Consider the following 110,398-nt stretch of genomic DNA (forward strand, 5'->3'; position numbering starts at 1 on the left):
ACAGCGGCACCGGCACTCCTGACGGCATAGCAACTCCCCAGATCAATGGATGTTGCACTCACCGTATGAATCCGCCGCCATTTGACGCGCGTGGAATGCAATTTCGGGGGTGTGTCGCGGGGCCGGAATTTTACGGTTCCCACAGAGTTGAGTTAGTGTAACCGCATGGCACAGAAACCTGTCGCTAATGCGCTGACGCTCGAACTGGAGCCGGTCGTCAATGTCGAGCTGCGGCGCCACCTCGACACCGAGGACCCGTGGTTCGCTCACGATTACGTGCCTTTCGACCAAGGCGAGAACTTCGCGTTCCTCGGCGGTCGCGACTGGGATCCGTCGCAGGTCACTCTGCCGAAGCACGTCACCGACGCGCTCGAGATCCTGCTGATCACCAAGGACAACCTCGCCGGGTACCACCGCGAACTCGTCGAGCACTTCATCCTCGAAGACAAGTGGGGTCGCTGGCTGGGCCGCTGGACCGCCGAGGAGCATCTGCACGCCGTCGCGCTGCGCAACTACCTGGTGGTCACGCGCGAGGTCGACCCCAGCGCCAACGAGGACGTCCGCGTCGAGCACGTCATGAAGGGCTATCGCGCCGACACCTACAGTCAGTTCGAGACCCTGGTGTTCATGGCGTTCTGGGAGCGCGCGCACGCCGTGTTCTGCCGCAACCTGCAGGCGCAGATCTCCGAGCCGGTGCTGGCATCGCTGGTGGGCCGCATCGCCCGCGACGAGGAACGGCACGAGGAGTTCTTCGCGAACCTGATCGCCTACTGCCTGACCACCCACCGTGACGAGACCATCGAGGCGATCGCCAAGCGTGCCGCCGAGCTCGGCGTCATCGGCGGCGACATCGACGCCTACCAGGACAAGGTGGCCAACGTGGCCGCGGCCGGCATCTTCGATCGCGACCATCTGCGTGCCGTGATCGCCGATCGCATCGCGGACTGGGGTGTGGCGGACGAGCCCGCCCTGAAACAGTTCACCAGCTCTTAACGCACCCGGCAGTCGGAGTTTCGGCGCGCCTACATTGCGCGTGCGCGCGCGGGAGTAGCGTCGATTCCGATGGCTAGCGATTTGCTCTGCTGTCCGGGCGGTCCCGATTGAGAGGGCCGGCCCCGGTCCTGAGACCGCGTGTGTATCCACCGAGAAGTTCGTGTGGGGCCGCAGGAACTCGCGCAGCCTCGAGGAGTGCTACGTGACTGATTCGCCCATCAGAACCTACGTGCTGGACACGTCGGTGTTGTTGTCCGATCCCTGGGCCATCACCAGGTTCGCCGAGCACGAGGTGGTGGTTCCGCTCGTCGTCATCAGCGAGTTGGAAGCCAAACGCCACCACCACGAATTGGGTTGGTTCGCTCGACAGGCGCTGCGCATGTTCGACGATCTCCGGTTGGAACACGGACGGCTGGATCTGCCCATTCCCGTTGGCGCAGAAGGCGGTACGCTGCAGGTCGAACTGAACCACAGCGACCCGTCGGTGCTGCCGGCGGGCTTTCGCACCGAGACCAACGATGCCCGCATCCTGACGTGTGCGGCCAACCTGGCCGCCGAGGGCAAACGGGTGACGCTGGTCAGCAAGGACATCCCGCTGCGGGTGAAGGCCGGTGCGGTGGGACTGCCCGCCGACGAGTACCACGCCCAGGACGTCGTCACCTCCGGATGGACGGGGATGGCCGAACTGGAGGTGGCGGGCGAGGACGTCGACGCGCTGTTCGCCGACGGTCAGATCGACCTCGAGGCGGCGCGGGACCTGCCGTGCCATACCGGAGTCCGGTTGCTGGGCACCAGTTCTCACGCGCTGGGCCGCGTCAATGCCGACAAGATGGTGCAGCTGGTCCGTGGTGATCGCGAGGTGTTCGGCCTCCGGGGAAGGTCCGCCGAACAACGCGTCGCCCTCGATCTGCTGCTCGACGAGTCGGTCGGGATCGTCTCCCTCGGCGGTAAGGCGGGAACCGGCAAGTCGGCGCTGGCGCTGTGCGCGGGTCTGGAGGCCGTGCTGGAACGACGTACCCAGCGCAAGGTCGTGGTGTTCCGGCCGCTCTACGCGGTGGGCGGGCAGGATCTCGGTTACCTGCCGGGCAGCGAGAGCGACAAGATGGGTCCCTGGGCCCAAGCGGTGTTCGACACCCTCGAAGGGCTGGCCAGTCCGGCGGTGCTCGACGAGGTGCTCTCGCGCGGCATGCTGGAGGTGCTGCCGCTGACCCACATCCGGGGCCGGTCGCTGCACGACTCGTTCGTCATCGTCGACGAGGCCCAGTCGTTGGAGCGCAACGTGCTGCTCACGGTGCTCTCGCGGCTGGGCTCGGGTTCCCGGGTGGTGCTGACTCACGACGTCGCGCAGCGTGACAACCTGCGGGTCGGCCGCCACGACGGTGTGGCCGCGGTGATCGAGAAGCTCAAGGGTCACCCGCTGTTCGCGCACATCACGTTGTTGCGCAGCGAGCGCTCGCCGATCGCGGCGCTGGTGACCGAGATGCTCGAGGAGATCAGCCCGGGAGCCCTGCCCTGACGGTGAATCGGTCACTCGCGCATCAGAAGTCACAGATAATGACCTATCGCAGAGGGTCACCCGGACTTTCTCTGCACAACGTGGACATCTGTGACAACTGAGGTGTGGGGGGCTCGTTGGGTGATCGCGGTGGTGGCGGCGCTGCTGGTGGCCGCCGCCCCACCGGCGGTCGCCACGCCCGTCGACTGCGCGGCGGTCAAGTGTGTGGCGCTGACGTTCGACGACGGGCCCGGCCCGCACACCGACCAGCTGCTGCAGATGCTGCGTGCCCACGACGCGCGGGCGACGTTCTTCTTGATCGGCGACAGGGTCGCCGCCGACCCCGCGGCGGCTCGGCGCATCGCTGACGCGGGCATGGAGATCGGCAACCACACCTGGTCCCATCCGGACATGACCACGCTTGCGCCGCAGGACATCTCAACCCAGTTCCACCGCGCCACCTCCGCCATCGAAACCGCCAGCGGTCAACGTCCGACGCTGGCCCGAACCGGCGGCGGGCATATCGACGACGAGGTGCTCGCCGAGGCCGGACGGCAGGGCTTGGCGGTGATCAACTGGGACGTGGTGCCCTACGACTGGATCAACGACGCCGCAACCACCCGTGACGCGCTGATGCGCGAGGTGCGGCCGAACGCGGTGGTGCTGCTGCACGACACATTGGGCGCGACGGTCGACCTGATGGCTGAGGTCATCCCCCGACTGAAGGCCCAGGGCTACCACCTGGTCACCGTCAGCGACGTGCTGGACGCACCCGCGCCGGGCAGCCTGTACGGCGGCGCACCATGAGACGCAGATCGGGCGCGGTAAGCACGTCCAGCGTGCCTACCGCGCCCGATTCGCGAGAGATTTACTCGGAGTCGCGGACCTTCGCCATCGCGAGCACGTCGAGGCGCTTGTCGAGCTCCTCCTCGGACAGCTTGTCGCCGATCAGGCCGCGGTCGATGACCGTCTGCCGGATCGTCTTCTTCTCCGCCAGCGCCTGCTTGGCCACCTTGGCGGCCTCCTCGTAGCCGATGGCCGAGTTCAACGGTGTCACGATCGACGGCGACGACTCGGCCAGCTCGCGCAGCCGGTCCTCGTTGGCGATCAGTCCGTCGATGCACTTGGCCGCGAACAACTTCGACGAGTTGGCCAGCAACGTGAAGGACTCCAGCACGTTGCGCGCCATCATCGGGATGTACACGTTGAGCTCGAACGCACCCGAGAGACCGCCGACGGCGACGGCGGCGTCGTTGCCGATCACCTGCGCGGCCACCTGGGTGACGGCCTCCGGGATCACCGGGTTGACCTTGCCGGGCATGATCGAGCTGCCGGGCTGCAGGTCGGGCAGCTGCAACTCGGCCAGACCGGTCAGCGGGCCCGAGCCCATCCAGCGGATGTCGTTGGCGATCTTGGTCAGCGACACCGCGATCGTCTTCAGGGCGCCGGAGGCCTCGACCAGAGCGTCGCGGTTGGCCTGGGCCTCGAACGAGTCGACGGCAGGCCGCAATTCGGCGATACCGGTCTGCTCGACGAGCACCTCGACCACCTTGGGGCCGAAGCCGTCCGGGGCGTTGAGGCCGGTGCCCACGGCGGTGCCGCCGATGGCCAGCTCACCGAGGCGGGGCAGGCACGCACGCACGCGCTCGATGCCGGCCTCGATCTGACGGGCGTAGCCGCCGAACTCCTGGCCCAGCGTCACCGGCACCGCGTCCATCAGGTGCGTGCGGCCGGACTTGACGACGGTGCGCCACTGCCGGGCCTTGGCCGCCAGCGACTCGTGCAGCACCTCCAGCGCCGGAATCAGCTGGCGCACCGCGGCTTCGGTGGCCGCGATGTGGGTGGCGGTGGGGAACGTGTCGTTGGAGCTCTGCGACATGTTCACGTGGTCGTTCGGGTGCACCGTGACGCCGTTGGCTGCGGCGATCGAGGCGATGACCTCGTTGGTGTTCATGTTCGAGCTGGTGCCCGAACCGGTCTGGAACACGTCGATCGGGAACTGGTCGTCGTGGCGACCGTCGGCGATCTCGGCGGCTGCAGCGATGATCGCGTCGGCCTTCTCGGCGTCGAGCAGTCCGAGATCCTTGTTCACCTGTGCGCAGGCGCCTTTGAGCAGACCGAGCGCACGGATCTGGGTGCGTTCCAGCGGGCGGAACGAGATCGGGAAGTTTTCCACCGCTCGTTGGGTCTGAGCGCGCCACAACGCGTCCTTGGGGACCCGCACTTCACCCATGGTGTCGTGCTCGATCCGGTATTCGACATCTTCGTCGGCCATGTGGCTCCCTGTTCGTCTCGTTGGGGATGGATTTAGGGCAAGGGGTAGGCGGCGGACTTGTCGCCGGTGAAATTGACCGCCGAGTACTCGTTGAGCTTGGACAGCCGGTGGTAGGCCTCGATCATCCGGACGGTGCCGGATTTCGACCGCATCACGATCGACTGGGTGGTGCAGCCGCCACCGAAGAACCGCACGCCCTTGAGCAGGTCGCCGTCGGTGACACCGGTGGCGCAGAAGAACACGTTCTCCCCGGCGACGAGGTCCTTGGTGGTGAGCACCTTGTCGAGGTCATAGCCGCGGTCGATGGCGCGCTGCCGTTCCTCGTCGTCGGTGGGCGCCAGGGTGGCCTGGATCTCGCCGCCCATGCAGCGGATGGCCGCGGCGGCGATGATGCCCTCCGGGGTGCCGCCGATGCCGACGAGCAGGTCGGTGCCGGATTCGGGACGGCAGGCCGAGATGGCGCCGGCGACGTCGCCGTCGGAGATCAGACGGATCCGGGCGCCGGCCTCGCGGACGTCGGCCATCAGCTTGGCGTGGCGGGGACGGTCGAGGATGCACACCGTGACGTCGGAGACCGACGCCTTGCGGACCTTGGCGATGCGCTGGATGTTCGCCGCGATCGGGGAGGTGATGTCGATGAAGTCGGCGACGTCGGGGCCGCCGGCGATCTTGTTCATGTAGAACACCGCAGACGGGTCGAACATCGCGCCTCGCTCGGCCACCGCGAGCACCGAGATCGCGTTCGGCATGCCCTTGCTCATCAGCGTGGTGCCGTCGACCGGGTCGACGGCGAAGTCGCACTCGGGGCCGTCGCCGTTGCCGACCTCTTCACCGTTGTAGAGCATCGGCGCGTTGTCCTTCTCGCCCTCGCCGATGACCACGACACCGCGCATCGACACCGAGTTGACGAGCTCACGCATCGCGTCGACGGCGGCGCCGTCGCCGCCCTCCTTGTCGCCGCGTCCCACCCAGCGGCCTGCGGCCATGGCGCCTGCCTCGGTGACCCGTACCAGTTCCAGGGCGAGGTTGCGATCCGGCGCTTCACGTCTTGATGGCGTCATGCGCCAGATTCTCCCATTAACGGGTTGATCTCAGGGAGCTGGGATACTGGCAACCATGACGACGTCGCCCGAGCCGGGCCACACGGGTGCGGGGGTCCCCGGCCCACGCCCCCCGAAGTCCCGTCTGCTGCAGGACGGCAGGGACATGTTCTGGTCGATGGCACCGCTGGTGGTCGCCTGCCTGGTGCTGGCCGGGCTGCTGGGGATGTGCTCGTTCGCCCCGTCGGGGCCGGGTCCCGGCCCGGTGCCCAACTACGACGCCCCGGCCGCGCTGGGTGCCGACGCCGAAGCGCTGGGCATCCCCGTCCGGCTGCCGGCGGTCCCCGAGGGCTGGCAGTCCAATTCGGGTAGCCGCAAAGGCATCGAATCCGGCCGCACCGACCCGGGTACCGGCCTGCAGGTCCGTGCGGTGGCTTCCACCGTGGGTTACCTGACCCCGACCGGGCGGTATCTGAGCGTGACCCAGAGCAACGCCGACGAGGAGAAGCTGATCGCGACCTACGGAACCGACCTGGTGCCGACCGGCGTCGAGGACGTCGACGGCGTCCGCTGGGTCGTCTACCGGGGCGGGGAGCGTGACGGCCGTCCCGCCGAACCGGTGTGGACTGCGCGGATCAGCGGGCCGACCGGACCCGCGCAGCTGGCGCTGACCGGCGCCGGGAACCCCGACGAATTCCGTACGCTGGCTGCGGCGACGCAATCGCAGCCGCCGCTGTAGCACCGACCCGATCGGACGGAGATTGCCATGACCTCCCCTGAAGCAGACCTGACCGGCTGGGCTGTTGCGCCGTTCACCGCGGCGGGCCAGACCTACGACGTCTATCGCAAGGGGGAGGGCCCCGGCGTGGTGCTGATCCCGGAGATGCCGGGACTGCACCCGGGTGTGCTCGCCCTGGGAAACCACCTGGTGGACAACGGGTTCACTGTCGCGGCGCCGTCGCTGTTCGGAACCGCGGGCAAGCCCGCGTTGAGTCCGGGCGCGATTCCCGTCCTGGTGAAAGGGTGCGTCGCCAAGGAGTTCGCGGCGTTCGCCACCAACGCCGACCGGCCCGTGGCGCACTTCCTTCGGGCGCTGGCCCGCGACCTCGACGCGACGACGCCCGGAAAGGGAGTCGGCGTCATCGGGCAGTGTTTCACCGGTGGTTTCGCGCTGGCTGCGGCGGTCGACGAGAGCGTCCTGGCGCCGGTGATGAGCCAGCCGTCGCTGCCGTTGCCGCTCACGCCGAAGCAACGCCGCGATCCGGGGGTGTCGGAGGCCGAACTGCAGATCGTCCAGCGCCGCGCCGCCGAGGAGGGGCTGTGCGTCATGGGGTTGCGGTTCAGCGAGGACCCGCTGTCGCCGGCGGCCAGGTTCACGACGCTGAAGAAGCGCCTCGGCGACGCGTTCGAGGTCATCGAGATCGACTCCGGCAAGGGCAATCCGGGCGGTTTCCAGCGGATGGCGCACTCGGTGTTGACCGATCAGGTGCGTGAGGTCGACGGGCAGCCCGCCTACGAGGCACGTAAGCGTGTCGTCGAGTTCCTCACGACCCGGTTGATGCCGTCGACGTAGGCCGAAGCCGCTTCGGCACCATTCGCAGCCACCACGCGACGTTGCGGTCGTCATCGTCGTCGGAGGCGTCGCCGCGGGTCCCCGCGAGCTCGTCGAGGGGCTGGTTCTTGGCCACCGCGAGGTAGACGCTGATCGTCGTGACGATGACGATCATCAACACCGGCCCCAGCACGATGCCCCAGAACCCGAACATCCCCAGCCCGGCGAACACCGCGATCAACATCAGCGCAGGGTGCAGATGAGCGCTCTTGGGCACCAGGAACGGCCGCAGGACATTGTCGATGTTGGTCACCACGAAGATGTGGAACGCGACGATGAAGATCCCGCCGACCGGGTTGCCGAAGATCGCCAGCCCGATGCCCAGCGGGATGGTGACGATGCCGCCGCCCAACGGGATGAACGACAGCGCGGTCAGGAAGATCACGAACATGAAGAACCCGTCGTGCAGACCCGCGATGTACAGCGAGACGGCGCCGGCGACCCCCTGACAGGACGCGATGATGAACTGGCCCTTGACCGTCGCCGAGACCATCGCGCCGACCTTGGCGAGGTAGATGTCGGACACTTCGCGGCCCAGCGGGTTCAGGTCGCGGAACAGCTCGGCGACCTTGGGGCCGTTGGTCAGCAGCGCCAGGAACACGTACAGGAAGATGATCGCGGCGGTCAGCGCGGCGGCGATGCTGCCCACGGAGTCCCGCGCCACCCCCAGCGCGATCTCCCCGGCGCTCTGACCCACCCGGGCGATCGCCTGGCGCACCGACTCCGGTGTCAGGGTGGTCTCGACCAGCGGCACCCGTGCCAGCAGCTCGTTGGCCGAGTCCAGCATGCGTTGGGCCAGTGCGTTGAAGTCGGTCTGCTGTGCCCAGGTGCCGATGCTCGTCACCATCTGGCTGATCTGCAGGACCGCCAGGAAGACGATGCCGGTGAGCGGTAGCGCCACCGTGGCGACCGCCGCCAGCAGGGTCAGCGTGGCGGCCAGGCCCGCGCTCATCCTGGCGCGCAGCCGTTGGTAGACCGGGTAGAACAAGTAGGCCAGCACGGCGGCGACCGCGATCAGCAGCACGTAGCGCCGCAGGAAGTACGCGCCGAACCCGAGCGCGATCAGCGTGATGACAGCCAGCGCACGCTTCTGCGTCGGGGTGAACTGTTCGGCCACTGGACCCTCCCCGCCCGCTGCAGCGGCGGGCGTCGGTAACCCTATCCGGACTCGACCACCGGTGACGACTCTCCGGAGCCCTGACGGGCGCGCTGCCCCGTGACGAACCGCATCGCCATCCGGTTCATCAGACCGGGGGCGATGCGGGAGAACAGCCACTGCGCGTGCGCCACAGCCGGTTTGACCAACACCGCCTTGTTACGTTCGATCGCGCGCAGCGTGTCGCGGGCCAGCCGGTCGGCGTCATAGGCTTTCCCGCCCTGTGCCTGCAGGAAGTAGTCGCGCCCGACGAACCCGCCGACGGCGCCCTTGTCCAGGATCGGAGTCTCGACGGCCGCCGGGCAGACCACGAGGACCCCGACACCGCGGGGTACGGCCTCGGAGCGCAACGCCAGCGACAACCCGACCACAGCGTGCTTGGTCGCGACGTAACTGGTGACCTGACCGGCCGCCGAGAGGCCGGCCATCGAGGCGGTGTTGACGATGTGACCGTGCCCTTGGCGCAGCATCTGCGGGTACGCGGCCGCCACGCCGTGCACGACACCGCGCAGGTTGATGTCGATGATCGCGTTCCACTGCTCGAGGCTGAGCAACTCGGTGTCGCCACCCCACACGATGCCCGCGTTGTTGAACAGCAGGTCGATGCGCCCGGCACGGTCGACGATCTCGTCGACCGCCGCCTGCACCGCCGCGGCGTCGGTGACGTCGAGGGCTGCGGCGCGGGCCCGGTCGGACAGCGCCGCCGCGGTGCGCTCGGCTGCGGCGGCGTCGATGTCGGTGCACACGACGTGGGCACCCGCTGCGTCGAGCGCGCGGCACAGTGCCGCACCGATACCGGAACCTGCGCCGGTGACCAACGCGTGCTTGCCCGCGAAACTCATGCCTGCTCCATGAGCCGGTTGACGTGGGCGATGATGTCCGGGTAGCGCAACATGTGCGCGCCGCCGTTGATGTCGAGGACCTCGCCGGTCACCCACGACGCCGCCGGCGAACACAGGTAGGCGACTGCGTCGGCGATGTCTTGCGGTGTGCCCGCGCGACCGATCGCGGTGTTGTCGACGTAGTCCTCCACGACGCCGGGTACGGATGCGGCCGCCGCCGTCAACGGGGTGTGGACGAACCCGGGAGCCACCGCGTTGACGCGGATGCCGCGGGGCCCCAGCTCGAGTGCGGCGACCTGGGTCAGCATCGACAGTCCGGCTTTGGCCGCGCAGTAGGCGCTCATCCCGGCCGCGGGTTGGCGGCCGTTGAGAGAGCTGAGGTGGACCAGCGAGCCGCCGGCGCCGAGGTGGCGGCCGGCGTGCTTGGTGACGATGAAGGCGCCGTTGAGGCAGACGTCGATGACCGCCCGGAACTCCGCGGCCGGCATCTCGGTGATCAGGCCGACATTGCTGAACCCCGCGCAGTTGATCGCGATGTCGATCGGGCCGACGTCGTCGAACAGTCGCTGGATGGAGTCCTCGTCGACGACGTCGACCGGCGCGCTGGTGTGACCGTCGCCCAATTCGGCGGCCCGCGCGGACGCGGCGTCGCCGTGCAGATCGGCGATGACGATGCGCACTCCCTGTGCTGCCAGCGTCTGCGCGCTCGCCCAGCCGATGCCGGACGCACCGCCGACGATGACGGCGACGCGACCCTTACTGTTGTCCATCCGGTGAACCTTTCGACGACGGGTGGAACGTGTTCCAACGTCACATCCCACCACCTGAACGCGTTGGTGACGTGGTTTTCGTCGCCTGGACCTCGGCACGACAGTCAAACGGGACGGTCGGAGCTGCGAACCATGAGAGAACATCGGGGTGAGCAAACCGAACCGGCGCCCCGCACGATAGATTGGCCGTCCGAGACGGCGTTCCGCGAAGCGTCGCGAACGAAGAGAATCGGCTGGTGCGGTGGTGGGTCAGGTGAACAACCTGGGGTTCGCCCGCCTTCGGCGAACGCCGTGGGCGTGGCTGTTGCCGCCGGTCGGAGCTACCGTCGGACTGGCGGTGCTGCTGGCCTTCGGTGGTTCCGGCGCCGCCGTCCCCTTGATCGACGACGTGGTCATCGTCGTCATCTCCACCTACGCCACGGCGTGCGGGGTCTGGGCTGCGCGGTCGGCGCAGGGGCGGATGCGTACGGCGTGGACGGTCATGGCCGCGGCGCTGGGCGCCTGGGCCGTTGCCGATCTGATCTGGTTGCTCAGCGAATTCGTGTTCCGCGTGGATCCGTTCCCGTCGCCGGGCGACTTCTTCTACATGGTGTTCAGCGCGCTCGCGATCCCGGCGATGCTGATGATGGCCCCGGCGAGCTCCGACAGACGACGGCACGCCGACTGGCGGGTCGTGCTCGACGCGATGACGGTGGCGCTGTGCACCTTTCTGCTCGCGTGGATCCTCGTGCTCAACAGCGTGTACGACGCCTACCGTGGCGATGGCCTCGGACTGATACTGGCGCTGTTCTATCCGGCCGCCGACATGGCCATCCTGGCGGTGGCGGTGGCGGTCTGGGCGCGTGTCGACTCCGGTCAGCGCATGATGGTGCGTCTGCTGGTGCTGGGTTTCGCGGTGACCGCGATCACCGACAGCGCGTTCGCGTACCTGGTTGCCGACGGGAGTTATGCGACGGGCAACCTCATCGATGTCGGATGGGCTATCGCTCTCACCGCGATCTGCGCTGCCGCCTTGGAGAGTCGTCGTACGCCGCCGCCCAGGCCGGCCGATGTGTCGGTGCCGTCGACCGTTGCGCTGTGGGCGCCGTACGTGCCGTTACTGGTGGTCGGCACGATCGGGCCGATCATGATCATGACGGGTCTGCCACGCATCGTGGTGCCGCTGCTGAACATCGCGGTCTGCCTCCGGCAGGGGGTCGCCGCCTCGGAGACGCGGCGTTGGTCGCAGGCTGCCGCCGACCGGGCGCTGAAGGATCCGCTGACCGGACTTGCCAACGGCACGTTGTTCTTCGACCGGCTTGATCATGCGTTGGTGTTGCTGTCACGCGAGGGGCGCCCTGTGACGGTGGCGATGCTCGATGTGGACGACTTCAAGTTCGTCAACGAGAACCTGGGGCTGTCCGGCGGCGACAAGTTGTTGGCTGCCGCCGGTCAACGCATCGCATCCTGTCTCCGGCCGGGCGACACCGTGGGGCGGGTCGGCGGTGACGAGTTCCTGCTGCTTCTCGAGGGCGATGCCGACGACTCCCGCGAGGCCTTGCAGTCGGTGGTCAAAATGTTCGACGACCCGTTCATCGTGGACGACCAACGCCTGGCGCTGCGGTGCCGGGTCGGTGCCGCGGTCGCGTCCTCCGGCGACCCCGACGTCACCGGTGAGGATCTGATGACGCGTGCCGCTGTCGCATTGCAGGCGGCCAAGCGGCCGCGCTCGGCGCGGGTCAGGACTTTCGACGCGTCCATGGCCGCTTCGACGGCCGGGACACCCGGGTCCGGCGACTCCGACCGGGTGACGGATGCGGGCGCGGCCAACGTCCGGCTACTCGCCGCGCTGCGCCGCGCCGTCGAACACGGCGAACTCGACCTGGCCTACCAACCGAAGGTCGATCTGCGCACCGGCGGCCTCGTCGGGGTGGAGGCGCTGCTGCGTTGGCCGCACCCGGATCTCGGCATGCTGCAGCCGGGTGCGTTCATGCCGCTGGTCCGGCAGCACGGGCTGATGCGGCCGGTCACGGAGTTGGTGGTCGAGAAGGCCCTCGACGACGCCGCCCGCTGGGTGACTGCCGGGACGAAGGTGCCCGTCGCGGTGAACATGTTCGCGCCGTCTCTGCGCGAGACGCGGTTGCCGGCCGCCCTGGGCGGTGCGCTCGAGGTCCGTAACCTTCCGCCGGATCTGTTGACCGTCGAGATCACCGAGGATCTGGTCATCCACGACCTCGGTCTGGTGTCCGGCGTTCTCGCGCAGTTGCGCGATCACGGGGTCTGCGTGGCGATCGACGACTTCGGCAGTGGCTACTCGGCACTGTCGTACCTTCGGGACCTGTGGATCGATGAGATCAAACTCGACCGCTCGTTCATCGCGACCGTGACCGGTGACGACCGGGCCGCGACCGTGGTCCGCGCCGTCATCGACTTGGCGCACGGACTCGGGATGACCGTGGTCGCCGAGGGAGTCGAGGACCACACGACGGTGGAATGGCTACGTGACAGCGGGTGCGACATCGGCCAGGGGTACTACTTCGGCAAGCCGGTCGAGGCCGCCGACGTGCCCGGCCTGGTCGGCCAGGTGTTCGCTCGTCGCTGAGCGCGGTGCCGCCCGGGTGGTGAAACTAGTCGGAAGACTCGACGAGTTCGCGCACCAGTTGCGGGAAACGACCCCGCTCGGGCCGGAAGATGTCGTGCGGTGAGTCGGTGAACTCGACCAGGCGCGCTTTCGGGAACAGTTCGCGGTAACGCGCCCAGGCCCGGTCGTCGACTAGCGGGGTGTTCGGGCTTCGGACGGCCAGCAGCGGAGGTTGCCAGTGCGACAACGGCTCCCAGAACGACTGCGCCCGGGCCGCGCGGAAGGTCGCGACGGCGGCGTGCCGGTCGAGCCGCTCGCTCACCGGTGTGCCGCGCCAGCGTCCGTTCAACAGGTTGTCGAACGCGTCGTCGGGCACGATGAGCTCTTCGGGCACGTAGTCGCCGATCGACACCGAGCGCACGCGCTGCCAGTTCTGCAGCGCCCAGATCACCGCGTAGGCGGTGCCCCGCGAGAAGCTCATGACGTGGACGGGCCCGTCGGTGATCTCGTCGACCACGGCGCCGACGTCGCCGGCCAGCGCGTCGGAGTCGTACCGGTTTTCTCCGGCCGTGCTGCGGCCGTGTCCACGCATCTCGACGATCACACAGCGGCGGCCCAGCGCCGGAAGGATTTCGACATAGTCGTCGGCGATGTCGGTGAAGCCGGGCACGAAGACGATCGGCGCGCCACGGTCGTCGCCACCGGAGTCGAGGTAGCGGATGCGCGCGCCGCCGTGGGTGGCGAACCGGAACTCGGGCACCGTCAGATCATGGCACCCGGCGTGGTCAGCCCGGTGGGGAGGCGGGCGCGGCTGCGCTGAGTGCCGGCTCGCCCTCGGCTTTCATCCGTTCGAACAGCTCCACGTAGTACGGCAGGCACTGCTGCATGGCCTGCTCGGTGGTGTACAGCGGTCGGTATCCCAGGTCCCGCTGCGCTTTGGCGATCGAGAAGTAGTTGTCGAGGTAAAGCCGTTCCACCGCAAGGGGTTCCAGCAGCGGCTTCGGTAGGCCGAAGCGGAAGTGCAGGAACTGCCACACCGTCATCGCGACCCACACCAGCCGCCCGGGGATACGCAGCCGGGGCCAGGGCTGACCGCAGGCCTCGACGACCGGCCGCGCGAACTCGAACATGTTGACCGGGTCGCCGTCGTTGATGAAGTACGCCTGCCCGGGCGCGGTGCCGCCGGGTACCAGGTGTTCGGCGGCGAGGATGAATCCGTGGATCAGGTTGTGTACGTAGGAGTTGTCGAGCTTGACGTTCTTGCCGCCGACGAGCACCTTCACGTGGCCGGCCAGCACGCTCTCGAACACCTTGCGGAACATCGTCTGGTCGCCGCGGCCCCAGATGCCACTGGGCCGGATCGAGCAGGTGAGCATGCCGCCCACCCCGTTCTCGGCCAGCACGAACTTCTCCGCGACGACTTTCGTCTCGGTGTAGAGATCGTTGAAACGGTCGGTGTAGGGCAGGGTTTCGTCGCCACCGGAGATGCGTTGACCGCCCATCACGACGCTGTTGGAGGCGGTGTAGACGAAGCGCTGGACGCCGGCGGCCTGGGCGGCGCGCACCAGGTTCTCGGTGCCGGTGACGTTGACGGCGAAGCTTCGCTCGCGCTGGGTGGCTGACGTCCCACCCATGAGGTCGATGATCGCCGCGGTGTGGAAGACGGTGTCGATGTCGGCGACGGCTGCGGCGACCTGGTCGGCGTCGGTGATGTCGCCGACGACGACCTCGAGACGATCATGCGCCGGCAGCGGCGAGGGGGCCCGGTCGAACGACCGCACGTGGGCACCCCGGTCCAGGAGGGTGGTGACGAGATTGGCCCCGACGAAGCCCGACCCGCCGGTCACGAGGACGCGACCGAGGTCGGCGGTCGGCGAGGCGTCAGCCTTGTCCGAAGTCATGGGCGAAGACTAACTGAAACGTGTTCCAATTTCGAGAGTCAGCACCCGAGGTGGTTGCGTGATCAAGCACCTTCGGTGTCATCGCCGGCGAGTGCCTGCTCGACTCGCTCGCGAGCGCCGGCTAAGTGTTCCTCGCATCGTTTGGCCAGTTGCTCACCGCGTTCCCACAGCTGTAGCGAAGAATCCAGGTCCAGGCCACCCTGCTCCAGACGCTCGACCACCGCGATCAGTTCGTCGCGGGCCTCTTCGTATCCCAGTTCACTAATGGGCTTCATGATTCCTTCTCTGCCGGGCCTTCGCTGGCCGCCAGCACAGCGCCGTCGGCGACGCGAATGCGCAGGCGGGTCCCGTGTGGTGCGTCGGTCACACTGCGCAACACCTCGGCCGGGCCGGACGACGGCACGGTCTGCACCACCGCGTAGCCGCGGGCCAGCGTCGCCGCCGGACCCAGGGTGGTCAGGCGCGCCGCGAGATGGCCGACCCGGTCGGACTCCGCGGTCAGCATGCGGGTGATGTCACGCCGGCCGGCGGCACGCGCACGCCGGATCTCCTCGGCACGCGTGTCGATCATCGCGAGCGGCCGCGACAGCACCGGGCGGCTGCGCAACTGGGTGACCAGGTGTTGCTCCCGGTTGACCCAGTTGCGCAGGGCGCGCGCACTGCGCTGGCGCAGTTGACCGACCAGGGCCTGCTCGGCGGCGGCGTCGGGAACGATGCGCTTGGCCGCGTCGGTGGGCGTCGCTGCGCGTAGGTCGGCGACCAGATCGCACAGCGGGTTGTCGGGTTCGTGACCGATGGCGCTGACCACCGGGGTGGTGGCGCGGGAGATCTCGCGGCACAGCGTCTCGTCGCTGAACGGCAGCAGGTCTTCGACGCTGCCGCCGCCGCGTGCCAGCACGATCACGTCGACCTCGGTGTCGGCGTCCAGGGCGCGCAAGGCCTCGACGATCTGCGGCACGGCGTTGGGGCCCTGCACGACGGTGTTGCGCACCGCGAACCGCACGGCCGGCCAACGACTCGAGGCGACGGCCATGATGTCGTGCTCGGCGGCCGACGCGCGCCCCGTGATCAGACCGATGGTGCGGGGGAGAAACGGAATGGGTCGCTTCAGCCGCGGGTCGAACAGACCCTCGGCGTCCAGCAGGCGGCGCAGCCGCTCGATGCGGGCCAGCAGCTCACCGATCCCGACGGCGCGGATCTCGCTGACCCGCAACGAGAAGGTGCCGCGACCGGTGTAGAAGTTGGGTTTGCCGTAGACGATCACCTGGGTGCCGTCAGACATCTTCACCGGCGCGTTGACCACCAGATCGCGCGGACAGGTCAACGACATCGACATGTCGGCCGCGGGGTCACGCAGCGTGATGAACGCGGTGTTGGAGTTGGGACGCAAGGTCAGCTGCGCGATCTGGCCCTCCACCCAGACCGACCCGAGTTTGTCGATCCATCCGGCGACCCGGATGGCGACACCCCGCACGGGGAAGGGGTTCTCCGGCGACTGGCCCTGCGGCAGGCTCACTTGGCCGACGCGCGCGTGATCCTGTTGGCCAGCAGTGTCTGGAACGGGGCGCGCGCCTTGGTCTTCTCCTCGTAGGCGAGCAGGTCCTCCAGCTCGGAGATCTTCAGCGAGGTCAGCCGTGCACGCAGCTGGGCCAGCGTCAGGGACCCGTAATCGATCTCCGACACGATCTCGGGGGTTTCGACGGCAGCGGGCTCGGCGTCGTCGTCCTCGGACGTGGTGGCCTTGTCCGGCTCCTCGGAGAACAGGGCGTAGCGCCCCTCGGTCATCCGTTCCCCGTCGCGCACCGGCAACTCGACGACATCGCCGCCCGCGGACCCGCCGGCGACGTCTTCCGAGTCGTCGTCGAACGTCGCCCACTCGGGCTGTTCGTCCTTGGGCGGGAAGATCGACTCCAGGGTCTCGTCGCCTTTGATCACCAGCACCGCGACGTCCTGCTGCATCTTCATGACCAGGTGCGCGACCTGGCTGGCGAGGGTCATCGGATACATCAGGATGGTCTGGGGAAGCTTGCGGGTCTCTTCGATGGCGGTCACCGCCGCACCTACCAGCAGACGGACCCCATACGGTGCTGTTGCCATGACCCTTAGCCTACGGCTGGGCGGATCGGTCGGGGGATCAGTACCCTGGGTCCCATGCCGACCACTGTCAACATGGGGATCCCGGGTGCTGCCAGCTCGGTCGTCGGCGATGTCGCTGGCAAACGTGTTCTGCTGGCCGAGCCGCGCGGTTACTGCGCCGGCGTCGACCGCGCCGTGGAGACCGTGGAGCGCGCGCTGGAGAAGCACGGCGCCCCGGTCTATGTCCGGCACGAGATCGTGCACAACCGCTACGTCGTCGACACCCTGGCCAAGGCCGGCGCCGTCTTCGTCGAGCAGACCGACGAGGTGCCCGAAGGGGCGATCGTGGTGTTCTCCGCCCACGGCGTCGCGCCCTGGGTGCACGAAGAGGCGGCCGCCCGCAATCTGCAGACCATCGACGCCACCTGCCCGTTGGTGACCAAAGTGCACAACGAGGCCAAGCGCTTCGCCCGCGACGACTACGACATCCTGCTCGTCGGCCACGAAGGGCACGAGGAGGTTGTCGGTACCGCCGGCGAGGCGCCCGACCATGTGCAGGTCGTCGACAATCCCGACGCCGTCGACAACGTCACCGTGCGCGACCCGAACAAGGTCGTGTGGCTGTCGCAGACGACGCTGAGCGTCGACGAGACGATGGAGACCGTGCGGCGCCTGCGGGAGAAGTTCCCGACGCTGCAGGACCCGCCCAGCGACGACATCTGCTACGCCACCCAGAACCGTCAAGTCGCGGTCAAGGCGATGGCCCCGGAGTGCGAGCTGGTGATCGTGGTCGGCTCCAAGAACTCGTCCAACTCGGTGCGGTTGGTCGAGGTCGCCCTGGGCGCGGGTTCGGACGCGGCGCATCTGGTCGACTACGCCGACGACATCGACCCGGCATGGCTGGAGGGCGTGACCACCGTCGGCGTCACCTCCGGAGCATCGGTGCCCGAAATCCTGGTGCGCGGGGTTCTGGACCGGCTCGCCGAGTACGGCTACGGCACGGTGCAGCCGGTCACCACCGCCAACGAGACGTTGGTGTTCGCGTTGCCGCGCGAGATCCGTCCGGCCCGCAGCTAGATGTCGTAATTCCAGCGATCGGCGTCACGGTTCGGTGCGGACCGCCGCCGGGGCGCTCCGTCGCCCTCCTCGCGGCCGCGATATCGCACCCGCGACACGGGATGGTGATCGCTGTCGGGACGCGGGCGGGAGCGCGGAGCAGGCTCGTAACCGCCGAACAGTTCGTATCCGTCGAAGCTGTCATTGCGCGGCGGGCGGGGACGTTGCGCGCGTGACGGACGATCCCGGTCCACTGCGTCGGGACGTTCGCGGTAGCCACGCTCGGCCCGGCGCCGTTCCCGGTCCCGAGGCGGCACGTCACCGCGGCGGGCACGCTCCTCGGCCGGACGGGTCCGCCGGCGTGGGCGGTCGGCCTGAGCATCAGCCGGTTGTGGCCGGCGTCGGCGTGGCCGGGCGACCTCGGCCGGATCGGCGTCCCTCGGCCGCGGCTGCCGCGACCGGCCCGCCGCCGGCGCGCGACGGGCGGGACGCTCCGCACGGGCACGGGCGGGTTTGGCCGGGTCGCGCCCGTCGGCCGTCCTGCGGCGGCGGGGCGGGTCGGCCTTGGGGCTGGACGTCTTGGACTCCAGACGGGAATTGATCATCGCCGTGAGGGTCGCGAGCACTCCGGGGCGCGGCGCTGCGTCGTCCTGACCCGCGGTGTCCCCGGCGTCCTCGGCGCGGCCGAGATACCAACGAGCGCCGCCGATCAACAGCACTGCCGCGGAGGTGAAGAACATCAGGGGGAAGCGTTCGATCAGCGGATAGCCGCAGTTGATCAGCAGATCCTTGAGCCCGTGGATGTTCGAGCTGTGCATCAGGAAGTACGCGCCCGGAACGACGGCGAAGAGAATCAGCGGCGGTTGGACGACGGCGGTGAACAGTCCCGACCGGCGCACCGACAGTACCGCTGCCACACAGCCGATCGCGTACAGCGAGCCGAAGACCTTCGTCAGGTTTCCGCCGCCGGATCCGGCGTCGAAGGCGAAACCCAACGCGCAACAGATCAACGCGACCGCGACTGCACCCCACCAGGGAAGTCCCGAGATATCTGGGTGTGCAGAGCGGTGCTCGGCCGGTACCGCCGGCCGCGTGCGCTGTGCTGACACATGTCGACCGTACCGGCTGCACCTGCCGGACGCCGCCAGCGGACGGTGGTGAGCCGATCACATCTGGCAGACTGTGGACTCCGTGGGCCTGAATCTGGGAATCGTCGGACTGCCGAACGTGGGGAAGTCGACGTTGTTCAACGCGTTGACGCGGAACAACGTGCTGGCTGCCAACTATCCGTTCGCGACCATCGAACCCAATGAAGGCGTGGTGGCCCTACCCGATCCGCGTCTGAACAAGCTCGCCGAGATCTTCGGCTCGGAGAAGATCGTGCCCGCGACCGTGACGTTCGTCGACATCGCCGGCATCGTCAAAGGAGCGTCCGAGGGCGCCGGGCTGGGCAACAAGTTCCTGGCCAACATCCGGGAGAGCGACGCCATCTGTCAGGTGGTGCGCGTCTTCGCCGACGACGACGTCGTGCACGTCGACGGGCGGGTCGACCCGAAGGCCGACATCGAGATCATCGAGACCGAGCTGATCCTGGCCGACATGCAGACCCTGGAGAAGGCGCTGCCGCGGCTGGAGAAGGAGGCCCGGACCCACAAGGAGCGCCGTCCGGTCCACGAGGCGGCGGCCGCGGCGCAGGACGTGCTGAACAGCGGCAAGACCCTGTTCTCGGCCGGTACCGATGTCAGCCTGCTGCGCGAGCTGAACCTGATGACCACCAAGCCGTTCCTGTACGTGTTCAACGCCGACGAGTCGGTGCTCACCGACGAGGCCAAGCAGGCCGAGCTGCGTGAGCTGGTCGCCCCCGCCGACGCGGTGTTCCTCGATGCCAAGATCGAGTCCGAACTGATCGAGCTGGACGACGAATCCGCCGCCGAGCTGCTGGAGTCCATCGGTCAGACCGAGCGTGGCCTGGATGCGTTGGCCCGCGCGGGTTTTCACACCCTGAACCTGCAGACTTACCTGACCGCCGGACCGAAGGAGGCCCGCGCCTGGACGATCCACCGCGGCGACACCGCGCCCAAGGCGGCCGGGGTCATCCACACCGACTTCGAGAAGGGCTTCATCAAAGCCGAGGTGGTGTCGTTCGACGACCTCGTCGAGGCCGGATCCATGGCAGCGGCCAAGGCGGCCGGCAAGGTCCGCATGGAGGGCAAGGACTACGTCATGGCCGACGGCGACGTCGTGGAGTTCAGGTTCAACGTCTGACGGCAACCCGACGACCGTGCCGACTCCGCGTGGCATCATGGAATGCATCAATGATGCGCCTGGAGGTGTCGAATGAGGACCACCGTCACGATCGATGACGAATTGCTCGCCAAGGCCGCCGAGCTGACGGGGGTGCGCGAGAACGTCGCACTGCTCAAGCGGGGCTTGCAAACGCTCATTCGGGTGGAGAGCGCTCGACGACTGGCTGCATTGGGCGGATCGGACCCCGAGGCGGAGGCTGCGCCGCGGCGACGTGGCACGCCGGAATGATTCTGGTCGACACGGCAGTCTGGCTCGATCATCTGCACGCCGCGGAGCCCAGGCTCGTCGAGCAGTTGGAACTCGATGCGGTGGGTTGCCATCCGCTGGTCGTCGAGGAGCTCGCGCTCGGCTCGATTGCCCAACGGGGTGTGGTGCTCGACCTGCTCGGGAACTTGGCGCAGTTCCCGACTGCGCAACATGCCGAGATTCTGCACCTCGTCGAACGCCGGCGGCTGTGGGGGCGTGGCCTGAGTGCGGTGGATGTACATCTGTTGGCCGCCGTCGTCATGGTGGAGGGAGCGAAACTCTGGACCAGGGACAAGCGATTGAAGGCGGTAGCGCTGGATGCGGGCGTCTTGACTTTCGACGAGTGACGCTGTTCGCCATAGGAATTGGGTGGAGTTCCGCTTCAGCGTGTGACCGATTCCGTTGCCCCAGTAGGTGACCGGTCCTCGAAGTACTGGACCAGGCAGAATTCGTGGCCTTCGGGATCGAGCATCGTCAGGACCACTCCCTCGTCGTAGTCGTGGCGGACGCCCGTCCACCGTCCGCCGAGGGCCTCGACCTGCTCGCGTCCCGCGCTGATGTCGTCGACCTGCACGTCCAGATGAATACGGACTTTTGCGACTTTCGGTTCGGGGACGCGCTGAAAGGTGAGCCGGGGTAGCTGGCCCGAGCGCGATCCCACCGTCGCCCAGTCCGGGTCGTTCCCATGCTCGTCGGTGTTTGGGATGCCCAGCAGCGCGGCCCAGAATGCCGACATGCGAAGGGGATCGGCACAATCGATCGTCAATCCGGACCAGCGGTTGGCCATGGTCGGTCTTCTCCTCTGCGGACACCAGCGTTCCGGCAGGATCCTTGCATGCGTCCACAACCTGGGCGGTGGCATTCAGGCGTCGGATGGTCAACCGGGCCGTCCGCGCACCACATGAGCGGGCAGGCGCTGAAGGCAGGTGTAGCGCGTACCGCCGGCAACTGGTTCCAGCGTGTCGGTCATGACGAACGGGAATCTGGAACGCACAGAACGGAGTTCCATCACCTTGTTCGTCTCGACGCGAGTGAAGACGCCGTACGGCGGACCCTTCTCAGCCCAGGTCTCGAGGAGTCCCCCGGGCGTCAGGAACCCGCACCGGCGGGACATTAGCGCCCGTGCCGCTCCAAGGCGACAGCTGAAAATAACTCGTACGCAACTTGTTTGCATTTGCGAGTACATCGGATCTGTCGATGTGCGAAAACTCCCGGCAGCTCTCGTGGGCGAGGATTACGATCCGACCATGCAGACAGTCCTGTTTGCACTGGGCCTGACTCTTTTCCTGCTGGGGCTCATTTCCGGGGCGGTGGCCTCCTCGGTGAGAAATCCGCGCATGGGACTCACCAGCCACTTGCAGGGGATGACGAACGGCCCGTTTCTCATCGCGGTGGGTCTGCTGTGGCCGTATCTCGACCTGCCCCATGTATGGGAGGTCGTGGCGGTCGTCTTGCTGGTCTACGGCACCTATGTCAACTGGCTGGCATGCCAGCTCGCGGCGGTCTGGGGTGCGGGCCGAAGGTTCGCACCTCTTGCGGCGGGCGACCACGTGGCGTCTGCACGCAAGGAAGCGGTGGTCGACGTTCTCCTGCTGTCTTTGGCCCCTACGATGATCGGCGCCACCATCATCCTCATCATCGGCGTCCTGCGCTGACGGTTGAGCCGGCCTGTGGCGAAGCGGGTGTGGGCGATAACGTTGTGCCACATGAGCCCTCACATCCGACGCGCTGACGCGGACGATCTCGAGCGCGCCGCCGACGTGCTCGCCGCGGCTTTCGACACCTACGCGTGGACCCGCTGGACCATTCCCGCCGACGATTACCCGCGCCGGTTACGACAACTGCAGCGGCTCTATCTCGGCTATGCGCACGCCGAGGGCATCGTGCTGGTCGACGATGACCGCACTGCGGTGATCGCGCTCGTGTCGCCGACGGCATCCGACCCGTCCGAAGACATGCTGCAGCGCGTCGCGGAATTGCACGGTGACCGCTGGAACGCCGTCACAGACGTGGCACTTCCGTCTCGGCCCCAGGACGCGTGGAATCTGGCCGGGCTCGGAGTTCTTCCGCACGCCCGGCAAGCCGGGCTCGGGAGAGCCCTGATCGACGCCGGGCTCGTAGCCGTCGGCGGTCCGGCGGTCCCGGTGACGCTCGAGACCTCCGATGAACGCAATGTACGACTCTACCAGCGTGCAGGTTTCGCCGTCACGGCCACCACAGAGATTCCGGGCGGGCCGGTGGTCCACTCGATGCTCAGATCGGGACGCGCGGGGCGCTGACGGCTGCGCCGAGCAGTCGTACATTGGGCCATATGACCGAAGACTGGCGCATCGATCGGATCGATGAGATCCGGTCGCTGATCAACCGAGCAGAACCCGACGTGATCGAAGAGATCAAGTGGCGTAAACCGTCGAATCCCGATGGTGTACCGGCCTTCTCGCTCGACGGACTGATCTGCACACTCGAGATGTACAAGGGCAAGGTCAAGGTGAACTTCGCCAAGGGATCGTCGATCAAGGACCCCGACGGCCTCTTCAACGCGAGCCTGCACGCCCCGGTGGGCCGCTCGATCGATCTGAAAGAAGACGACGAACTCGACCCTGACGCGTTCGTCGCGCTGATCCGGGAAGCGGTGCGAGTCAATCAGGCCAACAAGGCCAAGAAGAGCTAGCGCTATTCACGTGGCGTCAGCGCGAAGATCGGGATATCGCGGCCGGACTGCTCGGTCTTGGCGCGGTAGTCGGCGTAGCCGGGATAGACGCGTTCGGCGAGCCGGAACAGACGTGCATACTCGTCGGGGTCGGTGACCTGTCGCGCGGTGAAGGGTTCGCCGCCGAATTCACACTCGGGATTGGCCTTGAGGTTGTGGTACCACTGCGGGTGCTTGTCCCCGCCGAAGTTCGAGGCGATCAGCACCACGTCGGTGCCGTCGTGGAAGTACGTCAACTGCGTCACCCGGCGCTTCCCGGATTTCGCGCCGACGGTGACCAGCGGCGCGTTGATGATCGGGCCCATGTTGACGCGTCCGCGGGTCAACTTGAACAACAGCGGGTCCGTGCGGCGGGCCACGTGTCGGGCCAGGAACTGGCCCACCTTGGAACGGCCGAAACGAACACCCTGTTGGTACTTGGATCCACGCCTGCGATGCGGATCGACATAGCGCAGCGGCATAGCCGCAAACCTACCCGCGCAGCAAGAACGGGAAACCGGACCGAAGCCCGGTCATCGCGACTGGTAGGACACCATCGGATCACGGCTCTGCAGGGCCTCTCCGGACAACACGACCAACTCCGTCGGGGACACCCGATAGGTGGTGGCGGCGTTGCGCGCCTCGTAACCGGCAGCGATCGGACGTACGTCGTCGAGTTCGAGGTACGCGCCGTCGGTCAGGCGTTCACCCCGGTACTCGTAGTCATCGCCGCGGCTCCGGCAGATCACGATGGCGGCGCGGGCGGTACGTGCCGTCACGACCGCCGTGTCGCCGGAATCGCAGCGGGCCTTCGAGCCGACGAAGCCACGGTTGTCGACGTCTGACTGCTCGGCTGTCGGCGCCGCCGCGGCCGGCGGTGGTAGCGCCGGCGCCGGTGGCGGCAGCGTCGTGGGGATGGCCACGCGGGAGGTGGGCGTCGGCGGTGCGACTTCGGCGGCGGTCTTGGTCTGCGACGTCACCGGGGCCGTCTGGACGGCTGCGATGTCGTCGTTGCGGCTGGTGAGGAACAGGAACAGGATCGCGATGGTGCCGATCGAGGCGACCACGATCGCAAGGGCGGACAGCTTCGAGCCCAACATGCCCGACGGCCCCGTGTCGTGCGCGGGGGCATCGTCGATCGAGGTCGGCATGGCTGTTCTCCCTGGTGGCACCACAACACGTCGGCGTTACGAACAGCAAACCACCTTCGGGCTGCCCGCGCCGCGATCGGGGTCGGCGTTTCGCCGACCACGTCGGGTTCACACTGTCACGGCGATCTCGGCGCCCAGTCGGTACCCCCGGACCAGCGGCAGCTCGTCGCCGCTCCAGAACGAACCGGGGTCGAACCAGTTCCAGTGCTTCTCGGTCTGCAACAGACCCATTTCCTCGTAGGTGATCGCCACCGTCTCGGCGCAGTAGGCAGTCTCCAGACCCGTCGCGGACCGACGGGCCTTGCGGCGCTCGGCCCCCTGGCGAACCTTGTTGTGCACAAACGGAATTCCGCGGGTGAAGTCGCTGACCACCGGCAGCCGACCGCGCAGCCACCGGCCGGTCAACCGGGCGGTCGACGGAAACGGGGTGCCGTCCATCCGTGCGATCACCTTCAGGGCGCGGTCCTCCTGCTCCCGCGTGGCGTACGGCGTCAACTGGCGCAACCAGCACCGCTGCCCGTAGGTGTGGACCCACCGGTGCACAGCTTCGCGCAGGTCGTTGAGCTGCACGCCGCGATGGTGTGTGCCGGTCCAGAGGTCCAGCAGCTTGTCGCCGAGTTCGGCGTGCCAGATCAGCGGTGGCAGATCGTCGAGCGCCACCGTCATCCCGACGTGGTTGACCGGAGCGTTGGTCAACGATTGGATCGCCCGATCTGGTCCCGACTGGCCGCGGAACAACCAGATGTCGCCGGTCCGGGTCTCCTCCAGCGCACGGTCGAGGGTCACCGTGTGTGGCTTCATCCTGGCAGCTTAGGCAGACTGAGCTGCATGCGCGGGATATGGAAGTGGGTCGGGCTCGCCGGGGCGGCCGGCGTAGTCGCCGGCGGCGTCCTGGTGGCACGCGACCAGCGTCGGCGCACCTCCTACACCGCCGACGACATCCGTGCGCGCCTGCACAAGCGGCTGGCCGACGCAGAACAGGCCGATACTCACGGCAGCCCGACCGGATAGAGGGTGTGGGTTCCGGCGAAGCCCTTGAGTTCGGTGTCGCGACCGCCGACGAAAACGATGTCGTCGCACTCGGCGACCGCATCGCGGACCGCCTGGCTCACCAGGATCTCGCCCCCGTCGGCCTGCCCGGCCACCCGGGCCGCCATGGCGACATTACGGCCGAACAGGTCGTCACCGCGCAGTACCGACTTGCCGCTGTGAATCCCTATGCGCACCTTGATGTCCCGTGAGCGTCGCCGAAGACCGTCCTGAATCGCCATGGCACACCGCACCGCCTGCTCGGGGCGGCCGAACGCCACCATGAAGCCGTCGCCCTGACTCTTGACGACATAGCCGTCGTGGCGGTCGACGAGTCGACGAACCTCCTTGTCGTGCTTACCGATCAACCGCACGTAGGCCCGGTCGCCGATGCGCTCGTTGAGGGCCGTGGACTCCTCGATGTCGGAGAACATGATCGCGACCCGCCCGCCGGGAGCCACTTTGGCCAGGTCGGGTCGTTCCACCTCGGCCCAGTCGGCCAACTCCTCGATCGAGGAACGCACCACGGCCCCCAGCCCGTCGCGGCGCAACATGTTGGCCGTCTGCCACACCGTCCTGACGGCCTTCGTGCTGCCGGAGACCAGAAGCTGGCGGGTGTCGAGGCGTCGGCGCAGATCTTCGGCTTCATCCCGCGCTGCGGCGAGACGTTTCGTCTGCACCAGCAGCGCCACCGCAAGGGCCACGCTCACAGGGGCCAGTAGGCACAGCGCGATCAGGGATGCGGTCACGACGTCGGATCCGAACGCAGTTCTACACGAACGCGGACATCACGGCTTCCATGTCGAAGTAGTCGCGCCAGGCCGCGATGCGGCCGTCGACGATCTCGAAGACGCCTGCCACCGGCAGCGAGATCTGCCGACCGTCCTTCAGGCGCAGCACGTCGGTCCGTTCGTTGAACACCAGAGCACCCGAGCTGACCTGGCGGTGAATCACGAAGTCGATGCCGTCGGTCATGGCGGTGAACTCGCCGATGAACGCCTTGATGGCATCGTGGCCGACCGCCGGCTCCATCGGAATATTGTGATACACACCGTCTTCCGTGAAGTAACTGGCCAGCTCCTCTGGATCGGGAGCAGACCATTTGGCGCAGAACTCGGTCACGATGTCCTCGGGTGTGCGTGTCATCGTTCGATCAAACCCACCGACCGGCACAAGAGCAAGTCCCTTCCCGGGAGTTACTCCCGCAGAACGAAATCGACGACGACCTCGGAGAATGCGTCGTTGTCGTCGCCGGCGGCGGTATGGCCCGCACCGGACAGTTCGGCGAACTCGGCCGACGGCACCTTCGACAGGAAGTCGGTGACGGCCTCCTCGCTGACCACATCGGAGAGCTTGCCCCGGATCAGCAGGATCGGGATCCCGAGCTCCACGGCCGCCTGCTCGAGCAGTTCCACGCGGACGAAGGGATCCTCGTTGGGTTTGGTCAGGAATGCCGGATCCCAATGCCAGTACCAACGACCGTCGCGCAACCGCAGATTCTTCTTCAGACCTTCGGGGCTGCGCGGCTTGGTGCGGTGCGGGAGATAGGCGGCGACCGCATCTGCGGCCTCCTCCAGCGTCTCGAACCCGTCGATGTTGCTGAACATGAAGTCGCGGATGCGTGCGCTGCCGTGCTTCTCGTAGCGCGGGACGACGTCGACGAGGACCAGGCGGCAGACGTTGTCGCGGCCGGCCCGGCGCGCGGTCAGGATCCCGGTCAGCCCGCCCATGCTCGCGCCGATCAGCACGGTGGGACGGCCGATCTGGGCGAGGACCTCCAGCGTGTCGGCGCACAGCGCCTCAAGGGTGTAGTCGGCTGTGGGGGACCGGTCACTGTCGCCGTGTCCGCGGCTGTCGAGCGCGACCACGTGCACACCGCGCGTGGCAAGGATCTGTCCGGTCTTCTTCCACGAGTAGCGGTTCTGGCCTCCGCCGTGCAGCATCAGCACCGAAGGTCGCGACGCGTCGAATCCGGCCGTCTGGTCGGGGTTGTTCCACTCGTCGGCGACCAACGTGAGGTCGCCGGAACCGCGGAACTCTCGTGTCGCCGGTTCGGTGCGGTCAGTGCTCACAGGCGTCCTCTCCACTCCAGATAACCGCCGCTCACGTTACTGGGAGTGCCTCCGAGCGGGTGTCTGGGGCTGGGATCGTTGACCGAAGACCTAAAATTGGCGGCTGTGCCAATTAATCTGCGCGAGCGGGAGCGCGCGGCGATCATCGATGCCGCGTACCGCTGCGTCGCCGAAGCCGGCGACGAGCCGGTGCGGATGTCGACCATCCTCGCGAATGCCGGTGTCTCCAGCCGAGCCTTCTACCGGCATTTCTCCTCGAAAGACGACCTGTTGCTCGCCCTGGTCGCCCAGGAATGCGACCTGCTGGCGGCCGACTTGGACCGCATCGCCGATCGGGACACCGACAGCCCCGCCGACCAACTCGCTGCGTGGCTCGCCACCATGTTCGAGGTCAGCCCCGAGCCGAGGCACCGACTGCGTTTCGCGGCGCTGGACTCCGACGAGGTGCGCGCGGCCGCGGGTTACCGGGACGTCAGGGAGAGGTGTTTCGCCGCGCGGGAGCGTTCGCTGGCCCGGATACTGACGCGGGGCCGACTCGAAGGTTCGCTGCCGTCCACTGACCCGGAGATCGACGCGATGGCCATCAGCGCGCTGGTCAGCCGGGTCCTGGTGGGGCAGAGGACGGTCGACGCCGAGGCGTTCACCCGGGCGCGGATCCAGGTGACGGAGTTCGCATCACGCGCCGTGGGCGCCTGGTTGCCGATGAAGTCGGAGGTCGCGAGCAGTCTTCGCAACTGACGCACCGCCGACCTCGAGGACGCGGTTGTCGATGCGTGAGCGACCGTGCGGCACCGCGTGACGCACGGCCACCGGGGACCTGCGTCGTCGGTCCCGATTTCGGTGATATCCGGTTCAGCGGGTCCTGGCATGTGTAACGTCAGCGCCACCTGATCGGGACCAGGCCGGTTGTGGGAGGACTATGACGGTGAGGTGCGCACGAGAAGGGACCGGATAGATGGTCGCTTCGGGCGTCGTCGCCAAGCCTGTTCGTGCTGTCGGCGGGTTCTTCTCGATGGCGCTCGACACCTTCGTGGCCATGTTCAAGCCGCCGTTCGCCTGGAACGAGTTCATCTCCCAATCCTGGTTCGTCGCGCGCGTGTCCATCGTGCCGACGTTGATGCTGACCATCCCGTACACGGTTCTGCTGACGTTCACCTTCAACATCCTGCTGCGCGAATTCGGTGCCGCCGACTTCTCCGGTACCGGCGCCGCGCTCGGTACCGTCCGCCAGATCGGCCCGATCGTGACGGTGTTGGTGGTCGCCGGCGCCGGGGCGACCGCGATGTGCGCGGACCTGGGTGCCCGCACCATCCGTGAGGAACTCGATGCGCTCCGGGTGATGGGTATCAATCCGATTCAGGCCCTTGTGGTTCCGCGTGTCCTGGCCGCCACGTTGGTGTCGCTGGCGCTGTCGGCCACCGTGATCCTGGTCGGCCTGGCCGGGGCGTACTTCTTCTGCGTCTACATCCAGAACGTCTCACCGGGTGCGTTCGCAGCGGGTCTGACGCTGATCATCGGTGCGCCGGACGTGACCATCGCGTTGATCAAGGCCGCACTGTTCGGTCTCTCGGCCGGGTTGATCGCCTGTTACAAAGGGATTTCCGTCGGCGGCGGGCCGGCCGGTGTCGGCAACGCGGTGAACGAAACCGTGGTGTTCACCTTCATGGCGTTGTTCGCCATCAACGTGGTCGCCACTGCGGTTGCGGTGAAGGTGACGATGTGACGATCTCCCGGCCGCACTCCCAGTTCCCCTGGCTCAAGAAGCGATTCCGGTCGCTGGCGGATCCGTGGAACCAGGTCGGTGTGCAGACCAAGTTCTACGGGCGCACCCTGCGGTCGACGGTGATGGCGGTGACGCGATACCGCATCGAGCTGATGCGTCTGATCGCCCAGATGGGGCTCGGTGCCGGTGCGCTGATCATCGTCGGCGGGACGGTGGCCATCGTCGGCTTCCTCACCGTGACGACGGGCGCCCTGGTTGCGGTGCAGGGCTACACCGACTTTGCCGAGATCGGTGTGGAGGCACTGACCGGTTTCGCGTCCGCGTTCTTCAACGTGCGTTTGATCGCCCCCGGCACCACCGCCATCGCGTTGTCGGCGACCATCGGTGCCGGCGCCACCGCGCAGTTGGGGGCCATGCGGATCAACGAGGAAATCGATGCGCTGGAAGTGATGGGCATCCGCAGCGTCGCTTATCTGGCCTCGACCCGCGTGGTGGCGGGCCTGCTCGTGGTCATCCCGCTGTACTGCGTCGGTGTGCTCGCCGCGTTCTGGGCGGCGCGTTTCGGCACCACCGTGCTTTACGGGCAATCCAGCGGTGTCTACGACCATTACTTCCGCACCTTCCTCAACCCCACCGACCTGTTCTGGTCGTTCATCCAATGCGTGGCGCTGGCCGTGGTGATCATGTTGGTGCACACCTACTACGGATTCACCGCCCGTGGCGGGCCCGCCGGCGTGGGTGAAGCCGTCGGTCGTGCGGTCCGCACCTCGCTGATCGTCTCCGCGTTCGTGCTCGTGATGATTTCGCTTGCGGTGTACGGACAAACCGGCAACTTCAACCTGGCGGGCTGAGGCGATGGACGACGAAGGCCTCAAACCAGGTTGGTGGACGCTGATACTGGTCGTGCTGTTCGTGGCGGCGATCTGGCTGACCTACGCCCAGTTCACCGGTTCGTTGCGCTCCACGGTCCCGGTCACGTTGACCTCGGACCGGGCAGGCCTGGTGATGGAGACCAACGCGAAGGTGAAGTTGCGCGGGGTGCAGGTCGGGCGGGTCGCCGAGATCGCGCCGACGGGGCAGCGGGATCCGCAGGTGGCGCTGAAGCTGGAGATCGACCAGGACCAGGTGCAGTACATCCCGGCCAACGTCGAGGCCCAGATCCGCGCCACCACCATCTTCGGGGCCAAGTTCGTCGACCTCGTCTTCCCCGAGAACCCCAGCGGCCACATCGAAGCCAACCAGACACTGCGGTCGCGCAACGTGACCACCGAGGTCAACACGGTCTTCGAGAACCTCGTCGAGGTGCTCGATCACATCGACGCGGCCAAACTCAACAGCACGCTCTCGGCGCTGGCCGACGGTGTGCGCGGTCAGGGGGAACTGATCGGTCGGGCCACCACCGACGCGAACCAGGTTCTGCTGGCACTCAACCCGCGCAACGAGACCATCACGCGCGACCTGCGGGCGCTGACGCAGTTCAACGAAACCTACAGTGCCGCAGCGCAGGACATCCTGACCACCTTGGACGCGGCGAGTACCACCAGCGAGACCGTGGTCCGCCAGTCCAAGGACCTCGACGCGCTGCTGCTGTCGACGATCGGGTTGTCCAACAGCGGTATCAACCTGCTGGCACCCAACCAGCAGAACCTGGTCGACGCGATCAATGTGCTGGCGCCCACGACGAACCTGCTGCACAAGTACTCGCCGTCCTTCACGTGTCTGCTGCTCGGCGCGAAGCAGCTGCTCGACGGGGGCGGCTACGAGGCTCCCGGCGGCAACGGACGCACCATCGTGTTCGACGCCGCGTTGACGTTCGGTGACGACCCGTACAAGTACCCGCAGCATCTGCCGATCGTCGGCGCCAAGGGCGGCCCCGGCGGCAAGCCCGGATGTGGTTCGCTGCCGAAGGTTTCGGAGAACTGGCCGGTACGCCAGCTGATCACGAACACCGGCTTCGGCAACGGTCTGGACTGGCGGCCCAACCCGGGCATCGCGTTCCCGACCTACGGCAACTGGTTGCCGGTCACCCGCGCCGTACCCGAACCGCCGAGCATCCGGAACCTGCAGGGCGGCCCGGCGATCGGACCGGTGCCGTACCCGGGCGCACCCGCCTACGGTGCGCAGCTGTACGCGCCCGACGGGACGCCGCTGTGGCCGGGACTGCCGCCCGCCCCGCCGCCGGGCGCCCCGCGCGACCCCGGTCCGCGGCCGGGCTCCGAGCCGTTCGTGGTGGCCCATCCGGCCCAGATGCAGCCCACCGCAGTGCCGTATCCGCCGGTGATCCCGCCGGTACCCGCAGCACCCGGCCCGCCCTGACCCGCCCGCCCACCGACCCGACCAACGACGAGAGGTAACCGATGACAGGCAACATCCGACGAGACGCGCTGCGTCTCGGCGTGTTCCTGGCGGTGTGCCTGCTCGGCGTGTTCGGGCTGTTCGCGGTGTTCGGGCAGCTGCGATTCGGGGAGAAGGCTCACCAGTACCGCGCGGAGTTCGTCAACGTGACCGGACTGGAGACCAACGACTTCGTCCGGATCGCCGGTGTCGAGGTCGGTCAGGTGAAGAAGGTCGAGATACAGCCCGACACCACGGCATTGGTCGAGTTCACCGCAGACGAGTCGGTGGTGCTGACCGAGGGCAGCCGCGCCGTCATCCGCTACGACGACCTGATCGGCGGGCGTTATCTGGCGCTGGAGGAAGGTGCCGGCGGCGTGAAGAAGCTCAGCGCCGGTGACACCATCCCGCTGGCCCGCACGTCGCCGGCTCTCGACCTCGACGCGCTGCTCGGCGGGTTCCGTCCACTGTTCCGCGCGCTGGACCCCGATCAGATGAATGCCCTGTCAGAACAACTCATCACCGCGCTGCAGGGTCAGGGCGGCACCATCAATTCGTTCCTGGCCCAGACCGCGGCGCTGACCACCACACTGGCCGACCGCGACCAGCTGATCGGCGATGTGATCGTCAACCTCAACACGGTGCTCGGCTCGCTGGGTGACCAGAACGAACAGTTCGACAAGGCCGTGGTGGCGCTGTCCGAACTGGTGGAGGGCCTGGAGAACCGGCGCGAGGACATCAGCACCGGACTGGCCTACACCAACGCCGCCGCGGGGAGCATCGCCGACCTCCTCGACGAAGCCAGGCCTCCGCTGCAGAAGGTCGTGTCCGAGACCGACCGGACGGCCGGGATCGTCGTCGCCGACCACGAGTACTTCGACAACTTGATCAACACGTTGCCCGACGCCTACCAGGCCCTGGCCCGGCAGGGCATCTACGGCGACTTCTTCAGCTTCTACCTGTGTGACATCGTGCTCAAGCTCAACGGCAAAGGCGGGCAACCGGTTTACGTCAAGGTGGCCGGTCAGTCCAGCGGGAGGTGCGCGCCGCGATGAAGCCGTTCAGTGAGCGCAACCAGTTTGTCATCGGAGGCATCGGCCTGGCGGTGACGGCTGGGGTGGTGCTGGGCTCGCTCAACTACGACAAGCTGCCGTTCTTCAGTTCCGGGCGCGAATACACCGCCCATTTCGCCGAAGCCGGTGGGTTGACCACCGACTCGATGGTGCATGTCTCGGGTTTCAAAGTGGGCCAGGTCAAGTCGATCGATCTGGACGGTCCCCGGGTCCTGGTCACGTTCACCGTCGACGAGGACATCCGGCTCGGTGACCGCACCGAGGCCGCCATCAAGACCAAAGGTCTGTTGGGCACCAAGCTGCTCGAGGTCACCGCGCGCGGTGAGGGGCAGCAGGAGGGCACGATCCCGCTCGAACGCACCCGGTCGCCCTACCAACTGCCCGACGCTCTGGGCGACCTCGCCGCCACGATCAGCGGCCTGGACACCGATCAGCTGTCGGAGTCCTTGCGGGTGTTGTCGGCGACGTTCGCCGACACCCCGCCGCAGTTGCGCGTTGCCGTCGAGGGTGTGGCGCGCTTCTCCGACACCCTCAACGAGCGTGACGCCGAGCTGCGCAGCCTGCTCGCCAACGCCAACAAGGCCACCACGGTCCTGGCCGAGCGCAGCGACCAGGTGGTCGGCCTGGTCTCCAACACCAACGCACTGCTGGCCTCGTTGCGGGCCCAAAGTGCTGCGCTGGACGAGATCTCGGGCAACATCTCCGGTCTGAGCCGGCAGTTGCAGGGCTTCATCGGTGAGAACCGGGCGACGATGAAACCCGCCCTGGACAAACTCAACGGTGTCCTGACCATCTTGGACAACCGCAAGGAACGTCTGCAGAGATCGCTGACGCTGCTCAACGGCTACTCGATGTCCCTGGGCGAATCGGTGTCGTCGGGTCCGTTCTTCAAGACCTACGTGGCCAACCTGCTGCCCGGGCAGTTCCTGCAGCCGTTCATCGATGTGGCGTTCTCCGACCTGGGTCTGGACCCCAACGTGCTGGCACCCTCGCAGCGCAGCGACCCGCCGGTCGGTCAGCCCGGCACCCCCGCGATGCCGGTTCCGTACCCGCGGACCGGGCAGGGCGGCGAACCGCGGCTGACGCTGCCCGACGCGATCACCGGTAATCCCGGTGATCAGGGCTGCGGCCCGCCCGGGCTGCCGCTGCCCGGCCCGACCGGCTGCTACCCGTACCGCGAGCCGCCGCCCGCGCCGCCGCCGGGTGGCCCGCCGCCGGGTCCGCCCGCCGCCGCGCCGCCCGGTCTGGAGTCCATCCCCTTGCCGACGCCCAACCCGGTCTTCGTCCCGGCACCCGGTGAGGCGCCGCCGCTGCACTCCGGGGGGGACCGATGAGAAACTCCCGCACCTGGGTCGCCGCCGTGCTGGTGCTGCTGCTGGCGGCCGGCGTCGCCACGCTGGTGCGCACCACCGATCGCGTCAACCGCGTGAACGTGGTGGCCTACTTCGACAACAGCAACGGCATCTATGTCGGAGACGACGTCCGCGTCCTCGGCGTGCCGGTCGGCCGCATCGTGGCCATCGAGCCCGAACCGGAGCGGGTCAAGATCTCGTTCTGGTACGACGACCGCTACGACGTGCCCGCCGATGCGAACGCAGCGATCCTGTCACCGGCGTTGGTGACCTCCCGCGCGATTCAGCTGACCCCCGCCTACACCGGGGGACCGGTCATGGAGGACAACACCGTCATCCCACAGGACCGCACCGTGGTGCCGGTCGAATGGGACCAGGTCCGCAGCCAGCTGCAGCGACTCAGCGAGACCCTGCAACCCACCGAGCCCGGAGATGTCAGCCCGCTCGGGTCTGCGATCAACACCACCGCCGAGAACCTGCGCGGCCAGGGCGCCGACATCCGCCAGACGGTCATCAAGCTGTCCCAAGCGGTTTCGGCGCTCGGCGACCACAGCACCGACGTCTTCTCCACGGTCAAGAACCTCGCCACACTGGTGTCGGCGCTGCAGGACAGTACCACCCTGATGCGTCAGCTCAACCAGAACCTGGCCTCGGTCACCGGTTTGTTGGCCGACGACCCCGGCGAGGTCGCCGATGCCGTCCGCGATCTCGACGCCGTCGTGGGGGAGGTGCAGTCGTTCGTCGCCGAGAACCGCGAGGCGTTGGGCACCACGTCGGACAAGCTGGCCGGTGTCACCACCGCGCTGAACGAGAGCCTCGACGACATCAAGCAGTTCCTCCACGTCGCACCCACGACGTTCCAGAACTACGTCAACATCTGGCAGCCCGCCCAGGGCGCGGTGAGCAGCGTGCCGATGATCAACAACTTCGCCAACCCGATCCAGTTCCTGTGCGGCGCAGTGCAGGCCGCGTCGCGGCTGGGTGCCGAGGAGTCCGCCAAACTCTGCGTCCAGTACCTGGCGCCGATCATCAAGAACCGGCAGTACAACTTCCCGCCGATCGGTCAGAACCTGCTCGTGGGCGCCAGCGCCCGCCCCAATGAGCTGACCTACAGCGAGGATTGGTTGCGGCCGGACTACATCCCGCCGCCCGGCCCGCCGCCGCCAGGGCTGCCCACGCCGCTGGGCGTGGAACCCGAGACCGTGTCGCCGGACACGCCGCCGCTGGCCGCCGAGGTGGCCACGCCGACCAATCCCGACGACGGGCTGCACGGCATGATGGTGCCGCACGGAGCCGGATCATGAGGCCGACCACGCGGGGTGCCCGCGCCGGCGCGGCGATCGTGGCGGTGGCGGTCGCGCTGTCCGGATGCGGATGGCGTGGCCTGAACTCGGTTCCGCTGCCCGGTGTGCAAGGCGTGGGGCCGGACGCGATCACCGTGCAGGCCCAGATGGCCGACGTCGACAACCTCGAGCCGAACTCCCGTGTGCGGGTGGGTGATGCGAACGTCGGCACCGTGACCCGCATCGAACGGCAGGGCTGGAACGCTCTGGTCACGATCTCCCTGCGCGACGATGTCGTGCTGCCCGCCAACGCGACCGCCAGACTGGGCCAGACCAGCCTGCTGGGCAGTCAGCACATCGAGCTGGCGGCGCCGACCGACGCCGAACCGGAGGGCCGCCTCGCTGACGGGGCGGTGATCCCCTTGGCGTCGTCGGGGGCCTACCCGACCACCGAGCAGGCATTGGCGGCGGTCGCGCTGCTGCTCAACGGTGGTGGCCTGGCCAACATCGGTGACATCACCGAAGCGCTGAGCACCGCGTTCACCGGCCGGGAGAACGACCTGCGCAGCCTGATCGAACAGCTCGACATCGCGATCGGCCACCTCGACGACCAGAAGGGCGACATCATCGCCACGTCCGAGAGTCTGAACGATCTCGTCGGACAGATAGCCGAGCAGAAACCCGTGGTGGACAAGGCATTACGCACCATCCCCGATGCGTTGGCGGTGCTGCGCGACCAGCGTGACATGCTCTCCGAGGCGCTGGTGCAGCTCGGCCGATTCAGTGCGCTGGCCGCGGATTCGGTCAATCAGACGCGGGAAGCGCTGGTCGCCGAGCTCAAGGACCTCGGTCCGGTGCTGCAGTCCCTGGCCGATGCGGGGCCGGCGCTGACCCGCGCGCTGAGCTTCCTGCCCACGTTCCCGTTTCCCAAAGAGACGTTGACGAACTGGATGCGCGGCGACTACGCCAACCTCACGCTCGTCGTCGACATGACGTTGAGTCGCATCGACTCCGGCTTCTTCACCGGAACCCGCTGGGAGTGCAACCTGACGTGGCTGGAACTGCAGTGGGGCCGCACCATCGGCCAGTTCCCCAGCCCGTGCAACCACAACGTCCCGCCGCCGGGCGGCAACCCGCTGGTGGCGCCGTACCGCTGGGATCAGGGGCGTTGACATGCGAGTGACGCGGCAGATGGTGATTCAGCTGATCATCTTCTCGGTGTTGGCCGTGACGGCCCTGGGCATCATGGTGTTCAACTACATGCGGGTGCCCGAACTGGTGGGCATCGGGCAGTACAACGTGACGCTGGAACTGCCCGAGACGGGCGGGCTCTACGAACGCAGCAACGTGACCTACCGCGGCACCCAGGTCGGCATCGTCAAGAGCGTCGGCCTCTCCGACCGCGGTGTACGTGCGGAGCTGTCGCTGAACTCCGATGTCGCGATCCCCGCCGACGTCATCGCCGAGGTACGCAGCCAGTCCGCGGTCGGCGAACAGTTCGTGCAGTTGCTCCCGCAGAGCGCCGGCGGACCGGAACTGCGCGACGGGGACGTCATCCCCGAGGACCGCGCGCGCGTCCCGTCCGACGTCAACACCGTGCTGGAGCTGACCAACGAAGGGCTGCAGGCCATTCCGAAGGAGAACCTCCAGACGGTCGTCGACGAGGCGTACCAGGCCGTCGGTGGGCTCGGACCCGAACTGCGCCGGCTGGTCAGCGGTTCGTCGGACCTCGCGATCGATGCGCGGGAGAACCTCGACTCGCTGACCACCCTGATCGACCAGTCCGAGCCGGTGCTCGATTCGCAGATCGACACCTCCGACTCCATTCAGGCGTGGGCGGCCAACCTGGCGTCGGTCACCGATCAGCTGCGCGGCCAGGACGGTGCGGTGTCGGGCATCCTCGCCAAGGGGCCGGGCGCCGCCGAGGAGGGCCGGGCGCTGTTCGACCGGCTGTCGCCGACGTTGCCGATCGTGCTGGCCAACCTGGTCAGCGTCGGCGAGGTGGCCGTCACCTACCAGCCCAGCCTCGAACAGCTGCTGGTGCTGCTGCCGCAAGGCACGGCGGTCACCCAGGCGCTCGGCGTCCACAAGTCGGGAACCATCCAGGACTACAAGGGCGACGCGCTGGTGTTCAACCTCAACCTGAACCTGCCGCCGCCGTGCACCACCGGCTTCCTGCCGGCCCAGCAGCAGCGGTCGCCGGTGTTCGAGGACTACCCCGATCGTCCGGCCGGCGACGTGTACTGCCGCGTGCCGCAGGACGGGCCCTTCAACGTGCGCGGCGCCCGCAACCTTCCGTGTGTCACGGTCCCCGGAAAGCGCGCCCCTACGGTAAAGATGTGCGAGAGCAACGAGAACTACGTGCCGTTGAACGACGGCTACAACTGGAAGGGCGACCCGAACGCGACGCTGTCCGGGCAGGGCGTCCCGCAGCTGCCGCCGGGTGAATCCGCGGCGCAGGCGCCCCCGGCGCCCGCACCGACGACGCCTCCGATGGCAGCCGCCGAGTACGACCCGGAAAGCGGCACGTACGTTGGTCCGGACGGACGGGTGCACACCCAGTCCAACCTGGCCGGTAGTGCCGCAGAGGAGCGAACATGGCAGACGATGCTGCTGCCCCCGACGGGGAGCTGAAGCAGCCGACCGACGATCAGACGACCGTCGACGAGACGCAGTCCGACGAGACGCAGGAGTACGACGAGGCCGCCGCGGCAGCCGAAGACGACGAGGCACCCGCACGCAAGCCGATGTCGCACGTCAAGCTCGCGCTCATCGCCGGGCTCGTCGGGGTGCTCGCGTTGACCGGCGTGACCGGTTGGCTCGGTTACCGCGCCTATGAAGCCCACCAGGCGCAGCAGCAACGCGACTTGTTCGTCCAGGTCGGGCGGCAGGGCGCGCTGAACCTGACCACCATCGATTTCGAGAACGCCGAAGCCGACGTGCAGCGCATCCTCGACTCGGCGACGGGAACGTTCTACGACGACTTCCAACAGCGTGCGCAGCCGTTCGTCGACGTGGTCAAGCAGGCGCAGTCCAAGTCGGAGGGCACGATCGCCGAGGCGGGACTGGAGTCCTACACCGACGGTCAGGCCACCGTGCTCGTCGCGGTCACCGTGCGCACGTCCAACGCCGGCGCCCCCGAACAGCAACCCCGAGCCTGGAGGATGCGGATCACCGTGCAAGAGGTCAGCGGCGAGGCCAAGGTGTCGAAGGTGGACTTCGTGCCATGAGTGACGACGTTAAGAAGGACGACTCGAAGAACGACGGGACCGCCGCTGACGTGGAGACCACCGAAGCGGTCGAGGAGACCGAGGCCGCCGACCAGAGCGACGAGACCGAGGCGACCGACCAGGAGCCGGCAGCGGTCTCCCCGAAGCGGACCGTCCAATGGAAACGTGTCGTGGCGTTCGGGCTGTTGCCCGCGCTCGCGCTGATTCTCGCGCTGGGCGCCGGCTATCTGAAGTACCTCGGCGACACCTTCGAGGACGGGACCGTCGCCGTGGATCCGAGCCCGCCGCTGTCACCGGCGGAGGCGTCGATCCAGGCGGCCAAGGACAGCACCATCGCGCTGTTGTCGTACACGCCCGACAAGGTCGAGGAGCAACTCGGCGCGGCCCGTGACCTGCTCACCGGCGAGTTCCGCGACTCCTATACCGACCTGACCAACGACGTGGTGATCCCCGGCGCCAAGGAGAAGCAGATCTCCGCCGTCGCGTCGGTGCCGGCCGCGGCGTCGGTGTCGGTCAGCTCCGACGAAGCGGTCGTCTTGTTGTTCGTCAACCAGACGGTCAACGTCGGTCAGGACCCGCCCACCGACACCGCCTCGAGCGTGCGCGTGACGCTCGAGAAGGTCGACGGCCGCTGGCTGATCTCGCAGTTCGACCCGGTCTAGCCTGCGTCCGGACGTCCCGGGTGGCTGCGAGCCAGAAGTGGCAGTAACACGCGGCGCGGCGCCACCCGGTACAGCAGGGCTGCGACGCGGTTGGCGTAGCCCGGCACGATGACCGCGCGGCCGCGCGCCAGTCCGTCGACGGCCGCTGCGGCCACCTTCTCGGGTGCCACCCAGAGAAACCGGGGCAGCATCTTCTCGGCTTTGGCGTCGGGGATCCCGGCGCGTTCCCCGAATCCGGTCCGGACGGGTCCCGGGCACAACACCGAGGCCGTCACGCCGGTGCCGCGCAGTTCCTCCCGCATCGCCTCGGTGTAGGACAGCACGAACGCTTTGGCCGCGCCGTAGGACGCCTGGAACGGCACCGGGCCGAACGCCCCCACGGAGGCGACGTTGAGCACGGCGCCGCACCGGCGGGCCACCATCGCGGGGACGAAGCGTCCACAGAGGTCGACGACGGCGGCGACGTCGAGTTCGATCAGCGCCAGCTCGTCGGGCACCGCAACGTCGGCCACCCGGCCGACGTTCGCCGCGCCGGCGTTGTTGACCAGGATCCCGACCTCCAGACCGAGCTCTGACACCCGCTGCGGGAGCGCCGCGCGTGCGGCCGGGTCGGTCAGATCGGCGGGCAGCACATGCGCCGTCGACCCGAGCGTCTCGGCCAGCGCCTGCAGACGATCGGTGTCCCGGGCGACGAGGATCACCGGGTGGCCTCGCCGCGACAACTCGCGCGCGATGTGCGTGCCGATGCCCGACGACGCGCCGGTGACCAGCGCCGCGGCCGACCGGTCCCCGGTACCCGGCAGCAGCGACACGCGCCAGAGCTTAGCCTGGCCGCCATGACCGTGCGCCGACTTGCTGCGGTGGACGCGCAGTTCCACTGGATCTCACGGGCGATCCCGAGCGACCAGTTCCTCCTCTACGCGTTCGACGGGTGCGCCGCCGATCAGCATCAGGCACTCGAGGAGATTCGTCTGCGTGCGCGCCGGTGCACCGACCTGGGTCTGCGGATCGACGACGCCACCTTCTGGCGCCATCCGGCATGGGTGCCACGGCCGGTCACGAGCGAGCAGATCCGCGTGCACGACCTCGCCGAACCCGCGTGGCAACACTGCTTGGACGCTGTGTCGGCGCTGACCGACGATCCGCTCGACGCCCGCGAGGCCACCTGGCGGCTGCACGTGTTCCCGCGCATCGAGCAGATCCCCGGCGCGGGCGTCGGAGCGGTGGTCGTGCTGCAGATCTCGCACGCGCTCGCCGACGGTGTGCGGGCCTCGGCGCTCGCGGCGTACCTGTTGGGACGCGACACCGACGTGCCCGCGGTGAGCGGGCCGTCCTCGTCGGTGGCGACGCTGCCGTGGCGCGCGTGGCGTTCCGCCCGCCTGCACCGCCGGCTGGTTCATGACACTGCGGCGGGACTTGTTCCCCCGCAGGCGAAGTCGCGGCCCGCGCTGCGCACCAACGCGACCCCCGAGGGCGCGCGGCACCTGCACACCCTGCTGTGTTCGCGCGCGCAGTTCACCGGCGTGACGGTGACCGTCGCGGTGCTGGCGGCGATCGCCGAGGCGTTGTCGGGCCATCTGCGCGACATCGGCGAGGACCCGACGCAGTTGGGGGCGGAGATCCCGATGGCCAAAGGTGGGCCGCGTCGCGCGTTCAACCACTTCGGCAACGTCGGGGTGGACCTGTTCCCCGATCTGGACCCTCCCGCACGGGTCCGCGCCATCGCCGCCGAGATGTACGCACGTCGGCGTCGAGGCACCCACCCGGCGATGCGCGCCGAGTCGGCAGCCTTCGCGGCGGTACCGGCCCCGGTGTTGCGTTGGGGCATGGGTCATTTCGATCCGAATGTTCGCTCACCGACGGTCACCGGGAACACCGTGGTGTCCAGTGTCAACCGTGGACCGAAGGACGTGACCTACGGCGGTGCGACGGTGGTCTTGACGGCCGGCTTCCCGAGCCTGTCGCCGATGATGGGGGTCACCCACGGCGTGCACGGCATCGGGGACACCGTCGCGGTCAGCGTGCACGCCGCCGACTCGGCGATCGGTGACCTCGACGCCTACCTCGACCGACTCCGGCACGCGCTGTCGCCGTGATCCGCCGAAATTGCATTCCACGCGCGTCAAGACGCCTCACATCGCGCGCTGGACGCAATCTCGGCGCGACAAACTCACCCGGCCAGGCTCGTCAGCACCGACTGCAGTGACCGGTTGACTGCGTCGCGGTCGTCGCCCATGCCGACGAGCGTGTCGACGATCAGCGGACCGAGGATGTGTGTGAAGCCGCGCCCATCCCCGCCGAAGAACCCGGCAAGTTCCAGCATCACCGCGCCGTGGGTGAGGCTCCACAACCGGCCGGCCACGGCGAGTTCGTCGTCCTGCCGAATCCGGCCGGCGGCCATCATGCGCTGCACCGCGGTGCGCAGCGCGGTGAACGAGAAGGCCCATTCGGCGCGGTCGGACACGTTGCCGGCGGCGGTCATATCCACGCGGTGCGCGGCGATCGGCGTCGGCGTGGATGTGCCGAACATGAACTGATAGCGCTGCGGGTCGGAGACCGCGAAGCGGTGGTATGCCACCCCCATCCTGAGGAAATCCGCCACGGGGTCGTCGGTTTCCGGTGCATCGGTCAGCGCGTGGGCGAACCGCCCGAACACCTCGCCGGCGATCGCCTCGAGCACTCCGGTCATCCCACCGAAGTGGCTGTACACCGCCATCGTCGACGTTCCGGCCGCCGTGGCCAGGCTCCGTGCGCTGACGGCGCCCAGCCCGTCGCGTTCGAGCAGTTCGACGCCGGCCTGGATCAGTGCCTCTCGTGCGCTCACCCTTGCCATCCTGCCATAACGGTGTTATACATCGCCTATCGATAACAGCGTTATAGGAGGTGGACGGTGGAGAACGCGTATCTGACGGGTGCTTTTGCGCCGCTGACCGAAGAATTCACCCTGACCGACCTGACGGTGCGCGGCAGCATTCCCGAGTACCTCGACGGCCGGTATCTGCGCAACGGGCCGAACCCGGTCGGCGAGATCGACCCCGAGCTGTATCACTGGTTCCTCGGTGACGGCATGGTGCACGGAATCCGGCTGCGCGACGGCAAGGCGCAGTGGTACCGCAACCGGTGGGTGCGCGGCCCGCTCGCGGCGCGCGCGCTCGGCGAGACGGTGCCCGACGGCCGCTTCGGCGCGTCACCGATCGGCGCCAACACCAACGTCATCGGTCATGCCGGCAAGACTCTGGCACTCGTGGAGGGTGGCGTGGCGAACTACGAACTCACCGAGGACCTCGACACCGTGGGGGTGTGCGACTTCGACGGCACGGTCACCGGGGGCTACACCGCCCACCCCAAGCGGGATCCCGTCACCGGCGAGCTACATGCCGTCTCCTACAGCATGCTGCGCGGCAACACCGTGCAGTACTCGGTGATCGGGGTGGACGGCCGCGCCCGCCGACTCGTCGACGTCGAAGTGGGCGGCAGCCCGATGATGCACGACTTCTCGCTGACCGAGCGCCACGTCGTGTTCTACGACCTGCCGGTCACGTTCGACGCCCGGGAGGCCGCGTCGATGACGGTCCCCCGTGGCCTGCGGCTGCCGGCGCGGATCATGTTGTCGGCCTTGATCGGACGAGTCCGGGTGCCGGATCCGATCGCCGCCCGTATGCCGGAGGGCGCGCCGTCGGACCGGCGATTCCCGTACTCGTGGAACCCGCGCTACCCGGCACGCGTCGGGGTGATGCCGCGCGAAGGCACCAGCGCCGACGTTCGGTGGTTCGACGTCGAGCCGTGCTACGTCTTCCATCCGGTCAACGCCTACGACGACGGCGATACCGTCGTGCTCGACGTCATCCGTCACCCGAAGATGTTCGACACCGACCGCCGCGGACCCAACGAGGGTCCGCCGACGCTGGACCGGTGGACCGTCGACCTGGCCGACGGCAAGGTGCGCGAGACCCGCCTCGACGACCGCGGCCAGGAGTTCCCGCGCGTCGACGAACGGCTGGTCGGCAAGCGGCACCGCTACGGCTACACCGCCGCCTTCGGTATCGAGGGTCAGCCGGGTGACGCGCTGCTCAAGCACGACTTCGTCGGCGACGGGAGCGTCGTCCGCCAGTTCGGGGCCGACAAGGCGCTCAGCGAGTTCGTCTTCCAGCCCTCGGCTCCCGATGCCCCCGAGGACGACGGGGTGCTGATGGGCTACGTCTACGACCGCACCACCGACCGCAGCGAGCTGGCCATCCTGGACGCGCAGACGCTCGAGGACGTCGCCGCGATCGAGCTCCCGCACCGCGTCCCCGCGGGTTTCCACGGCAACTGGGTGCCGGCGGAGGGTGATGGGGGACTGGGCGCGGCGTGACAGATGCTCTAAGTTCTGTCACATGACTGCCTACGACGTCGGGATCCTGATCCTGCGAGTTGTCCTCGGTCTGACGATGGCCGCGCACGGTTACAACAAGTTCTTCGGCAAGGGCGGGCTCAAGGGCACCGCCGGCTGGTTCGACAGCATGGGTATGAAGCCGGGCATGTTCCACGCCCGCGTGGCCGCCACCACCGAGATGGCCGCCGGGATCGGGTTGGCGGTCGGACTGTTGACACCGATCCCCGCTGCGGGATTCGTCGCGCTGATGCTGGTGGCGGCGTGGACCGTGCACAAGGACAACGGCTTCTTCATCGTCAAGGAGGGCTGGGAGTACAACCTGGTGCTGGCCGTCTCTGCGGTCGGCATCGCGGCGATCGGCGCCGGCAAGATCAGCCTGGACCACCTGCTGTTCTCCGGCAGTGCCTTCTATGACTACCTGCACGGCTGGTGGGGTCTGGCCATCGCGGCGGTGCTGGGTCTCGTCGGCGGCATCGGCCAGCTGGTGATCTTCTACCGCCCCCCGGCCAAGACTGGCGCGTAGCCCCGCCAGCCTTGCGCCCGCGAGCTGCGGCCCTCTTGCCGAGCAGACGCGGAAACCCCCTTATCACTGGAAAAAGAGGGGCTTTCGCGTCTGTTCGCGGCAATAGAAACTGGAACACGTTCTAATCTGACCCCATGGGGTTTCTGAAGCAGGACGCACCCGTCGTCGACTACGCGGAATGGAGCAAGGGCACCCGCGCCGAGCGGATCGTCCCGATGGCCCGGCACTGGGCCGAGGTGGGCTTCGGCACGCCGGTGGTGATGCACCTCTTCTACGTCGCGAAGATCGCGCTGTACGTGCTGGGCGCCTGGCTGGTGGTGCTCACCACGACCGGCATCGACGGGTTCACCAACGTCGCCGACTGGTACCACGAACCGATCGTGTACCAGAAGGTCGTCTTCTACACGATGCTGTTCGAGGTCGTCGGTCTCGGCTGTGGCTTCGGGCCGCTGAACAACCGGTTCTTCCCGCCGATGGGGTCCATCCTGTACTGGCTGCGGCCCAAGACGATTCGGCTGCCACCGTGGCCGGGCCGGGTGCCGCTGACCGCCGGGGACACCAGGACGCCGTTCGACGTCGCGCTCTACGCCGCGCTGCTGGTGCTTCTGGTCGTCGCGCTGTTCTCCGACGGCGCCGGCCCGATCCCGGTGCTGGGCAGCGAGGTGGGCGTGCTCCCGGTCTGGCAGACCGCGGCGATCCTGGCCGTGCTGGCCGTGGCAGGCCTGCGCGACAAGGTGATCTTCCTGGCCGCGCGCGGCGAGGTGTACGGCTCGCTGGCGGTGTGCTTCCTGTTCGTCGGCGCCGACATCGTGATCGGCGCGAAGCTGGTGTGCCTGGTCATCTGGATGGGTGCGGCGACCTCGAAGCTCAACAAGCACTTCCCGTTCGTCATCTCCACGATGATGAGCAACAACCCCGTCATCCGGCCGCGGTGGATCAAACGTAAGTTCTTCGAGCGGTTCCCGGACGACCTGCGACCGGGCCGGGCGTCGCGGGTCCTGGCGCACTTCTCCACCGCGATCGAGATGCTGGTGCCGCTGGTGCTGTTCTTCTCCCACGGCGGATGGGCCACGGCCATCGCGGCTTTCGTGATGCTGGTCTTCCACTTCGGCATCCTTTCGGCCATCCCGATGGGGGTGCCGCTGGAGTGGAACGTGTTCATGATGTTCAGCGTGCTGGCGCTGTTCGTCGGCAACGCCGGCATCGGGCTGTCGGATCTGCAGTCGCCGTGGCCGATTGTGCTGTTCGTCGTCGTCGCGGGCACCGTCGTGCTCGGAAACCTGTTCCCGCGCAAGGTCTCCTTCCTGCCCGGGATGCGGTACTACGCCGGCAACTGGGACACGTCACTGTGGTGCATCAAGCCGTCCGCGGACGCCAAGATCGCCGACGGCATCGTCGCGATCGCGAGTATGCCCGCCGCGCAGATGGAGAAGTTCTACGGCAGCAAGGAAACCGCCGAGATGTACCAGTACATGGGCTATGCGTTCCGGTCGTTCAACACCCACGGTCGCGCGATGTTCACGCTGGCGCACCGCGCAATGGCCGGACACCCCGAATCCGACTACGTGCTGACCGACGGAGAACGTATATGCAGCACCGCGATCGGCTGGAACTTCGGTGACGGCCACATGCACAACGAGCAGCTGATCGCGGCGATGCAGAAGCGGTGCCACTTCGAGCCGGGGGAGGTGCGCGTGCTGTTGATCGATGCCCAGCCGATCCACAAGCAGCGTCAGGAATACCGCCTCGTCGACGCCGCGACCGGAGAATTCGAACGCGGTTACATCCGCGTCGCCGACATGGTCACCCGGCAGCCGTGGGACGACACCGTCCCGGTACACGTCACGTGGCAGAAAGACGGCGCCGACGCGCCGTAGGCTCAGCCCATCACGTCGCGGACCGGCACGCTCTCGAGACCGGTCAGCAACAGCTCGCGGGTCTTGTCGAGGTGCTTGCGCCAGTGCGCCTCGGCGCCCGGGGCGTCGCCGGCGCGCAGGAACTGCATCAGCCGGCGGTAGGACCGGATGAGCGTCTCGTAGTCGGCCTTCGACACCGGACGGCGCTCCTTGAACACGAAAGCTGTGTGGCGCACCGTGATCTCGTGCAGCATCCCGGCGATGATTCCGAGCGTCGCGTTGCCCGACAGTTGCACCACCCGCAGGTGGAACGCGCCGGTGGTCTCGGCCAGATGCTCGGAGGGCCATCCGTCGGCGATGAGCTGTTCGAGCATGCTCTCGAGTTCGTCGAACGCCTCATCGGTCCCGGACTCCGCCAGCAGGCGGGCCGCCATCGGCTCGATGCCCGATTTCGCCGTCAGCAGATCGGCGATCGTGGCGCCGGAGAGTTCGAGCAGCAGACCGGCCGGCCGCGCCACCACCTCCGGGCCGGGCACCCGGACGCGGGCACCGGTGCGCGAACCGCGACGTACCTCGACCAGTCGCTCGGACTCCAGGACGCGCACGGCCTCGCGCAGAGTCGGCCGGCTGACGCCGAAGTGCGCCATCAGTTCGGCCTCGTTGGGCAGGAAGTCGCCGTCTTTGAGCTGCCCGTCGACCACCATGCGGCGCAGCGTGCCCGCGACCAGTTCGGCCGTCTTGGGGGACCGCACGGCCGAACCCGCACTGGCAGCGTCGGGCCCGATCATCGGGGCCAGCCGAGTGCTGCGCGTCACATCCACTCCCAACAGAATGCCCAGGTGGGCTGTGCAAATCAGTAAACCATCGCCGCGGAGTGCTGGGCCGACAGCGCCGGCGGCCGCAGCCTCCTAGAGCAGGTTGACTTAGTAAACCTTGTTTGTCTAGTTTCGGGGAAACGGTCCACGTGTGTTTCGAAGGAGAGGTCCCATGGCTGAAGCCGTCATCGTCGAGGCTGTCCGGTCACCTGTCGGCAAGCGCAACGGCGCTCTCGCCGGCATTCACCCCGCCGAGTTGTCGGCCCAGGTCCTCAACGGTCTGGTGGAGCGCGCCGGTGTGGATCCCGGGCTCGTCGACGACGTGATCTGGGGCTGCGTCATGCAGGCCGGTGAACAGGCGCTCGACATCGCCCGCACCGCGGTGCTGTCGGCCGGCTGGCCCGAGACCGTTCCGGGTGTGACCGTGGACCGCCAGTGCGGTTCCAGCCAGCAGTCGCTGCACTTCGCCGTCGCCGGCGTGGTTGCGGGTCACTACGACGTCGTGGTCGCCGGTGGTGTCGAGTCGATGTCGCGCACCCCGATGGGCTCGTCGCTGGCCAACGGCGGCAACCCCTACGGCGAGTCGTTCAAGGCCCGCTACGACAAGACCCCGAACCAGGGTGTCGGCGCCGAGATGATCGCCGAGCAGTGGGGCTTCGACCGCACCCAGCTCGACGAGTTCTCGCTGCGTTCGCACGAGAAGGCCGCTGCCGCACAGGATTCGGGTGCCTTCAAGGATCAGATCGTCGGCATCAAGACCAAGGACGCCGACGGCAACGACACCGTCGTGCTCGAGGACGGCGGCATCCGTCGCGGCGGCACCGTCGAGTCGATGGCCAAGATCAAGCCCGCGTTCAAGGAGGACGGCGTGATCCACGCCGGTAACTCCAGCCAGATCTCCGACGGTTCGGCCGCGCTGCTGATCATGAGCACCGAGAAGGCCAAGGAACTCGGCCTCAAGCCGCTGGCCAAGGTGCACACCGCGGTGCTCGCCGGCGCCGACCCGGTCATCATGCTGACCGCGCCGATCCCGGCGACGCAGAAGGCGCTGAAGAAGTCCGGCCTGAGCCTGGACCAGATCGGCGCGTTCGAGGTCAACGAGGCCTTCGCGCCGGTGCCGATGGCGTGGCTGAAGGACATCGGGGCCGACGAGAAGAAGCTCAACCCCAACGGCGGCGCGATCGCACTCGGTCACCCGCTCGGCGGCTCCGGTGCGCGCATCCTGACCACGCTGCTGTACCACATGCGGGACAACAACATTCAGTACGGCCTGCAGACGATGTGCGAGGGTGGTGGCCAGGCCAACGCGACCATCCTGGAACTGCTGTGACCGACGCTGCAGCTGCGCCCGGCGCTCTCACCGAGCGCCGGGGCAACGTCCTCGTCATCACGATCAACCGGCCCGAGGCCCGCAACGCCGTCAACGCGTCGGTGAGCATCGGCGTCGGCGACGCGCTGCAGGCCGCCCAGGACGACCCGGAGATCCGCGCGGTGATCCTGACCGGGGCGGGGGACAAGTCCTTCTGCGCCGGTGCGGATCTCAAGGCCATCTCGCGCGGCGAGAACCTGTTCCACCCCGACCACCCGGAGTGGGGCTTCGCCGGTTACGTGCGGCACTTCATCGACAAGCCGACCATCGCGGCGGTCAACGGCACCGCACTCGGTGGCGGCACCGAACTGGCCCTGGCCAGCGACCTCGTCGTCGCCGAGGAGCGCGCCAAATTCGGTCTGCCCGAAGTGAAGCGCGGTCTGATCGCCGGCGCCGGTGGCGTCTTCCGCATCGTGCAGCAGCTCCCGCAGAAGCTGGCGCTGGAGCTGATCTACACCGGTGAGCCGATGTCATCGGAAGATGCGCTCAAGTGGGGCCTGATCAACAAGGTCGTGCCGGACGGCTCGGGAAGCAGCGCCCTCGACGCCGCCCTGGAACTCGCCGAGCGCATCACCTGCAACGCGCCACTGGCCGTGCAGGCCAGCAAGCGGGTGTCCTTCGGCGCGATCGACGGCGTGGTCGCTGCCGACGAGCCATTCTGGAAGCAGACGTCCAACGAATTCTCGACGCTGCTGAAGACCGAGGACGCCATGGAGGGTCCGCTGGCCTTCGCCGAGAAGCGCGAACCGGTCTGGAAAGCCAAGTAACACAGGACGTTAGGAACAATCATGAAGCGCACCATCTACGAGGCCGAGCACGAGGCGTTCCGCCAGACCGTCAAGGACTACATCGAGCGTGAGCTCGTGCCCAACTCGGAGAAGTGGGAGACCGAGCGCCTCGTCGATCGGTCCGCCTACACCGCGGCCGGCAAGTACGGGCTCATCGGCTTCAACATGCCCGAGGAGTTCGGCGGCGGCGGATCCGACGACTTCCGGTTCAACGCGATCATCGACGAGGAGATCGCCAAGGCCGGTGTCCACGGACCCGCGCTGAGCCTGCACAACGACGTCGTCGGCCCGTACTTCAAGGAACTGGCCAACGACGAGCAGAAGCAGCGCTGGATGCCCGGCATCACCAGTGGCGAGCTGATCATCGCGATCGCGATGACCGAGCCCGGCGCGGGCAGTGACCTGGCCGGCATCCGCACCTCCGCGGTGCGCGACGGCGACGACTGGATCATCAACGGCTCCAAGACGTTCATCTCGTCGGGCATCAACTGCGACCTGTGCGTCGTGGTGGCCCGCACCGATCCCGAGGCCGGCCACAAGGGCTTCACGCTGTTCGTGGTGGAGCGCGGCATGGAGGGCTTCACCCGTGGCCGCAAGCTCGACAAGATGGGCCTGCACAGCCAGGACACCTCCGAGCTGCACTTCGAGAACGTCCGCGTGCCCAACGCCAACCTGCTCGGCAAGGAAGGTCGCGGGTTCTACCACCTGATGACCAACCTGCCCTCGGAGCGGCTCTCGATCGCGATCTCCGCGATCGCAGGGGCCCGCGCGGTGTTCGACGAGACGCTGCAGTACGCCAAGGACCGCAAGGCCTTCGGCCAGCCCATCGGTAGCTTCCAGCACAACCGCTTCCTGCTGGCCGAGATGGAGACCGAGCTCGAGGTCACCGAGAATTACATCGACCGCTGCCTGCAGGGCGTCGTCGACGGTGAGCTGACCGCCGTCGAGGCCGCCAAGGCCAAGTGGTGGGCGACCGAGGTGGCCAAGAAGGTCGTCGACCAGTGCGTGCAGCTGCACGGCGGCTACGGCTACATGATGGAGTACCGCGTCGCGCGGGCCTACGTCGACGGCCGCATCCAGACGATCTTCGGTGGCACCACCGAGATCATGAAGGAGATCATCGGCCGCGACCTGGGCATCTGAGCCTCCGGTTACCTCCGCGAGCACTCCGCCAAAACCCCCGAAACCTCACGGTTTCGGGGGTTTTGGCGTCTGCTCGCGAGAAGAACGGACCGGTCAGCCGGCGGGTGCCTCGGCGGCACCGGCCTCCGCGGCACCGGCTTCGGCGGCACCGGTCCCGGCGTCCGGGACCTCGACCGGCGGTGCCGGCTCGGTGGTCCCGGTCGGAGAGGCCGACGGCGTGGTCGTCGCGCTCGTGCTGGTCGACGTCGGGGCGATCGGCTCGGGTGCGTCAGCCGGGTCGAGCACCTGGTCGACAATGTAGATGCGGGCGTTCTGCGCCTGGATTCCGCCGCAGGTCACCTCGGCGGTCTCGTTGACCTTGATGTCGCCACCCTTACCGGTGACCCCGACCTCGGCGCCCTGCTGGGTGGGCCGCTGACCCTTGACGTCGTCGGGGCCGAGCAGCCCCAGGAACGCGTGGTAGTAGACGAGGTCGGTCAGCGCGGCCGCGTCGGTCCGCAGGTACTCGAGCTGCCCGGGTGCCAGCGCAGCGAACGCCTCGTTGCTGGGTGCGAACACGACATACGGGCCGTTGTCGAGCACCGGCACGATGTTGACCGCAGGATTCAGCCCGCCCGAGATCGCCGAGTAGAAGGTGCTGACCTCGGGGATCCTGCCCAGCGCCGTGCCCACCGGCAGGTCCGACAGCTCCTTCCAGTTCGGCAGGGTCTCCTTGAACGCGCCGCACTCCGGGCCCTGCGGATCGGGGATCTCGACCACCACGGTCTTCTCGTCGTCGGACGGCTGGGCCTGCGCCGTCACCGCCAGCGGGACCGCCAGGGCGAGCGCCGCCACCCCCGCGGCGACACCGATGGTCTTACCGGTACGACTCTTCACGTTGCGCTCCTCATGCTCGACAGGTCGCCTGGCATGTTAAGGCGCGCGAAAGGCCCCGTCCAAGTCGGTGGACGCGAGATCAGGCAGGCGCCGCCTGGGTGCACAGCCGCTCGGAGAGGTCCCACAGCGTTAGCGCCCGCGCCGGATCGGTGGCGTACGACGCAGCCCGCGCCACCTGACAGTCGTTCAGATACACCCCGCCCACGTCGTCGAGATCGGCACTGACGGCCGCCCACACCTGGGTCGCCGCGCCGTGCTCCGGGGTGGTGAAGTCCTTGGTCACGTCCAGAGGCCGGGACGGGCGCTGTTCGGTCCCCCGGCCCGGGCGGGCACGGTTGTTGAGCAACTCGAAGTCCTCGGCGCTCATGTGCCGCGCCAACGACGTCGCGACGATGCCCGGATGCACTGCGAAGGCGCGCACGCCGCTGTCGCGCAGCCGGCGGTCCAGTTCCACGGCGTGCAACACGTTGGCCGTCTTGGCCGCACCGTAGGCGGCGAACTTGTCGTACTCGCGGTGCTCCCAGTTCGGGTCGTCGAAGTCGACATCACCCATCCGGTGTCCCTCCGACGCGAGCACCACCACGCGCGCGCCATCGGCGGCCACCAACGCCGGGAACAGCAGTCGGGTGAACTCGAAGTGGCCCAGATGATTTGTGCCGAACTGGATTTCGAACCCCTCCACGGTCCGGCTGAACGGCGTGAACATCACCCCGGCGTTGTTCATCAACACGTGCACGGCCGGGGTCAGTTCGGCGATCTCGGCTGCGGCCGCCGCGACGCTGGCCAACGACGTCAGGTCCAACGACACCAGCGACAGCCGGGCATCGGGGACCTGCTCACGGACCCACGTCTCCGTATCGGCCAGGGCTTGCGCGTTGCGGGCCGCGAGGATCACGTGAGCGCCGGTGCGGGCCAGGGCCCGGGCCGACTCGCGACCCAGGCCGGCCGAAGCCCCCGTGATGACGACGGTCTTGCCGGTCAGGTCGACGCCGTCGACCATGTCCAGTGCTGTGGGTGCAGACGATGCGGTCACGAGGTGAGGATTGCACGCCGGGGCCCGACTGTGGGGGACTGGGCCACTCTACGATGGCGGCCATGGCCGAGCCATTGATCCTGTCCATCGCCGGACATTCACCTGACCTGCACCCCGACAGCTGGGTGGCGCCCAACGCCACCGTGGTGGGGCAGGTGCGCCTCGCGGCCGGGGCCAGCGTCTGGTACGGCGCGATCCTGCGCGCCGAAGCCGAACCGATCGACGTCGGCGCCGGGTCCAACCTGCAGGACAACGTGACCGTCCACGTCGACCCCGGCTTCCCGGCCCGCATCGGTGCGAACGTCAGCGTGGGTCACAACGCGGTGCTGCACGGCTGCACGGTCGAGGACGACTGCTTGATCGGTATGGGCGCGGTGGTGCTGAACGGCGCCTCCATCGGTGCCGGATCGCTGATCGCCGCCGGTGCGGTGGTGCCCCAGGGCGCCGTGATCCCGCCGGGCTCCATGGTGGCGGGGGTACCGGGCAAGGTACGTCGCGACCTCGGCGACGAGGAGAAGACCGGCCTGCGCACCAACGCCGCGCTCTACCAGGAGCTCGTCAAGGTGCACCGGGACGCACAAGGCACCTGAGGTGAGGAGTCGACCACAATCCGGTTTCCGCCGGTTGTGATCGGCGCCGATGCGGGTACAGGCCCCCTCGTGGGCACCCAGCGAATCTTGGTCACCGGCGCGACCGGCTACATCGGTTCACGTCTGGTCACCGAACTCCTCGACGCGGGTCACACCGTGGTCGCAGCCAGCCGCAACAGCGACCGGCTGCGGGAGTTCGGCTGGCACGACCGCGTGCAGACCGTCTCCCTCGACGCGCACGACGAGGCGTCGGTGCGCCGGGCGTTCGACGAGGCCGGGCCGGTCGACGTCGTCTACTACCTGGTGCACGGCATCGGCCAGCCCGACTTCCGCGAGGCCGACAACCGGGCCGCCGCAACGGTCGCGACCGCCGCGAAGAACGCCGGGGTCCGTCGCATCGTCTACCTGGGCGGGTTCGTCCCCGACGCCGACTCGTTGTCCGAACACCTGACCAGTCGCGCCGAGGTCGCCGCCGCGTTGCAGGTCGACGGCGGAGCCGACGTGGTGTGGCTCGGTGCCGCCATCATCATCGGCGCCGGATCCACGTCGTTCGAGATGCTGCGCTACGTCGCCGACCGCTTCCTGGTGCTGCCGCTGCCGGTGTGGTCGGCCAACCCGATCGACCCGATCTCCATCCGCGACGTGCTCTACTACCTCGTCGCCGCGGCCGACGCCGAGCAGGTGCCCGCCGGCTCCTATGACATCCGGGGACCCGAAACCACCACGTACGGCGATCTGCTGCGCACCTACGCGCGCATCGCCGGCCTCTGGCGTACGCCGCTGCCGCTCGTCGGCGTCGACACCGGGCTGGTCTCCAAGGTCACCCCCGTGGTGCTGCCGGTGCCGGGCGGACTCTCCGCGGATCTCGTGGAGTCCCTGGACTATCCGATGATGGCGTCGCAGAAGGGGCTCGAGGGGCTGGTGCCGGATCCGCCGGGCGGACCGATCACCACAGCCGAGGCGATGCGCCGCGCGGTGCGCAGTCCGCGACCGCGCCCGGTCGACGAGTTGGCGGACCCCCACCACCTGGCCGACACCGACCCGAACTGGGCCGGCGGTGACGCGCTGCGGCTCAAATTGCTCGCCGGGTGTGTGACCCCGGCTATGGTTCGACCGGTGCTCGACCTGATCGGGCTGGTGCCCAAGCCCGTGGCCGCCGCGGTGCGTACCGGGGTGGACACCGTCCTCGGATTCCTACCGAAGGTGAGTTTCGCGTGACCGCATCGGACCGCCGCGGCCCGTTGAGGGACGAGATGTTCCGCATTGCACGAAATCGGGCCGCCCCGTACAACGAACCACCGGCGGTGATCCGGCGCCGCAAGTTCGCGGTGGTGCTGGTGATGGTGGTCGGCGGTTCGCTGCTGGGCTACTCGCTGAGCCGACCGCCGGGCGACGAGACGTTCGTATGGCTGACCTTGGCGCTGGCCGGTGTGTGGGCCATCGGTGCGTTCCTGTCCGGTCCGCTGCACATGGGGCACGTGAAATTCCGGGGACGCAACCAGCGCCCGGTCATCACCGGCACCGTGGTCGGTCTGGCGCTCGGAGGTGTGTTCGTGCTCGGCGCGCTCGTGGCGCGCCAGATCCCGGCGGTGTCGGATTACATCACCCGGGTGCTGGAGTACAGCAATACCGCTCCGCTGGTGGTCATCACCTTCATCACGGTGATCAACGGGATCGCCGAGGAACTGTTCTTCCGCGGCGCGCTATTCACCGCGCTGGCCAAGTACCGGCCGGTGCTGGTGACCACGGTGCTCTACGTGCTGTGCACCGCGGCCACCACCGGCAACCCGATGCTCGGGTTCGCCGCGATCATCCTCGGAACCGTGTGCGCGCTCGAGCGTCGCGCCACCGGGGGAGTGCTCGCTCCCATGCTGACCCACTTCTTCTGGGGCCTGATCATGGTGCTCGCCCTGCCCCCGATGTTCGGGGTCTAGAGGACTCAGCGCAGCGGGTGCGCCACCTCGTCGCGCGGCATCCTCGCCGCGGTCACCGCGACGGCCGCGAGGACCAGCGGTAACAGCCCGGCGGCGGCGAAGATCGCCTCCATCGACACGACTTTCGACAGCGGGCCGACGATCGCGAACGACACCGGCATGAACGCCAGCGACACGAAGAAGTCGAGGCTCGACACCCGGCCCAGCATCGCCGACGGTACCCGCCGTTGCAGCAGCGTGCCCCAGATGACCATGCCGGCACCGTCGGTGACCCCGACGACGAACGTCGCCGCGGCCATGAGCGGAAACGACGACGTGAGCCCGACGATCACCAGCGGGACCGATCCCAGGCCCCACATCGTCATCATCACCGACAGGTAGCGGCGCGGCAGCGGTCGCGACGAAACGCCCAGTGCGCCAATGGCGCTGCCGACACCGAAGAACGCCAGCAGGAAACCGTAGATCTGCGCACCGTCGACGAACCGGTCCTGCACGACGAACGGCAGCAGCACCTCGATCGGGCCGATCACCACCAGCACGAACAGGCTCGCGAACAGCAGCGTCCACAGCAGCCACGGAGTGCGCAGCACGAAGGCGAACCCGTCACGCAGATCACGGAGCAGGTGCGGACGTGTCGACGGAACATCCACCCGCACAGGCGGATCGGTGGCCAGCAGCAACAGCAGCCCGACGACGAACAACACCGCGACCACCGAGGCGCCGAGCGCCGGGAACGTCGCGCCCACCAACACCCCCGCCACCGCCGGCCCGACGGCCCGCTGGAGGACCGGGCGCACCACACCCTCGATGCCGTTGGCCGCCAACAACTGCTCGGCGGGCAGGATCCGCGGCAGCAACGCGCTGTAGGCGGGGAAGAAGAACGCCGCCGCGATCCCCAGGATCGCCGCCGCCACCGCCATGTGCCAGATCCGCAGGGCGCCAACGATTCCCAGAGCCGCGACGACACCCACCGTCGCTGCGTTGACCAGTTCGACGGTGATGATGATCGAGCGCTGGCTCAACCGGTCGGCGGCCAACCCGCCGACCAGCACGAACGCCACCAGACCCACCCCCAGGCAGGTCGCGACCAGCGACAGCGAGGTCGGATCGTTGTCCAGGGCGATGACCTGCAGGACTATCACCACGGCCCACATGCCCTCGGCGAAGATGGTCAGCGAAACCGCAGCGATGAGCAGGCGGTACTCGCGGAACCGGAACGGCGCAAGCACCCGCCAGCCGGTGTCGGTGACCGGCGTCGCGATGTCGTGGTGCGTGCTCACCGATCGATGGTGGCCGACTCACCGCCCGCGCGTCGAACGATTTTCCCCGCGCCGAACTTGCATTCCACGCGCGTCAAACCGCCGTTTGACGCGCGTGGAATGCAATTTCGGCGGGGAGGGGGAGGTAGGGGGAAGGGGGTCAGACGTCGGTGAACTTCGCAGGGCGCCGCTGCTGGAACGCCTGGGTGCCCTCGGCGAAGTCGTCGGCCACCAGCAGCTGCAGCTGTCCGGCCTTCTCCAGCTCGAGTGCGGCCTCGAGCTCGGTGAGGGTGGCCGCGTTGATTGCTTGCTTGGTCTTGCGCAGCGCGACGACGGGTCCGTTCACCAGCGTCGAGATGACCTTGTCCACCTCGGCGTCGAACTGGTCTGCGGGGTACACCGCGCTGACCAGTCCCCAATCGAAGGCGTCGGCAGCCGAGATCCGTTCGGCCAGCAGGGCCATCCGCATCGCCCGGATCCGGCCCACCGCGGCGGCGATCAACGCGGACGCGCCACCGTCGGGCATCAATCCGATCTTGGTGAACGCCAGCATGAAGAACGCCTTCTCCGAGGCCAGAACGACATCGCAGGCCAGTGCCAGCGAGACGCCCACACCCGCCGCGGGTCCCTGCACGACGGCGACCGACGGTTGGGGCAGTGCAGCGATCGAGCGGATGCAGCGGTTCGCGGCGTCGAGCACGTCCTCGGGAGTGCCTGCCGAGCCCGGATTCGCGTGGTCATCCTCGCCGATGCCTGCCCCCGAACAGAAGCCGCGCCCGGCCCCGCCGATCCGCACCACCCGCACCGCCGAGTCGCCGGCCGCGCGCTCCAGCGTCTCGGCGAAGGTGTTCAGCATCGACGCGGTCAGCGAGTTCAGGCTGTCCGGGCGGTTCAGTGTCACGTGCAGCACGCCGTCATCGAGCGTGACGGTCAGATCGTCGATGCCTGCGTAGGCGTCCGTGGTGGTCATGTGCGTCCCCTTGTCTGGGGCCTCCCCGACAGCTGAAGCGCCCCGTGGCCGGTCGACTTGGTTATACAAGTAAGCTATGTCGGCGGTCAACCGAACGATCTGTTGAAGGGCGGTCACGCATGGCTGGACCACTGCAAGGACTACGTGTCGTGGAGCTGGCCGGAATCGGCCCCGGCCCGCACGCAGCGATGATTCTCGGCGATCTTGGTGCCGACGTCGTCCGGGTCGAACGCCCGAAACCCGCTGGGCCACCGACCCAGCCGGGCAACGACTTCCTGCTGCGCAACCGGCGCTCGGTGGCCGCCGACCTCAAGAGCGACGAAGGCCGCGAACTGGTGCTGCGCCTGGTCGCCAAGGCCGACGTGCTGATCGAAGGCTTCCGTCCCGGCGTCACCGAGCGGCTCGGCCTGGGCCCCGAGGATTGCGCCAAGGTCAATGACCGCCTGATCTACGGACGCATGACGGGGTGGGGCCAGACCGGACCGCGCGCCCAGCAGGCCGGCCACGACATCAACTACATCTCGCTGACCGGCGCGCTGCACGCGATCGGACGCAACGGGGAACGGCCCGTGCCTCCGCTGAACCTGGTCGGTGACTTCGGCGGCGGCTCGATGTTCCTGCTGGTGGGCATCCTCTCGGCGCTGTGGGAGCGGGAGCGTTCCGGCAAGGGGCAGGTGATCGACGCCGCGATGGTCGACGGGGCCAGCGTGCTGTCGATGATGATGTGGGCCTTCCGCGCGATGGGCATGTGGAGCGACGAACGCGGCGTCAACATGCTCGACACCGGTGCTCCCTACTACGACACCTACGAATGCTCCGACGGCCGCTACATGGCGGTCGGCGCGATCGAGCCGCAGTTCTACGCCGAGCTGCTCCGCGGACTCGGTCTCGACGGCGCCGAGCTGCCCGACCAGAACGACATGAGCCGCTGGCCCGAACTGCGCGCCAAGTTCACCGAGGCGTTCGCCGCGCACGACCGCGACCACTGGACCAAGGTGTTCGCCGGCACGGATGCCTGCGCGACGCCGGTGCTCTCGTTCGCCGAGGTCGAGTCCGAACCGCACATCGCCGAACGCGACACCTTCTACGAGGAACGGGATCACCTCTTCCCGGCGCCCGCGCCGCGGTTCTCGCGCACTGTGCCGTCGGCCCCGAAGGCGCCCGGAGCGCCCGGCGCCGACACCGAAGACGTCCTGCGGGACTGGGTTTAACGACAAGACCGAAAAGAAAGGAAACGTATTCGTGGAGATCAAAGACGCCGCCGCCGTCGTCACCGGGGGAGCTTCCGGGCTGGGCCTGGCGACGACCAAGCGCCTGCTCGACCGGGGTGCCTCCGTCGTGGTGATCGACCTCAAGGGTGAGGACGTCGTCAAGGAGCTGGGCCCGCGTGCCAAGTTCGTCGAGGCCAACGTCGTGGATCCTGAGCAGGTCTCGGTTGCGCTCGACGCCGCCGAGGAGTTCGGTCCGCTGCGCATCAACGTCAACTGCGCCGGGATCGGCAACGCGGCCAAGACGCTGAGCAAGGACGGCCCGTTCCCGCTGGACGGCTTCACCAAGGTGATCCAGGTCAACCTGATCGGCACCTTCAACGTGCTGCGGCTGAGCGCCGAGCGCATCGCCAAGACCGAACCGATCAACGGGGAGCGCGGCGTGATCATCAACACCGCGTCGGTGGCCGCGTTCGAGGGCCAGATCGGTCAGGCCGCGTACTCGGCGTCCAAGGGCGGCGTGGTCGGCATGACCCTGCCGATCGCGCGCGACCTGTCGCGCGAGCTGATCCGCGTCTGCACCATCGCCCCGGGCCTGTTCAAGACCCCGCTGCTGGGTTCGCTGCCGCAGGAGGCGCAGGACTCGCTGGGCAAGCAGGTGCCCCACCCGGCCCGCCTCGGTGACCCCGACGAGTACGGCGCGCTGGCCACCCACATCGTGGAGAACCCGATGCTCAACGGTGAGGTCATCCGCCTCGACGGCGCGATCCGCATGGCGCCCAGGTAAGCGGGGGGAATCTGATGGGTATCACGACGAAGTTCACCGAGGCCTTCGGGATCGAACACCCGATCGTCCAGGGTGGGATGCAGTGGGTCGGCCGCGCCGAACTGGTCGCGGCGGTGGCCAACGCGGGTGCGTTGGGGTTCATCACCGCGCTGACCCAGCCGACGCCGGCGGATCTGGCCAATGAGATCGCGCGCTGCCGGGATCTGACCGACAAGCCGTTCGGGGTGAACCTGACGATCCTGCCGACGATCAACCCGCCGCCGTACGACGAATACCGTCAGGTGATCGTCGATTCCGGAGTCAAGATCGTCGAGACCGCGGGATCGAACCCGGCGCCGCATCTGCCGATGTTCCACGACAACGGCATCAAGGTGCTGCACAAGTGCACCTCGGTGCGCCACGCGGTCAAGGCCCAGAGCCTGGGTGTGGACGGCATCAGCATCGACGGGTTCGAGTGCGCCGGTCACCCCGGCGAGGACGACATCCCGGGCCTGGTGCTGATTCCCGCGGCGGCCGACAAGATCGAGATCCCGTTGATTGCCTCCGGCGGTTTCGCCGACGCCCGGGGCCTGGTGGCCGCGCTGGCGCTGGGTGCCGACGGCATCAACATGGGTTCGCGGTTCATGTGCACCGTGGAGTCGGCGATCCATCAGAACGTCAAGGAAGCCATCGTGGCCGGCAGCGAGCTCGACACCGAGCTGATCTTCCGCCCGTTGCGCAACACCGCGCGTGTGGCCAGTAACGCCGTGTCGCGCGAGGTGGTGCAGATCCTCAACAACGGCGGTCAGTTCGAAGACGTCAAGGACCTCGTCGCCGGCAAGCGTGGCGTGAAGGTCTACGAGGTCGGCGACCTCGACGCCGGTATCTGGAGCGTCGGCACGTCCATGGGACTGATCAACGACATCCCGACCTGCGGCGACCTGGTCTCACGGATGGTCAGCGAGGCCGAGGACCTGATCAACGGCCGCCTCGCCGGAATGGTCACGGCCACCCGGGCCACCGTTTAGACACTGCGGCCCGGGCACATCGACACACGCGATGGCGCCCGGGCGGCAGGCAAACAGAATCAAGGACAACGCGCGCCCGTGAGGGCGCGCGTTGTTCACACTGCGGTGGGCAGTGCGTTCTCGTCGTCGAGTTGCTCCGAGGTCACGCCCTCGACCAGGACATCGCCGTGGTAGAGCGCGTCGAAATCAACCTTGATGACATCAGCGTTGGTGTCGTCGATCCACATGTACTGAAAAGTAACCACCGGCTCTAAGGAATCTGTGAGCCGAGTATCGCAATACTGTGGCAATTCTTACCGCCGGGTAGGTTCGGCGATCTACCGGCGGGTAGCAATCAGCCGACCGGGGTGCTGAAGTGGATCGGGTTGACGCCGTAGAGCGCCACCCATGTCAGCACCGCCGCTGCGATCGCGACGGTCAGAAGCGCCACCGACACCCGCAGCGACGGTCCGAACCGGGCCGCGAGGCGACGGTCCACGGAGTACGCGCCTGCGCCGGTGAACAGCAGCGCCGCCGCGCCGAGCCCGATCAGGAACGGCACGTTGAACGGTTCCGACCAGAACGCGGCACCCGAGACGTTGACCGCCCACGCGCACAGCATCGCGCTGAACACCGCACACGCGGCCAACGGGGTCAGCGCTCCCAACAGCAGCCCGATCCCGCCCAAGGTCTCCGCCGCGGTCACCAGGAACGCCGCGAGGGTCGGGAGGCGCCAGCCGGCCTCGCCCATGAAGCCGACGGTGGCGGTGAAATCGAACGTCTTGATCAGGCCGGCCTGCAGTATCGCTGCGCCCACCGCCAGGCGCAGGACAAGCAGGCCGATGTCGAGTGCGGGGGACCCGGACGTTGCGAAAGCCGCTTCCGGGTCGATCGCGGTCCGTGGGCGTTTCGTGGTCTGTGAGGACTCCGTCATGGTGATCCAGACTCCGGTCGGGGCGAAAAATCATCGCCGTCCGCTGTTGACCCTCGTAAGTTACCGCTGATAACTTACCGCCGGTATCTTATCGAGGGGGTTGGTGTGCTGCACCGCATCGCACTTATGGCCATCGCGGCGCCGCGCCGCATTCTGATCGGCGCGGTGCTGGTCATGATCGCGTGCGGGGTGTTCGGCGTACCGGTGGCACAGCATCTCTCAGCCGGTGGCTTCCAGGATCCGTCGTCACAGTCGGCGCGCGCCACCGAGATCCTGGTCGACAAGTTCGATCAGGGCGACATGGAGCTCATCATCGCCGTGACGCCGGACGACACTGCCGCGGACGTCGACTCGTTGCAGGCCCGCGAGGTGGGACAGGACATCGTCGAACGCCTCGAGCAGTCCCCACATGTCGCCGCGGTGAACTCGGCCTGGACCGCGCCGCCGTCGGCCCGGCCGGCTCTGGTCAGCGAGGATGGGCGCACCGGACTGATCATCGCCGGGATCACCGGCGGCGAGACCGACGCCCAGAAGTACGCCAAGGAGCTCACCGACGACCTGGTGTCGGACCGCAACGGCGTCTCCGTGCGCGCCGGCGGCGTCGCGATGACCTACGTGCAGATCAACGCCCAGAGCGAGAAGGATCTGCTCCGGATGGAGCTCATCGCGATCCCGCTCAGCTTCCTGGTGCTGGTGTGGGTGTTCGGGGGATTGCTCGCCGCCGTGCTGCCCCTGGCGGTCGGGGCCTTCGCGATCCTCGGCTCGATGGCGGTGCTGCGGACCGTCACGATGCTGACCGACGTCTCGATCTTCGCGCTGAACCTGACCATCGCGTTAGGGCTGGCGCTCGCGATCGACTACACCCTGCTGATCATCAGCCGCTACCGCGACGAGATCGGCGACGGGGTGTCACCGGAGCGGGCGCTGGTGCGCACGATGACCACGGCGGGACGCACCGTGCTGTTCTCCGCGCTGACGGTGGCGCTGTCGATGATCGCCATGGTGCTGTTCCCGATGTACTTCCTGAAGTCCTTCGCCTACGCCGGGGTCGCAGTGGTGACGTTCGCGGCGCTGGCGGCGATCGTGGTGGCACCCGCAGCGATCGTGCTCGCCGGTGACCGCCTGAACTCCCTGGACATCCGCAAGCTCGGTCGCCGCATCCTGGGTCGGCCCGACCCGCAGCCCAAGCCGGTCGAGCAGACCTTCTGGTACCGCGGCACGAAACTCGTGATGCGCCGGGCCATTCCGATCGGCACCGTCGTCGTCACCGCGCTGCTGTTGCTGGGCGTGCCGTTCCTCGGCGCCAACTGGGGTTTCCCCGACGACCGGGTACTGCCCACGTCGGCTTCGGCGCGCACGGTCGGCGACGACCTGCGCGAGGACTTCGCGGTCGACTCGGCCCGCAACGTGCACATGGTGCTGCCCGACGCCGACGGCCTCTCACCCGCAGCGCTCGACGGTTACGCCGCCGCGTTGTCACGGATCGACGACGTGTCCTCGGTCTCGGCGCCCACCGGCGCGTTTGTCGACGGTGTCCGGACCGGGCCGCCGTCGGCACCGACCGGAACGGCCGCCGGCAGCGCGTTCTTGACGGTCACCTCCGAGGCGCCGCTGTTCACCGAGGCCTCGGAACGCCAGCTCGACAACCTGCGTGCCGCGCCGACACCGCAGGGGCGCGACGTACTGGTGACCGGCCTGCCTCAGATCAACCGCGACAGCGCCCAGGCGATCACCTCGCGGCTGCCACTGGTGCTGTCGGTGATCGCCGCGATCACCTTCGTGCTGCTGTTCCTGCTCACCGGCAGCGTGGTTCTTCCGCTGAAAGCCCTTGTGCTGAATGTGTTGTCGCTGACCGCGGCCTTCGGCGCGCTGGTCTGGATCTTCCAGGACGGCCATCTCGGCGGCCTGGGCACCACACCGACCGGCACGCTGGTGGCCAACATGCCGGTGCTGCTGTTCTGCATCGCGTTCGGCCTGTCGATGGATTACGAGGTGTTCCTGCTGTCCCGGATCCGGGAGTACTGGCTGCAGGCGGCGGCGCGACGCGGTGACGAGGCACCCACCTCGGCCGACAACGATGAAAGTGTCGCGCTGGGACTGGCCCGGACCGGACGCGTGATCACCGCGGCGGCTCTGATCATGTCGATATCCTTCGCCGCGTTGATCGCCGCGCAGGTTTCGTTCATGCGGATGATGGGCGTCGGGCTGACCCTGGCCATCCTCGCCGATGCCACGTTGGTGCGCATGCTGTTGGTACCGTCGTTCATGCACGTCCTCGGCCGTTGGAACTGGTGGGCACCCGCGCCGCTGGCCAGGCTGCACGCACGCATCGGATTCCGCGAAACGCCAGACGACCTCGACGCGCCGATTCCCGTGGCAAAGGAGGCTCCCCGGTGACCGCCGAACCGCTGCGCCGACGACGTGCCCCGCGCGGGTCCGGGGATCAGCTGCGCGACGAGATCCTGGATGCGGCAACGGAATTGCTGCTGGAATCGGGGGACGCCAGAGCCGTCCCGATCCGGTCGGTCGCCCAGCGCGTCGGCGTCACCCCACCCTCGATCTATCTGCACTTCGCCGACAAGGACGCGCTGCTGGATGCGGTGTGCGGGCGTTACTTCGAGAAACTCGACACCGAAATGCAGGCTGCGGCAGCCGAAGCCGGGCCGGTCGCGGTGGACGTCCTGCGCGCGCAGGGGCTGGCCTACGTGCGGTTCGCGTTGAAGAACCCCGAGTTGTACCGCATCGCCACCATGGGCCACGGCCGCCCCGGCAGCGACGTCGACGTCACCCTGAGCAGCTCGGCGTTCGTGCACATGCGTTCGGCGGTCGAGGCGATGATCGCCGACGGCATCTACCCGCCCGCGGACCCGACGATGCTCGCGCTGGAATTGTGGACCGCAGCCCACGGCATTGCGGCTCTGTTGATCTCGCGGCCCTACCTACCGTGGGGCGACGCCGAGGAATTCACCGACCGGGTGATGCGGGCGGTGTGCTGCGGCAACGTCGTGGCACGGGGTATCCGGGAATCGGACACCCCGTATGAGATCGTCACCTGGCTCAAGGAGGTCGCCGATGAACGAAGCGGTCGATAACCCGTTCTTTGCACGTCTGTGGACCGTCATGTCGGCCCGCGAACCGGAGTCGTTGCGCCGGCTGCGTCGGCAGAACCTCGCCGGGCTGACCGGGCGGGTCCTGGAGGTCGGCGCCGGCACCGGAACGAACTTCGAGTTCTACCCCGACACGGTCGACGAGGTCGTCGCGGTCGAGCCGGAGCTGCGGCTGGCGCAGCGCGCGAAACAGGCGGCCGCCCGCGCGTCGGTGCCGATCACCGTCACCACCGACACCGTCGAACAGTTCACGGACACCGAACCTTTCGACGCGGTCGTGTGCTCGTTGGTGCTGTGTTCGGTCGAGGACCCCGCGACCGTGGTGGGGTCGCTGCGGTCGATGCTGCGTCCCGGGGGACAGTTGCGCTACCTCGAGCACGTCGCCGGCAGCGGTGCCCGCGCCCGCCTGCAGAAGATGGCCGACGCCACCATCTGGCCCCGGCTGCTCGGCAACTGCCACACCCACCGGCACACCGAGGACACCATCGCGCGCGCCGGCTTCGAGCTGACCGACGCGCGGCGCGAGTGGACGTTTCCGCGGTGGGCGCCGCTGCCGGTCGCCGAGTTCGCGCTCGGGGTGGCCGTCCGGCCTAGTTGAGCAGCGCGGGCAGCCGCTGCATCAGTCCGGGCAGGGCGCTGGCGGCCTTCTCGCGCAGCGACACCGTCGCCGACTCGGTCAGCGGGGTCGGGTCCGGGTTGACCTCGATCACCGGCGTGCCGTTGGCCAGCGCGAGTTCGGGTAGCCCGGCAGCCGGATAGACCACCGACGAGGTTCCGACCACCACGACCACGTCGGCGTGTACGACGGCCTCGACCGAGCGCTCCCAGGCGTCGTCGGGGAGTGCCTCGCCGAACCAGACCACGTTCGGGCGGATCAGCCCGCCGCAGGCGCAGCGCGGCGGCGGCACCGACTCGACCGGCTCGGGCATGTCGGGTATCGGTCCCGTGTACACCTCTTTGCATCGGTCGCAATGGAATTCGAAGAGGCTGCCGTGGACGTGGTAGACGTTGCGGCTACCCGCGCGCTCGTGCAGGTTGTCGACGTTCTGGGTGACGACATGGACCTCGGCGCCGTCCTGCCAGGCCGCAACCGCGCGGTGCGCGTCGTTCGGGGCGACGGCACCCATCATGTGGTGGCGCCACAGGTACCACGCCCACACCCGGTCGGGGCGGGCCTGCCAACCCTGCGAACTGGAGATCTCATAGGGGTCGACCTGCGCCCACAGGCCGGTTTCGACGTCGCGGAAGGTCGGCACCCCGCTCTCGGCCGAGATCCCTGCGCCGCTGAACACCGTTACCCGCATGCCACCAAACTAGTCGGTGTGGGTGATACTGGGCACGTGTCCGAATTGGGGGATTGGGTACGCGTGGATCCGCATGGGGGTAGGCCGCTGTTCGATCAGCTGCGGACCCAGATCATCGAGGGAATCCGGGACGGCAAGCTCGCTGCCGGCACCCGGTTGCCGACCGTACGCGAGCTGGCCGGTCAACTCGACCTCGCCGTGAACACCGTGGCGCGCGCCTACCGGGAGCTCGAAGCCGCCGGGATTCTGGAAACCCGGGGCCGCTTCGGCACTTTCGTGGCCCGGTCGGACCCGGCCGACGCCGCGATGGCCACCGCCGCGCACACCTACGTGGCCACCGCGCGCGCGTTGGGTGTCGACAAGGGCGCAGCGCTGCGGTACGTGGAGGCCGCGTTCGGCTGAGTCAGCCGAACTCGAGCAGCAACGTCAACGGGCGCACCGAATCCAGCAGCGGCACGCGCTGGACCGCCCAGATCAGCGTGTTGAGCACGCGGCCGCGTGCGCCTTCGATCGGCAGGTCGTGCACGGCGCGCACCCCGTCGACCGTGTGCACCAGGTCGGCGGCCTCGGCGACCGACAGTGTGAACGGCATGGGCGGGACGCGGTAGCGCCGCGAGGTGCGCATGCCGCGCCGCGACAACGGAGCGAACGCCGACGGTGGCAGGTCGAAGATCATCTGGCCGCCCGGGAATCGCTTCGCGCACGCCCGGATCAAGGCCATCGCATCCGACGGCTGCAGGTACATCAACAGGCCCTCGGCGGTGATGAACACACCGTCGGCCGGGTCGACCCGGTCCATCCAGCTGAAGTCCAGCGCCGACTGTGCGCACATCTGGACCCGGTCCGACGGCGGCAGCAGTTTGCGTCGCAGCTCGATCATCGGCGGCAGGTCCACACTCAACCAACGGAAGTCGTGGCCCACATCCGGGCCGGGCCCGGGGGCGTCGATCCGGTAGAAGCTGGTCTGCAATCCCTCGGCCAGCGCGACCACCGTCGCCTTGGGGTGATCGACGAGGTAGCGCCTGGTGTGCTTGTCGAACAACCGGGCGCGCACGGCCATGTCCTGGCGCCGGGTGAAGCCGAACTTGCCGAAATCGAAGTCGATCGCCTCGACCAGCTGCACGGCCATCGGGTCGGAGAGCAGGCCGTCCGGTCGGGCGGCCTCGGTGGCCCGCACCTTCAACGTCATCAGCGCCGTCTCGGGCACTCCCGTCAGGTCGACGGCGATCTTGTCGGTCATCGATAACCCTTCGTCGTGGTCAGGCCCGCAGCACCTTGTCCAGGGTGCGCAGGTTGCGGGTGGTGGTCGAAGACTTGTACCGGGCCTTGCCCATGGTCTTGCCCAGCGCGCTGGTCAGCGTGGCCGAGCGGGGGACCTGCCAGTAGAGGACCCCGTCGCCGCGCGCGATCTTCTCGTGCGGGCCCGGTTCGGCCACCAGCGCGGCCAGCTCGTCGGCCACCGCGTCGTCGCTGACGAACGTCACATACGAGTGGTGGCCGTCGACCTCGCGCTCGAACGGGTAGGCCGCCGAGATCGCGGCCACGGTCGGGAGGTCGTACACCAGAACCCAAGCCGGATAACCGAATTCGTCGCGCAACGCTCGCTCGGCGGTGGTGCGGACCGACGCGGTGTCCAGTGAGCTGTCGAGGAGCACGTTGCCGCTGGCCAGGATCGTCTTCACCTGCTCGAAGCCGGCGCGCTCGAGGGTGCGCGCCACGTCGGCCATCTTGAGGTTGACCCCGCCGACGTTGACGCCTCGCAGGAACGCCGCGTACCGAGTCATCTGTTCGATCATCCCAGACGGTCGGCAGACGTACGCTCGTGTCATGACGCGCGACGTGTTCGACGACAAGCTGCTGGCGCTGATCGCCGGCAACTCTCTGGGCGTGCTGGCCACGCTCAAGCGCGACGGCCGGCCGCAGTTGTCCAACGTCTCCTACCACTTCGATCCCCGTGCCCTGACCATCTCGGTGTCGATCACCGAGCCCCGCGCCAAGACCCGCAATCTTCGGCGCGACCCGCGCGCATCCATCCACGTCAGCTCCGACGACGGCTGGGCCTACGCGGTGGCCGAAGGGGACGCCGTGTTGACACCACCGGCTGCGCAACCCGACGACGACACCGTCGAAGGTCTGGTGGCGCTGTACCGCAACATCGCCGGTGAACATCCCGATTGGGCGGACTACCGCCGCGCCATGGTCGACGACCGCAGGGTCCTGATGACGTTGCCGATCTCGCATGTCTACGGCATGCCGCCGGGAAACCGCTGAGCGGGTCGCACCGCCGGAGGCGGTGCGTCGGATTAGGGTTGCGTCCATGGCTGAACCCGTAGACGCATCCGACGGCGACGACACCAAACGTCGGTTCCGTGAGGCGTTGGAACGCAAGAACGCCAAGTCGGTCAGCGCCTCGGGGCGCTCGGGAGGTCCCGCGCCGCAGTCCCGCGCGCACGGTCCGCTCGAGAACCGTCGTGAATTCCGCCGCAAGAGCGGCTGATTGATCCGTCGCCGGCCGTCATCCGCGCGGCGACCAGCGCGGCCACCATCGCCGCCGTGCAGTACAGGCCGGCGTCCTTGAGCCCCCAGCCCACCGACGCCAGCGTCGCTGCGGCCGCAACACACAGAAGCGACCCGACGGCGATGCTCTGTGCGCCCCGCGCTGTGACCGTGCCGCCGTCCCACAGCGGCAACGGGTCGTTCTCCAGCGGCCGCAGCACCACGAACGCCGCGCCCACCATCACCGTCATCAACACCACCTGGACCACCGACAGCGCCACGAAGTCCGCCGCGGCGGGATCGAAGCGGGACCGTCCGAGATAGGCGAACGCCAGGTGCATGGCCAGCAGCGGCGGCATGTGCCACAGGTACAGCGTCATCGCGCCCGAGTTACCGATGACGGTCAGCCACCACACCCGGGGGCGGGCGGCCCACCGCGCGATGGCCGGCGCGGCGGCAATTGCCGCTGCGCACATCATGATTGCGTGTCCGGCCAGCAGCAGCGACGGCGGGGACATGTTCTTCAGCTGTTGGCCGTCGACGCCGACGAGACTCAGTTCGTAGGGCCCGAAGGCCACCAGCGCGACGTTGACCGCCAGCGCGGTGACGGCGACGCCGACGGCCGCGGCGGGGCGCAGCAGCTTGCGCCGGTAGGCCACGCCGAACATGCCGGGTATCAACCACATCGCGAGATTGAGATAGCCGAGGACAGCCGGCGCCTCGGTGTGGATGCGGAGGATGTCGACCGCTGCGACCGCGCTGTAGATCAGCGCGACAGCGGCGGCGAACCGGCCGACGGTGGTCAGCCGGGCCAGCGCCGGCATCGCGGCCAGGACCAGGACGTAGGCACCCAGGAACCACAGCAGTTGTGTCGAGATTCCGGCGATCGGCCGGTACACGTCGACCGGCAGCACCAGCCGCAACACGGTCAGGGCCACCGCCCAGAACGCCAGATAGTAGAAGACGGGCCGGTAGAGCCGGGTACAGCGACGCATCAGCCAGCCACCCCAGCTGCCGCCCGGCGTCCAGGACGTCACCGACGCGGCGACACCGGCGAAGAAGAACAGCGGCATGATCTGGAACACCCACGTCAGCGCCTGCAGGACCGGCGTCGTGGTGAGCAGGTTCGACCAGATGAAGACGTCGTCGCGCACGGTGCTGGTGGCCATGACGGTGTGGCCGACCACGACGCCGAGCAGGGCGACGATGCGGATGACATCGAGTGCCCGGTCCCGGTCGTGCGGAGTCGCGGCCTCCACCTCGTCCGGGCGCGGGAACGACGTCGTGGTGTTCATGCCCGCGAATCTAGGTGTCCGCCGAGGTGGGTGGCTTGAGTAGAACCACTCACCTCGGCGGACGACGTGCTAGTGGTCGACGGCCTTCTCGGCGCCGACCCCGGTCAGCGACCGCACCTCCATCTCGGCCGCCTTCAGCGGATCCTCGTCGTCGGGTGAGGTCAGGGTGCCGATGATGCCGAGCAGGAACGCCAACGGGATCGACACGATGCCCGGGTTGGCCAGCGGGAACCAGGCGAAGTCGACGCTCTTGATCATCGAGGTCGACGTCCCCGACACGGCCGGCGAGAACACGATCAGCACGATCGTCGAGATCAACCCGCCGTACATGCTCCACAGCGCGCCGCGCGTGTTGAACCGCCGCCAGTACAGCGAGTAGAGGATCGTCGGCAGATTGGCCGCGGCCGCGACCGCGAACGCCAGCGCCACCAGGAACGCGACGTTCTGCTCGCGGGCCAGGATGCCCAGGCCGATGGCCAGCGTGCCCAGCACCACGGCCGTGATCCGCGAGATCCGGACCTGTTGTGTCTCGGAGACGTTGTCGTTCTTGAGCACGCTGGCGTAGATGTCGTGCGCGAACGACGCCGACGCGGTGATGGTCAGGCCCGCGACCACGGCCAGGATGGTCGCGAACGCGACCGCCGAGATGATGCCCAGGAGGATGACCCCGCCCAGCTCGAACGCCAGTTGCGGTGCAGCGGAGTTCACCCCGCCCGGGGCGGCCAGGATGCGGTCCGGGCCGACCAGCGCGCCCGCGCCGTACCCCAGCACCAGCGTGAACAGGTAGAAGGCGCCGATCAGCGCGATCGCCCAGACCACGCTGCGGCGGGCCTCCTTCGCGGTGGGCACGGTGTAGAAGCGCATCAGCACGTGCGGCAGACCGGCGGTGCCGAGCACCAGCGCCAGCGCCAGCGAGATGAAGTTCATCTGGGTGGTCAGCGAGACGCCGTACTGCGCGCCCGGGGCCAGCACGTCCCGCGCGGCGATCTTCTCGTCGGCACTGCCGCTGATCATCGTCTGCGCGGTGCCCAACAGCTCGGAGAAGTTGAAGCCGAACTTGGCCAGGACCAGGACGGTCATCACCCCGGCACCGCCGATCAGCAGCACCGCCTTGATGATCTGCACCCAGGTGGTGCCCTTCATCCCGCCGACGAGGACGTAGACGATCATCAGCACGCCCACGATGGCGATCACCAGCGACTGTCCGAGACCGCTCTCGATGTTGAGCAGCAGCGCGACCAGCACCCCGGCGCCGGCCATCTGCGCCAGCAGGTAGAACAGGGACACCGCCAGGGTGTTGGTGGCCGCGGCCATGCGCACCGGGCGTTGTTTGAGGCGGAAGCTCAGCACGTCGGCCATCGTGAATTTGCCGGTGTTGCGCAGCAATTCGGCTACGAGCAGCAGGGCGACCAGCCAGGCGACCAGGAACCCGATGGAGTACAGGAACCCGTCGTAGCCGTAGACGGCGATGGCGCCGGCGATCCCCAGGAAGCTCGCGGCCGACAGGTAGTCGCCGCTGATCGCGATGCCGTTCTGTGGGCCGGTGAATGCCCGGCCTGCGGTGAAGAACTCGGTGGCGGTGGCGTTCTTCTTGCTGGCCTTGATGACGATGTAGAGCGTCACCAGGACGAACAACGCGAAGATCGACATGTTCGCGACAGGGTTGCCGACGGTCTCGGCCGCATGGAGGGTCACTGTGCGTGTCCTTCGAGTTGGGCGCGCAGCACGGTGGCGCGCGGGTCGATCACCCGGTTGGCGAACCGTACGTAGAGGGCGGTGATGCCGAAGGTCGTGACGAACTGGCCGATGCCGATCAACAGGCCGACGTTGATGTTGCCCCAGACCTGGATCGCCATGAAGTCATGGGCGAACGCCCCCAGCAGCACGTAGGTGCCGTACCAGATGAGAAACGCCGCACTCATCGGGAACACGAAGCGCCGCAGCCGGCGCCGCAGTTCCTGGAACTCGGGGCTGGCCTGGACTTCTCGATAGCGTTCGCCACTGATCGTTTCCGGGCGAATCGGAAGACTTGTCTCGGACACCTGTCGTCACGCTCCTGACTGCTGTGGTCGATGATGTGGCACCGGGTGGAACTTAACTGAGATGCAGATCACATACCCGCCCCCGACTGTGCTGACACGGCGAGACCCGGAGCCAGTGCGGTGAACGGTCGGTCAGCGACGACGAGCGGTGCGACCCCCGCGTTCCTGCGGCAGACGCTCGATGCCCATGCCGAAATGCTCGGGGACGTGCATGCGCGCGAAGATCTGCGCGACGTCCGACGGTGCGGTCCCGCGGGTCAGCCTGCTGCCGACGATCATGGTCGCGAAGGCCAGCGGCACGCTGACCGCAGCGGGGTAGCCGAGGAGCGCAGCGGGCCAACCGGAACCGACGGACTCGGCGACGCCCCCGAGCACCGCCACGGTCACCGCGCCGCCGGACAGCAGGCCGCCCACCGCGAGCCCGGCGATCGCACCCGCCGCTGTCAGTCCCCGCCACCAGATGCCCAGCACCAGCAGCGGGCACAACGTCGACGCCGCCACCGCAAACGCCAGGCCGACGCTGCGCGACAACTCCAGACCGCCGGATGCACTCAGCGCCAATGGAATCGGCAACAGCCCACCGATCACGGCGGCCAGCCGGAAGTCCCGGACCCGCCCCCGCAGCACATCGGTGGCCAGCGCGCCGGCGAAACTGACCAGCAGTCCGGACGAGGTGGCCAGAAACGCCGCGATGGCACCGGCGGCGACCAGCGCGCCGAGGATCTGTCCGACCGGTCCGGCGATGACGGCGCCGGGCGCGAGCAGCACCGCCGCGTCGGCGGTCCCGGTGATCAGCAACTGGGGTACGTAGAGCCGGGAGAACACGCCGAGCAGCGTCGGGAACAGATAGAACAGCGACAGCAGCGCGATCACCGCCAGCGCGGTCCGGCGCGCGGCACGGCCGTCGGGGTTGGTGTAGAAGCGCACCAGGACGTGGGGGAGTCCCATGGTGCCCAGAAACGTCGCGACGATGATCGAGAACACCTGGAACAGCGGGTGCGGTCCGCCGAGTCCACCGCCCGAGGCGATCCATTCGGTGCCGGTGTCGGGGGCCCCGGCCACCACCGGTGTCGCCGCGCCGGCCGCCAACTCCAGGGTGCTGCCCGCCCCCAGCCGGTGCTCTCCGGATTCGCCGATCGCGACGCCGCGCACTTCGCGTCCGTCCAGGCTGCCGGTGACCGTCACTCCGGCCGGGGCGGCGACCTGGACCACGACGTCGGTCTCGATCGTCACCGTGGTCTGCTGCGGCACCGTCGGCGGCAGCGGACCGCCGAGTTCGCCACCGCCGTCGGAGAAGAACAGTGCAGCCAGGGCCAGGGCGGGAATGGCGACCGCGGTGAGTTTGAGCCAGTACTGGAAGGCCTGTACGAACGTGATGGACCGCATGCCCCCGGCGACCACGTTGGCGATGATGATCAGCCCGACCGCCACCGGGCCCACCCACACCGGCAGACCCAGCAGCGTCTTGAGTGCCAGTCCGGCGCCTTGGTACTGCGGTACCAGATAGAAGATGCAGACCGCGACGACGACCAGCATCGCCACCTTGCGCAGACGTCGTGAGCCGAGCCGGAACTCGGCGAAATCGGGCACGGTGTAGGCCCCTGAGCGTCGCAGCGGCGCCGCGACCAACAGCAGTAGCCCGAGGTAGCCGGCGGTGAACCCGACCGGGTACCACAGCGCGTCGGCACCGTACTTGGCGATCAGGCCGGCCACCCCGAGAAACGAAGCCGCCGAGAGATATTCGCCCGACACCGCGGCGGCGTTCCACCGTGACCCGACGGTGCGCGACGCGACCAGGAAATCGGAGGTGGTGCGCGAGAACCGCACGCCGTAGGCGCCGATCGCGACCGTGGCCACGGCCGCGGCCAGCAGGGCGACGGCGGTCAGCGGAGAGCCGGTCATGGCTCGGAGTCGATGACGCCGACGAAGTCCCGCTCGCTCTGTTCGGCGGCGCGCACGTAGAACCATCCGAGCCCGTAGAGCAGCGGGTACACCAGCGCTGCCAGCACGAACCAGTTCAGCCGCACCCCGAACACCGTCAACTCTGCAAGACCGGGGAACACGGCATCGAGGATCGGGATGGCGCCCAGCAGGCACACCGCGACAGCGCCGAGCCGCACCGCCAGGCCGAGTTGCGCGCGCACCAGACCCCGCACGAACGCATCGCCGACGACGGTCTGTTCTTCGACCTCGACCCGGGTCCGCACCATCCGGGCGCCGCGGCGGTGGGCGAGCACGACGCGTTGCCGCTGCGGCCGGTGCGGCTCACTCACCGGTGACCCCGTCCGGCCGCAGGTTACGCATCGGATTGCGCACCAGCCGATCCCGTAGCTCGCGCGCCTGCCGTCGGCTGACCGGGAGTTCCACCGCGGGTGAGGCGCCGTTGGCCCGCAACCGGACCAGCATCCCGCCGTCGGTGTTGCGCAACCCGGTCACCAGTCGCAGCGCCACCAGGTACGACCGGTGCACACGCTGGAATCCGTGGGCGTGCCAACGGGTTTCCAAGGTGCTCAGGGGGATGCGGACCAGATGGGCGCCCGAGGTGGCATGCAACCGCGCGTAGTCACCCTCGGCCTCGACCCACCCGATGCTGTCGCGGGGGACGAAATGGGTGACGCCGCCGAGTTCGGCCGGCACCACATCGGACTCGGCTTCGGCGCGGTCGGTGGGGGCGGGTGCGGGGGAGGGACTGTTGCGCGCGTCGAGCACCCGGCGCACCGCCTGATCGAGCCGGTTCTCCCGGATCGGCTTGAGCAGATAGTCGAGGGCGCCCACATCGAACGCTGCGACGGCCTTGTCGTCGTGGGCGGTGACGAAGACGACGGAAGGGCGATGCGAGAAGTTGGCCAGCACCCCGGCCAGCTCGATGCCGGTCAGACCCGGCATGTTGATGTCGAGGAACACCGCGTCGATGCGGTGCTGGTTCAGTTCGCGCAGGGCCGAGGTCGCGTCGCCGGCCCGCCACACCTCGCCGATGTCGGGATGACGGCCCAGCAGGTACACCAACTCGTCGAGCGCGGGAGCCTCGTCGTCGACCGCGAGCACCGTGAGCGGTCTGGTCACTGGCTCACCCCGAACGCACCTCCGCCGGCTCGCACACCCGACCGGAACTTGGGCACCCGCATGACCACCTTGGTGCCTGCGCCGATCGCCGTCTCGACCACCAGACCGTAGTCGTTGCCGAACGCCGCGCGCAGGCGATGGTCGACATTGGTCAGCCCCACATGTGCCGAGGAACCGTCGGTGCCCGCCGCGGCCAGCGCGTCGCCGGGCCCGGCGCGCAACGCCTCGGGATCGATGCCGACGCCGTCGTCCTCGACGGTGATCACGCAGTCGGAACCCTCGTCGCGGGCGACCAGTTCGATCGACCCGCCGGCCCGACCCGCAAAGCCGTGCCGCACAGCGTTTTCCACCAGCGGCTGCAACGCCAAAAACGGTACGACGACGCCCAGCACCTCCGGAGCCACCTGCAATCTGACGTGCAGGGAGTCGCCGAACCGGGCCCGCTCCAACGTCAGGTAGCGATCGATGTTGCGCAGTTCGTCGGCGAGGGTGGTGTACTGCCCGGCCGCGCGGAACGAGTAGCGGGTGAAGTCGGCGAACTCGAGGATCAGTTCGCGCGCCCGGTCGGGGTCGGTGCGCACGAACGACGCGATGGTGTTGAGCGCGTTGTAGATGAAATGCGGGCTGATCTGCGCGCGCAGCGCCAACACCTCGGCGCGGTCCAGCCGTGCGCGGGACGCGTCGAGTTCGGCGAGTTCGATCTGCCCGGCCGCGTACCGGGCCACCTCGCCCACCGCGCCGAGCATCCCGGGCGCCGGAGAGCGCGTCGTGACGATCACGAGCACCCCGAGCAGGTCTCCGGCCTCGGTGAGCAGCGGTTGCGCGACCACCGCCGATCCCTCGGCATGGGTCATCACGCGACGTTGTGCGGCAAGCGATTCCCGCGCCGCGGTCCGGCAGGCGTCGTCGGTGCGGTCCCATAACGGGTGCTCGTCGGGGTCGCGGCTGAGCATGTGGCCGTCGGGATCGAACAACGCGAGCCCGTCGGTACCGGTCAGCGTCCGCAGGAACGGCGCTGAGGTCTGCGCGGAGTCGACGTCGAGGCCCTGACGCAACGCCCGGGCGGCCTGCGAGGCGGTGTGCAGCGCGGCGTGGACCGCCCGCTCGGTCGGTGTGGCCACCACCTGGCGGGTGCGCAGCGCGAGAACCACCGCACCGACCGCGAGCAACCCCAGGACGACGGTCAGGCCGAGCGCGAGTTCACCGGGCACCGTCACGCTCCGCGCATACGACGCGCTCGACGCCGAACCGCTTCCACTGCATCCCAATTCACGGGGGGGCGGTCCAGTCCGCGTTTGTCGAGGTAGCGCTGGGCCGCGGTGTGGTTGTTCTTCAGGAACGACACCAGGAACCAGCGCGACTTCGGCGTGAACGATTCGGTGACGAACACCCACGCGTCGTCGCGCCGCTGCAGGCGGCCCCGAACCTGCGCGCTGTCGAGGTTCCACAACTTCTCGTCGTGGTAGTGGCACAGCAGGTTCGCCGGACCCTCGACGGCGGCCAGCGCCTCCGGCAGTACCACCGGCAGTTCGCCGGTCGCCGCGTCGTAGGCATGGGTGCTGACGCGAACGCTGACCGGATAGCCCTGCCCGTCGTAGGCGGTCAACACTGCTTCTGAGAACCTGCTCAGCCGCCGGGCCGCGTCAGTCCACACGTCGCACCTCGGCGACATCGACTTCCACTGGGGTAGTGGCGAAGTCGCGGGTCGGCCAGAACAGGACGCGGCGGGGCGTGACGTAGATCAGCAGCCGCATGTGGTAGGACCACCACAGCCGACGCCCGATGAAGGTGCTCCACATCGCCCCGGCGGGCTGACGCGCCGACAGCGTCTCGGCGAGCGCGGCCAGATCCGGTTCCGACTCGACGTCGCTCACGATGCGGTCCTCCGCGACCGCATCGCCCTGGATGAGCACGGCGCCCGGCTCGGTCACGCCGCTGCCGGTCGGTTCGGAGAACAGCATCCCGACTCTCGGGTTGCGGCGGATGTTGAACGCCTTCTGCGGCAGGCCGATGCTCGTCGTGACCAGCAGTCGGCCGTCGGTGAGCAACCGCGGACTGACCGGCCAGGTCTGCGGGAACCCGTCGCGGGCCGTCGTGGTGAACTCGCACGTGAAATAGGAGTCGATGATGTCGACAGCCGAGCGGGCCGCCGGGGTGCGGTCACTCAACGGGACACGCGTACTTCCGGGCCACCTCCATCACCCGCTGCTGCGCACCGGGACCGATCACACCCTGGGCGGCCAGCTCCAGACCGATGTAACCGGGGATGCCGCCGACACACGCCTGATGCGCGACGCGCCACGCGGTGTCGGGGTTGAGGTGGTAGCCGTTGCGCTGCAGGCCCGCCATGTACTGATCGAATGCCGGCGTGCCCTGGTCGGGGATGGCCTGTGCCGGACCCGCCAGGGCGACGGCGGCGACGAAAGCCGCGAGCACCGCTGTGACCATCCGTGCCATGTCCGCCTCCTGGTGGCGAGTACTCCGTTACCGGATTCACGATCGCACACCGCGACGGCCCAGACGCCCCGAACAGGAGGCACCGCCCGTCCTAGACTGGGCCGCGTGGCCAAACTGCAGTTAGTCCAAGAACCCGACGCTGACGCGCTGTTGGAGGCCAATCCCTTCGCGTTGCTCGTCGGCATGTTGCTCGATCAGCAGATCCCGATGGAGGTGGCGTTCAGCGGACCGAAGAAGCTCGCCGAGCGACTCGGCGGATTCGATCCGGCCCTGATCGCCGATCACGAGCCCGAGCGTTTCGCCGAGCTGTTCGCCCAGACCCCCGCCGTGCACCGCTTCCCCGGCTCGATGGCCAAGCGGGTGCAGGCTCTCGCGCAAGTCATCGTCGACGAGTACGGCGGCGACACCGCGGCGCTGTGGTCCGACGGCGCCGACGGGGCCGAGGTGCTGCGGCGGCTCAAGGCGCTACCGGGTTTCGGGGACCAGAAGGCCAAGATCTTCCTGGCGCTGCTGGGCAAGCAGTACGGCGTCACGCCGGACGGCTGGCGCGCCGCGGCAGGGGACTACGGCAAGGCCGACGTGCACATGTCGATCGCCGACGTGACCGACGCCGGCTCGTTGCAGAAGGTGCGCGACTACAAGAAGGCGGCCAAGGCCAAGACCGCGAAGGCCAAGACCGCGAAGGCCTAGTCGAGGCTCGCCAGGTCGGTCAGCACCGCGGCGACGACACGACCGGTGGCCGTGGCGGTGTCGACACCGCTGCGCAGGCACCGCACCGCGATGCCGCGGGAATCGAGGTCGGCGACCGTGCGGCTCACCTCGGTGGCCGTGCGGCCCAGCTGGTGCAACGCCGCGACCACCACGACATCCCCGGCGCGGGCGTAGCTCAGCAGGGCGACCAGCCCGGCGCGCATCTTGTCGGCGGGGCCGGGGTGCCTGTCGGTGAAGATACGGCGGGAATCCACGCCGGCGGCGCAGAGTTCGGCGACCTGCTCGTCGAGGTCACCGTGACCGTTGCCGGCCATGGCATAGCCGAGGGTGGCCGTCATCCTCCCAAGGTCTCACGGTGCCGTCGGCGCGTCACAGAGACTCGCCGTCGAAGCGCTCGCGGCGGACGAACTCCGCCACCGGTTTGCGCGTCAACCGTCGCACCTGCTGTCTCGGCTTGCCCAGCGGCACCACGGCGGCCACGGCGAACCCGTCGGGAATGGCCAGCAGTTCCCGTACCCGCGGTTCCTCGGCCACCGCCATCGTCGTCAGCACCCCGCCGAAGCCTTCGTTGCGCGCGGCCAGCAACACGCTCCACACGAAGGGGTACACCGACGCGCCGGCCACCAGACCCACCCGCGGCAGATCCTGGTCCATCGCGGCGACCGTCGCGAGGTCCACGCACACCACCAGCACCACCGCGGCGTCGAACAGCGGCGCGGTCATCCTTGCGGGAACCTCGGTCGCGGCGACCTGTTCGGCCGATACGCCCATGGGGGTGAGCGGATTCCACGGCCCCTCACCGTTGTTCTTCTGCGCCTCGTAGCGCCGCGCGCCGGGCAGGCTCAGCTCGGCCAGCGCGGCGCGGGTGGCGTACTCGCGGACCGCCACGACGCGCACCCCCTGGCGGTTGCCGCCGCTGGGCGCGAACCGCGCATGGTCGAGGATGCGCTCGAGCACATCGTCGGGCAGCGGGTCGTCGGTGAACTTCCGGACGGCCCCGGTGGTGCGCATCGCGTCGTAGACGTCCATGTTCGCGATCTTGTCTCATCTGCGATCGACGGTTGTGCCAAAGTGAAGTCATGAAGACTCACTTGAACTGCCCGTGCGGCGAGGCCATCACCGGTAAGGACGAGGACGATCTGGTGGAGAAGGCCCAGAAACATCTGTCCGAGCAGCACCCGGGTCGCGACTACGACCGCGACGCCATCCTGTTCATGGCCTACTGACCCTGACCGGCCGACCGCTGTTCCGGCGCAGACCTACGGGACGACGGTCGACCCGATGGTCGGCATGAACTGGCACTGCTTCTCGGTCGTGGTGACCTGACCGAAGATCGTCGACATGATGCTGCCCGAACCGGTGTCGACGATCGCCGTCAACGTGGTGGGGCCCTCCGGGTTGATGTCGGAGCGCGGCTTCAACGTCGCACTGCCCGACTTACCCGTTGACAGGTTCACCCACGTCACGTTCAGCGGCAACTTCTGCTCGGCAGCCGGACCCGGCGTGCCGACCGCGGTGAACACGTAGGCCGTCTGGCCCGGCCCGGGGCCCGGCGTCGGGATCTTGGCGGGCCCGGCCACCGAGATCGCCGTGGCCAGCACGTTGCCGCCGTCGGCCAGGCAACCGTTGCTGATCGACGGATAGAGGAAGTCCTGCGTCACCGGCGCGTCGGGCCCGAACTCGGTGGGCCCGCCCGGTGTCGTGGCGGCGACCGGCTGCGCGGCAGGTGCAGCAGGAGCCGGCGCGGGAGCCGGAGGCGGCGCGGGAGCCGGACCGGGCAGCGGTGCCGGACCGGGCGCGACGGCCGCCGGCGCATGCGGGGTCGTCTCCGGTGCCGGACCGACCGCGTGAACCGGATTGACCCCGGCGGGCAGATGGGCTTCGGTGCCTGGCACCGCGCCGGTGGCCGGTACGTGCGCGACGGGCTGCACGAACTGATTGACCGCCGACGCCACGTCGCGGGACGGACGCGGCGCCGCGGCGTCTCCGGCGAACACCGCGGCGGCGGCCATCAGCATCGAAGCGGCATTGGCGGGATCAGCCGCGGCCTGCTGGATCACCGGACCGATGCTCTGTACGGCCGGCAGGCCCGGAGCCTGCAGTCCGTCGATCGGTAGCGGTGCGGCGACGGGGTCGGCGTGCGCGAGTCCCGTCGCACCGACCGCCAGCAAGGCCATCGACGAACCCACCGCGAGTGCGGTGGTCAGTTTCGTCCTGGTCGACATGATCCCCCAGTGCTGTTGTGGAGTGGATGGTTGCGGTGGCCTGAGATGTTCCAGGTCAGGGCAGCGCCGACAGCGGCGAGAACACCGGCGCCGGTGCCGGTGCCGGTGCGGGAGCCGCCGCGGGTGCGGTCGCCGCGGTGCTGTCGGTGGGCAGCAGACCCGCCAGCGGGGTGCCGCTGGGCAGCAGCGACGCAAGGCCACCGGGCACGCCGAGCGAATCGGTCAGCGCGCTGATCGGGTTCTGCGTCGGTGCGGTCGCCGGAACCGTGGTGGTGTTGGCGGCCGGCACCGTGGTGATGTTGCCGCCGGGCAGGGCGGTCGCCCCGGGCAGCACATCAGCACCGGGCAGCACGTTGGCCGGCTGCGGCAGGGTGATCGACGCGGTGGCGCTGGGCGCGGGCGAGGTCACCGCGGTCGCGACCGGAGCGGCCGCGGCGGGAGCGTTGCCCATCAGGTTCGCGAAGCCCTGCATCAACTGCGTGGCGGCTTCGGGGTTGGCGGCCAGCTGCTGCAGGAACGGCAGACCCGGAACCTGCGGGGCGGGCCCGGGAGCCGGCGCCGGCGCCGGTTGCGCGGCGGCCGATGCGGACAGCGCCACGGCGGCCGAGACCGCCCCTGCCGCTGCGATCATCGTGGTGGCGAACAGTTTTCCGGTGCGGTGCATGAGGTCTCCAAATTCGGTCGAGGGCACGCCTGAAACCGAAGCTAGCGCGTTACTGGTGTTACTCAAGTGACACGTGTGGCATTTACTGATCCGTTACGCACATGAGTGCCGACGGTGACCGGCCATCCGGGCATCACCCGAGGCGTCGATAAAGTCGGTTCATCGACACCTCCGACTCCGTGGCCACCGAGCCGCGCTCCCCGTGGACGGCGCGGCTCGTGGCCGCGGCGCCGCTGCTGCTGATCCTGAGCATCGCCGCCAGACTGGCCTGGACCTATCTGGTGCCCAACGGCGCGAACTTCGTCGACCTGCACGTCTACGTCGGCGGAGCCGCCGCGCTGGCCGACCCCGACACGCTCTACGACTTCGTCTACGCCGAGCAGACCCCGGACTTCCCGCTGCCGTTCACCTATCCGCCCTTCGCGGCGGTGGTGTTCTACCCGCTGCACCTGCTGCCGTTCGGGCTGCTCGGGCTGGCCTGGACGCTCGGCACGATCGCCGCCCTCTACGGCGTGGTGCGGTTGAGCCTGGGATTGACCGGCCGGGGCGGCGACCGGCGCGTCGCGATGCTGTGGACGGCGGTCGGGATCTGGACCGAGCCGCTGCGCAGCACCTTCGACTACGGCCAGATCAACGTGCTGCTGGTGTTCGCCGTGCTCTGGGCGGTGCACAGCAGTCGCTGGTGGTTGTCCGGCCTGTTGGTGGGCCTGGCCGCGGGGGTGAAACTCACCCCGGCGGTGTCCGGTCTGTACTTCCTCGGTGCGCGCCGGTGGCGCGCCGTGCTGTTCTCCGCGGTGGTGTTCTTCGCGACCATCGGCGTGTCGGCGCTCGTGGTCGGCGACCAGGTGCGCCTGTACTTCACCGAGCTGCTGGGCGACGCGCACCGCGTCGGGCCGGTCGCGACGTCGTTCAACCAGTCCTGGCGGGGCGGGGTGTCGCGCATCCTCGGCCACGACGCCGGCTACGGCCCCGCGGTCTTGCTGGGGATCGCGGTGACCGCGGTGCTCGCGCTCCTGGCCTGGCGGGCCATCGGTGGCGCCGACGACCGGCTCGGCGCCATCGTCGTCGTGCAACTCTTCGGGCTGCTGCTGTCGCCGATCTCGTGGACGCACCACTGGGTGTGGCTGATCCCGTTGATGATCTGGCTGCTGCACGGCCCCGTGCGGGAGCGGCTGGGTGCACGGATCCTGGGCTGGGGCTGGCTGGGGTTGACCCTGGTGGGGGTGCCCTGGCTGCTGAGCTTCGCCCAGCCGACCATCTGGACCATCCCGCGGCCCTGGTATCTGGCCTGGCCCGGCCTGGCCTACCTGGTCGCCACCTTGGCGACGCTGGCGTGGATCGCTATCCGAGGATCCCGTCGATGTCGCGCGCCATCTCCAGATCCTTCTCGGTGATTCCACCCTCGGAGTGGGTGACAAGCGCGAAAGTGACGGTCCGCCAACGGATGTCGATGTCCGGATGGTGGTCGCGGGCTTCGGCGTGCTCGCCCACGCGCCGCACCGCATCGATGCCGTCGAGAAACGCCGGGAACTTCACCGACCGGCGCAGCGCGCCGCCGGAGTGCTCCCAGCCGGTGAGGTCGGTCAACGCGGTGGCGATCTCTTTATCGGTCAAAACAGCCATGTCCTCGACGGTATACCGTTGCCGCGATGTCCTCCCTCGTTGTCGTCGCGGGCGCCCTGATCGAACGGGGTGCGCTGCTGGTGGCCCAGCGGGCCCGCCCGCCGGAGCTGGCGGGCCTGTGGGAACTGCCCGGCGGCAAGGTCCACGCCGGCGAGACGGAGGCCGACGCGCTGGCCCGTGAATTGCGCGAAGAGCTCGGTATCACCGTCGCCGTCGGAGCCCGGGTCGGCGTCGACATCGCACTGAACGACACCGCGGTGTTGCGTGCCTACCTGGTGGAACGCCTCGCCGGCGAGGTGGTGCCCAACGACCACCGGGCGCTGGACTGGGTGCGTGCCGACGGACTCGACGCGCTCAACTGGGTCCCGGCCGACCGGGTTTGGCTGTCCGACCTGCGGGTGGCGCTCGAAAGCTGCTCGCCGGATTGAGAATTGGAGCGTTAGGGTAGGCGACCCTGTCGGGCCGTTCGTAAAAACCCCACGCGGAGCGAGAATTTAATCCTGCCAAGTAGTTTCGCTTTCCCAAATGTTTACGCCGAAACGGTGACATCACGCGCCGAAGGTGTTTTGCTGGACGGGTGAGCACGGCGACTACGCCGGACACCGGCGCACGGCGGGGGATCAATCTGGCGCTGGCCACCTGGGTGTCGGCCATCAATTTCTGGGCCTGGAACATGATCGGGCCGCTGTCGACGACCTATGCCGGGGACATGTCGTTGAGCAGCACCGAGGCCTCGATCCTGGTGGCCACCCCGATCCTGGTCGGTGCGCTCGGCCGCATCGTGGTCGGCCCGCTGACCGACCGGTTCGGCGGTCGGGTCATGTTCATCGCCGTCACGCTCGCGTCGATCGTGCCGGTGCTCGCGGTGGGCGTCGCCGGGGCGTCGGGGTCCTACCCGTTGCTGGTGGTGTTCGGGTTCTTCCTGGGCATCGCGGGAACCGTCTTCGCCATCGGCATCCCGTTCTCCAACAACTGGTACGACGCGCCGCGGCGCGGCTTCGCCACCGGGGTGTTCGGGATGGGGATGGTGGGGACCGCGCTGTCGGCGTTCTTCACACCGCGGCTGGTCTCCTGGTTCGGGCTGCTGACCACGCACGTGATCATCGCGGTCGCCCTGGCCCTCACCGCGCTGCTGTGCCTGCTGGCCATGCGTGACGCACCCGGCTTCTCGCCCAACCACGACGCCGTCCTGCCCAAACTCAAGGCCGCCGCCAAGTTGCCGGTCACGTGGGAGATGGCGTTCCTGTACGCGGTGGTGTTCGGGGGGTTCGTCGCGTTCAGCAACTATCTGCCCACCTACATCAAGACGATCTACGACTTCTCGGCGGTCGACGCCGGCGCCCGCACCGCCGGGTTCGCGTTGGCGGCGGTCCTGGCCAGGCCGGTCGGCGGCATGCTGGCCGACCGGATCGCACCCAAGTACGTGGTGCTGGGCTCGTTCGCCGGGACCGCGTTGACCGCCGGGGTCGCGATCCTGCAGCCGCCACCCGATCTGTGGTCTGCGCTGACGTTCATCACGCTCGCGTTGTTCCTGGGCATCGGGACCGGCGGAGTGTTCGCCTGGGTCGCCCGGCGGGCCCCGGCACGATCCGTCGGATCGGTCACCGGAATCGTGGCCGCCGCAGGAGGATTGGGGGGGTACTTCCCGCCGCTGGTCATGGGGGCCAGCTACGACAGCGTCGAGAACGACTACACCGTGGGACTGACCCTGCTGGTCATCACCGCTGTCATCGCCTTCGGCTACACCGCGTGGAAGCTGCACGCCCATGAGCCGCGAACCGAGGAGGCCGCCACATGACGAGTCCGCCCCGCACCGGGGGAGCGGTGGAGGACCTGCTGCAGCGCAGCGGGAGGTTCTTCACCCCCGGTGAGATCTCCGCCGACGGGCGTACCGTGCATCGGCGCGGCGGGCGCGAGGGGGACATCTTCTACCGCGACCGCTGGAGCCACGACAAGGTGGTGCGCTCGACCCACGGCGTGAACTGCACCGGCTCGTGCTCCTGGAAGGTCTACGTCAAAGACGGGATCATCACCTGGGAGACACAGGAGACCGACTACCCGTCGGTCGGTCCCGACCGCCCCGAGTACGAGCCGCGCGGCTGCCCCCGGGGCGCGGCGTTCTCCTGGTACACCTATTCGCCGACGCGTGTGCGCTACCCCTATGCGCGGGGTGTCCTGGTGCAGATGTATCGCGAGGCCAAGTCCCGGCTGGGTGATCCCGTGCTGGCGTGGGCGGACATCCAGGCCGACCCGCAACGCCGCCGCCGCTACCAACAGGCCCGCGGCAGGGGCGGATTGGTGCGCGTCAGTTGGGCCGAGGCCGCCGAGATGATCGCCGCGGCCCACGTACACACCATCAAGACCTACGGTCCCGACCGGGTTGCCGGGTTCTCGCCGATCCCCGCGATGTCGATGGTCAGCCACGCGGCGGGCTCACGATTCGTCGAACTGCTCGGCGGGGCGATGACGTCGTTCTACGACTGGTATGCCGACCTGCCGGTGGCCTCACCGCAGGTGTTCGGCGACCAGACCGACGTGCCCGAGTCCGGTGACTGGTGGGACAGCTCGTATCTGATGATGTGGGGATCCAATGTCCCGGTCACCCGCACTCCGGACGCGCACTGGATGGCCGAAGTCCGGTACCGCGGTACCAAAGTGGTCAGCGTCAGCCCCGACTACGCCGACAACACCAAGTTCGCCGACGAGTGGATGCCGTGCGCGGCCGGCACCGACGGCGCGCTGGCCATGGCGATGGGTCATGTGATCCTGTCGGAATTCTTTGTCGAGAAACAGGTTCCCTTCTTCACCGACTACGTGCGCCGCTTCACCGATCTGCCGTTCCTGGTCAAGCTGGAGCAGCGCGACGGTGTGCTGGTGCCGGGCAAGAACCTGACCGCCGCCGACCTCGGACAGGACGTGGAGAACGCCGCGTTCAAACCGGTGCTGCTCGATGAGGCCACCGACACCGTGGTGGTCCCACCGGGGTCGCTGGGATTCCGGTTCGGCGACGACGGGGTCGGCAAGTGGAACCTCGACCTCGGCGACCTCTCACCCGCCCTGACGGTGGCGGCCGGCGACGACCAGTCCGCGACGATCACCCTGCCCCGATTCGACACCGTCGACGGACACGGCGAAACGCTCGAACGTGGCGTTCCGGTGCGCCGCGTCGGTGAGCACCTGGTCTGCACCGTCTTCGACCTGATGCTGGCCCAGTACGGTGTCGCGCGCCCGGGCCTGCCCGGGGACTGGCCCACCGGCTACGACGACCCCGACCGGCCCTACACCCCGGCGTGGCAGGAGCCGATCACCGGTGTGTCCGCCGCGCAGGCCGTCCGGGTGGCCCGTGAATTCGCGCGCAACGCCGAAGAATCCGGCGGTCGCTCGATGATCATCATGGGTGCCGGCATCTGTCAGTGGTTCCACGGGGACGCCACCTACCGCGCGGTGCTCGCGATGCTGATCCTCACGGGTTCGATGGGACGCAACGGCGGCGGATGGGCCCACTACGTCGGTCAGGAGAAGTGCCGCCCGGTCACCGGGTGGGCGACGATGGCGATGGCCACCGACTGGGTGCGCCCGCCCCGGCAGATGCCCGGCACCTCGTACTGGTACGTGCACACCGACCAGTGGCGCTACGACGGTTATCGCGCCGACGCACTGGCCAGCCCGGTCGGCCGCGGACGCTTCGACGGCAAGCACACAATGGACGTGCTGGCCGCCTCCGCGGCGATGGGATGGATGCCGTTCTACCCGCAGTTCGACCGATCCAGCCTCGACGTCGCCGACGAGGCACGCGCGGCCGGCCGGGAGATCCCGGAGTACGTCGCCGAGCAGTTGGCCTCGGGCGCACTGAAGATGGCGATCACCGACCCGGACAACCCGGCGAACTGGCCGCGGGTGCTCAACGTGTGGAGGGCCAACCTGCTGGGTTCGTCGAGCAAGGGCAACGAGTACTTCCTGCGCCACCTGCTGGGCACCACGTCGAACCTGCAGGCCACCCCGACCGAGGAGTCGTTGCGTCCTCGAGACGTCGAATGGCGTTGTGACGACGACGGGAACATCCCGGAAGGCAAGCTCGACCTGTTGATGTCGATCGACTTCCGGATGACCTCGACGACGCTGCTCTCCGACGTCGTGCTGCCGGCCGCCACCTGGTACGAGAAGGCGGATCTCAACACCACCGACATGCATCCCTACGTGCACGCTTTCACCCCGGCGATCGACCCGCCATGGGAGACACGTTCGGACTTCGAGGCGTTCCGGGCCGTCGCGATCGCGTTCTCGGCGCTGGCCAAGAAGCACCTCGGCACCCGCACCGACGTCGTGCTCGGCGCACTCCAGCACGACACCCCCGCAGCCATGGCCTATCCCGGTGGGACACACCATGACTGGCGGGCCACCGGGGAAACCCCGGTGCCCGGCAAGACGATGGGGCCCATCGCGGTGGTGGAACGCGACTACGCCGCCATCGCCGAGAAGTGGGCCACCCTGGGCCCGCTGGTCGAAGGGCTCGGGCTGACGACCAAGGGTTTGACCACCCATCCCGACCGGGAGGTCGGCGAACTGGCCGCGAAGTTCGGCGTGCTCAGTTCCGGCCCGGCGGCGGGTCGGCCGGCGATCACCACCGCCGAACGGATGGCCGATGTCATCCTGGCCCTCTCGGGGACGTCCAACGGCCGGCTCGCGGTGGAGGGCTTCGAGCAGCTCTCGCGACGCATCGGGCGGCCCCTGGATCATCTGGCCGGGGGCAGCGAGGAGCGTCGCATCACCTACGCCGACACGCAGGCGCGGCCCGTGCCGGTGATCACCAGCCCGGAATGGTCGGGCAGCGAGACCGGGGGACGGCGGTACGCCCCGTTCACCGTGAACATCGAGGAGCTCAAACCGTTCCACACGCTCACCGGCCGCATGCACTTCTACCTCGACCACGATTGGCTCGAGGAACTCGGTGAGCAACTGCCGATCTACCGGCCGCCGTTGGACATCCACCGGCTGTTCGGCGAACCCGAGCTCGGCGCGGGCGGGTCCGACGGTGTGGGATTGACGGTGCGCTACCTGACCCCGCACTCGAAGTGGTCGATCCACTCCGAGTACCAGGACAACCTGTTCATGTTGTCGCTGTCGCGCGGCGGCCCCACGATGTGGATGAGTCCGGCCGACGCCGCGAAAATCGAAGTGCGCGACAATGACTGGGTCGAAGCGGTCAACCGCAACGGGGTCCTGGTGTGCCGCGCGATCGTCAGCCACCGCATGCCCGAAGGAGTGGTGTTCGTCTACCACGCCCAGGAACGCACCATCGATGTGCCGCGCAGCGAGACCACCGGCAAGCGCGGCGGGATCCACAACTCGTTGACCCGGCTGCTCGTCAAACCCAGTCATCTGGCCGGCGGTTACGCCCAGATCGCCTTCGCCTTCAACTATCTGGGTCCCACCGGCAACCAACGTGACGAGGTCACGGTCGTGCGCCGCCGCTCGCAGGAGGTCGTCTACTGATGAAGGTCATGGCCCAGATGGCGATGGTGATGAACCTCGACAAGTGCATCGGGTGCCACACCTGCTCGGTGACGTGCAAGCAGGCCTGGACGAACCGGCCCGGCACCGAGTACGTGTGGTTCAACAACGTCGAAACCAGGCCCGGGCAGGGCTATCCGCGCACCTACGAGGACCAGGAACGCTGGCGCGGCGGGTGGGTCCGGGACCGCAAGGGGCGGTTGCGGCTGCGCGGCGGTGGGCGGCTGCAGAAGCTCCTCAACATCTTCTCCAACCCGAAGATGCCGTCCATCGACGACTACTACGAGCCCTGGACCTACGACTACGAGAACCTCACCAACGCCCCGCTGGGCGAACACATCCCCGTCGCCCCGCCGCGCAGTCTGATCACCGGGGAACCGATGAAGGTCGAATGGTCGGCCAACTGGGACGACAACCTGGGCGGGTCGACCGAGATCGTGCCCGGCGACCCGGTGCTCCGACAGGTCAGCGAGCAGGTGCGGTTGGAGCTCGAGCAGACGTTCATGTTCTACCTGCCGCGCATCTGTGAGCACTGCCTGAACCCGTCGTGTGTCGCATCGTGCCCGTCGGGAGCGATGTACAAGCGCAGCGAGGACGGCATCGTGCTGGTCGATCAGGACCGGTGCCGCGGGTGGCGGATGTGTGTGTCGGGGTGCCCGTACAAGAAGGTGTACTTCAACCACAAGACCGGTAAGGCCGAGAAGTGCACGCTGTGTTACCCGCGCATCGAGGTCGGGTTGCCGACGGTGTGCTCGGAGACCTGCGTGGGCCGCCTGCGGTATCTCGGGCTGGTGCTCTACGACGCCGACCGGGTGCTCGAGGCGGCGTCGGTGGAGAACGACACCGACCTGTACGAGGCGCAGAAGCGGATCCTGTTGGATCCCAACGAACCTGCCGTGATCGCAGGAGCCCGGGCCGAAGGCATCTCCGACGAGTGGATCGAGGCGGCGCAACGCTCACCGATCTACGCGCTCATCCACACCTTCGGGGTGGCCCTGCCGCTGCATCCGGAGTTCCGAACCGTCCCGATGGTCTGGTACATCCCGCCGCTGTCCCCGGTGGTCGACGCCGTCAGTCGCAGCGGCCACGACGGTGAGGACGTCGGCAACCTGTTCGGCGCGCTCGACGCACTCCGGATTCCGATGGAGTATCTGGCCGGACTGTTCACCGCCGGCGACGTCGACGTCGTGGAAGGGGTGTTGCGCCGCCTGGCCGCGATGCGGTCCTACATGCGCGACATCAACCTCGGCCGGGAGACCCAGCCGCACATCCCCGAAGCGGTGGGGATGACCGAGGAACAGATGTACGACATGTACCGCCTGCTGGCGCTGGCCAAATACGATGAGCGGTATGTGATTCCGACGGCCTACGCCGAGGTCGAACCGTGGTCGATGGAGGAGCCCGGCTGCTCACTGTCGTTCGACGGCGGCCCCGGCATGTATGAGTCCGGCCCGTTCGGGGAGGCCAGCGGACAGCCGGTTCCGGTGGCGGTGGAGACGTTCCACGCGCTGCAGCACCGCCAGACCAGTGAGCACATGGCGGCCAACGAGTCGCGGCCCTCGCGGGTCAACCTGCTCAACTGGGACGGCCGCGGCGCGCCGTCCGGGTTGTTCCCCACCGAGGGCGGTGAGAACCGGTGAGGTTTCGCAGGGCCGCACGCCCTGAAATGACAGACCGTCTGGTGTGGCAGGCGGCCTCCCTGTTGTTGAGTTACCCCGATCCGGCTCAGTTGGACGGGGCCGAGGCGCTTCTCGACCACGTCGACGCGGCCGCCGCCGCACCGCTGCGCGCCACGTTGACCGCGCTGCGCGGGCTCGACCCGACCGTCGCGGCGACCCAGTACGTCGACATGTTCGACCTGCGTCGCCGGGCGACCATGTACCTGACGTATTGGACGGCCGGGGACACACGTAACCGCGGGCAGGCCATGCTGGAGTTCTCCGATGCGTACCGTCGCGCGGGGGTGTCGATGTCGCACCGCGAATCCCCGGATCATCTGACCGTGGTGCTGGAGTTCGCGGCCACCGTCGACCCGGATGCCGGCCGGGCGTTGTTGACCGCGCATCGGGTCCCGCTCGGCGTGCTGCACGACGCGCTGTGCGAGGCGCAGTCGCCGTACGCGTCGACGGTGGCCGCCGTGCTGGGCACACTGCCCCCGGTCACGGCCGCCGATCTCAAGCGTGTCCGGCATCTGGCGGGTGGAGGACCACCGACCGAAGCCGTTGGACTGCAACCGTTCACGTTGACGGTGCCGCCGCGCCGGCACGGCGCAGAGCAGGGGAGGCGCTGAGATGTCCGGGTGGGAGATCTTCTGGGACGTGGTGCCCTACGTCACGCTCGCGGTGGTGGTCGTCGGCACCTGGTGGCGGTACCGCTACGACAAGTTCGGCTGGACCACGCGCTCGTCGCAGCTCTACGAGAGCCGCCTGTTGCGCATCGCCAGCCCGATGTTCCACTTCGGGATCCTGGTGGTGATCGTCGGCCACATCATCGGTCTGGTCATCCCGAAGTCGTGGACCGACGCGATCGGGTTGAGCCAGCACGGCTACCACATCCAGGCGCTGGTCCTCGGCGGAATCGCCGGGTTCTGCACGCTGGTCGGGATCACGCTGTTGGTCTACCGGAGACGCACCCGCGGACCGGTTTTCATGGCGACCACGCTCAACGACAAGGTCATGTATCTGGTGTTGGTGCTGGCGATCGTCGCGGGTCTGGCGTGCACGCTGATCGGCGCGACACCGGTGGGCGAGGAGCACAACTACCGGGAGACGGTGTCGCCGTGGTTCCGGTCGATCTGGGTGCTGCAACCCCGCGGCGATCTGATGACATTGGCACCGGCGTGGTTCCAGGTCCACGTGATGCTCGGGCTGCTGCTGTTCTGCCTGTGGCCGTTCACCCGACTGGTGCACGCGTTCAGCGCCCCGATCGGTTACCTGTTCCGGCCCTACATCATCTACCGCAGCCGCGACGTCGCGCAGAAGGGCGAACTGGTCGGCTCCGTGCCGCACCGCCGCGGCTGGTAATCCGCCGAAATCGCATTCCACGCGCGTCAACTCGCGAAAAAAGCGCGCTGGAAGCAATCTCGTTGCCGGTGACTCAGGCGATCCAGTACACGTGGCCGTCGGAGTCCAGCTCCGCGCCCTCGGCCGGGGCGTGCGGCGTGAGCCTGCCGTCGTGCATCAGATGCGTGACCGGCACACCGCAACGCAGCACTGCGACATCGGCGACCAGCCTCCGGTGGCAACGCCACCACACGCTTTCGCTGCACATGATCGCCGTGCGCTGCCGACGCGCCTGGGCCAGCAGTTCCTCCAGCGCCGCACCGAACTCGTCGGTGCGGGTGTAGGCCGCGTAGGCGGCGAACTGCGCCACCCGCCACCAGGTGTCGACGGTCTCGTCCTCCGCGGCGATCCTGCGCCGCCCGCCCAGCCGGGCTTCCCACCGGTAATCCAGTCCGGCCGCGGGCACCCACGTCTCCATCGCGGTGCGTGCGACGTCGGGGTTGCGCCGGCTGTTCGGGTAACGCCGGATGTCGACGAGGACCTCGACACCCGCCGTCAGCAACAAGCTGCCCAACGCGGCCTGGTCGAGGGCGCCGTGACCTACGGTGACGAGCTCGCTCACTTCAGTTCGTGCTCCGCCGGGTCGGTGTCGTCGTAGACCGCGCGTAAACGGGCCAGATCCTGCGGGTGGATCCCCAATGCCTCGGCCCGGTTCTCCAAGCTCTCCATCAGCATGCGCTGCTGGGCCTGCAGCGCAGGCACCGACTCGTCGTGACCCTCCGAGGTGACGTGCTCGATGAGCATGTTCAGCACCCGCAGCACCGCGGTCGCGACGTGCAGTTGACCACCGACGGACTGGCGGATCTGGTCGAAGGCATGCTCGATGTACTCGTTGCGGGACAGGTTCCACGGCCGCAACAACACCCGGCCGTCGGGGCCCTGGACCTCCAGCGGCGGTTGATCGGTGGTGAGGATGTCGCGCAGCAGGCTGCCCAGCCGCAGCACCACCTCGGTGGCCGTGGTGGGGTCGTTGATCGCGGGGCTCAGCGCGCGCAGCGCGATGTCGACGAGTTGGCGGATCGAGAAGTCGACGTCGTGCTGCATGGTCCGGTTGGCGGCGATCTCGACGGTCGAAAGCACCCGCCGCTCAACCGCTTCCGCGTCCTCGGGTGCCGGCCACAACGACAGCAGCACCTCTCCGCGGTGGATGTAGGCGCCGGTGCGCGTCTCCAACCGCACCGTCGTTGCCGGCGGGATCGCGGCCAGGATGTGCCGGCTCGGGGCCTGGGTCACCCAGCCGTCACTGCCGGCGTGGACCGACAGCACCCGACCCGTGGGTGTGGCCTGTTCCCCGGCGGGTATCTCCTCGCGGACGTGGCGAGCCTCGTGGTGCAGCACGGCGGCGGCTTCGTCGGTGATGGTGCGCACGACCTCGCCGACCTGCAGACCGAAGGCCAGCCGGTTGAGGTAGGCGATGATCAAGACCACGGTCGTCAACGTCAGCGCGATCGCCAGCGTCATCGAGATGCGCGGGGCGTTGGTGTGTTCGTTGGCGTCGATGTGCCGCAGCACCAGCACCGAGAACACGAACGTGGCGACCAGGAGCCCGATCACGGACTGACTGAGCCGGTCCCGGATGAAGGACCGCATCACGCGCGGGGAGAACTGGCTGCTCGCCAGCTGCAGACTGACCACCGTCAGGGAGAACACCACCCCGGCGGTGGTGATCATCGCGCCCGCCACGGTGCTCAGCAGCCACGTCGCGGCATTGCTGTTCATCTGGACGGTCAGCGGGATCCGGCGGTCCGAACCGAACGCGCCGTCGATCATGGCGGTCACCTCGGCCAGGACCGCACCCAGCACCACCACCAGCAGGGGCAGGAAGAACAAGCTCTCCCGGAACCGGTACAGCGCGGTACTGAACCGCAGTGCGGGCATGGTTCGCGCCATGTCCGCACGGTAGCCCGGAAAAGGCGTGCTCAACCGCGCCCGGGCCGACTCGTCTCAGTAACGCAGCGGATCGTTCACCCGCACATCCGCCCGCTCCCGCGGGTGACTCAGGGCGTGGATCGGATGCGTCAGCACCGGATGCCGGCAATGCGGACACGAGATCGCCGGCTGGTTGGTGGTGCTGTAGGTCAGATGCCTGCACTGCGTACATCGCACGATGTAGAACGCGCCGAACCAGTTGGCCAGCCCCAGGAAGATCGCGATCGTGGTGACCGACGCCAGGACCGCGATCACGGCAACGGTGAGTGCTGTGTAAACCGTCATTCTCCACCTCCGAGAAAGCGCGACGGATGCCTCCAGGCTACTCCTCGGGAACGGCCCCGGCCACGGTTTGCGAGGTGAAAACCGCTGCTCAGGCCTTACGCGCGCGCTTGTAGACCTTGGTCAGTTCCTTGCCGCGCAACCCGTTGAGTTCGGCTTTGCGGACCTTCGCGACCACCAGAGGGCACCGTTTGCAGCGCGGCTTGCTGCGGCAGCACTTCTTTTTCGGCTTCAGGTCGGCCAGCTCGGAGGCTTTCACGTGACGGGAATCTCTCGTTTTCGCGATCGGTGCGGTGCACTGCGAGAATCACCGGCGTGAATTCTCGTCCGGACTTTCGCAACGTCGCCATTGTGGCCCACGTTGACCACGGCAAGACCACCCTGGTCGACGCGATGCTGCGTCAGTCCGGTGCGCTGACCGCGCGCGGGGACGATGCCACCGAACGCATCATGGACTCCGGGGACCTGGAACGCGAAAAGGGCATCACGATCCTGGCCAAGAACACCGCGGTGCACCGTCACCACAAGGACGGCTCGGTCACGGTGATCAACGTCATCGACACCCCGGGCCACGCCGACTTCGGTGGCGAGGTGGAACGCGGTCTGTCCATGGTCGACGGGGTGGTCCTGCTCGTCGACGCGTCCGAAGGTCCGCTGCCCCAGACCCGCTTCGTGCTGCGCAAGGCGCTGTCGGCGCATCTACCGGTGATCCTGGTGGTCAACAAGACCGACCGGCCCGACGCGCGTATCGCCGAGGTCGTCGAGGAGAGCCACGACCTGCTCCTCGACGTCGCCTCCGATCTGGACGACGAGGCGCAGGCCGCCGCGGAGAAGGCGCTGGACCTGCCGACGCTCTACGCGTCGGGACGCGCGGGAATCGCGTCCACGACGCAACCCGCCGACGGTGAGGTGCCCGACGGCGACAACCTGGACCCTCTGTTCGACGTGCTGATGACGCACATCCCGCCGCCGACGGGTGACCCGGAGGCTCCGCTGCAGGCGCTGGTCACCAACCTCGACGCCTCGTCGTTCCTGGGCCGACTCGCACTGATCCGCATCTACAACGGCGAGATCAAGAAAGGCCAGCAGGTCGCCTGGATGCGCGAGGTCGACGGCCTGCCGGTGATCACCAGCGCGAAGATCACCGAGCTGCTGGCCACCGTCGGCGTCGAACGCACACCCACGCAGACCGCGACGGCCGGCGACATCGTCGCCGTGGCGGGCATCCCGGAGATCATGATCGGTGACACCCTCGCCGATCCCGACAACTCGCATGCGCTGCCCCGCATCACCGTCGACGAACCGGCCATCTCGGTGACCATCGGCACCAACACCTCGCCGCTGGCCGGCCGGGTGTCGGGCCACAAGCTCACGGCCCGCATGGTCAAGAACCGGCTCGACCAGGAACTGGTCGGCAACGTGTCGATCCGGGTGCTCGACATCGGCCGCCCCGACGCCTGGGAGGTCCAGGGCCGCGGCGAACTGGCGCTGGCCATCCTCGTCGAGCAGATGCGACGTGAGGGTTTCGAGCTGACCGTCGGCAAGCCGCAGGTGGTCACCAAGATGATCGACGGCAAGCTGCACGAGCCGTTCGAGGAGTTGACCATCGACTGTCCCGAGGAATTCGTCGGCGCGGTCACACAGCTGATGGCCGCCCGCAAGGGCCGCATGGAGCAGATGACCAACCACGCCGCGGGGTGGGTGCGGATGGACTTCGTGGTGCCCAGCCGCGGCCTGATCGGCTTCCGTACCGATTTCCTCACCGAGACGCGCGGCACCGGCATCGCCAACGCCGTGTTCGAGGGGTACCGGCCGTGGGCCGGCGAGATCCGCGCCCGGCACTCGGGGTCGTTGGTGTCGGACCGGTCCGGCACGGTCACGCCGTTCGCGATGATCCAGTTGGCCGACCGCGGCCAGTTTTTCGTCGAGCCCGGACAGGACACCTACGAGGGCCAGGTGGTCGGGATCAACCCCCGCGCCGAGGATCTCGACATCAACATCACGCGCGAGAAGAAGCTGACCAACATGCGGTCCTCCACGGCGGACGTGATCGAAACGCTGGCCCGCCCGTTGGAACTCGGCCTGGAGCAGGCCATGGAGTTCTGCGCGGAGGACGAGTGCGTCGAGGTGACACCGGAGATCGTCCGGGTGCGCAAGGTCGACCTGGACGCGAACACCCGCGCGCGGAACCGCTCCCGGGCCAAGGCCCGCGGATAGGCGCCGTGGCCCGATCGGGAGACCACGGTGCAGGCTCGTCCGCCCCGGGGTCGGTCGATACCCTGACAGACGTGCCGATCGCCCGCCGACTGTGGACCGCCGCGGTCGCATCGGCTGTGCTGTTGCTCGGCGGCTGTACGGTCAGCCCGCCGCCGGCGCCGCAGAGCACCGACACCACGGAGTCGACGCCGCCGCCGCCGATGAAGGCGACCCAGATCATCATGGCCATCGACTCGATCGGCCCCGGCTTCAACCCGCACCTGCTGTCCGACCAGTCGCCGGTCAACGCGGCCATCAGCTCGTTGGTGCTGCCCAGTTCGTTCCGGCCCATCCCCGACGCGACCACCCCGACCGGGTCGCGGTGGGAGCTGGACACCTCATTGTTGGAGTCCGCCGAGGTCACCAGCCAGGAGCCGTTCACGGTGACCTACAAGATCCTGCCCGAGGCGCAGTGGACCGACAACGCGCCGATCGGGGCCGACGACTTCTGGTATCTCTGGCAGCAGATGGTCAGCCACCCCGGGACCGTCGACCCCGCCGGCTACGACCTGATCACCGGGGTGCAGTCGATCGAGGGCGGCAAGACCGCCGTCGTCACCTTCGACCAGCCCTACCCGGCGTGGCGCGAGCTGTTCAACAACATCCTGCCGGCGCACATCGTCAAGGACGTGCCTGGTGGATTCGGCGCGGGACTGGCACGGGCGTTGCCCGTCACCGGCGGCCAGTTCCGGGTCGAGACCATCGACCCCCAGCGCGACGAGATCCTGCTGGCCCGCAACGACCGCTACTGGCGTGAGCCGGCTACACCCGACCTGCTGCTGTTCCGCCGCGGCGGGAGCCCGGCCGCACTCGCCGACTCCATCCGCAACGGCGACACCCAGGTGGCGCAGGTGCACGGCGGGGCGGCCGCGTTCGCGCAGCTGTCGGCGATCCCCGATGTGCGGACCGCACGGATCGTCACCCCGCGCGTCATGCAACTGACGCTGCGCGCCCAGCAGCCGGCGCTCGCCGACGCGCAGGTCCGCAAGGCCGTCCTCGGGTTGCTCGACGTCGACCTTTTGGCCGCGGTGGGGGCCGGAGACGACAACACGGTCACGCTGGCGCAGGCGCAGGTGCGGTCTCCGTCGGACACCGGATACGTACCCACCGCTCCACCGGCGATGCCGCGCGAGCAGGCGATGTCGTTGCTCGCCGACGCCGGCTACCAGATCGAGACCGCACCCGAGACCGGTGCACCGGCACCGGACAACCCGCCACCGGACAACGGTCGGGGCCGGCTCATGCGCGACGGGGAACCCCTGACATTGCGGATCGGCGTGGCCGCCAACGATCCGACGTCGGTCGCCGTGGCCAACACCGGCGCAGACCAATTGCGCAACGTCGGCATCGCCGCGTCGGTCCTCCCGCTGGACCCGGTGGTCCTCTACAGCGACGCGCTGATCAACAACCGGGTCGACGCGGTCGTCGGCTGGCGTCAGGCCGGGGGAGACCTGGCGACCGCCCTGGCCTCGCGTTACGGCTGCCCGGCGTTGGAAGCCACCGCAGTGGCCACCGCGACACCGCTGCCGAGCCCGGATTCGCCCGAGACCCCGCCGGCGCCGCCGTCGTCACCCGCGCCGCCACCGCAGACCACGTTGACGACACCGCCGCCGCCCGCGCCGGAGGCCGGTGAGCTCGTCCAGGCCCCCAGCAACATCAGCGGCATCTGTGACCGCAGCATCCAGCCCCTCATCGACGCCGCGCTGCAGGGCACCGCCGACATCGCCGAGGTGATCGACGAGGTCGAACCGAAGCTGTGGGACCTGTGGACCGTGCTGCCGATCCTGCAGGACACCACGATCGTGGCCGTTGGTCCCAGCGTCCAGCACGTGGGGCTGAGCGGGGCGGTGCCCGTCGGCATCGTCGGCGATGCCGGCAACTGGGTGAAACTACCTCAGTAGCAGGGGATCTCGGGTGGGGCGGGTCAGCCTTCGCCCATGCCCTGGACCGGTGCGTTGCCGCCGCCCTGACGCACCACCTTCTCGATGCGGGCGCCCAGGTCGTCGTCGACGTTGCGCCAGTACTCCAGCGAGCGGTCCAGCACCTCGCCGGTCACCCCGTCCAGGCTGCCCGCGATCGTCTCGACCGCCGCGGCGCGCTGCGCGTCGTTCCACACCTTGCGGACCATGGTTCCGGGCTGGCCGAAGTCGTCGTCCTCGGAGTGCAGCGCGTAGGCCGAACGCACCAACTCGGCGTCGGCTTCCCAGCCGTCTTTGGCGGCACCGGTGACATCCGACCACGGTCGGCCGGCGCTGTTGGGGGCGTACACCGGCGCGGCACCCGAGTGCTGGTAGGCCATCTGGCCGTCGAACATGTAGGTGTTGGTCTCGACGCCCGCGCGCGGCTGGTTGACCGGCAGCTGATGGAAGTTGGTGCCGATCCGGTTGCGCTGCGCGTCGTTGTAGGCGAAGGCACGGCCGAGCAGCATCTTGTCCGGCGAGAGCCCGATGCCCGGCACGGTGTTGCCCGGGGAGAACGCCGCCTGTTCGATCTGGGCGAAGAAGTTCTCCGGGTTGCGGTTGAGCGTGAACGAGCCCACCGGGATCAGCGGGTAGTCGCCGTGCGGCCACACCTTGGTCAGGTCGAACGGGTTGAAGCGGTAGTCGGCGGCTTCCGCGTACGGCATCACCTGCACCGACAGCTTCCAGCTCGGATGCTCGCCGCGGTTGATGGCGTCGAACAGGTCTCGGCGGTGGAAGTCGGCGTCCTCGCCGGCCAGGTTCGCGGCTTCGTCGTTGGTGAGGAACTCCAGACCCTGCTCGGTGTGGAAGTGGTACTTCACCCAGAACTTCTCACCGGCGGCGTTGACCCACATGTAGGTGTGCGAGCCGTAGCCGTTCATGTGGCGCCAGGTCCGCGGCAGGCCGCGTTCACCCATCAGATAGGTGACCTGGTGCGCTGATTCGGGGTTCAGGCTCCAGAAGTCCCACTGCATCTGCGGTGAGCGCAGGCCGGAGTCCGGCAGACGCTTCTGGCTGCGGATGAAGTGCGGGAACTTCATCGGGTCGCGGACGAAGAAGACCGGGGTGTTGTTGCCCACCAGGTCGTAGTTGCCCTCGGAGGTGTAGAACTTCATCGAGAAGCCGCGGACGTCGCGCCAGGTGTCGGGGCTGCCCTGCTCGCCGGCGACGGTCGAGAACCGGATGAGCATGTCGGTCTGCGCGCCCTTCTGGAACAGCGCCGCCTTGGTGAACTGCGAGACGTCCTCGGTGGTGGTGAACACCCCGAACGCGCCGGAACCCTTGGCGTGCGGGTTGCGCTCGGGCACCCGCTCACGGTTGAAGTGCGCCATCTGCTCGAGGAAGTGCACGTCGTGCAGGACCAGCGGTCCGTTGGGGCCGACGCTGACCGTGTTGCGGTCGCTGAAGGCCGGGGCGCCCGTCCCGGTCGTGGACCCGAATTCGCTTGTGGTCATGAACTTCTCCTTCAGTTGAGTTGATTCCTGCGCTGGCAGTCGGGGCACACACCCCAGAAAGTCACCTCGGCTTCGTCGATGAGGTAGCCGGTGTCGGTCCGGGGGTGCAGACACGGCGTATCGCCGGTGTCGCAGTCGACGTCGGTGAGTGCCCCGCATCGCCGGCACACCAGGTGGTGGTGGTTGTCGCCGGTCTGCAGTTCGAAGCGCGGCCGCGAACCCGCGGGTTCGACCCGGCGCAGCAGGCCCGCTTCGGTCAGCGCGTACAGGACGTCGTACACCGCTTGGGTCGAGAGCGATCCGATGCGCTGGCGCGCACCCGCGGCGATCGCGTCGACACCGGAGTGCGGGTTCTCGTGCAGTTCGGCCAGTACGGCCAGCCGCGGACGGGTGACCCGAAGATTCACCGACCGCAACCGGTTCTCCCACTCGCTCATGCACATCACCCCCAAATTGGATTGAGTCAAAAAACTAGTGTGCCTCAATCTCTTGCATAAAGCAAGGCTTGCAATAAGCAACAAGGCGTGGGCGGTACGATCCTCGGTCATGCGCCGACCCTGGACCACGTCGTGAGTGAGACGACCGCGGAGGAGATGTCAGCCTTCGAGACCGCGGTCCGCGACCTGGCGGGACTCGCGTTGCGCAGCGTCGACAAGGTCGACGTCACCCTTCCGCAGTTCCGGTTGCTCTCGGTGCTGGCGCAGGAGGGTGCGCTGACGTCGACCGCGTGCGCCAAGGCTCTGGGTGTCGTCGGTTCGACGGTGACCCGCCTGGCCGACCGGCTGCACGCCTCGGGCCATCTGGTGCGGGGCTCGGATCCGGCCAACCGCAGCATCGTGAAGCTGGAGCTCACGGAGAAGGGCAGAACCGTGGTCGCTCAGGTGGGGGAGGACCGGCGCAGGGAACTGCGCCGTGTCCTGGACCGCATCGACCCGGTTCAGCGGGCCGAATGCGCGGCCGTGTTGCGCACCCTGCACGAAGAGTTCACCGACGAGCACGGCACGACCTCGCCGGTCCGTACGCACGGGTGGTGAGTCACGCGGTGGCTACACCGCGAAAACGGCCCCGCTTCCGAGGTGCGGGGGCCGTTGGCTTCGGACCGTCGGTCTACGCGGCGCGCGCAGCCCGACGCTCGGATGTGCCGCTGTCGCTCGATGAATCCGCCGTGGATGCGGCACCGGGCGACTCGGGGGCGACCTCCGGGTCCTCCTCGGCGACGTCCTCGGCAGCCGTCTCGACAGCCAATTGCTCGTCGATGTCCTCGACGGCATCGGTGTCGGTGGTCGCAGCGTCCATCGTCGGGTCGTCCTCGACCGGGTCGGTGACCGGTTCGGCGGGCTCGGCTGGCACCTCGGTGACGGGCTCGGTCACCTCCGGGGCCGATGCCGTCGGTTCTGCGACCGGGGCGTCGGGCGCGGAGTCCGTGACGTCGTCGGACACGGCCTCGGCGTCGTCGTCGCTCGCGGGCGACGCCCGCCGCTCACTGACAGTGACCATCGCGCCCTCGCCGACCGATGTGGCCGACGGCCCACCTTGTGCCTCAGGGGCGGACTCGGGTGCGATGGCCGCGGCCAGACTGCGCGGCAGGGTCACCAGCAGCGTGTAGACCAGACCGTTCTGCGACGCATCCTCGGGGTCGAAGGACAGGAGGCCGGGCAGGAAGACGTCGTCGGAATTCCGATAACCGTTGAGGACCGCGCCGGTGATCGCGGCGGGAATGTTGATCAACGCAAACACGGCATCGATCAAATTGCCTTCTTTGAGTGAGTCGAACGTGGCCTGCAAGGAGTCGCCCGTCGCGGCCAGGATGCCGCCCAGCGGGCCCAGCGCGCTCAACGTCAGCCCCAGAAGGTTCTCCAGGCTGAGCGCCGCCTTCACCGCGTTGGCCACGTTCTGGGTGATCTTGACGGGGATGTCGAGCAGTCCGGAGGTGAAGATCGGCAGACCGATGGTGACCAGAGGGTTCACGAAGAACGCATTGATCAGATTGTTGAAGCCGGCGGAAATCTCGCCTTGGAACATCTGTTCCACCGCAGTCCCGAGGGTTTGCCACAGGCCCTGTTCGTTGCTGAAGCTGAGGTAGTTGATCGCTCCTTCGATCGCGCCGCCGACCGCGTTGAACGTGGTCACGCCGTAGCCGAAGACGTTCTCGAGAGCCTGGCGCAGCAGCGGGAACGGATTCTGCAGCCACTCGGTGGCCACTCCGCCGGTGTTGCTCGCCGCGCCCTGGACGACCTCGACCCACGCGGTGATCGGGTCCACTACTGCCGACAGCTCTACCTGTGCTGTTGCTATCGCCGAGCCTGCTGTCGGAGAGTTCGGCAGGGGTACCACCGAGGGTGAGATGGCGATGACACTCGCCCCCGCAAGTGCCACCCCCGCGGTCAGATAGGAACGAACCGATACGTTCGTAACACCCTTTCTCGATGCCGTTGTGATCTTGAACACGCAACGACCATAACGGCCATTCGGAGTTAATTGCCGCAAATGTAAATTTTTTCTGAAACGTGTTCTAGTTCGTTAGACAGGTTGGCTGGGTTCGCATATCGGATAAGTCGGACCCGCCGGAGCAACCGGCCGGATATTCGCCGAGCGTTGCCGCCCACCCGGGCCGGCAGTCGACTCTCCGCACGAGCCGTCATGCTGGACCGATGGAGACCGCACGACTGCTGTTCGTCCACGCGCACCCCGACGACGAGACACTCACCACCGGCGGGACCATCGCGCACTACGCGGCGCGCGGTGCCGAAGTGCGGGTCGTCACGTGCACGCTCGGCGAAGAAGGCGAGGTCATCGGCGACCGCTGGGCGGGGCTGGCCGTCGACCGAGCCGACCAGCTGGGCGGTTACCGCATCGCGGAACTGACCGCGGCGCTGGCCGCGCTCGGCGTCGACGGACCCCACTATCTCGGTGGGGCGGGCCGCTGGCGGGACTCGGGCATGGAGGGCACCCCGGCACGCCACCACGAGCGGTTCGTCGACGGCGACTTCGACGAGCAGGTCGCCGCGCTGGTCGCCGTCCTCGACCAGATGCGTCCGCACGTCGTGGTCACCTATGACCCGCGCGGCGGATACGGCCACCCCGACCACATCCACACCCACCGGGTCACCACGGCGGCAGTGGAGGCCGCCACCTGGCGGGCACCGAAGTTCTACTGGACCGTGATGGCCGCATCAGCGCTGGATGCCGGCGACGCCGTGCTGGATGAGGCCCCCGCCGAATGGACCCGGATCCCGTTGCGTCAGATGCCCTTCGAGGTCTTCTCCGACGGGGCCGTCGACGCCGCGATCGACGTCACCGCGGACCTGCCGGCGAAGGTCGCGGCCATGCGGGCCCACCAGACCCAGGTCACCGTCTCCGACGACGGGCGCTTCTTCGCGCTGTCCAACAACATCGCGCTGCCCGTCGACGGGGCCGAGTACTACGTCCTGACCGCCGGCTCGGCCGGACCCCGCGACGACCGGGGCTGGGAGACCGATCTGTTGGCGGGGTTGAACCTGCGTTGACCGGCCCGGCAGCGGGTAAGCTGCCCCCAACCGCGCACGGAAGGGCAGCACATGGACCCCGACCTCGATCCCAATCTGCAGCACTGGCAGGACCGGCTGGACAGCTATCAGTGGGTCGTCGGGTCGCTGGTGTCCCTGCTCGACAGCATCCCGACCTGACCTCGCCGACCGCCCCGGGCGGGGATCCGTTGCGTGGCATCGTGCTGTTCCTGCTCGGCCTCGACGGTGTGTTGTCGGCGCTGATGGCGGTGTTCTTCCTGCCGCTGCGGGTCGGTACGGTCGCGCTGCCGGTCAGTGCCCTGTTGTCTGGGCTGCTCAACGTCGCGCTGGTCTGGGCGGCCATGCAGTGGACGTCCTCGCCGCGCCTGGCCGCGCTGCCGCTGTGGACCTGGCTCGGCACGGTGGTGTTGTGCACCTTCGGTGGGCCCGGCGACGACATCGTGTTCGGCGGCGTGGGGCTCATGCAGTACGGGGCCCTGCTGTTGATCGCGCTGGGAGCGCTTCCGCCCGCGTGGCTGCTGATGCGGCGTTCGGCGCCGGCTGGGGCCGGGGCGACATCCGGAGCGCGGGTGCGATGACTACTGTGGCCCCTATGTCATGTGGGTGGCAGGCGCAGTCCGTCTCAGATCGTGAGACGGCAGGATGATCCGCGACAACGGCGGGGTTATCGGGAAGTGGCTCTGAACTCCCAGCGCGGCGCCGACCTTCCCGATCCCGTGATCCCTCCCGCGCCCGACGCCGCCGCTCTGCGGCGGGTGTTGCGACGCGCCCGCGACGGGGTGGCGCTCAACGTCGACGAGGCCGCCGTCGCCCTCACCGCGCGCGGCGACGCGCTGGCCGATCTGTGTGCCAGTGCCGCGCGGGTGCGCGATGCCGGCCTCGAGGCCGCCGGCCGTCGCGGTACCACCGGCCGGTTGCCGGTCAGCTATTCGCGCAAGGTGTTCATCCCGGTGACCCACCTGTGTCGGGACACGTGCCACTACTGCACGTTCGTCACCGTGCCCGGAAAGCTGCGTACCGCGGGCATCGGGATGTACATGGAGCCCGCCGAGATCCTCGACGTCGCCCGCCGCGGTGCCGAAATGGGTTGCAAGGAGGCACTGTTCACCCTCGGGGACCGCCCGGAGGCGCGCTGGGACGAGGCGCGGCAGTGGCTCGACGAACGGGGTTACGACTCCACCCTGGACTACGTGCGCGCGATGTCGATCCGCGTACTCGAGGAAACCGGTCTGCTGCCCCACCTGAACCCCGGCGTCATGAGCTGGGCGGAGTTGTCGCGGCTCAAGCCCGTCGCACCGTCGATGGGCATGATGCTCGAGACGACATCGCGCCGGCTGTTCGAGACACGCGGCGCCGCCCACTACGGCAGTCCCGACAAGGACCCCGAGGTACGCCTGCGCACGCTGGCCGACGCTGGCCGGTTGTCGATCCCGTTCACCACCGGGTTGCTGGTCGGCATCGGCGAGAACCTGGCCGAGCGTGCCGAGACCATCCACGCGATTCGCCGGTCGCACAAGGAGTTCGGGCACATCCAGGAAGTGATCGTGCAGAACTTCCGGGCCAAGGACCACACCGCGATGGCCTCGGCGCCCGACGCGGGCTTCGACGATTTCCTCGCCACCATCGCGGTCACACGGTTGGTGATGGGACCGAAGATGCGCATCCAGGCGCCGCCGAACCTGGTGTCGCGGCAGGAATGCCTGGCGCTGATCGGCGCCGGCGTCGACGACTGGGGCGGCGTCTCGCCTCTGACCCCCGATCACGTCAACCCGGAGCGGCCGTGGCCGGCCCTCGACGAGCTGGCCGCCGTCACCGCGGAGGCGGGGTACGACCTGGTGCAGCGCCTGACCGCACAGCCACAGTACGTGCAGGCCGGCGCAGCGTGGATCGACCCGCGCGTGCGCGGGCACGTCGACGCGCTGGCCGACCCGGACACCGGCTACGCGCTCGACACCAACCCGGTCGGGCGGCCCTGGCAGGAGCCCGACGAGGCGTCGGAGTCGCTCGGCCGCACCGACCTGCACACCGCGATCGACAGCAGCGGTCGGCTCACCGAGACGCGAAGCGATCTCGGCAGCGCGTTCGGTGACTGGGAGTCCATCCGCGCCAAGGTCGAGGAGCTGGCCGCGCGCGCGCCCGAACGCATCGACACCGACGTGCTGGCCGCACTGCGTTCGGCCGAACGCGACCCGGCCGGCTGCAGCGACGACGAATACCTGGCGCTGGCCACCGCGGACGGGCCGGCGCTCGACGCCGTTGCGGCACTGGCGGATTCGCTACGCCGCGACACGGTCGGCGACGACGTGACGTTCGTCGTCAACCGCAACATCAACTTCACCAACATCTGCTACACCGGCTGCCGGTTCTGCGCGTTCGCGCAACGCAAAGGCGACGCCGATGCCTATTCGCTGTCCACCCAGGAGGTCGCCGACCGGGCGTGGGAAGCTCACGTCGCCGGCGCCACCGAGGTGTGCATGCAGGGCGGTATCGACCCTGAACTGCCGGTCACCGGTTACGCCGACCTGGTGCGCGCGGTGAAGGCCCGGGTGCCGTCGATGCACGTGCACGCGTTCAGCCCCATGGAGATCGCCAACGGCGTCACCAAGAGTGGGCTCAACGTCCGGGAGTGGCTGATCGCGCTGCGGGAGGCCGGGCTCGGGTCGATCCCGGGGACGGCCGCGGAGATCCTCGACGACGAGGTGCGCTGGGTGCTGACCAAGGGCAAGTTGCCGACGTCGATGTGGATCGATGTGATCACCACGGCCCACGAGGTGGGGCTGCGGTCGAGCTCGACGATGATGTACGGCCATGTCGACACCCCTCGCCACTGGGTGGGGCATCTGAGGGTGTTGCGCGACATCCAGGACCGCACAGGCGGATTCACCGAGTTCGTGCCGCTGCCGTTCGTCCATCAGTCCTCGCCGCTGTACCTGGCCGGGGGAGCGCGTCCGGGCCCGACGCACCGTGACAATCGCGCCGTGCACGCGCTGGCGCGGATCATGCTGCACGGCAGGATCGCCAACATCCAGACCAGTTGGGTCAAGCTCGGCGTGGAGCGTACGCAGGTGATGCTCAACGGCGGCGCCAACGACCTCGGCGGCACCCTGATGGAAGAGACCATCTCCCGGATGGCCGGGTCAGAATTCGGCTCGTACAAGAGTGTCGAGGATCTGGTGGACATCGCCGCTGGCATCGGCCGGCCCGCCCGCCAGCGTACGACCACCTATTCACCGCTGGCGGCGTGACTCCGCGGCGAAAAGCCGTGTTGTCACGTGCTTTTCGCCGCGGGCCAATGCCTGGGGTCAGGACTGCTTGACGGCTTCGATGTTCAAGGTGACGGTGACCTTGTCGCCGACGACCACGCCGCCGGACTCCAACGGCATGTCGATGTCGATGCCGAAGTCGCGGCGGTTGAGCACGACCGACGCCTCGAAACCGGCGACCTGCCCGCCGTCCATGCCGGTGCCGACACCGTTGAATTCCAGGTTCAGCGAGATGGGCTTGGTCACGCCCTTGAGGGTCAGGTTGCCGTCGAGCACATAGTCGTCGCCCTCGGGCCGGATCGCCGTGGAGGTGAACGTGGCCACGGGGTAGCGGTCGACGTCGAAGAAATCGGCGGAGCGCACGTGCGCGTCACGCTGCTCGTTGCGCGTGTTGATCGAGTCGACGGCGACCTCGGCCTGCACCGACGGGGTGCCGTCGTCGGCGACGGTGATGGTGCCCTGGAATTTCTCGAATTCGCCGCGGACCTTGCTCACCATCAGGTGACGGACCGAGAAACCGACCGACGAGTGCACGGGGTCGATGGCCCAGGTACCGGTCGAGAGGGTGGTGGCAGTGGGAACGGCTGTAGTCATGAATTCCTCCTGAAGTTCGCTTGGTCTGGGGATCGCTGTGGATCGAGAACCGCGACTCTGCGGCCTCTCATTCATCTAAACGGACCGCAGTCCGGAATTGTTCCCGAGTCGTCGCGCACCGGTGCGGAGCGCGGGCGTGCCGGGTAGGCGGACGGGAAACTAGACCGTTAGTATCTGTAACCGTGCGCAACCCTTAACTGGGGTCGTGCAACTTAGGGCACACTGAGACAAACGTCCCAACGACGGCAGGGATACTTGTCGGGACCTGTTCGCAGTTGAGCTCTCTGCCTGTCAAGCAGCCCGCAGGATTGCAGTTCGAGGACTTGAGGAGAAGTTAGGTGACGTACACCATTGCCGAGCCTTGCGTCGACGTCAAAGACAAGGCGTGTATCGAGGAATGCCCTGTCGACTGCATCTACGAGGGTGCTCGCATGCTGTACATCCACCCGGACGAGTGCGTCGACTGCGGCGCGTGCGAACCGGTGTGCCCGGTGGAGGCCATCTACTACGAGGACGACGTCCCCGAGCAGTGGAGCAACTACACGCAGGTGAACGCGGACTTCTTCACCGAGCTCGGCTCACCCGGTGGTGCGTCCAAGGTCGGCCAGACCGACAACGACCCGCAGGTGATCAAGGATCTGCCGCCGCAGGGCGAGGACTGAGTACCACGACCCGCACACCAGGTGGCTCCGGCGGCGTGCAGGCTGCCCGTCGACCGCTGAAATCAGCGGGGTTGCCGGTGTTCCCATGGGACACGCTGGCAGAGGTCACCGCCACGGCCCGAGCGCATCCGGACGGGATCGTCGACCTGTCGGTCGGCACGCCGGTCGATCCCGTCGCCCCCGTCATCCGGGACGCCCTGGCCGCGGCGAGCGCAGCGCCCGGCTATCCGACGACGGCGGGTACGGACGCACTGCGCTCGTCGGCGGTGGCCGCGCTCGAGCGTCGGTACGGCATCACGGGCCTGACCACCGGTGCGGTGTTGCCGTCGATCGGCACCAAGGAGTTGATCGCCTGGCTGCCGACGTTGCTGGGTCTGGGAGCCGGGGACGCCGTCGTGGTCCCGGAGTTGGCCTACCCGACCTACGAGGTGGGGGCGCTGCTGGCCGGGGCTGCGGTGGTTCGGGCGGACTCGCTGACCCAACTGGGCCCCTCGACTCCGGCGCTGGTGTACCTGAACTCGCCGAGCAACCCGACCGGCAAGGTGCTCGGCGTCGAGCATCTGCGCAAAGTCGTCGGCTGGGCCCGGGAGCGCGGCGTGCTGGTCGCCTCCGACGAGTGCTATCTGGGCCTGGGGTGGGATGCGGCGCCGGTGTCGATCCTGCATCCCGATGTCTGTGACGGCGACCACACCGGGCTGCTGGCGCTGCACTCCCTGTCGAAGACGTCGTCGCTGGCCGGTTACCGCGCCGGTCTGATCGCCGGGGATCCGGCGGTGGTGGCCGAACTGCTGGCCGTGCGCAAACACGCCGGCATGATGGTGCCCTACCCGGTCCAGGGCGCCATGGTGGCGGCGTTCGACGACGACGAGCATGAGCGCGTCCAGCGCGAGCGGTATGCGCGCCGGCGGACCGCGCTGCGGGAGGCGTTGCAGGGCGCCGGGTTCACGGTGGATCACTCCGAGGCCGGGCTCTATCTGTGGGCCACGCGCGGCGAACCCTGCCGCCAGACGCTGGCCTGGCTGGCCGACCGGGGAATCCTGGTGGCGCCCGGCGAGTTCTACGGTCCGCGCGGCGCGCAGCACGTGAGAGTGGCGTTGACCGCCACCGACGAGCGGGTAGCCGCTGCGGTGCAGCGATTGAGCTGATGCTGCGGTGCAGCCGCTACGCCGGGTAGGCGGCCACCGGCATGATGACGGTGCCCTTGCACAGGCCGTCGAGGATCTCAGTGCGCCACGTACCGAACAGCGAGCCGTCCGGTGCCGGGGCGTAGAACACCAGCGACCTGGCCGGCGCGTACTCCCGGGGCACGTCACCCCCGCGGAAGCACTCCCACTGCCAGTTGTAGTTGAAGACCCACTGTTTGCCGTCCCACGTGTAGCGGGTCGGCTGCGGGATGGTGGGGTTGCTGGGGGCCGGACCGTCGCTCGCGGTGGCCGTGCAGATCCCGGCGCACGATGTGGTGAACGTGTACTGCGCGCTGAAGTCCGGTTCCGGTTGCCGCGCAGCGATGCTGGTGCCCATCTTGTCCGACGCGTAGGTCACCACAGTGTAACGGCCGTCCCAGCCCTTGGGTGCGGCCTGCGCGTTCGCTGCACTGCAAACAGACAGCGCCGCAACGGCTGTCGTGAGTGCAAGCGTGCGGTAGGCCCGGGGGGCAGACATGGTTCCTCGCAGTGTCGGCAGTGCTGGCTAGTGGCAACCTAATTGGCTCATCCGTCAAACTGCCCGACCGACACGGTCGGTTGCGGCACGGTTGAGTCACGGGTTGGTATCAGTCTGTCGACTCGAAAGACATTCGCGGCGAACGCATCACCGTTCGTGCAGCTGCAACAACGTCCATGCGGCCAGGGACTGTGCGTCGGTGATCGCGCCGTCGGCCATCATCTGTTCGACCTCCTCGCGGCGAAACCATGCGCTGGTCATGTCCTGCTCCTCGGGCTCCCGCGCGTGGGCGCCCTCGGTGATCCCGGTGGCCAGGAACACCCGGCCGCGCTGGCTGCTCAGACCCGGTGCCACGTCGAGGAGGCCGAGCTCGATCATCGTCTCCGCGGCCAGCCCGGTTTCCTCGCGCAGCTCGCGCGCGGCGAGCTCGGCGGGATCGAGATCGACGCGGCCGGGGGCGGTGCCCTGCGGGAACTCCCAGCGCCGGATGCCCAATGGGTAGCGGAACTGTTCGACGAGGCGGAAGCGGTCAGCGGCGTCACGGGCGATCACCAGCGCGTAGTCGGGTTTGTCGACCACGGCGTAGATGCCCGGACTCCCGTCGGGCCGGCGGATGTCGTCTTCACGCAGCGTCATCCAGTTGTTGCGGTACACCTCCCGCGAGGCCACGGTCCGGATCGAGTCCACGCAGCACAGTATGCCCAGCCCTGCGGGTAACCTTCGGGGCGTGCTGCTGGCCTCCCTGAACCCCGCGGCCCTGACCGGCGGCGCCGATCTCGACGACGCGGTGCGCATCGACGGCGTCTCGCTGCGGCGCAGCGATCTGCTCGGTGCGGCCACCGCGGTCGCCGAACGCGTGGCCGGCGCCGGCCGGGTCGCGGTGCTCGCCCGGCCCACCGCGTCGACGGTGCTCGCCATCGCGGGGTGTCTGATCGCCGGGGTACCGGCCGTGCCGGTGCCCGCCGACGTCGGCGCGGCCGAACGTCGTCACATCGTCGCCGACTCGGGCGCCCAGGCCTGGTTGGGGGAGCGCCCCGACGAGCTCGAGGGGCTGAGCCACATCCCGGTGCGGTTGCACGCACGCAGCTGGCACCGCTACGCCGAACCGCCGCCCGAGGCGACCGCACTGATCATCTACACCTCCGGCACCACGGGTGCGCCCAAGGGCGTCGTCGTCAGCCGGCGTGCCATCGCGGCCGACATCGACATGCTCGCCCAGGCCTGGGAGTGGACCGCCGACGACACCCTCGTCCACGGGCTGCCGCTCTACCACGTACACGGCCTGGTCCTCGGGCTGCTCGGGTCGCTGCGCGTCGGCAACCGATTCATCCACACCGGCAAGCCACAACCCGCGGCCTACGCCGAGGCGGTGGCCGAGGGCGGCGGAACCCTGGTCTTCGGGGTGCCGACGGTGTGGTCGCGCATCGTCGCCGACGGGGCCGCGGGACGGGCCATGTCGAAGGCCCGTTTGCTCGTGTCCGGCAGCGCACCGCTGCCGGTGCCCGTGTTCGACGGCTTGGCCGAACTCTGTGGCCACGCGCCGGTCGAACGGTACGGAAGTACCGAATCCCTGATCACGCTCAGCACCCTGGCCTCCGGTGAGCGTCGACCCGGCTGGGTCGGGCTGCCGCTGCCCGGCGTGCACACCCGCCTGGTCGACGACGACGGCGCCGAGGTCGCCCACGACGGCGAGACCATCGGGAAGCTCCACGTGCAGAGTCCCACGCTGTTCGATGGGTATCTGAACCGGCCGGATGCGACCGCCGAGGTGCTCGGCGACGACGGCTGGTATCGCACCGGCGACGTCGCCGTCATCGACGCCGACGGCATGCACCGTATCGTCGGCCGCGAGTCGGTCGACCTGATCAAGACCGGTGGTTTCCGGGTCGGCGCCGGCGAGATCGAGACCGTGCTGCTGGGACATCCCGGGGTGGCCGAAGCCGCCGTCATCGGTGCGCCTGACGACGACCTCGGGCAGAGGATCGTCGCGTTCGTCGTCGGTGATGCCGCACCCGATCAGCTCACCGAGTATGTGGCAGAGCAACTCTCGGCGCACAAGCGCCCCCGCGAGGTGCGGGTGGTGGACAGTCTTCCGCGTAACGCCATGGGTAAGGTCCTCAAACCCCAACTCGCCCAGTGGCTCTGACCTTGTTGTGCCGAGCGCGCGTGTCTGCTGCCGACACGCCGCGGATTTCCGGCATTTTGCGCGCGCTCGCCACGCTGTCGGCGGTTGCATTGCTGACGGCGTGCGGCCAGGCGCCGACCGTGGCGCTGCGACAGACCAGCATTCCGCTGCCGCCGCCCGCACCGACAGCTCCGCCCGCGGATCCCCTGACGATCGGGGACGCGGCAGTCGACACCACCAGCGGCTGGCTGCCCGACGGTGTCACGCTCTCGCCGATCGAGGACGCGGCCAATCCTATTCTCGCGCAACTAGATCCGAACCTGCTGCGGGCCGTGCAGGACGCCGCTCGGGCAGCCGCGGCCGACGGGGTCGAGCTGAACGTGACCTCCGGTTGGCGGTCGCCGGGCTTCCAGCAGCGGTTGTTCGACGACGCGGTCCGCACGTACGGCAGCTGGGACAGGGCCGCTGAGTTGGTCGCCACGCCCGAAGTGTCCAAGCACGTCACCGGCCAGGCCGTCGACATCGGTCCGGCGGCCGCGGACCACTGGCTCATCGCCAACGGTCAGCGGTTCGGCTTGTGTCAGATCTACGCCAACGAGATCTGGCATTTCGAGTTGGTGTCCGGACCGTGCCCGCCGCTGCTGCCCAACGCCGCGGGGTGACGAGCGCGCGCAAAATGCTGGAAAACCCCGGGGCAGACTCAAGTGATCGTTGCGGCACCTGATGGTTAGGGGTGTTGTTTCGATGGGTTTTCGAGGGCGGGGCCAGCAA

General features: G+C 68.3%; 115 protein-coding genes and 3 pseudogenes. 63 read left to right on the forward strand and 55 right to left on the reverse strand.

The window, feature by feature from the left end:
* The first annotated feature begins 165 nt into the window (after positions 1-165).
* From ACAG25_RS20055 to ACAG25_RS20065, 3 genes are all read left to right on the forward strand, one after another.
* Positions 166-993 (forward strand): acyl-ACP desaturase, encoded by an 828-nt coding sequence (locus ACAG25_RS20055; RefSeq protein WP_370490233.1) that lies wholly within the window; start codon positions 166-168, stop codon positions 991-993.
* 202 nt (positions 994-1,195) lie between these two features.
* On the forward strand, positions 1,196-2,509 hold the full coding sequence (locus ACAG25_RS20060; protein WP_370490234.1) for a PhoH family protein: 1,314 nt from the start codon (positions 1,196-1,198) through the stop codon (positions 2,507-2,509).
* Between the two features lie 90 nt (positions 2,510-2,599).
* On the forward strand, positions 2,600-3,295 hold the full coding sequence (locus tag ACAG25_RS20065; protein WP_370490235.1) for a polysaccharide deacetylase family protein: 696 nt from the start codon (positions 2,600-2,602) through the stop codon (positions 3,293-3,295).
* A 61-nt stretch (positions 3,296-3,356) separates the two neighbouring features.
* Here the strand turns inward: ACAG25_RS20065 and ACAG25_RS20070 are convergent, their stop codons facing one another.
* Positions 3,357-4,763 carry a class II fumarate hydratase gene (locus ACAG25_RS20070; protein WP_370490236.1) on the reverse strand — a complete coding sequence of 469 codons (1,407 nt, stop codon included), beginning with the start codon at positions 4,761-4,763 and terminating at the stop codon, positions 3,357-3,359.
* Between the two features lie 32 nt (positions 4,764-4,795).
* Entirely contained in the window at positions 4,796-5,824 is a 1,029-nt protein-coding gene (gene glpX / locus ACAG25_RS20075; protein ID WP_370490237.1) for a class II fructose-bisphosphatase, read from the reverse strand.
* Between the two features lie 55 nt (positions 5,825-5,879).
* On the opposite strand from glpX, the gene ACAG25_RS20080 reads away from it, so the two are divergent.
* Together ACAG25_RS20080 and ACAG25_RS20085 are read left to right on the forward strand one after the other, a co-directional pair.
* Positions 5,880-6,542 carry a DUF4245 domain-containing protein gene (locus ACAG25_RS20080; RefSeq protein ID WP_370490238.1) on the forward strand — a complete coding sequence of 221 codons (663 nt, stop codon included), beginning with the start codon at positions 5,880-5,882 and terminating at the stop codon, positions 6,540-6,542.
* 27 nt (positions 6,543-6,569) lie between these two features.
* A complete protein-coding gene (locus tag ACAG25_RS20085) occupies positions 6,570-7,376 on the forward strand; it encodes a dienelactone hydrolase family protein (RefSeq protein WP_370490239.1) in 807 nt (268 codons plus the stop codon).
* Here ACAG25_RS20085 and ACAG25_RS20090 read toward each other — a convergent pair.
* Genes ACAG25_RS20090 through ACAG25_RS20100 form a run of 3 tightly spaced genes read right to left on the reverse strand, consistent with a single transcriptional unit; the run spans position 7,348 to position 10,183 of the window.
* A complete protein-coding gene (locus ACAG25_RS20090) occupies positions 7,348-8,532 on the reverse strand; it encodes an AI-2E family transporter (RefSeq protein WP_370490240.1) in 1,185 nt (394 codons plus the stop codon). The genes ACAG25_RS20085 and ACAG25_RS20090 overlap by 29 nt on opposite strands.
* Positions 8,533-8,573: 41 nt before the next feature.
* A complete protein-coding gene (locus tag ACAG25_RS20095) occupies positions 8,574-9,413 on the reverse strand; it encodes an SDR family NAD(P)-dependent oxidoreductase (protein ID WP_370490241.1) in 840 nt (279 codons plus the stop codon).
* Entirely contained in the window at positions 9,410-10,183 is a 774-nt protein-coding gene (locus tag ACAG25_RS20100; RefSeq protein WP_370490242.1) for an SDR family NAD(P)-dependent oxidoreductase, read from the reverse strand. The genes ACAG25_RS20095 and ACAG25_RS20100 overlap by 4 nt, the downstream gene beginning before the upstream one ends.
* 253 nt (positions 10,184-10,436) lie before the next feature.
* Here ACAG25_RS20100 and ACAG25_RS20105 point away from each other — a divergent pair, with 253 nt between their 5' ends.
* Entirely contained in the window at positions 10,437-12,764 is a 2,328-nt protein-coding gene (locus ACAG25_RS20105) for a putative bifunctional diguanylate cyclase/phosphodiesterase (RefSeq protein ID WP_370490243.1), read from the forward strand.
* 25 nt (positions 12,765-12,789) lie between these two features.
* On the opposite strand, the gene ACAG25_RS20110 is transcribed toward ACAG25_RS20105, so the two are convergent.
* The 5 genes from ACAG25_RS20110 to ACAG25_RS20130 form a co-directional block, all read right to left on the reverse strand.
* Complete coding sequence (locus tag ACAG25_RS20110; RefSeq protein ID WP_370490244.1) at positions 12,790-13,503, reverse strand: alpha/beta fold hydrolase; 714 nt, start codon at positions 13,501-13,503, stop codon at positions 12,790-12,792.
* Between the two features lie 25 nt (positions 13,504-13,528).
* Complete coding sequence (locus ACAG25_RS20115) at positions 13,529-14,644, reverse strand: NAD-dependent epimerase/dehydratase family protein (protein WP_370490245.1); 1,116 nt, start codon at positions 14,642-14,644, stop codon at positions 13,529-13,531.
* 62 nt (positions 14,645-14,706) lie between these two features.
* Complete coding sequence (locus ACAG25_RS20120; RefSeq protein WP_370490246.1) at positions 14,707-14,919, reverse strand: exodeoxyribonuclease VII small subunit; 213 nt, start codon at positions 14,917-14,919, stop codon at positions 14,707-14,709.
* Positions 14,916-16,154 (reverse strand): exodeoxyribonuclease VII large subunit, encoded by a 1,239-nt coding sequence (gene xseA, locus ACAG25_RS20125; RefSeq protein WP_370490334.1) that lies wholly within the window; start codon positions 16,152-16,154, stop codon positions 14,916-14,918. Before xseA ends, ACAG25_RS20120 begins: the two co-directional genes overlap by 4 nt.
* 2 nt (positions 16,155-16,156) lie before the next feature.
* Positions 16,157-16,741 carry a lipid droplet-associated protein gene (locus tag ACAG25_RS20130; protein WP_370490247.1) on the reverse strand — a complete coding sequence of 195 codons (585 nt, stop codon included), beginning with the start codon at positions 16,739-16,741 and terminating at the stop codon, positions 16,157-16,159.
* Positions 16,742-16,795: 54 nt separating this feature from the next.
* Here ACAG25_RS20130 and ACAG25_RS20135 point away from each other — a divergent pair, with 54 nt between their 5' ends.
* Positions 16,796-17,797, forward strand: a complete 1,002-nt coding sequence (locus ACAG25_RS20135; protein ID WP_370490248.1) for a 4-hydroxy-3-methylbut-2-enyl diphosphate reductase — start codon at positions 16,796-16,798, stop codon at positions 17,795-17,797.
* Here ACAG25_RS20135 and ACAG25_RS20140 read toward each other — a convergent pair.
* The gene (locus tag ACAG25_RS20140) at positions 17,794-18,885 is read right to left on the reverse strand and encodes a DUF6542 domain-containing protein (RefSeq protein ID WP_370490249.1); all 1,092 of its coding nucleotides are present in this window, start codon (positions 18,883-18,885) and stop codon (positions 17,794-17,796) included. The two genes, ACAG25_RS20135 and ACAG25_RS20140, sit on opposite strands and share 4 nt — an antisense overlap.
* Positions 18,886-18,967: 82 nt before the next feature.
* On the opposite strand from ACAG25_RS20140, the gene ychF reads away from it, so the two are divergent.
* From ychF to ACAG25_RS20155, 3 genes are all read left to right on the forward strand, one after another.
* Positions 18,968-20,041: a redox-regulated ATPase YchF gene (gene ychF, locus ACAG25_RS20145; RefSeq protein ID WP_370490250.1), complete on the forward strand. Its 1,074-nt coding sequence runs from the start codon at positions 18,968-18,970 to the stop codon at positions 20,039-20,041.
* A 72-nt stretch (positions 20,042-20,113) separates the two neighbouring features.
* Positions 20,114-20,311: a type II toxin-antitoxin system VapB family antitoxin gene (locus ACAG25_RS20150; protein WP_065035024.1), complete on the forward strand. Its 198-nt coding sequence runs from the start codon at positions 20,114-20,116 to the stop codon at positions 20,309-20,311.
* Positions 20,308-20,676: a type II toxin-antitoxin system VapC family toxin gene (locus ACAG25_RS20155; protein WP_370490251.1), complete on the forward strand. Its 369-nt coding sequence runs from the start codon at positions 20,308-20,310 to the stop codon at positions 20,674-20,676. The genes ACAG25_RS20150 and ACAG25_RS20155 overlap by 4 nt, the downstream gene beginning before the upstream one ends.
* A gap of 35 nt (positions 20,677-20,711) precedes the next feature.
* Here the strand turns inward: ACAG25_RS20155 and ACAG25_RS20160 are convergent, their stop codons facing one another.
* Positions 20,712-21,116: a VOC family protein gene (locus tag ACAG25_RS20160; RefSeq protein WP_370490252.1), complete on the reverse strand. Its 405-nt coding sequence runs from the start codon at positions 21,114-21,116 to the stop codon at positions 20,712-20,714.
* Positions 21,117-21,576: 460 nt separating this feature from the next.
* Between ACAG25_RS20160 and ACAG25_RS20165 the strand changes: the two genes are divergently transcribed.
* Genes ACAG25_RS20165 through ACAG25_RS20175 form a run of 3 tightly spaced genes read left to right on the forward strand, consistent with a single transcriptional unit; the run spans position 21,577 to position 23,000 of the window.
* Positions 21,577-21,984 (forward strand): hydrogenase, encoded by a 408-nt coding sequence (locus ACAG25_RS20165; RefSeq protein WP_370490253.1) that lies wholly within the window; start codon positions 21,577-21,579, stop codon positions 21,982-21,984.
* A gap of 51 nt (positions 21,985-22,035) precedes the next feature.
* A complete protein-coding gene (locus ACAG25_RS20170) occupies positions 22,036-22,608 on the forward strand; it encodes a GNAT family N-acetyltransferase (protein ID WP_370490254.1) in 573 nt (190 codons plus the stop codon).
* A 32-nt stretch (positions 22,609-22,640) separates the two neighbouring features.
* On the forward strand, positions 22,641-23,000 hold the full coding sequence (locus ACAG25_RS20175) for a DUF1801 domain-containing protein (RefSeq protein WP_370490255.1): 360 nt from the start codon (positions 22,641-22,643) through the stop codon (positions 22,998-23,000).
* A gap of 2 nt (positions 23,001-23,002) precedes the next feature.
* Here the strand turns inward: ACAG25_RS20175 and ACAG25_RS20180 are convergent, their stop codons facing one another.
* The 3 genes from ACAG25_RS20180 to ACAG25_RS20190 form a co-directional block, all read right to left on the reverse strand.
* The gene (locus ACAG25_RS20180; protein WP_370490256.1) at positions 23,003-23,500 is read right to left on the reverse strand and encodes a nitroreductase/quinone reductase family protein; all 498 of its coding nucleotides are present in this window, start codon (positions 23,498-23,500) and stop codon (positions 23,003-23,005) included.
* A 51-nt stretch (positions 23,501-23,551) separates the two neighbouring features.
* The gene (locus tag ACAG25_RS20185) at positions 23,552-24,169 is read right to left on the reverse strand and encodes a hypothetical protein (protein ID WP_370490257.1); all 618 of its coding nucleotides are present in this window, start codon (positions 24,167-24,169) and stop codon (positions 23,552-23,554) included.
* 108 nt (positions 24,170-24,277) lie between these two features.
* The gene (locus ACAG25_RS20190) at positions 24,278-24,970 is read right to left on the reverse strand and encodes a guanylate cyclase (protein ID WP_370490258.1); all 693 of its coding nucleotides are present in this window, start codon (positions 24,968-24,970) and stop codon (positions 24,278-24,280) included.
* Positions 24,971-24,997: 27 nt separating this feature from the next.
* Between ACAG25_RS20190 and ACAG25_RS20195 the strand changes: the two genes are divergently transcribed.
* Positions 24,998-25,180: a hypothetical protein gene (locus ACAG25_RS20195; RefSeq protein WP_370490259.1), complete on the forward strand. Its 183-nt coding sequence runs from the start codon at positions 24,998-25,000 to the stop codon at positions 25,178-25,180.
* Here the strand turns inward: ACAG25_RS20195 and ACAG25_RS20200 are convergent.
* The 3 genes from ACAG25_RS20200 to ACAG25_RS20210 are packed head-to-tail and all read right to left on the reverse strand — an operon-like array spanning position 25,159 to position 27,270.
* Positions 25,159-25,947, reverse strand: coding sequence for an adenylate/guanylate cyclase domain-containing protein (locus ACAG25_RS20200; RefSeq protein WP_370490260.1), 789 nt, complete (start codon positions 25,945-25,947; stop codon positions 25,159-25,161). The genes ACAG25_RS20195 and ACAG25_RS20200 overlap by 22 nt on opposite strands.
* A 22-nt stretch (positions 25,948-25,969) precedes the next feature.
* Positions 25,970-26,344, reverse strand: a complete 375-nt coding sequence (locus ACAG25_RS20205) for a limonene-1,2-epoxide hydrolase family protein (protein ID WP_370490335.1) — start codon at positions 26,342-26,344, stop codon at positions 25,970-25,972.
* 50 nt (positions 26,345-26,394) lie between these two features.
* Complete coding sequence (locus ACAG25_RS20210; protein ID WP_370490261.1) at positions 26,395-27,270, reverse strand: alpha/beta fold hydrolase; 876 nt, start codon at positions 27,268-27,270, stop codon at positions 26,395-26,397.
* A 105-nt stretch (positions 27,271-27,375) separates the two neighbouring features.
* Here ACAG25_RS20210 and ACAG25_RS20215 point away from each other — a divergent pair, with 105 nt between their 5' ends.
* From ACAG25_RS20215 to ACAG25_RS20265, 11 genes are all read left to right on the forward strand, one after another.
* The gene (locus tag ACAG25_RS20215) at positions 27,376-28,008 is read left to right on the forward strand and encodes a TetR/AcrR family transcriptional regulator (RefSeq protein WP_370490262.1); all 633 of its coding nucleotides are present in this window, start codon (positions 27,376-27,378) and stop codon (positions 28,006-28,008) included.
* A 217-nt stretch (positions 28,009-28,225) separates the two neighbouring features.
* Entirely contained in the window at positions 28,226-28,993 is a 768-nt protein-coding gene (locus ACAG25_RS20220) for an MlaE family ABC transporter permease (RefSeq protein ID WP_370490263.1), read from the forward strand.
* The gene (locus ACAG25_RS20225) at positions 28,990-29,844 is read left to right on the forward strand and encodes an ABC transporter permease (protein WP_370490264.1); all 855 of its coding nucleotides are present in this window, start codon (positions 28,990-28,992) and stop codon (positions 29,842-29,844) included. Before ACAG25_RS20220 ends, ACAG25_RS20225 begins: the two co-directional genes overlap by 4 nt.
* 4 nt (positions 29,845-29,848) lie before the next feature.
* A complete protein-coding gene (locus ACAG25_RS20230) occupies positions 29,849-31,309 on the forward strand; it encodes an MCE family protein (protein ID WP_370490265.1) in 1,461 nt (486 codons plus the stop codon).
* 41 nt (positions 31,310-31,350) lie between these two features.
* Positions 31,351-32,382, forward strand: a complete 1,032-nt coding sequence (locus tag ACAG25_RS20235) for a virulence factor Mce family protein (protein ID WP_370490266.1) — start codon at positions 31,351-31,353, stop codon at positions 32,380-32,382.
* Positions 32,379-33,734: an MCE family protein gene (locus ACAG25_RS20240; protein ID WP_370490267.1), complete on the forward strand. Its 1,356-nt coding sequence runs from the start codon at positions 32,379-32,381 to the stop codon at positions 33,732-33,734. The genes ACAG25_RS20235 and ACAG25_RS20240 overlap by 4 nt, the downstream gene beginning before the upstream one ends.
* The gene (locus ACAG25_RS20245; RefSeq protein WP_370490268.1) at positions 33,731-35,056 is read left to right on the forward strand and encodes an MCE family protein; all 1,326 of its coding nucleotides are present in this window, start codon (positions 33,731-33,733) and stop codon (positions 35,054-35,056) included. The genes ACAG25_RS20240 and ACAG25_RS20245 overlap by 4 nt, the downstream gene beginning before the upstream one ends.
* Positions 35,053-36,207, forward strand: a complete 1,155-nt coding sequence (locus ACAG25_RS20250; protein WP_370490269.1) for an MCE family protein — start codon at positions 35,053-35,055, stop codon at positions 36,205-36,207. Before ACAG25_RS20245 ends, ACAG25_RS20250 begins: the two co-directional genes overlap by 4 nt.
* A 1-nt stretch (position 36,208) precedes the next feature.
* On the forward strand, positions 36,209-37,669 hold the full coding sequence (locus ACAG25_RS20255; RefSeq protein WP_370490270.1) for an MCE family protein: 1,461 nt from the start codon (positions 36,209-36,211) through the stop codon (positions 37,667-37,669).
* Positions 37,633-38,265, forward strand: a complete 633-nt coding sequence (locus ACAG25_RS20260; RefSeq protein ID WP_370490271.1) for an Mce protein — start codon at positions 37,633-37,635, stop codon at positions 38,263-38,265. The genes ACAG25_RS20255 and ACAG25_RS20260 overlap by 37 nt, the downstream gene beginning before the upstream one ends.
* The gene (locus ACAG25_RS20265) at positions 38,262-38,927 is read left to right on the forward strand and encodes a hypothetical protein (protein WP_370490272.1); all 666 of its coding nucleotides are present in this window, start codon (positions 38,262-38,264) and stop codon (positions 38,925-38,927) included. The genes ACAG25_RS20260 and ACAG25_RS20265 overlap by 4 nt, the downstream gene beginning before the upstream one ends.
* Here the strand turns inward: ACAG25_RS20265 and ACAG25_RS20270 are convergent.
* Entirely contained in the window at positions 38,924-39,739 is an 816-nt protein-coding gene (locus tag ACAG25_RS20270; RefSeq protein WP_370490273.1) for an SDR family NAD(P)-dependent oxidoreductase, read from the reverse strand. The two genes, ACAG25_RS20265 and ACAG25_RS20270, sit on opposite strands and share 4 nt — an antisense overlap.
* Positions 39,740-39,763: 24 nt before the next feature.
* On the opposite strand from ACAG25_RS20270, the gene ACAG25_RS20275 reads away from it, so the two are divergent.
* Entirely contained in the window at positions 39,764-41,023 is a 1,260-nt protein-coding gene (locus ACAG25_RS20275; RefSeq protein ID WP_370490274.1) for a wax ester/triacylglycerol synthase domain-containing protein, read from the forward strand.
* A gap of 74 nt (positions 41,024-41,097) precedes the next feature.
* Here the strand turns inward: ACAG25_RS20275 and ACAG25_RS20280 are convergent, their stop codons facing one another.
* Positions 41,098-41,751 (reverse strand): TetR/AcrR family transcriptional regulator, encoded by a 654-nt coding sequence (locus ACAG25_RS20280; RefSeq protein ID WP_370490275.1) that lies wholly within the window; start codon positions 41,749-41,751, stop codon positions 41,098-41,100.
* Positions 41,752-41,817: 66 nt separating this feature from the next.
* Here ACAG25_RS20280 and ACAG25_RS20285 point away from each other — a divergent pair, with 66 nt between their 5' ends.
* The 3 genes from ACAG25_RS20285 to ACAG25_RS20295 all read left to right on the forward strand — a co-directional run bounded on the left by ACAG25_RS20285 (position 41,818) and on the right by ACAG25_RS20295 (position 45,702).
* Entirely contained in the window at positions 41,818-43,281 is a 1,464-nt protein-coding gene (locus ACAG25_RS20285) for a carotenoid oxygenase family protein (protein WP_370490276.1), read from the forward strand.
* A gap of 22 nt (positions 43,282-43,303) precedes the next feature.
* A complete protein-coding gene (locus ACAG25_RS20290; protein ID WP_370490277.1) occupies positions 43,304-43,825 on the forward strand; it encodes a DoxX family protein in 522 nt (173 codons plus the stop codon).
* A 134-nt stretch (positions 43,826-43,959) separates the two neighbouring features.
* Positions 43,960-45,702, forward strand: coding sequence for a DUF3556 domain-containing protein (locus ACAG25_RS20295; RefSeq protein ID WP_370490278.1), 1,743 nt, complete (start codon positions 43,960-43,962; stop codon positions 45,700-45,702).
* Positions 45,703-45,704: 2 nt separating this feature from the next.
* Here the strand turns inward: ACAG25_RS20295 and ACAG25_RS20300 are convergent, their stop codons facing one another.
* Positions 45,705-46,496, reverse strand: coding sequence for a FadR/GntR family transcriptional regulator (locus ACAG25_RS20300; RefSeq protein ID WP_370490279.1), 792 nt, complete (start codon positions 46,494-46,496; stop codon positions 45,705-45,707).
* A gap of 172 nt (positions 46,497-46,668) precedes the next feature.
* Between ACAG25_RS20300 and ACAG25_RS20305 the strand changes: the two genes are divergently transcribed.
* Genes ACAG25_RS20305 through ACAG25_RS20315 form a run of 3 tightly spaced genes read left to right on the forward strand, consistent with a single transcriptional unit; the run spans position 46,669 to position 49,796 of the window.
* Positions 46,669-47,826 (forward strand): acetyl-CoA C-acyltransferase, encoded by a 1,158-nt coding sequence (locus tag ACAG25_RS20305; RefSeq protein WP_370490280.1) that lies wholly within the window; start codon positions 46,669-46,671, stop codon positions 47,824-47,826.
* On the forward strand, positions 47,823-48,632 hold the full coding sequence (locus ACAG25_RS20310) for a crotonase/enoyl-CoA hydratase family protein (RefSeq protein ID WP_370490281.1): 810 nt from the start codon (positions 47,823-47,825) through the stop codon (positions 48,630-48,632). The genes ACAG25_RS20305 and ACAG25_RS20310 overlap by 4 nt, the downstream gene beginning before the upstream one ends.
* Before the next feature lie 21 nt (positions 48,633-48,653).
* Entirely contained in the window at positions 48,654-49,796 is a 1,143-nt protein-coding gene (locus tag ACAG25_RS20315) for an acyl-CoA dehydrogenase family protein (protein WP_370490282.1), read from the forward strand.
* A 93-nt stretch (positions 49,797-49,889) separates the two neighbouring features.
* Here the strand turns inward: ACAG25_RS20315 and ACAG25_RS20320 are convergent, their stop codons facing one another.
* On the reverse strand, positions 49,890-50,672 hold the full coding sequence (locus ACAG25_RS20320) for a fasciclin domain-containing protein (RefSeq protein ID WP_370490283.1): 783 nt from the start codon (positions 50,670-50,672) through the stop codon (positions 49,890-49,892).
* 79 nt (positions 50,673-50,751) lie between these two features.
* Positions 50,752-51,672: an SDR family NAD(P)-dependent oxidoreductase gene (locus ACAG25_RS20325; RefSeq protein ID WP_370490336.1), complete on the reverse strand. Its 921-nt coding sequence runs from the start codon at positions 51,670-51,672 to the stop codon at positions 50,752-50,754.
* A gap of 86 nt (positions 51,673-51,758) precedes the next feature.
* On the opposite strand from ACAG25_RS20325, the gene ACAG25_RS20330 reads away from it, so the two are divergent.
* The 3 genes from ACAG25_RS20330 (at position 51,759) to ACAG25_RS20340 (ending at position 54,229) form a co-directional block, all read left to right on the forward strand.
* Positions 51,759-52,295 carry a gamma carbonic anhydrase family protein gene (locus tag ACAG25_RS20330; RefSeq protein ID WP_370490284.1) on the forward strand — a complete coding sequence of 179 codons (537 nt, stop codon included), beginning with the start codon at positions 51,759-51,761 and terminating at the stop codon, positions 52,293-52,295.
* Between the two features lie 69 nt (positions 52,296-52,364).
* Positions 52,365-53,513 carry an SDR family NAD(P)-dependent oxidoreductase gene (locus ACAG25_RS20335; RefSeq protein WP_370490285.1) on the forward strand — a complete coding sequence of 383 codons (1,149 nt, stop codon included), beginning with the start codon at positions 52,365-52,367 and terminating at the stop codon, positions 53,511-53,513.
* 35 nt (positions 53,514-53,548) lie between these two features.
* On the forward strand, positions 53,549-54,229 hold the full coding sequence (locus tag ACAG25_RS20340) for a lysostaphin resistance A-like protein (RefSeq protein WP_370490337.1): 681 nt from the start codon (positions 53,549-53,551) through the stop codon (positions 54,227-54,229).
* A 5-nt stretch (positions 54,230-54,234) separates the two neighbouring features.
* On the opposite strand, the gene tet(V) is transcribed toward ACAG25_RS20340, so the two are convergent.
* Together tet(V) and ACAG25_RS20350 are read right to left on the reverse strand one after the other, a co-directional pair.
* Positions 54,235-55,491: a tetracycline efflux MFS transporter Tet(V) gene (gene tet(V), locus ACAG25_RS20345; RefSeq protein WP_370490338.1), complete on the reverse strand. Its 1,257-nt coding sequence runs from the start codon at positions 55,489-55,491 to the stop codon at positions 54,235-54,237.
* A 157-nt stretch (positions 55,492-55,648) separates the two neighbouring features.
* Entirely contained in the window at positions 55,649-56,458 is an 810-nt protein-coding gene (locus ACAG25_RS20350) for an enoyl-CoA hydratase (RefSeq protein WP_370490286.1), read from the reverse strand.
* Between the two features lie 119 nt (positions 56,459-56,577).
* Between ACAG25_RS20350 and ACAG25_RS20355 the strand changes: the two genes are divergently transcribed.
* From ACAG25_RS20355 to ACAG25_RS20365, 3 genes are read left to right on the forward strand one after another with little or no spacing between them, the layout of a single operon-like run.
* Entirely contained in the window at positions 56,578-57,669 is a 1,092-nt protein-coding gene (locus ACAG25_RS20355) for a CaiB/BaiF CoA transferase family protein (RefSeq protein WP_370490287.1), read from the forward strand.
* A 31-nt stretch (positions 57,670-57,700) separates the two neighbouring features.
* A complete protein-coding gene (locus ACAG25_RS20360; protein ID WP_370490288.1) occupies positions 57,701-58,453 on the forward strand; it encodes a 3-hydroxyacyl-CoA dehydrogenase in 753 nt (250 codons plus the stop codon).
* 14 nt (positions 58,454-58,467) lie between these two features.
* The gene (locus ACAG25_RS20365) at positions 58,468-59,460 is read left to right on the forward strand and encodes an NAD(P)H-dependent flavin oxidoreductase (RefSeq protein ID WP_370490289.1); all 993 of its coding nucleotides are present in this window, start codon (positions 58,468-58,470) and stop codon (positions 59,458-59,460) included.
* Between the two features lie 95 nt (positions 59,461-59,555).
* Here ACAG25_RS20365 and ACAG25_RS20370 read toward each other — a convergent pair whose 3' ends face one another.
* Both ACAG25_RS20370 and ACAG25_RS20375 read right to left on the reverse strand, forming a co-directional pair.
* Positions 59,556-59,687: a hypothetical protein gene (locus ACAG25_RS20370; RefSeq protein ID WP_370490290.1), complete on the reverse strand. Its 132-nt coding sequence runs from the start codon at positions 59,685-59,687 to the stop codon at positions 59,556-59,558.
* Positions 59,688-59,794: 107 nt separating this feature from the next.
* Positions 59,795-60,373, reverse strand: coding sequence for a DoxX family protein (locus ACAG25_RS20375; protein WP_370490291.1), 579 nt, complete (start codon positions 60,371-60,373; stop codon positions 59,795-59,797).
* A gap of 105 nt (positions 60,374-60,478) precedes the next feature.
* Here ACAG25_RS20375 and ACAG25_RS20380 point away from each other — a divergent pair, with 105 nt between their 5' ends.
* Genes ACAG25_RS20380 through ACAG25_RS20390 form a run of 3 tightly spaced genes read left to right on the forward strand, consistent with a single transcriptional unit; the run spans position 60,479 to position 64,078 of the window.
* Positions 60,479-62,770 carry an MMPL family transporter gene (locus ACAG25_RS20380; RefSeq protein ID WP_370490292.1) on the forward strand — a complete coding sequence of 764 codons (2,292 nt, stop codon included), beginning with the start codon at positions 60,479-60,481 and terminating at the stop codon, positions 62,768-62,770.
* Positions 62,767-63,465 (forward strand): TetR/AcrR family transcriptional regulator, encoded by a 699-nt coding sequence (locus ACAG25_RS20385; protein ID WP_370490293.1) that lies wholly within the window; start codon positions 62,767-62,769, stop codon positions 63,463-63,465. Before ACAG25_RS20380 ends, ACAG25_RS20385 begins: the two co-directional genes overlap by 4 nt.
* Positions 63,446-64,078: a class I SAM-dependent methyltransferase gene (locus ACAG25_RS20390; RefSeq protein ID WP_370490294.1), complete on the forward strand. Its 633-nt coding sequence runs from the start codon at positions 63,446-63,448 to the stop codon at positions 64,076-64,078. Before ACAG25_RS20385 ends, ACAG25_RS20390 begins: the two co-directional genes overlap by 20 nt.
* Here ACAG25_RS20390 and ACAG25_RS20395 read toward each other — a convergent pair.
* Entirely contained in the window at positions 64,071-64,784 is a 714-nt protein-coding gene (locus ACAG25_RS20395) for an NAD-dependent deacylase (RefSeq protein WP_370490295.1), read from the reverse strand. The two genes, ACAG25_RS20390 and ACAG25_RS20395, sit on opposite strands and share 8 nt — an antisense overlap.
* 36 nt (positions 64,785-64,820) lie before the next feature.
* Between ACAG25_RS20395 and ACAG25_RS20400 the strand changes: the two genes are divergently transcribed.
* Entirely contained in the window at positions 64,821-65,186 is a 366-nt protein-coding gene (locus ACAG25_RS20400; protein WP_370490339.1) for a GntR family transcriptional regulator, read from the forward strand.
* 1 nt (position 65,187) lies between these two features.
* Here the strand turns inward: ACAG25_RS20400 and ACAG25_RS20405 are convergent, their stop codons facing one another.
* Both ACAG25_RS20405 and ACAG25_RS20410 read right to left on the reverse strand, forming a co-directional pair.
* The gene (locus tag ACAG25_RS20405) at positions 65,188-66,024 is read right to left on the reverse strand and encodes a class I SAM-dependent methyltransferase (RefSeq protein ID WP_370490296.1); all 837 of its coding nucleotides are present in this window, start codon (positions 66,022-66,024) and stop codon (positions 65,188-65,190) included.
* 19 nt (positions 66,025-66,043) lie between these two features.
* Positions 66,044-66,568 (reverse strand): DUF1697 domain-containing protein, encoded by a 525-nt coding sequence (locus ACAG25_RS20410; protein WP_370490297.1) that lies wholly within the window; start codon positions 66,566-66,568, stop codon positions 66,044-66,046.
* A 43-nt stretch (positions 66,569-66,611) separates the two neighbouring features.
* Here ACAG25_RS20410 and ACAG25_RS20415 point away from each other — a divergent pair, with 43 nt between their 5' ends.
* Positions 66,612-67,055, forward strand: coding sequence for a PPOX class F420-dependent oxidoreductase (locus ACAG25_RS20415; protein WP_370490298.1), 444 nt, complete (start codon positions 66,612-66,614; stop codon positions 67,053-67,055).
* A 46-nt stretch (positions 67,056-67,101) separates the two neighbouring features.
* A complete protein-coding gene (locus tag ACAG25_RS20420) occupies positions 67,102-67,281 on the forward strand; it encodes a DUF5302 domain-containing protein (protein ID WP_370490299.1) in 180 nt (59 codons plus the stop codon).
* 7 nt (positions 67,282-67,288) lie between these two features.
* On the opposite strand, the pseudogene ACAG25_RS20425 reads toward ACAG25_RS20420, so the two are convergent.
* From ACAG25_RS20425 to ACAG25_RS20470, 10 genes and pseudogenes are all read right to left on the reverse strand, one after another.
* A pseudogene (locus tag ACAG25_RS20425) lies at positions 67,289-68,575 on the reverse strand (acyltransferase); the annotation flags it as partial.
* A gap of 69 nt (positions 68,576-68,644) precedes the next feature.
* The gene (locus ACAG25_RS20430; protein WP_370490340.1) at positions 68,645-70,225 is read right to left on the reverse strand and encodes a cation acetate symporter; all 1,581 of its coding nucleotides are present in this window, start codon (positions 70,223-70,225) and stop codon (positions 68,645-68,647) included.
* Between the two features lie 41 nt (positions 70,226-70,266).
* Complete coding sequence (locus ACAG25_RS20435; RefSeq protein ID WP_370490300.1) at positions 70,267-70,617, reverse strand: DUF485 domain-containing protein; 351 nt, start codon at positions 70,615-70,617, stop codon at positions 70,267-70,269.
* Between the two features lie 132 nt (positions 70,618-70,749).
* Entirely contained in the window at positions 70,750-72,519 is a 1,770-nt protein-coding gene (locus tag ACAG25_RS20440) for a cation acetate symporter (RefSeq protein WP_370490301.1), read from the reverse strand.
* Positions 72,516-72,827, reverse strand: coding sequence for a hypothetical protein (locus tag ACAG25_RS20445; RefSeq protein ID WP_370490341.1), 312 nt, complete (start codon positions 72,825-72,827; stop codon positions 72,516-72,518). The genes ACAG25_RS20440 and ACAG25_RS20445 overlap by 4 nt, the downstream gene beginning before the upstream one ends.
* Before the next feature lie 55 nt (positions 72,828-72,882).
* Complete coding sequence (locus ACAG25_RS20450) at positions 72,883-73,680, reverse strand: LytR/AlgR family response regulator transcription factor (protein WP_370490302.1); 798 nt, start codon at positions 73,678-73,680, stop codon at positions 72,883-72,885.
* The gene (locus tag ACAG25_RS20455; protein WP_370490342.1) at positions 73,677-74,891 is read right to left on the reverse strand and encodes a sensor histidine kinase; all 1,215 of its coding nucleotides are present in this window, start codon (positions 74,889-74,891) and stop codon (positions 73,677-73,679) included. Before ACAG25_RS20455 ends, ACAG25_RS20450 begins: the two co-directional genes overlap by 4 nt.
* A gap of 2 nt (positions 74,892-74,893) precedes the next feature.
* Positions 74,894-75,334, reverse strand: coding sequence for a hypothetical protein (locus ACAG25_RS20460; RefSeq protein WP_370490303.1), 441 nt, complete (start codon positions 75,332-75,334; stop codon positions 74,894-74,896).
* Positions 75,324-75,848: a pyridoxamine 5'-phosphate oxidase family protein gene (locus ACAG25_RS20465; RefSeq protein ID WP_370490304.1), complete on the reverse strand. Its 525-nt coding sequence runs from the start codon at positions 75,846-75,848 to the stop codon at positions 75,324-75,326. The genes ACAG25_RS20460 and ACAG25_RS20465 overlap by 11 nt, the downstream gene beginning before the upstream one ends.
* Positions 75,841-76,137 carry a DUF732 domain-containing protein gene (locus tag ACAG25_RS20470; protein WP_370490305.1) on the reverse strand — a complete coding sequence of 99 codons (297 nt, stop codon included), beginning with the start codon at positions 76,135-76,137 and terminating at the stop codon, positions 75,841-75,843. Before ACAG25_RS20470 ends, ACAG25_RS20465 begins: the two co-directional genes overlap by 8 nt.
* 105 nt (positions 76,138-76,242) lie before the next feature.
* On the opposite strand from ACAG25_RS20470, the gene ACAG25_RS20475 reads away from it, so the two are divergent.
* Complete coding sequence (locus tag ACAG25_RS20475) at positions 76,243-76,827, forward strand: HhH-GPD-type base excision DNA repair protein (RefSeq protein ID WP_370490306.1); 585 nt, start codon at positions 76,243-76,245, stop codon at positions 76,825-76,827.
* Here ACAG25_RS20475 and ACAG25_RS20480 read toward each other — a convergent pair.
* Together ACAG25_RS20480 and ACAG25_RS20485 are read right to left on the reverse strand one after the other, a co-directional pair.
* Positions 76,824-77,186 carry a recombinase family protein gene (locus ACAG25_RS20480; RefSeq protein WP_370490307.1) on the reverse strand — a complete coding sequence of 121 codons (363 nt, stop codon included), beginning with the start codon at positions 77,184-77,186 and terminating at the stop codon, positions 76,824-76,826. The genes ACAG25_RS20475 and ACAG25_RS20480 overlap by 4 nt on opposite strands.
* Positions 77,187-77,217: 31 nt before the next feature.
* Positions 77,218-77,877 carry a nitroreductase family protein gene (locus ACAG25_RS20485; RefSeq protein WP_370490308.1) on the reverse strand — a complete coding sequence of 220 codons (660 nt, stop codon included), beginning with the start codon at positions 77,875-77,877 and terminating at the stop codon, positions 77,218-77,220.
* Between the two features lie 50 nt (positions 77,878-77,927).
* On the opposite strand from ACAG25_RS20485, the gene ACAG25_RS20490 reads away from it, so the two are divergent.
* The gene (locus tag ACAG25_RS20490) at positions 77,928-78,074 is read left to right on the forward strand and encodes a DUF1059 domain-containing protein (protein ID WP_098003915.1); all 147 of its coding nucleotides are present in this window, start codon (positions 77,928-77,930) and stop codon (positions 78,072-78,074) included.
* 33 nt (positions 78,075-78,107) lie between these two features.
* Here ACAG25_RS20490 and ACAG25_RS20495 read toward each other — a convergent pair whose 3' ends face one another.
* Positions 78,108-79,073, reverse strand: coding sequence for a hypothetical protein (locus ACAG25_RS20495; protein WP_370490309.1), 966 nt, complete (start codon positions 79,071-79,073; stop codon positions 78,108-78,110).
* Between the two features lie 55 nt (positions 79,074-79,128).
* Positions 79,129-79,737, reverse strand: coding sequence for a hypothetical protein (locus ACAG25_RS20500; protein ID WP_370490310.1), 609 nt, complete (start codon positions 79,735-79,737; stop codon positions 79,129-79,131).
* Between the two features lie 179 nt (positions 79,738-79,916).
* Here ACAG25_RS20500 and ACAG25_RS20505 point away from each other — a divergent pair, with 179 nt between their 5' ends.
* On the forward strand, positions 79,917-81,131 hold the full coding sequence (locus ACAG25_RS20505; RefSeq protein WP_370490312.1) for a mannosyltransferase: 1,215 nt from the start codon (positions 79,917-79,919) through the stop codon (positions 81,129-81,131).
* Here ACAG25_RS20505 and ACAG25_RS20510 read toward each other — a convergent pair.
* Positions 81,079-81,360, reverse strand: coding sequence for a 4a-hydroxytetrahydrobiopterin dehydratase (locus tag ACAG25_RS20510; protein ID WP_370490313.1), 282 nt, complete (start codon positions 81,358-81,360; stop codon positions 81,079-81,081). The two genes, ACAG25_RS20505 and ACAG25_RS20510, sit on opposite strands and share 53 nt — an antisense overlap.
* Before the next feature lie 26 nt (positions 81,361-81,386).
* On the opposite strand from ACAG25_RS20510, the gene ACAG25_RS20515 reads away from it, so the two are divergent.
* The 6 genes and pseudogenes from ACAG25_RS20515 to narI all read left to right on the forward strand — a co-directional run.
* Positions 81,387-81,788: a (deoxy)nucleoside triphosphate pyrophosphohydrolase gene (locus ACAG25_RS20515; RefSeq protein ID WP_370490314.1), complete on the forward strand. Its 402-nt coding sequence runs from the start codon at positions 81,387-81,389 to the stop codon at positions 81,786-81,788.
* A gap of 191 nt (positions 81,789-81,979) precedes the next feature.
* Positions 81,980-83,158, forward strand: a complete 1,179-nt coding sequence (locus tag ACAG25_RS20520; RefSeq protein WP_370490343.1) for a nitrate/nitrite transporter — start codon at positions 81,980-81,982, stop codon at positions 83,156-83,158.
* A complete protein-coding gene (locus ACAG25_RS20525) occupies positions 83,155-86,853 on the forward strand; it encodes a nitrate reductase subunit alpha (protein ID WP_370490315.1) in 3,699 nt (1,232 codons plus the stop codon). Before ACAG25_RS20520 ends, ACAG25_RS20525 begins: the two co-directional genes overlap by 4 nt.
* Entirely contained in the window at positions 86,853-88,511 is a 1,659-nt protein-coding gene (narH, locus tag ACAG25_RS20530; protein ID WP_370490316.1) for a nitrate reductase subunit beta, read from the forward strand. Before ACAG25_RS20525 ends, narH begins: the two co-directional genes overlap by 1 nt.
* Before the next feature lie 26 nt (positions 88,512-88,537).
* A pseudogene (gene narJ, locus ACAG25_RS20535) lies at positions 88,538-89,134 on the forward strand (nitrate reductase molybdenum cofactor assembly chaperone); the annotation flags it as partial.
* An 18-nt stretch (positions 89,135-89,152) separates the two neighbouring features.
* Positions 89,153-89,894, forward strand: a pseudogene (gene narI, locus ACAG25_RS20540) (respiratory nitrate reductase subunit gamma); the annotation flags it as partial.
* Positions 89,895-89,967: 73 nt separating this feature from the next.
* Here narI and ACAG25_RS20545 read toward each other — a convergent pair.
* The 4 genes from ACAG25_RS20545 to ACAG25_RS20560 form a co-directional block, all read right to left on the reverse strand.
* Positions 89,968-90,495 (reverse strand): DUF488 family protein, encoded by a 528-nt coding sequence (locus ACAG25_RS20545; RefSeq protein ID WP_370490317.1) that lies wholly within the window; start codon positions 90,493-90,495, stop codon positions 89,968-89,970.
* Positions 90,492-91,823 carry a DUF2254 domain-containing protein gene (locus ACAG25_RS20550; RefSeq protein ID WP_370490319.1) on the reverse strand — a complete coding sequence of 444 codons (1,332 nt, stop codon included), beginning with the start codon at positions 91,821-91,823 and terminating at the stop codon, positions 90,492-90,494. Before ACAG25_RS20550 ends, ACAG25_RS20545 begins: the two co-directional genes overlap by 4 nt.
* 54 nt (positions 91,824-91,877) lie before the next feature.
* Complete coding sequence (locus ACAG25_RS20555) at positions 91,878-92,147, reverse strand: hypothetical protein (protein WP_370490320.1); 270 nt, start codon at positions 92,145-92,147, stop codon at positions 91,878-91,880.
* A gap of 88 nt (positions 92,148-92,235) precedes the next feature.
* Positions 92,236-92,403, reverse strand: coding sequence for a hypothetical protein (locus ACAG25_RS20560; protein WP_370490321.1), 168 nt, complete (start codon positions 92,401-92,403; stop codon positions 92,236-92,238).
* Between the two features lie 56 nt (positions 92,404-92,459).
* Here ACAG25_RS20560 and typA point away from each other — a divergent pair, with 56 nt between their 5' ends.
* A complete protein-coding gene (gene typA, locus ACAG25_RS20565) occupies positions 92,460-94,361 on the forward strand; it encodes a translational GTPase TypA (RefSeq protein WP_370490322.1) in 1,902 nt (633 codons plus the stop codon).
* Between the two features lie 62 nt (positions 94,362-94,423).
* On the forward strand, positions 94,424-96,301 hold the full coding sequence (locus tag ACAG25_RS20570; RefSeq protein WP_370490344.1) for an ABC transporter family substrate-binding protein: 1,878 nt from the start codon (positions 94,424-94,426) through the stop codon (positions 96,299-96,301).
* Positions 96,302-96,324: 23 nt separating this feature from the next.
* Here the strand turns inward: ACAG25_RS20570 and ACAG25_RS20575 are convergent, their stop codons facing one another.
* Positions 96,325-97,815, reverse strand: a complete 1,491-nt coding sequence (locus ACAG25_RS20575; RefSeq protein ID WP_370490323.1) for a catalase — start codon at positions 97,813-97,815, stop codon at positions 96,325-96,327.
* Positions 97,816-97,826: 11 nt separating this feature from the next.
* A complete protein-coding gene (locus tag ACAG25_RS20580) occupies positions 97,827-98,252 on the reverse strand; it encodes a Fur family transcriptional regulator (RefSeq protein WP_370490324.1) in 426 nt (141 codons plus the stop codon).
* A 156-nt stretch (positions 98,253-98,408) separates the two neighbouring features.
* Between ACAG25_RS20580 and ACAG25_RS20585 the strand changes: the two genes are divergently transcribed.
* Positions 98,409-98,849 carry a MarR family winged helix-turn-helix transcriptional regulator gene (locus ACAG25_RS20585; protein ID WP_370490345.1) on the forward strand — a complete coding sequence of 147 codons (441 nt, stop codon included), beginning with the start codon at positions 98,409-98,411 and terminating at the stop codon, positions 98,847-98,849.
* Between the two features lie 73 nt (positions 98,850-98,922).
* Here ACAG25_RS20585 and ACAG25_RS20590 read toward each other — a convergent pair whose 3' ends face one another.
* Entirely contained in the window at positions 98,923-100,077 is a 1,155-nt protein-coding gene (locus ACAG25_RS20590; RefSeq protein ID WP_370490325.1) for a hypothetical protein, read from the reverse strand.
* Between the two features lie 389 nt (positions 100,078-100,466).
* Between ACAG25_RS20590 and mshB the strand changes: the two genes are divergently transcribed.
* From mshB to ACAG25_RS20605, 3 genes are all read left to right on the forward strand, one after another.
* Positions 100,467-101,321: an N-acetyl-1-D-myo-inositol-2-amino-2-deoxy-alpha-D-glucopyranoside deacetylase gene (mshB, locus tag ACAG25_RS20595; RefSeq protein WP_370490326.1), complete on the forward strand. Its 855-nt coding sequence runs from the start codon at positions 100,467-100,469 to the stop codon at positions 101,319-101,321.
* Between the two features lie 110 nt (positions 101,322-101,431).
* A complete protein-coding gene (locus tag ACAG25_RS20600; protein WP_370490327.1) occupies positions 101,432-101,899 on the forward strand; it encodes a hypothetical protein in 468 nt (155 codons plus the stop codon).
* A gap of 96 nt (positions 101,900-101,995) precedes the next feature.
* Positions 101,996-104,566 carry a bifunctional FO biosynthesis protein CofGH gene (locus ACAG25_RS20605; protein WP_370490328.1) on the forward strand — a complete coding sequence of 857 codons (2,571 nt, stop codon included), beginning with the start codon at positions 101,996-101,998 and terminating at the stop codon, positions 104,564-104,566.
* A 57-nt stretch (positions 104,567-104,623) separates the two neighbouring features.
* Here ACAG25_RS20605 and ACAG25_RS20610 read toward each other — a convergent pair whose 3' ends face one another.
* A complete protein-coding gene (locus ACAG25_RS20610) occupies positions 104,624-105,178 on the reverse strand; it encodes a YceI family protein (RefSeq protein ID WP_370490329.1) in 555 nt (184 codons plus the stop codon).
* A 338-nt stretch (positions 105,179-105,516) separates the two neighbouring features.
* On the opposite strand from ACAG25_RS20610, the gene fdxA reads away from it, so the two are divergent.
* Both fdxA and dapC read left to right on the forward strand, forming a co-directional pair.
* Positions 105,517-105,840, forward strand: a complete 324-nt coding sequence (gene fdxA, locus ACAG25_RS20615; RefSeq protein WP_370490330.1) for a ferredoxin — start codon at positions 105,517-105,519, stop codon at positions 105,838-105,840.
* Positions 105,841-105,896: 56 nt separating this feature from the next.
* On the forward strand, positions 105,897-106,985 hold the full coding sequence (gene dapC, locus ACAG25_RS20620; protein ID WP_370490346.1) for a succinyldiaminopimelate transaminase: 1,089 nt from the start codon (positions 105,897-105,899) through the stop codon (positions 106,983-106,985).
* 16 nt (positions 106,986-107,001) lie between these two features.
* Here dapC and ACAG25_RS20625 read toward each other — a convergent pair whose 3' ends face one another.
* Positions 107,002-107,502: a hypothetical protein gene (locus ACAG25_RS20625; protein WP_370490331.1), complete on the reverse strand. Its 501-nt coding sequence runs from the start codon at positions 107,500-107,502 to the stop codon at positions 107,002-107,004.
* Between the two features lie 147 nt (positions 107,503-107,649).
* Entirely contained in the window at positions 107,650-108,189 is a 540-nt protein-coding gene (locus ACAG25_RS20630; RefSeq protein WP_370490332.1) for an NUDIX domain-containing protein, read from the reverse strand.
* 40 nt (positions 108,190-108,229) lie between these two features.
* On the opposite strand from ACAG25_RS20630, the gene ACAG25_RS20635 reads away from it, so the two are divergent.
* Both ACAG25_RS20635 and ACAG25_RS20640 read left to right on the forward strand, forming a co-directional pair.
* Positions 108,230-109,648, forward strand: a complete 1,419-nt coding sequence (locus ACAG25_RS20635; protein ID WP_370490333.1) for an acyl-CoA synthetase — start codon at positions 108,230-108,232, stop codon at positions 109,646-109,648.
* A 44-nt stretch (positions 109,649-109,692) separates the two neighbouring features.
* Positions 109,693-110,289, forward strand: coding sequence for a M15 family metallopeptidase (locus ACAG25_RS20640; protein ID WP_370490347.1), 597 nt, complete (start codon positions 109,693-109,695; stop codon positions 110,287-110,289).
* The last annotated feature ends 109 nt before the right edge of the window (positions 110,290-110,398 follow it).

The sequence above is a fragment of the Mycobacterium sp. pV006 genome, assembly GCF_041287115.1.
Taxonomy (GTDB): Bacteria; Actinomycetota; Actinomycetes; order Mycobacteriales; family Mycobacteriaceae; genus Mycobacterium.

What these genes read in the sequence shown, in the direction of transcription:
- ACAG25_RS20055 (WP_370490233.1), top strand. Translation starts at nt 166, where the DNA reads ATGGCACAGAAACCTGTCGCTAATGCGCTGACGCTCGAACTGGAGCCG.
- ACAG25_RS20070 (WP_370490236.1), bottom strand. Translation starts at nt 4,763, where the DNA reads ATGGCCGACGAAGATGTCGAATACCGGATCGAGCACGACACCATGGGT.
- glpX (WP_370490237.1), bottom strand. Translation starts at nt 5,824, where the DNA reads ATGACGCCATCAAGACGTGAAGCGCCGGATCGCAACCTCGCCCTGGAA.
- ACAG25_RS20080 (WP_370490238.1), top strand. Translation starts at nt 5,880, where the DNA reads ATGACGACGTCGCCCGAGCCGGGCCACACGGGTGCGGGGGTCCCCGGC.
- ACAG25_RS20085 (WP_370490239.1), top strand. Translation starts at nt 6,570, where the DNA reads ATGACCTCCCCTGAAGCAGACCTGACCGGCTGGGCTGTTGCGCCGTTC.
- ACAG25_RS20095 (WP_370490241.1), bottom strand. Translation starts at nt 9,413, where the DNA reads ATGAGTTTCGCGGGCAAGCACGCGTTGGTCACCGGCGCAGGTTCCGGT.
- ACAG25_RS20100 (WP_370490242.1), bottom strand. Translation starts at nt 10,183, where the DNA reads ATGGACAACAGTAAGGGTCGCGTCGCCGTCATCGTCGGCGGTGCGTCC.
- ACAG25_RS20115 (WP_370490245.1), bottom strand. Translation starts at nt 14,644, where the DNA reads ATGACTTCGGACAAGGCTGACGCCTCGCCGACCGCCGACCTCGGTCGC.
- ACAG25_RS20120 (WP_370490246.1), bottom strand. Translation starts at nt 14,919, where the DNA reads ATGAAGCCCATTAGTGAACTGGGATACGAAGAGGCCCGCGACGAACTG.
- ACAG25_RS20130 (WP_370490247.1), bottom strand. Translation starts at nt 16,741, where the DNA reads ATGGCAACAGCACCGTATGGGGTCCGTCTGCTGGTAGGTGCGGCGGTG.
- ACAG25_RS20135 (WP_370490248.1), top strand. Translation starts at nt 16,796, where the DNA reads ATGCCGACCACTGTCAACATGGGGATCCCGGGTGCTGCCAGCTCGGTC.
- ACAG25_RS20150 (WP_065035024.1), top strand. Translation starts at nt 20,114, where the DNA reads ATGAGGACCACCGTCACGATCGATGACGAATTGCTCGCCAAGGCCGCC.
- ACAG25_RS20155 (WP_370490251.1), top strand. Translation starts at nt 20,308, where the DNA reads ATGATTCTGGTCGACACGGCAGTCTGGCTCGATCATCTGCACGCCGCG.
- ACAG25_RS20160 (WP_370490252.1), bottom strand. Translation starts at nt 21,116, where the DNA reads ATGGCCAACCGCTGGTCCGGATTGACGATCGATTGTGCCGATCCCCTT.
- ACAG25_RS20165 (WP_370490253.1), top strand. Translation starts at nt 21,577, where the DNA reads ATGCAGACAGTCCTGTTTGCACTGGGCCTGACTCTTTTCCTGCTGGGG.
- ACAG25_RS20170 (WP_370490254.1), top strand. Translation starts at nt 22,036, where the DNA reads ATGAGCCCTCACATCCGACGCGCTGACGCGGACGATCTCGAGCGCGCC.
- ACAG25_RS20175 (WP_370490255.1), top strand. Translation starts at nt 22,641, where the DNA reads ATGACCGAAGACTGGCGCATCGATCGGATCGATGAGATCCGGTCGCTG.
- ACAG25_RS20180 (WP_370490256.1), bottom strand. Translation starts at nt 23,500, where the DNA reads ATGCCGCTGCGCTATGTCGATCCGCATCGCAGGCGTGGATCCAAGTAC.
- ACAG25_RS20185 (WP_370490257.1), bottom strand. Translation starts at nt 24,169, where the DNA reads ATGCCGACCTCGATCGACGATGCCCCCGCGCACGACACGGGGCCGTCG.
- ACAG25_RS20190 (WP_370490258.1), bottom strand. Translation starts at nt 24,970, where the DNA reads ATGAAGCCACACACGGTGACCCTCGACCGTGCGCTGGAGGAGACCCGG.
- ACAG25_RS20195 (WP_370490259.1), top strand. Translation starts at nt 24,998, where the DNA reads ATGCGCGGGATATGGAAGTGGGTCGGGCTCGCCGGGGCGGCCGGCGTA.
- ACAG25_RS20205 (WP_370490335.1), bottom strand. Translation starts at nt 26,344, where the DNA reads ATGACACGCACACCCGAGGACATCGTGACCGAGTTCTGCGCCAAATGG.
- ACAG25_RS20220 (WP_370490263.1), top strand. Translation starts at nt 28,226, where the DNA reads ATGGTCGCTTCGGGCGTCGTCGCCAAGCCTGTTCGTGCTGTCGGCGGG.
- ACAG25_RS20230 (WP_370490265.1), top strand. Translation starts at nt 29,849, where the DNA reads ATGGACGACGAAGGCCTCAAACCAGGTTGGTGGACGCTGATACTGGTC.
- ACAG25_RS20235 (WP_370490266.1), top strand. Translation starts at nt 31,351, where the DNA reads ATGACAGGCAACATCCGACGAGACGCGCTGCGTCTCGGCGTGTTCCTG.
- ACAG25_RS20240 (WP_370490267.1), top strand. Translation starts at nt 32,379, where the DNA reads ATGAAGCCGTTCAGTGAGCGCAACCAGTTTGTCATCGGAGGCATCGGC.
- ACAG25_RS20245 (WP_370490268.1), top strand. Translation starts at nt 33,731, where the DNA reads ATGAGAAACTCCCGCACCTGGGTCGCCGCCGTGCTGGTGCTGCTGCTG.
- ACAG25_RS20250 (WP_370490269.1), top strand. Translation starts at nt 35,053, where the DNA reads ATGAGGCCGACCACGCGGGGTGCCCGCGCCGGCGCGGCGATCGTGGCG.
- ACAG25_RS20255 (WP_370490270.1), top strand. Translation starts at nt 36,209, where the DNA reads ATGCGAGTGACGCGGCAGATGGTGATTCAGCTGATCATCTTCTCGGTG.
- ACAG25_RS20260 (WP_370490271.1), top strand. Translation starts at nt 37,633, where the DNA reads ATGGCAGACGATGCTGCTGCCCCCGACGGGGAGCTGAAGCAGCCGACC.
- ACAG25_RS20265 (WP_370490272.1), top strand. Translation starts at nt 38,262, where the DNA reads ATGAGTGACGACGTTAAGAAGGACGACTCGAAGAACGACGGGACCGCC.
- ACAG25_RS20275 (WP_370490274.1), top strand. Translation starts at nt 39,764, where the DNA reads ATGACCGTGCGCCGACTTGCTGCGGTGGACGCGCAGTTCCACTGGATC.
- ACAG25_RS20290 (WP_370490277.1), top strand. Translation starts at nt 43,304, where the DNA reads ATGACTGCCTACGACGTCGGGATCCTGATCCTGCGAGTTGTCCTCGGT.
- ACAG25_RS20295 (WP_370490278.1), top strand. Translation starts at nt 43,960, where the DNA reads ATGGGGTTTCTGAAGCAGGACGCACCCGTCGTCGACTACGCGGAATGG.
- ACAG25_RS20305 (WP_370490280.1), top strand. Translation starts at nt 46,669, where the DNA reads ATGGCTGAAGCCGTCATCGTCGAGGCTGTCCGGTCACCTGTCGGCAAG.
- ACAG25_RS20315 (WP_370490282.1), top strand. Translation starts at nt 48,654, where the DNA reads ATGAAGCGCACCATCTACGAGGCCGAGCACGAGGCGTTCCGCCAGACC.
- ACAG25_RS20325 (WP_370490336.1), bottom strand. Translation starts at nt 51,672, where the DNA reads ATGGTCGACGGCGTCGACCTGACCGGCAAGACCGTCGTCATCACGGGG.
- ACAG25_RS20330 (WP_370490284.1), top strand. Translation starts at nt 51,759, where the DNA reads ATGGCGGCCATGGCCGAGCCATTGATCCTGTCCATCGCCGGACATTCA.
- ACAG25_RS20340 (WP_370490337.1), top strand. Translation starts at nt 53,549, where the DNA reads ATGTTCCGCATTGCACGAAATCGGGCCGCCCCGTACAACGAACCACCG.
- ACAG25_RS20350 (WP_370490286.1), bottom strand. Translation starts at nt 56,458, where the DNA reads ATGACCACCACGGACGCCTACGCAGGCATCGACGATCTGACCGTCACG.
- ACAG25_RS20355 (WP_370490287.1), top strand. Translation starts at nt 56,578, where the DNA reads ATGGCTGGACCACTGCAAGGACTACGTGTCGTGGAGCTGGCCGGAATC.
- ACAG25_RS20365 (WP_370490289.1), top strand. Translation starts at nt 58,468, where the DNA reads ATGGGTATCACGACGAAGTTCACCGAGGCCTTCGGGATCGAACACCCG.
- ACAG25_RS20370 (WP_370490290.1), bottom strand. Translation starts at nt 59,687, where the DNA reads ATGTGGATCGACGACACCAACGCTGATGTCATCAAGGTTGATTTCGAC.
- ACAG25_RS20375 (WP_370490291.1), bottom strand. Translation starts at nt 60,373, where the DNA reads ATGACGGAGTCCTCACAGACCACGAAACGCCCACGGACCGCGATCGAC.
- ACAG25_RS20390 (WP_370490294.1), top strand. Translation starts at nt 63,446, where the DNA reads ATGAACGAAGCGGTCGATAACCCGTTCTTTGCACGTCTGTGGACCGTC.
- ACAG25_RS20395 (WP_370490295.1), bottom strand. Translation starts at nt 64,784, where the DNA reads ATGCGGGTAACGGTGTTCAGCGGCGCAGGGATCTCGGCCGAGAGCGGG.
- ACAG25_RS20405 (WP_370490296.1), bottom strand. Translation starts at nt 66,024, where the DNA reads ATGACCGACAAGATCGCCGTCGACCTGACGGGAGTGCCCGAGACGGCG.
- ACAG25_RS20410 (WP_370490297.1), bottom strand. Translation starts at nt 66,568, where the DNA reads ATGACTCGGTACGCGGCGTTCCTGCGAGGCGTCAACGTCGGCGGGGTC.
- ACAG25_RS20415 (WP_370490298.1), top strand. Translation starts at nt 66,612, where the DNA reads ATGACGCGCGACGTGTTCGACGACAAGCTGCTGGCGCTGATCGCCGGC.
- ACAG25_RS20420 (WP_370490299.1), top strand. Translation starts at nt 67,102, where the DNA reads ATGGCTGAACCCGTAGACGCATCCGACGGCGACGACACCAAACGTCGG.
- ACAG25_RS20430 (WP_370490340.1), bottom strand. Translation starts at nt 70,225, where the DNA reads ATGTCGATCTTCGCGTTGTTCGTCCTGGTGACGCTCTACATCGTCATC.
- ACAG25_RS20440 (WP_370490301.1), bottom strand. Translation starts at nt 72,519, where the DNA reads ATGACCGGCTCTCCGCTGACCGCCGTCGCCCTGCTGGCCGCGGCCGTG.
- ACAG25_RS20445 (WP_370490341.1), bottom strand. Translation starts at nt 72,827, where the DNA reads ATGGTGCGGACCCGGGTCGAGGTCGAAGAACAGACCGTCGTCGGCGAT.
- ACAG25_RS20470 (WP_370490305.1), bottom strand. Translation starts at nt 76,137, where the DNA reads ATGGCACGGATGGTCACAGCGGTGCTCGCGGCTTTCGTCGCCGCCGTC.
- ACAG25_RS20480 (WP_370490307.1), bottom strand. Translation starts at nt 77,186, where the DNA reads ATGACGGCCACCCTCGGCTATGCCATGGCCGGCAACGGTCACGGTGAC.
- ACAG25_RS20485 (WP_370490308.1), bottom strand. Translation starts at nt 77,877, where the DNA reads ATGGACGTCTACGACGCGATGCGCACCACCGGGGCCGTCCGGAAGTTC.
- ACAG25_RS20490 (WP_098003915.1), top strand. Translation starts at nt 77,928, where the DNA reads ATGAAGACTCACTTGAACTGCCCGTGCGGCGAGGCCATCACCGGTAAG.
- ACAG25_RS20495 (WP_370490309.1), bottom strand. Translation starts at nt 79,073, where the DNA reads ATGTCGACCAGGACGAAACTGACCACCGCACTCGCGGTGGGTTCGTCG.
- ACAG25_RS20500 (WP_370490310.1), bottom strand. Translation starts at nt 79,737, where the DNA reads ATGCACCGCACCGGAAAACTGTTCGCCACCACGATGATCGCAGCGGCA.
- ACAG25_RS20510 (WP_370490313.1), bottom strand. Translation starts at nt 81,360, where the DNA reads ATGGCTGTTTTGACCGATAAAGAGATCGCCACCGCGTTGACCGACCTC.
- ACAG25_RS20515 (WP_370490314.1), top strand. Translation starts at nt 81,387, where the DNA reads ATGTCCTCCCTCGTTGTCGTCGCGGGCGCCCTGATCGAACGGGGTGCG.
- ACAG25_RS20525 (WP_370490315.1), top strand. Translation starts at nt 83,155, where the DNA reads ATGACGAGTCCGCCCCGCACCGGGGGAGCGGTGGAGGACCTGCTGCAG.
- narH (WP_370490316.1), top strand. Translation starts at nt 86,853, where the DNA reads ATGAAGGTCATGGCCCAGATGGCGATGGTGATGAACCTCGACAAGTGC.
- ACAG25_RS20550 (WP_370490319.1), bottom strand. Translation starts at nt 91,823, where the DNA reads ATGGCGCGAACCATGCCCGCACTGCGGTTCAGTACCGCGCTGTACCGG.
- ACAG25_RS20555 (WP_370490320.1), bottom strand. Translation starts at nt 92,147, where the DNA reads ATGACGGTTTACACAGCACTCACCGTTGCCGTGATCGCGGTCCTGGCG.
- ACAG25_RS20575 (WP_370490323.1), bottom strand. Translation starts at nt 97,815, where the DNA reads ATGACCACAAGCGAATTCGGGTCCACGACCGGGACGGGCGCCCCGGCC.
- ACAG25_RS20580 (WP_370490324.1), bottom strand. Translation starts at nt 98,252, where the DNA reads ATGAGCGAGTGGGAGAACCGGTTGCGGTCGGTGAATCTTCGGGTCACC.
- ACAG25_RS20585 (WP_370490345.1), top strand. Translation starts at nt 98,409, where the DNA reads ATGTCAGCCTTCGAGACCGCGGTCCGCGACCTGGCGGGACTCGCGTTG.
- mshB (WP_370490326.1), top strand. Translation starts at nt 100,467, where the DNA reads ATGGAGACCGCACGACTGCTGTTCGTCCACGCGCACCCCGACGACGAG.
- ACAG25_RS20610 (WP_370490329.1), bottom strand. Translation starts at nt 105,178, where the DNA reads ATGACTACAGCCGTTCCCACTGCCACCACCCTCTCGACCGGTACCTGG.
- ACAG25_RS20625 (WP_370490331.1), bottom strand. Translation starts at nt 107,502, where the DNA reads ATGTCTGCCCCCCGGGCCTACCGCACGCTTGCACTCACGACAGCCGTT.